The organism is Kitasatospora sp. NPDC001309, assembly GCF_042896295.1.
Taxonomy (GTDB): Bacteria; Actinomycetota; Actinomycetes; order Streptomycetales; family Streptomycetaceae; genus Kitasatospora.
In genome coordinates this window covers 57,672-146,666 of sequence record NZ_JBIAXC010000021.1, presented here as the reverse complement: position 1 = coordinate 146,666, position 88,995 = coordinate 57,672, and the positions used below count along the sequence as shown (strand labels likewise).

Genomic DNA, 88,995 nt, shown 5'->3' with positions numbered 1-88,995 from the left:
CTGCCGCTCGTGATCCGACAACACCAGCTCGGCCAGCCTCGGCCCAGGACGTCCCATGCACTGACCAACGACGGATCAAGGACTCAGGACACTAGTGTCCTGAGTCTGGAATTCGCTTCAGATATCCGGCGAGGCGTTCGAGGATCTCGTCGGCGGTCTTGGTCCAGATGTAGGGCTGCGGGTCGGTGTTCCAGGTGGCGATCCAGTCGCGGATGTCGGCTTCGAGGGCCTGGACGGACTTGTGGACGCCTCGCCGTATCTGCTTGTTCGTCAGCTCGGCGAACCAGCGCTCGACCAGGTTGAGCCATGACGAGCCGGTCGGGGTGAAGTGCAGGTGGAACCGGGGATGCGCCACCAGCCAGGTCTTGATCGCCGGGGTCTTGTGGGTGGCGTAGTTGTCCAGTACCAGGTGAATGTCCAGGCCCTGGGGGACCTCCTTGTCCAGCCGGAGCAGGAACTTCTTGAACTCCTCGGCCCGGTGGCGGCGGTGGAGCGAGCCGATGACCTTGCCGGTGGCGACCTCGAGTGCGGCGAACAGCGTGGTGGTGCCGTGGCGGACGTAGTCGGCGGTCATCCGCTGCGGCACGCCCGGCATCATCGGCAGCACCGGCTGGGACCGGTCGAGTGCCTGGATCTGGGATTTCTCGTCCACGCAGAACACCAGGGCCCGCTCGGGCGGGTCGAGGTAGAGGCCGACCACGTCGTGGACCTTGTCCACGAAGTACGGGTCGGTGGACAGCTTGAAGGTCTCGGCGCGGTGCGGCTGCAGTCCGAACGCGCGCCAGACCCGTGACACGGTGGACTGCGACAGGCCGGTCTCCCTGGCCATCGACCGGGTCGACCAGTGCGTGGCGTCCTTCGGGGTGCGTTCCAGGGTCCTGGCGACCAGGTCGGCCACCTGCTCGTCGGTCACCGTGCGGGGGCCGCCCGGCCTGGGCATGTCGCCCAGGCCGGCGATCCGGTGCTCGACGAACCGGGCGCGCCACCGGCCGACCGCGTGCGGGGTCGATCCCAGCCGCTCCGCGACGTCCTTGTTCGACGCGCCGCTCGCGCACTCCAGGATGATCCGGCACCGCAAAGCCCAGGCCTGCGGCGTCGACCGGCGACGCACCCACCCCTCCAGGGCGGCCCGCTCGTCGTCCGACAACACCAACTCGACCTTTGGTCGACCCGTCCGCACCATAGGATCAGTCTATATTTATGAATGAAATTCCAGACTCAGGACACTAGGGCGCCGTGGCGTGCCCCTGGCCCGCGCACTGCGCACTGCGCACGGTGCTGGACGCCACCAACGCCTCCCCGGCCCTCTGGCGGGGCGGCTGGAACGGGCGACGGGCCAGCGGTACGAAAGTGGTTGCTGAGGCGCGAATGGCTGCAGCATCTTCCGTTCGACCGGCCCGGCTGTCAGCATCGGCGCACACCGCCACCGCCACCGCTGCGGCCACCGCCACCGCTCGTGGGGCCCGAGGGAGTCGCCGATGCACCGCTGTGCCCCGTCCGGCCGGATCGACCTGCTGCTGCGCGGCGGCAGCCTGGTGGACGGCACCGGGGCTGCCGCCCGGCGGGCGGACGTGGCGGTCGTCGGCGACCGGGTGGCGGTCCTGGCGCCGGGGGCCGGGGCGGTGGACGCGGCCGAGGTGGTGGACGTCACCGGGCGGGTCGTCACCCCCGGCTTCATCGACGTCCACACCCACTCCGACGCCCTCACCGCCACCTTCGACGGCGCGGACCACGGCACCGAGGAGCTACGGCTGGCCCCGCTGCTCCAGGGCGTGACCACCGAGATCGCCGGGAACTGCGGCAGCAGCCTGTTCCCCGCGCTGCCCGCTCGGCTGCCCGCCCTCGCCGAGCACCTGCGGGTCACCTTCGGCCTCGGGCCGGTGCGCCCGGCCCGGGACTTCGCCGGTTTCGCCGCCGGGCAGCGGCCCGGCCTGCGGCGCACCCACCTGGCCTCGCTGGTCGGCCACGGGACCCTGCGGGCCGGGGTGATGGGCTTCGCGGACCGCCCGCCGACCCCCGGGGAACTGGCCGCGATGTGCGACCTGCTCGACCGCTCGCTCGGCCAGGGCGCCGCCGGGTTCTCCACCGGTCTGATCTACCCGCCCGGGGGCTACGCCGGCACCGAGGAGCTCGTCGCCCTGGCGTCGGTCGCCGCGCGCCACGGCAAGCCGTACGTGACCCACCTGCGGGACGAGATGTCCCAGGTGGAGAAGGCGCTGGAGGAGGCCCTGGAGATCGCCGCGCGCTCCGGCGCCGCGTTGCAGGTCTCCCACCACAAGACCGCCGGCCGGCACGCCTGGGGCGCCACCGTCCGGACCCTGGCCAGGCTGGCCCAGGCCCGCGCCGAGGGTGTGGACGTGCTCTGCGACGTCTACCCGTACACCGCGGGCAGCACCGTGCTGTCCGCGATGCTGCCGCCGTGGGTGAGCGAGGGCGGGCCCGCCGCCCTGCTGGCCCGGCTGGGCGGCCCCGAGGTGCGGGAGCGGATCCGGGCGGACCTCGTGCACGGGGTGGAGGGCTGGGAGAACACCGTCGGCAACGGCGGCTGGGACCTGATCTCGGTCGCCGCCGCCCCGGCCCGCCGCTCCGCCGAGGGGCGGCGGATCGCCGAACTGGCGGCCGAGCGCGGCGCGGACCCGGTGGACTACGTCTGCGAACTGCTGCTGGAGGGGCGGGGCGAGGTGACCATCATCAGCCACTCGATGCGCGAGGACGACGTCCGCCGGGTGCTGGCCAGCCCGCTGTCGATGATCGGCTCGGACGGGGTGCCCAAACCCGGCCGCCCGCACCCGCGGTGGGCGGGCAGCTTCGCCCGGGTGCTCGGCCACTACGGGCGGAGCCAGGGGCTGCTGCCGCTGGAGCTCGCGGTGCACAAGATGACCGGACTGCCCGCCGCGCGCTTCCGCCTGGACGGGCGCGGGGTGCTGCGGGACGGCGCGGTGGCGGACCTGGTCGTGCTGGACCCGGCGGCCGTGCTGGACCGGGCGACCTTCGCACGGCCGCTGCTGCCGCCGGAGGGCGTGGAGACGGTGCTGGTGGCCGGGCGGGTCGCGGTGCGCGGGGGGCGGCCGACCGGGGCCCGGGCGGGTGAGGTGCTCCGGGTCCGCTGAGACGTCGTGGCCTGGCGAGCCCGCCCCGCCCGGGGGCCTGCCGTCGATCAGTGGTGCTCGGAGCGCTCGGCGGTGTGGCCGCCGGCGGTGCTGGCGGGAGCCTCGGCGACGGTGGCGGCGCGGGGCGCGGACTGCTGGCCGTAGGCGGCCGCGAGGGACAGCAGGGCGGCGGCGGTGATCAGGAGGGCGGATATCCGGCGGGTCATCGGAGTCCAATCAGCTGAAATGGATGCTGGCGGCGCAAGCATGACACACCGGCAGCTCCCGGCGCAGGGCGCCGGAGGCGCTCAGCCCGCCCAGCGCCGTTCCAGCAGCGAACCGATCTCCGCTGCGGCGGCGTCGAGTTCGGCGAGGAAGGCGTGCAGCACCGGGTTGCGGTTGGTGGCCCGGGTGGCCACCCCGATCCGGCGGTGCAATCGGGGGTGGTCCAGTCGGCAGACGTGCACCCCGTCGGTGTCATCGGCCAGGCCGAGCGCGGGGATCAGCGCCACGCCCATCCCGGCCCGGGCGAGGTTGACGGTGACCTGGTAGTGGTCGCTGCGGCAGCGCACCCGGGGGCGGAACCCCTCGGCCGCGCAGGCGCGTTCGAGCACCGGCTCGCCGATGCCGCCGCCGTGGGTGCCGATCCAGCTCTCGTCCGCCAGCTCCGCCAGCCGCACCACCGGGCGCCGCCCCAGCCGGTGCCGGGGCGGCAGCACGACCAACTGCGGCTCGGCGAAGAACATCCGCACCCGCACCGCCGCCTCCCGGCACCACGGGTCCAGCGGGTGCTCGAAGACCACGGCCGCGTCCAGCCGGCCCGCCTCCAGGTCGGGCACCAGCTCGTGCGGCTGGCCCGTCACCAACTCCAGCTCCACCCGCGGGTACCGGGCCGCGAAGCCGGACAGCGCCCGGGGCAGCAGGTCCAGCCCGGCCGAGACGAAGAAGCCGACCCGCAGCACCCCGGCCGCCGCCTCCGCGTGCGCCCGCAGGTCGTCCCGGGCGACGGCCATCAGGTCGGCGATCGCCTGGGCGTGCTCGGCCAGCCGGGCCCCCGCCGCCGTCAGCCGCAGCGACTGCGGCGCCCGCTCCACCAGCGCGACCCCCAGCTCCTGCTCCAGGCGCGCGAGTTGGTGCGAGACGGCGGACGGGCTGAGGTGCAGCGCCTGCGCCGCGGCCACGATGGTGCCGCGGCGGGCGATCTCCAGCAGGACGAGCAGGCGGGCGCTGTTCAGCATCGGCCCAGACTAGGGTCCGTCTCCCGGGCCCTCCCCGGAACCCCGGGGCTCAGGCGCCCCGCTGGGCGTTCGCCGGTTCCGGGGCCGGCCGCGTAGTGCTGCCGTCGCCCGCGACGTCGAGGCGCAGCAGGTCGTACTCGGTCTCCCGGCGCACCACCAGCCGGGCCCGGCCGTCGCGGACGAAGACCACGGCGGGCCGCGGCAGTTTGTTGTAGTTGGAGGCCATCGCGTAGCCGTAGGCGCCGGTGACCGGGGTGGCGAGCAGGTCGCCGACCCGCAGGTCGGCCGGCAGGGCCGCGTCGTCGATGATCACGTCGCCGCTCTCGCAGTGCTTGCCGACCAGCCGGGCCCGGTACGGGCGGTGCGCCTCGGGGCAGCGCGGCAGGAAGGCCTCGTAGCCGGCGCCGTACAGCGCGGGCCGCAGGTTGTCGCTCATGCCGCCGTCCACGCTGACGTACGTCCGTACGTCCGGGATCCGCTTGACGGTGCCGACCCGGTACAGGGTCAGCCCGGCCCGGGCGGCTATCGAGCGGCCCGGCTCCACGCCGACCTCGCCCGTCCAGCCCGCGCCGCGCACCGCCGCGCGCACCCGCGCCGCCCAGACGGCGAAGGACGGGGCGCTCTGCCCGCCCACGTAGGCGACGCCGAGGCCGCCGCCCACGGTCAGTCCGGCGACCGCGCTGTCCACCGCGAAGCGGGCCACCGCGGCGGCCCCGTCGGCCAGTTCGGCCGGGTCGAGGACCTGGGAGCCGACGTGGGCGTGCACGCCCTCCAGCCGGACGGCCGAGGCGGCCGCGGCCCGGCGCACGGCGGCCGCGGCGGCGCCGTCGGCGAGGCCGAAGCCGAACTTGGAGTCGTGGCCGCCGGTGCGGATCGCCTCGTGGGCGCCGGCCGCGACGCCGGGCGCCACCCGCAGCCGGATCCGGGCGGGCGGCAGGCCCTCCACGTGGTGCAGCCGCTCGATCCGCTCCAGTTCGTCGAAGCTGTCCACCACGATGTGGTGCAGTCCGGCGGTCATCGCGGTGCGCAGCTCGCCGTCGTCCTTGTTGTTGCCGTGCAGGACGATGCGGTCCGGCTCCACCCCGGCGTACAGGGCGGTGCGCAGCTCGCCGCCGGAGGCGACGTCCAGCAGCAGGCCCTCGTCGGCGACCAGCCGGGCCATGGCCGTGCAGAGGAAGGCCTTGGAGGCGTAGGCCACGTTGCCCGGGCCGAAGGCGGCCACCGCCTCCCGGCAGCGGCTGCGCAGGTGCTCCTCGTCGTAGACGAAGAGCGGGGTGCCGTGCTGGCGGGCGATCTGCTCCAGCAGGACGCCTCCGACGGCCAGGCCCTCGGGCCGGACCTCGGCGGTGAGCGGCAGCAGGCCCGGCTCGACGGGGGAGTCGGCGGACGGCGGGGCGGGCGGCGCAGCGGACACGGTTCTTCCTCCCGGCAGGCTGATTCGCTGCTCATCCTCGGGCCTGGGGAGGGGGCGAGAAAGCGCATTCTTCGCGCCCTGAGCCGTACCTTCCTCGATGCTCGCGGGGTGCCGGCGGGCCGTCAGACCTTGGCGCCGTTCTTGCGGCGGGCGGTGGCCGGGAGGCCGTTGGCGAGGTCCTCGGTGAGGAGGCGCCAGGCGATGGCGTCGGCGGCGGTGCGGAGTTGGGGGCTGCGGGGGCGGCCGGCGTCGGCGTCGAGGCGGGCGTTGAGCCAGCCGGACCAGGCGCGGGCGAGGGAGCGGACCTCCTGGGTGCCGGCCTCGGTGTGGGTGAGGCGGTCGCCGTCGCGGGTGAGGTAGCCCTCGGCGGCCATCCGGTCGAAGACCGGTTCGAGGACCTCGGGCGGCAGCTTCTTGCGGGTGGCGATGAGGTCGAGGGAGGCGTGGCCGAGGGCCTTGGTGTGGCCGGCCACCTCCATCAGGGCCCAGGCGCCGGCGAGGTCGACGCGGGTGTCGGCGTCGCCGACGATGGTCCGTACGGTGTCCAGGTCGATGTCGCGCACGATCTTGCAGACGGCGTACTCCAGGTGCGGGTCGGAGTCGCTGGTGGTGGGTTGGGCGAAGCCCTCGCCCATGTCGGTGGAGCCGGCCCGGGTGGTGTCGCGCAATGGCACCTGCTTGAGGAACAGCGCGACCACGAAGCCGACCACGGCCACCGGGATGGTCCACAGGTACACGGTGTGCAGGGCGTCCGAGTACGACTGGATGATCGGTTCGGCCTGTGCGGCGGGCAGTTTGTGCAGGCCTTGCGGGCTCTCCGCGGCGTGCACCAGGGCGGCCGGGTCGGCGCCGGTGAGCCGGGCGGAGGCGGCGACGCCCTTGGCGAGTTCGGTCTTGAGGCCGTTGGCGTAGATGGTGCCGAACACGGCGGTGCCGAAGGAGCTGCCGATGGTGCGGAAGAAGGTCACCCCGGAGGTGGCGGTGCCGAGGTCGGCGTAGTCGACGGTGTTCTGCACGGCGATGGTCAGCACCTGCATGCTCAGCCCGATGCCGACGCCGAGCACGAACATGTAGAGGGAGGCCAGTGCGGTGCCGGTGCCGGGTTCGAGCCGGGACAGCAGGTAGAGGCCGACGGCCATGACCAGGGTGCCGGCGATCGGGAACAGCCGGTACTTGCCGGTCTTGCTGACCACGTTGCCGCTGGCGATCGAGGCGATCAGCAGGCCGATCACCATCGGCAGCATCCGCACGCCGGAGACGGTCGCCGAGTCGCCGTCCACGTACTGGAGGAAGGTCGGCAGGAAGGTCAGCGCGCCGAGCATCGCGAAGCCGACGATGAAGCTGAGCACCGAGCAGACCGCGAACACCGGGTTGCGGAACAGCCGCATCGGCAGCATCGGTTCGGCGGCCCGGGTCTCCGTCCAGCAGAACAGTCCGAGTGCGACCGCGCCGCCGACGAACAGGGCGATGATCACCCCGGAGCCCCAGGCGTACTGGTTGCCGCCCCAACTGGTCGCCAGGATCAGGGCGCTGGCGCCGACCGAGACCAGGGCGATGCCCAGGTAGTCGATCACCGGCCGCACCGCCGAGCGCACCGAGGGGATGGTCCGGGCGGCCGCGATCACCACGACGACGGCGATCGGCACGTTCACGTAGAACGCCCAGCGCCAGGACAGGTGGTCGGTGAACAGCCCGCCCAGCAGCGGCCCGATGACGGTGGCCAGGCCGAACACCGCGCCGATCGCGCCCTGGTACTTGCCGCGCTCGCGCAGCGGGATGACGTCCGCGATCAGTGCCATGGCGGTGACCATCAGCCCGCCCGCGCCGATGCCCTGCACGGCCCGCCAGGCGATCAGCAGGGTCATGTTGGTGGACAGGCCGCACAGGAACGAGCCGCCGACGAAGACGATCGCCGAGACCTGGAAGATCAGCTTGCGCCCGTACAGGTCGCCGAACTTGCCCGCCAGTACGGTGGCCACCGTCTCGGCCAGCAGGTAGGAGGTGACCACCCAGGACATGTGGGCGGCGCCGCCGAGGTCCGAGACGATGGTGGGCAGCGCGGTGCCGACGATGGTCTGGTCGAGGGCGGCCAGCAGCATGCCGAGCACGATGGTGGCGAAGACGACGTTCCGCTGCCGTACGTCGAGCACCGGCGGGGCGGAGGGCTGGGTCTCGGTGGCGACAGTCATGCCGCCAGCCTCGGGCGGCTCGGGGCCGGTCGCGATCCGGTTCGTCCGTTCGGGTGAGCAACCCGCGCGCCCGGGGCCGGACGGGGTTCGGGTGGCGGCGGGGCCCGGTGCAGGTGAGGATGAGCCGGAGCAGAGCCGGCACCAGTCCCCGGACACCGGGAAGAGGCTCCCATGACCGCCCCACCCTCCCGCGACGCGGAGCCCCCGCGCCCGCAGCCGCCCGGCGCCTCCGCCGTCGGCGGGCGGGCGGAGGCGCGGCGCTGGCGGGCGCTGACGGTCTGCCTGGTCGCCGGGTTCATGACCCTGCTGGACGTCAGCATCGTGAACGTCGCCCTGCCCACCGTCCGGGCCGGACTGCACATGTCCGACAGCGGCCTGCAGTGGGTGCTCAGCGGCTACGCGCTGGCCTTCGGCCTGGTGCTCGTCCCCGCCGGGCGGCTCGGCGACGCCCGCAGCCGGCGGGCCGTCTTCCTCACCGGGCTCGCCCTGTTCACCGCGGCCAGCGCGCTGGCCGGCGCGGCCCAGGACCAGGAGTGGCTGGTGCTGGCCCGGCTGTTCCAGGGCGCGGCCGGCGGGGTGCTGGTGCCGCAGGTGTCCGGCTTCATCCAGACCCTGTTCCAGGGCGCCGAACGCGGCCGGGCCTTCGGCGCGCTGGGCGCGACGATCGGGCTGTCCACCGCCGTCGGACCGCTGCTGGGCGGGCTGTTGATCCACGTGTTCGGCCCGCAGGACGGCTGGCGCTGGGTGTTCCTGGTCAACCTGCCGATCGGCCTGGTCGCCCTGCCGGTCGCCTACCGGCTGCTGCCGCCGCCCCGCCCGGCCGGCGAGCGGGCCGGGCAGCGGGACTTCGACCCGGTCGGGGTGCTGCTGCTCGGCGCGGGGACGGTCGCCCTGCTGCTGCCGTTCGTCCAGGAGCAGCAGTGGCACAGCCCGGCCCGCTGGCTGCTGCTGCCGCTGGCGGCGGTGCTGCTGACGGCCTTCGTCGGCTGGGAGCGCCACTACGCGCGGGAGCGGCCGGACGGGCGGCGGCGCGAACCGCTGGTCAGCATGGCGCTGTTCGCGGTGCGGCCGTACGCGGCGGGGGTGCTGCTGTCGCTGGTGTACTTCGCCGGGTTCACCGCGATCTTCTTCATCTTCACGCTCTACCTCCAGGCCGGGCACCACTACTCGGCCCTGACGGCCGGTCTGGCGATCACCCCCTTCGCGGTCGGTTCGGGCGTGGCGGCCGCGGTGGGCGGGCGGCTGGTGAGCCGGTACGGACGCCGGCTGGTGGTGGCGGGGCTGCTGCTGGTGCTGGGCGGCCTGCTGGCCTCGGCCTTGGCGGTGCAGCTGTGGGACGGGCCGCTGGTGGGCTGGACGACGCTCGGCCCGCTGCTGGTGGCCGGTGCGGGGAGCGGCCTGGTGATCGCCCCGAACCAGACCCTCACCCTCCAGCACGTCCCGCTGACCCGGGCGGGCAGCGCCGGCGGTGTGCTGCAGACCGCCCAGCGGGTCGGCTCGGCGGTCGGCATCGCGGTCGTCGGCTCGGTCTTCTTCGCCCACGCCGGGGGACGCCGCCCGGACTGGGCGCTGGCCTTCCAACTGGGCGTCACGGTCGCGGCCGGGCTGGTCCTGGCGGCGCTGCTGGTCGCCCTCGCCGAGGAGTGGGCGAGCCGGCGGGAGAGCGCAGGGCCCGTCAGTGGTGACGGCTCCGCCAGTGGTCGCGGCCCCGTCAGTGGTCGCGGCGCCGGATCACCGCCACCGCGATGAGCACCGAGGCCAGCGCCCACACCGCGTAGCTGGTCCAGGAGCCGGCCACGGTGGCCGGGTAGTCGGTCGGGCGCATCCCGGCCAGGGTGGTGCGGGCGAGGCGCTGCCAGGCCGGGAAGGGCAGGGCGTGCAGGAGGTCGGCGCTCCACCGGTAGCGCTCGGTGACGACGGAGGGCAGGAAGAACAGCACCGCGATGGTGCCCACCGCCGCGCCCGCGCTGTGCCGGATCAGGGTGCCGAGGCAGAGCCCGACCAGTCCGCAGACCGGGGCGAACAGCGCGGCCGCCGCCACGTACCGGAAGGCGGTCGGGTCGCCGATCGACTGCCCGATGCCCCGGTCGGCCAGGATCGCCTGGGTGAGGGCGAAGGACAGACCCGCGGTGAGCACGCCGAAGCCGAGCAGAACGGCCGTCAGCACGCCCGCCTTGGCGAGCAGGACGGCCCGGCGGTCGGGGACGGCGGCCAGCGTGGTGCGGATCAGGCCGGTCGCGTACTCGCCCGCGATGACGATCGCGCCGAGGCCGCCGGCGAGCAGCATCACGACGTCGGCGGAGCCGGTGATGAAGGAGACGTTCAGGGCTTCCTGCTTCATCACCGCCGGGTCGCCGTCGCCGGGCGTGTAGTGGTCGTGGGTGTACTGGGCGGACTTGAGGTTGGCGGCGAGGATGAGCAGCGCGCCGACCGCGAGCACCCAGGGGATCGAGCGCAGTGACCAGAACTTGAGCCACTCGGCAGCGAGCAGGTCGCCGAAACGGGCGCGGCGTACGGGGGTCGAGGAGCGCAGGGGGGTGCTCATGGGGGTGTTCATCGGTTCTCTCCGGCGAGGTACTCGACGCTGTCGGCGGTCAGTTCCATGAAGGCCTCCTCCAGGGAGGCGCCGCGTTCGGTCAGGCCGTACAGCAGCAGGCCTTGCTCCAGGGCGAGTTCACCGATCCGTTCGACGCCCAGCCCGGTCACGTCGAGGCTGCCGTCCGGCTCGGGGCGGACGGTGGCGCCGGCGGCCCGCAGCAGGGCCGCCAGCCGCTCGGGTTCCGCGGCGCGGACACGGACGGTGGCGCGGCCGGCCCGGGCGGCGAACGCGCCGAGGCTCTCGTCGGCGATCAGCCGGCCGCGGCCGATCACCACCAGCCGGTCGGCGGTGTGCTCCATCTCGGCCATCATGTGGCTGGAGACGAAGACGGTGCGGCCCTCGTCCGCGAGGCGGCGGAACAGGCCGCGCACCCAGAGCACGCCCTCGGGGTCGAGGCCGTTCAGCGGCTCGTCGAAGAGCAGTACGGGCGGGTCGCCGAGCAGGGCCCCGGCGATGCCCAGGCGCTGCTTCATGCCCAGTGAGTAGCCGCCGATCCGGCGTCCGGCGGCGTCGGTGAGGCCGACCTCGGCGAGCACCTCGTCCACCCGGCGGCGCGGGATCGCGTTGCTGCGGGCGAGGGCCCGCAGGTGGGCGCCGCCGGTGCGGCCGCCGTGCACGTCCCCGGCGTCGAGCAGGGCGCCGACCTCGCGCAGGCCGCGCGGCAGGCCGCGGAAGTCCCGGCCGCCCACGGTGGCGGTGCCGGAGGTGGGGGCGTTCAGGCCCAGCACCATCCGCAGGGTGGTGGACTTGCCGGCGCCGTTGGGGCCGAGGAAGCCGGTGACGTGGCCGGGGCACACGGTGAAGGTCAACTGGTCGACGGCCGTGCGGCGGCCGTAGCGCTTGGTCAGCTCGGTGACTTCGATCATGGCCACCACGATGCCGGGGGAGCCCCCGCGGCCGCATCGGACCGGCGTCGACACCGCAGGTCGGCCCCGGTCGTACAACCAGGGCTGGATGACGGCGCCCGCACCCGTCGTTACGATCTTGGACCATGCCCACCACACCGACGCCCCCGCTGCTGCGACGCGTCCCGCCCGAGGCCTGGGTCGCCCTCGCCTGGTGCGTGGCCGCCGCCTACCCCGCCGTGCTGCTCGGCGGCACCGCCCGGCTGCATCGGGGCGCCGCCCTGCACGGCGGCCTGGCCTTCACCCTGGGCGACACGGCGGTGGCCTTCCTGGGCGCGGCGCTGGTGCGCCGGCTGCCGGTGCTCTCGGTCGCCCTGCTGCTGTTCGCCACCTGGATGGAGACCGACGGCTTCTCGGCCCAGGTCCAGGTCTCCCCGGCCGCACTGCTGGCGGTGTACGTCGCACTGTTCCTGATCACCGCCCGCTGCCCGCGCCGCAGTTCGCGGGCCGCCTTCGCACTGGCGGCGGTCTTCCTGGTGCTGCACATGGGCCTGGTCCACGGCAACACCGTCGGCATCTTCACCGGCACCCACATCGGCGAGGCGGACGGCGCCGCGCTGCTCGCCCTGGTCGCCTGGCTGGCCGGGCGCTCGGTGCGGCAGAACCGGGAGCACGCCGAGACCCTGAGCAGCCGGGTGGCCGCCGAGGCGGTGACCGCCGAACGGCTGCGGATCGCCCGGGAGATGCACGACACCGTCGCGCACAGCATGGGCATCGTGGCCCTCCAGGCCGGTGCGGCCCGCCGGGTGATCGACCGCCGGCCGGAGCGGGCCAAGCAGGCCCTGGGCGAGATCGAGGCGGCCGGCCGGGAGACCCTCGCCGCGCTGCGCCGGATGCTGGTCGCGCTGCGCCAGGCCGACGGCGAGGTGTCCGACACCGTCCCGGCGGGCCTGGCCGACCTCGACCGGCTGGCCGCGGCCACCACCGCGGCCGGGGTGCGGGTGGAGGTGCGGCGCACGGGCGAACCGGGGCCGCTGCCACCGGAGATCGACCTCTCGGCGTTCCGGATCATCCAGGAGTCGGTGACCAACGTGGTGCGGCACGCGCGGGCCGCCGAGTGCCTGGTGACCGTCGACCGCAGCCGGGCCGAGGAGCTCCGGGTGGAGGTCACCGACCGGGGGCGGGGCCGGGGCCACGGCGCCGCGCCCGGCAGCGGCTTCGGCCTGGCCGGGCTGCGCGAGCGGGTCGCCCTGCTGCACGGCGAGTTCGAGGCCGGGCCGCGCCCGGACGGCGGCTTCCGGGTCGCCGCCCGGCTGCCGGTCCCGCTCCCCGAGGGGGTGACCGCGTGATCCGGGTGGTGCTGGCCGACGACCAGCCGCTGGTGCGGGCCGCGTTGGAGATGGTGATCACCGAGACGACGGACGTCGAGGTGGTCGGCGAGGCGGGCGACGGCGCCGAGGCCGTCCGGCTGGCCGCCGAACTGCGGCCGGACGTCGTGGTGATGGACATCCGCATGCCGGGCACCGACGGCATCGAGGCGACCCGGCGGGTGACCGCGGCGGGCGGGCCGACGAAGGTGGTGGTGCTGACCACCTTCGACGAGGACGAGCACGTGTACGCGGCGCTGCGCGCCGGGGCCTCCGGCTTCCTGGTCAAGGATATGGCGCTGGACGACATCCTCGCCGCGGTGCGGGTGGTGGCCGCGGGGGAGGCGCTGATCGCCCCGAGCGTCACCCGGCGGCTGATCGGGGCGTTCGCGGCCCAGCAGCCGAAGCCCGCACCGGCCGCCGCCGCGCGGCGGCTGGAGGCGATCACCGAGCGGGAGCGGGAGATCCTCACCCTGGTCGGCCGGGGCCTGTCCAACACCGAGATCGCCGCCGAACTGGTGCTCAGCATCGCCACGGTGAAGACCTACATGACCCGGCTGCTCGCCAAGCTGGACGCCCGCGACCGGGTCCACCTGGTCATCCTGGCCTACGAGGCGGGCCTGGTCACCGTCCCCGGCTGACCGGACCCGCCCTTCCGGGGCTCAGTCCTTGACCGCCACGCCCGCGTACATCGCGATGTCCCGGTCGCGGACCGCCGGGGCGTGCGGGTCCGGCCGCCAGTGGTGGACCAGGGTGACGCCCGGGTCGAGCAGCCGGTAGCCGTCGAAGAAGGCCTCGGTCTCGGCCCGGTCGCGGATCTGCAGCGGGATGCCCCGGGCGTTGTACTCCCGGCCGACCCCGCCCACCCCGACCGGGTCGGTGTCGCCGGTGAACACGGTGAGGGCGAGGAAGCTGCCGGGCGCCAGCGCGTCCATGAACCGGCGGACGATGCCCTGCGGGTCGTCCTCGTCCAGCACGAAGTGGACGATGGCGATCAGCGAGAGCGCCACCGGCTGCGAGAGGTCGAGCACCTCGCGCAGCCGGGGGTCCTCGATGATCGACTCCGGGTTCCGGAAGTCGGCGTCCACGTAACAGGTGCGCCCCTGGGGCGTGCTGTCCATCAGGGCGCGCGCGTGGGTCAGCACGATCGGGTCGTTGTCGACGTAGCCGACCCGGGCCTCGGGGGCGATCGCCTGGGCGATCTCGTGCACGTTGGGCGAGGTGGGGATGCCGGTGCCGATGTCCAGGAACTGCCGCACCCCGTACTGCTCGGTGAGGTGGCGCACCGAGCGCTGCATGAAGGCGCGGGTGGTCCGCATGGACGTCGGCAGCGCCGGCCAGGCCTGGACGGAGGCGTGCGCGGCGGCCCGGTCCGCCTCGAAGTTGGTCTTCCCGCCGATGAGGTAGTCGTAGACCCGCGCGGAGTGCGGCACGTCCATCCGCAGGTCGATCGAGGGGTAGTGCTCGTCCGTCACGCTCTCGCTCCCCGTTGCTTCGGGCATCCGTCACCGGGCGCCAGGGCGGCCGGTCTTGGTGCGCATGGTAACGGTTCGCCGGTGTGACGGTATGACGAGGGCTCAGGCCAGGGGCGCCTCCGGACTGCGCGCCTCCAGCCCCACCGCCTGCCGGGGCAGCGCCCCCGCCCGGCCGTCCCGCCCGGCCGCCAGCTCCACCGCCGCACCGATCCAGGCCGCACCGAACGCCCAGGTCGCCACCCACTCGCACAGGTAGACCGGCCGCACCGCCCAGTCGGAGCCGAACCCGGACAGCCCCGTCACCACCGCCGCCAGCAGGGCGACCAGGATCAGCACCCCCGCCGCCAGGTACGCCGTCGCCACCCGGGCGGGCTGCGCCGAGCGCGGATTGCGGAAGGAGTACAGGCAGAACAGCGCCAGCATCACGAACAGCAGCCCGGCGAAGGCCAGATGGAACACCCCGACCGTGCGCTGCAACCCGGTCGGGTCCGACGGCGCGGTCGGACACAGCGCGACGCCGAGCGCGAACACCCCGGCGGCCGTGCTCCACCGGTCGTCCCGCCGGTCCAGCCGGTAGCAGATCAGGAACACCCCGAGCGCGCACAGGGCGCCCACGAAGACGTTCCGGGTGCCGCCGTAGTACGCGGCGCTCATCGACGCGGGCCAGAAGCCGTCCGTGGCCCGCCCGGTGAGCTCGTCCGCCAGCCAGTTGCCCAGGGGCAGGGCCGGTGGCAGCAGCACGCCGATCGCGCCGACGCCGAAGCGCAGGAAGGTGATGGTCCGTTCGTCCTGGACGGTCTGTTGTCGGGACTCGGGGGATTCGACGGTGTTCGCGGCACTCCGGTCGTCGGTCACGGATGCCTCCTCGCTGGTGAGCGCGATGGTTGGCCGTCAACTGGTGTACCCGCAACCGGAGATCGACCCACCACCGAATCGGGTGGTTTGGCGGTTCTCCACCACGTTTTCCACCACGCGGCCTTGGCAGACAGCGCCGCCTCGGTCTACAGCGCCGCCTCGGCGCCGGGTTCGAGGCGGAACTCGGCGTCGTCCGCGTCGTAGTCGTAGAGCTCGCCGTAGCGGCCCCAGTCGATGGCGGTCTCCAACTGGCGCCGGGCGTCCGCGGTGTCGTAGCCGGACCGCAGCAGGTCGAGGAAGAGGTCCTCGCGGAGCTTGTGGTCCCGGGTGGCGGCCAGGGACTGGACGACGGCCCGCACCAGCGGGGCCCGGCGGGCGGCCTGGCGGGCGAACAGCTGCTTCCTGGTGAGGATGTCGGCGGCGGCGAACTCGCGGCCGGCGGCCGTGATGGCGAAGCGGCCGTCGGTGGTGCCGGCGAGGTCGAGCAGGACGGCGGCGTCGACCAGCGGGAGCAGGTCGTCGACCTCGAAGTTGAGCTCGTCGGCGATCTCGGCCAGGCCCTCCTCACCGCCCATGGCCAGCAGGATCTCCAGCAGGCCGGCCAGCCCGCCGACGGTGGCGGGCGGCAGCGGGGTGGTGATCGGGGTGACGGCCGGTCGGGCGGCGGGTTCGGTGGCGGGCTGCTCCTCGCGGCCGGTGAGGATGCCGTAGACGGTGTCGACCAGGGCCTCGAACTGGGGGGTGCGGCGGTCGCGCGGGCGGGGCAGGTCGACGGTCAGCTCGGAGCGGATCCGGCCGGGGTTGGAGGACAGCACGAGGATCCGGTCGGCCAGCAGCACCGCCTCCTCGATGTTGTGGGTGACGATCAGGATGGACTTGACCGGGGCCCCGCGGCCCTCCCACAGGCCGACCAGTTCGTTGCGCAGGTTCTCGGCGGTCAGCACGTCCAGGGCGGAGAACGGCTCGTCCATGAACAGCGCGTCCGGTTCGACGACCAGCGCCCGGGCGAAGCCGACCCGCTGGCGCATCCCGCCGGACAGCTCCTTGGGGTAGGCGCCCTCGAAGCCGTCCAGGCCGATCAGGTCGATCGCCCGCAGCGCCCGCTCGCGCCGCTCCTCCTCGCCCACCCCGCGTGCCTGGAGGCTGAGTTCGACGTTCTGCTGGACGGTCAGCCAGGGCAGCAGGGCGAAGGACTGGAACACCATGGCCACCCCCGGGCTGGCGGCCCGCAGCGGGGTGCCCCGGTAGGTGACCGTCCCGGAGGAGGGCGCGATCAGCCCGGCCAGGCAGCGCAGCAGGGTGGACTTGCCGGAGCCGGACTTGCCGAGCAGGGCGACGATCTCGCCCTCGGCCAGGTGCAGGCCGATGTCGTCGAGCACCGGCAGGGCCCGTCCGTCCGGGGTGGTGAAGGTCTTGGTGACGGCGGAGGCCTCGACGATCGTGGCGCGGGCGGGGGCGGCGGTCATCGTGCGGGGTCTCCTCAGAGGGCGTAGCGGGTCTCGGAGAGCCGGTAGAGCCGGCGCCACAGCAGCCGGTTGAGCGCGACGACGTAGCAGCTCATCACGCTCACCCCGACCAGGATCCTGGGGAAGTCGCCGGTGCCGGTGGCGTCGGCGATGTACGAGCCGAGCCCGGTGGCGGTCAGGTGGTGCGCGCCGTAGTCGACCACCTCGGCGACGATCGAGGCGTTCCAGGCGCCGCCGGCCGCGGTGATGCCGCCGGTGACGTAGTACGGGAAGACCGCCGGCAGGACGAAGGCCCGCCAGCGCAGCCCGCCCCGGACCTGGAAGCCGGTCATCGCCTCGCGCAGGTCGCTGGGGATCGCGGAGGCCCCGGCGATCACGTTGAACAGGATGTACCACTGGGCGCCGAGCGCCATCAGCAGCACCGAGCCGAGGTTCAGCGAGATGCCGAGGGCGACGAACGCGGCGGTGGCGAAGGGGAACAGGAAGTTCGCCGGGAAGCTGGCCAGCACCTGCACCACCGGCTGGGCGAAGCGGGTGACCTTCGGGTTCATGCCGATCCACACCCCGACCGGCACCCAGACGGCGGTGGCCGCCACGAGCAGCACCAGCACCCGTCCGAAGGTGGCCGCGCCGAGCGCGAAGGCGTGGCCGAACTCGCCCAGGCCGACGGTGGTGCGGACGTAGTCGAAGGCCTTCCAGGCGCCGAGGACCACCACGGCGGCCACCGCCCCGGCGAAGAACACGTCCCCGGTGCGCTCCCGGGAGACGGGCCGGGCGAGCGGGTGCTCGGCGAGGCCGAACACCCGGGTGGCCCGGTCCAGCGCGAGCCCGACCGGCCGCAGCGGGCGGGCGGCCAGCTCCGGCAGGCTGGAGCGGCGCAGCAGGTCCAGGACGAGGCTGCGCGGCCGGTCGGCGGCCTCCGACTCCTCCACCCGGAAGCGTTCGGACCAGGCCGTCATCGGCCGCCAGAACAGCACGTTGACGCCGATCACCATCACGACCATCACGCCGATCGCGATGCCGACCTGGCCCAGGTCGCCGTTGCCGATGGCGGTGGCCGCGTAGGAGCCGATGCCGGGCAGCGCGTAGCGGTGGTTGAGCACGCTGATCGACTCGGAGGCGGCCAGGAAGAACCAGGCCCCGCCGAAGCTCATCATCCCGTTCCAGACCAGCGGGATCATGCCGCTGGGCACGTCCAGGCGCCAGAACCGCTGCCACTTGGTCAGCCGCATCACCCGGGCCGCCTCGTCCAGTTCGCCCGGCTGGCTGACCAGGGAGTAGTAGAACGCGAAGGTCATGTTCCAGGCCATCGAGGTGAAGATGGCGAAGACCGACGCGCATTCGAGGCCGAGGGTGGAGCCGGGGAAGAGGTTGATGAAGGCGGTGACGGTGATCGACAGGAAGCCGAGGATCGGCACCGACTGGAGGATGTCGAGGACCGGCAGCAGCACCTTCTCGGCCCGCCGCATCCGGGCCGCGGCGGTCGCGTAGACGAAGGTGAACAGCACCGAGGCGATCAGGGCGACGAACATCCGCAGCAGCGAGCGCACCGCGTAGAAGGGCAGCCGGGAGGGGTCGGTGGAGACGGTGGCGGGGGCCTGGTCGGGCAGGAACGGGGCGTCGAGCGAGGGGGCGAGCCGCAGCAGCCCGTACAGCCCGGCCACCAGGGCGGCGGCGACCAGGACGTCCACCCAGCGCAGTCCGGGGCGGCGCCACACGCCGCGGGAGGGGAAACCGCCGTCGCCGCCGGTCACCCCTACCACCGTCCGTCCGCTCGTCCGCCCTGCCGGGGCCGACCGCGCCGGTCCGACCGGGCACCAGCCTCGCGGCGGACGGACCGGCCCGCCACCGGAGCGCTGCTCAGGGGTGGCGGGCCGGGCGCGGGTCGGGCGCGGGTCGGGCGCGGGGCTCAGCGGGCCGCGTCGGGCGGGGTCAGCCGGTCGGGGCGCCGGCCCGTTCGACGAGTGCGTTGAGCAGGGCCGCGCCGCGCTCGGCATCGTCGACGCTGATCACGAAGTCCGTCCCGCGCCTGGTGCGGACCACCAGGCACTCGCCGGAGCGCAGGAAGACGCTGGTGCCCCCGCGGAAGACCCGGAAGCCCCAGCCGCCGGCCTGACGGGCGTTGAGCCGGCCGACCCGGGCGGAGGCGATGTCCTCGGGGGCGAGGTGCCGGGCGGGCAGGCCGAACGGGCCGAAGCCGACGTGCAGGCCGTCGTCGCCCACCCGGACCCGGACGGAGGAGCAGAGCAGCAGGGCGACGGCGCCGAGACCGAAGAGGACCACCGACGCCCAGTCCACGGACTCGGTGCGCCCGGCCGCGGCGAGCAGCAGGCCCGCCGCCGTGAGCAGGCCCATCAGGGCGGCGACCACCTGCATCCAGTGGTTGGAGGCCCGGGACAGCCACACCAGCCGCTCACCGGCCCTGAGTTCCAGCACCGGGGCGCCGGGCCGGGCGGGCCCGTCGGCGGCAGGCCGGGTCGCCAGCCAGGCCAGCACGCCCGCCAGGCCCGCCGCGAGAGCGATCAGGAGCACCTCGACGCCCATCGGCGCGGCGTCCTGCCAGCGGGCCCGGTCCAGGTTGGCGCGCACGACGGAGGCCTGCGCCCCGCTCAGCAGCACCCCGGTGGCGGCCAGCACCGGAGCGGCGGCGCCGCGGGCGGGGCCGGGCCGGAAGCGCAGTGCGGTGGCCAGACCGGCCGCGACCAGCAGCCAGACGACGGCCGGGAACAGTGCCGCGGCCGTCAGCGGCATCGAGCCGTCCGGCCGGCTGCCGCTCCAGTGCGTGGCCACCTGCTCCGGCAGCCGGTCCCGGGCGGTCAGCGGCAGTGCGACCAGCAGAGCCGTCACGCCGAGGATCCAGACCCCGGCCCCCCACAGCGCCGTCCGGCGCACCGGCCGGTCCGGGGCGGGTTCCCCGGCGGCTGCTTCGTCCTTCACGACATCCCCCTGATCAGATCCACGAGATCGTTCCTGCTGTAGCCGGCCTCGGCCGCGTCCGCGACCAACTGCCGTACCCGCTCGACCAGTTCGCTACGGGTGTCGGCATCGGTGGCGACCGTGATGCCCCGGCCCCGGCGGAACTCCAGCACCCCCTCGTCGCGCAGGGCGCGCAGCCCGCGCAGCACGGTGTTGGTGTTCACGCCGAGGGCCCGGGACAGCTCCCGGGCGGGCGGCAGCTTGTCGCCGGGGGCGCACTCGCCCTCCGCGACGGCCCGTCTGATCGCGCCCGCCACCTGCTCGTGCAGGGGGCGGGCGTCGCCAAGGTCCAGCTTCAGCAACATGGTGCTAGTGACGATAGCACCATTCGGTCATGGTGCCACCGGCCGCGCAGGGACGGACGGTTCAGGGGACGTAGAGGCTCTGCGCGCCGGTGACCCGGGTGTCGTCGCCGGCCGCGACGGTGTCGAGGACCTCCCCGCCGCAGTCCGCGCCGGAGTGGATCTCCACCGCCCGGTCGGTGAGGTTGTCGATGATGCTGCCGCCCTCGTCCAGGGCGTAGCAGCCGGAGGGATCGGTCTGGGTGGTGCCGTTGATGGCCAGGTCCCCGGTGGCGGCGGCGGCCGGAACGGCGGTCAGGGCCAGGGCGGCGGCGGTCATCAGCGGGACGCCGAGGACGGCGCGAAGAGTGATGGTCATGCCGGATGCATAACCGTTCGAGCGGCGCGCCTCGCCGGGAAGAACCGGGTTGCCCCCGGAGGGCGCACCGGACGGTGGGGAGCGCCGATCCGTGTGGCGGGGAGCGCCGATCCGTGTATGGAGTGCGTACGGAACGCCGTCCGGGGCGTCAGGGAGGCGTCAACGAGCGCCGGGCGGGCGGCCGGGAGGCGATTGGGTGGGGAGCGACGGAGGACCGAACCACACGAGGACGGATCATGCACGGCGACGGACGGCACCAGGACGGCACGGCACCCAGGGTGGTGGTCGGGGTCAGCGGGTCACTGGGCAGTCTGGCCGCGCTCCACCGCGGCCTGGCCGAGGCCCGCGACCGCGGTGCGGTGCTGTGGCCGGTGCTCGCCTGGGAGCCGCCGGGCGGCGAACACGGCTACCGCCGCTCGCCCTGCCCGCAGCTGCTCGCCGCCGTACGGGAGGCCGCCGAGCGGCGCCTGGACGAAGCCCTGGAGGCGGCCTTCGGCGCGGACGGCCCCGACGTGCCGATGCAGCCCGTGGTGATCCGCGGCGAGAGCGGCCCCGCCCTGGCGCACGTCGCCGACCGGCCGGACGACCTGCTGGTGCTCGGCCGCAGCGGCGGCCCGCTGCGCCGCCGGCTGCGGCGGTCGGTGTCCGCGTACTGCGCCCGCCGGGCCGGCTGCCCCGTCCTCGTCGTCCCGGTGCCCGAGCTGCTGCACGACCTGGAGGCGCTCCACCGCCGCACCCGCTGGCACCTGCCGGTCGCCCCGGCGCCCGAACCGCTCGCGGCGAAGGGCCGGTGACGGGTGCGGATGTACTCGGCGCGCCCCGGCGGCAGCCGCTACCGGCCGGTGCTGGACCGGCTCCCGCCCGGCACCTCCGGCACCACCGCCCTGCTCGGCGGCGGGCTGCTCGCGCTCGCCCTCGGCCGGGCCGGCGCCCTGCACTCCGGAACGCCCGCGCTCGCCGCCTACCTGGCGCTGTGCGTCCTGGTCGGACACTTCTCCCGCCCGTGGGCCGCGCCGCTGGTCGGCCTGGCCGCCTGGCTGTGCTGCAACGCCTTCGCCGAGCACCGGCACGGCGAGCTCGGCTGGTCCGGCACCTGGCCCGAGACCTGGCACTACGCGGCGTTCACCGCCGCGGCCCTGCTGCTCCCGCTGCCCGCGGCGCTGCCCCGCCGCAGGGTCCGGGTGGCACTGCTGCGCCCGGACCGTACGGTCTGAGGCGCCCCGTGGACGGCCCACCCCCTCCCCGGGGTCGGGCTGCCGCCGAACCCCCGGGCCCCGGCCGGTACTCCGGAGCCCGCGGCGACCGGTGGAGGACAGGTGAAGGACGGGGCGCCCCGGTGCCCCGCGGTGGAGTGGCCGACGTTCGGACCGCGGGCCCGCCGCCCGCAGCGGCCACTCCACCGCCCCTCCCGCGCACCGCTCCCGTTCCGTCATGTGCTGCGCGCCGTGGCCGAGTTGGTGCCCCCACCCTGGTGGCCGAGGGCAAGGACGCGGAGGATGTCCGTATGCGGATGACGAACGCGGACCGGCCGAGGAGCGTGACGGGCGAGGACGTCGGGGCGACGGCCCGGCTGCTGGCCCGGGCCTTCGGCGACGACCCGATGATGCGCTGGTTCTTCCCCGAGGAGGCCACCCGCCCGGCCGCACTGGCCGGCTACTTCACCACGCTGCTCACCCGGCAGTACCTGCCGTACGGGGTGTGCGAGCGCACCGGGCAGGCGGCCGCGTTCTGGGTCGCGCCGGAGGCGCAGGAGAAGGCCGTGCCGGACGAGGGGACGATCCGCGCGCTGGCCGCCCTGCTCGGCGACCGGGCCGACTGGTTCCGGGACTGCGTCGAGGCGGCCGCCGCGAACGCGCCCCAGGAGGCCCACTGGTACCTGGCGGTGCTCGGCACGGACCCCGCCGCCCAGGGCCGGGGCCAGGGCGCCGAACTGCTCCGCGCCGGTCTGGCCCGGGCGGACGCGGCAGGGCTGCCGGTCCACCTGGAGTCCTCGAAGCGGGAGAACCTCGCCGTCTACCGGCACTTCGGCTTCGAGGTGCTGGAGGAGGTCCGGCTGCCGGCCGACGGCCCGCCCCTGTGGACGATGCGCCGCGCGCCGCGCGCCTAGGGCGTGATTCGGATCACGCCGGTCGCGCGCCGGTCGCCTCGCCCGTGGCCGAACTGCTGGCCGGCCCGCTCGGCCGGTATCCGTTGACGACAGGCAAGGTGAGGTGCGATCAGCTGTTGGCCCAGTCGGCCCAGTCCTGGGTGTTGGCGCTGCCGGCCGGGTTGACGGTCACGGCGGTACCGGCGGCGGTGCCGGAGGTGTCGAGGACGAAGCCGGTGGCGAGGTTGGTGAACGTGTAGGTGCCGCTGCTGTTCGGGGTGACGTGCCACTTCTGGTACTGGCTGGCCGGGCTCCAGAACTGCAGGGTGGCCGGGCCGCCGGCGCTGCTGGGGGCGGTCAGGGTGAGCGGGGTCGAGCAGCTGTCGTAGACCCTGACGGTGTGGTCCGCGTTGAGCTCCACCTTCCAGGTGTCCGGGGTGTGGGTGGCGGAGGGCGCGCCCAGGACGACGCCCGGGGCGCCGGTGACGGCGCAGTCGCGGTCCATGGCCATCCCGTTGCCGTTGGTCAGCACGTGGTAGCGGCCGTCGTTCACCGGACTGGAGAGGTAGTTGATGGTGTGGGCGGCCAGATAGGTCAGCACCGTCTCGGTTTCGGGCAGGCCGATTCCCAGCCTGTTGTTGAAGTACGCGGCGAAGTCGACGGGGCTGTACGCGGTCAGCACGTCGATGCTCTTGTTCCAGCCGCCGTCCGTGTGGTTCCACAGGTCCAGCAGCGAGCCGTCCACGTTGCCCTGGACCTGGTCGCCGGTCTGCCACCCGCTCCCGTAGGTGAACGACCGGCTGCTGCCGTTGGGCCACACGAAGCGGTAGTCGCCCAGCAGGTAGGCGGCGGCGGCGTCGGCGAACCCCTCGACCAGGGCGCAGCCGGCGGAGCTGACCAGGGGGATGGAGTGCGGGGCGCAGTTGGGGAGGGGCGGCAACGTGGCGTTCTCGTAGAGGTGCTCCATGAAGAAGTGTGCGCTCTCGTGGAGCACGAGGTGCTCGGAGTCGGGGTCGGCCGCTGCCAGGTGGACGGTGTTGGTGTGCTGAGCGTAGTACGTGCCGTCGGTGGAGGTGGGGTACCACTGGAGGTTCAGCTCGGTGCAGGCGTTGCTGTCGTGTTCCCGGCTCGACCAGCAGGTGCTGAGGGGGTTGTTGCGCGACCACCACAGCAGGTTCTCGGCGTCGAAGGCGTGCCAGGCCGGGGCGGTGAGGGGGGCGACCGTCAGCACGCCCAGCGAGCGGCCGGCCGTGACGTTCTGCTGGGTCGGCGACTCCATCGTGTAGAGGTTGCCGGAGGAGTCGGTGACCTTCCAGAGCTTGCTGCTCTCGGTCCTGAACTTCACCGAGAGACTGCTCATCGAGGTGGTGGTCACGGGGGTGTAGCAGAGGTTGAAGCTGCCGTCGGAGCCGGCGGTGTACTGGTAGTCAGGGGTGAGCTGGTGCGAGGAGTCGGTGGCCCGCTCGGCGCCCCACAGCTGGACGTCGGCGTTGCGCACCGGCTTGGTCAGGGTGGGCTTGTTCGTACCGGCCTCGGCCGACTGGTACTGGTACTGCAGGGTGCCGCTCAGGCAGATGGGGGAGGCCGCCGCGGCCGGGGAGGCCGCCAGCGGGACGAGGGCGGTGGCGGCCAGGACGGCGGTACAGAGGGCGGCGAAGCCGCGGGGGAGTCGGAACCCGATGGACAACGGTGCTTCCTCTCGACAGCGCGCAGCCGGCCCGTGACCGCGATTCGGCTCGCCGACGACCGACCAGGAGCCAGGATCAGCGCTGCACGCCGAGTGCGAAAGAGCGCCTGGAAGCGCGGTCGATGAACCGACAAGCCGATGGGATCACTTCGGTGGCGAAGTTCTCGCCGCGCGCCCGGCCCCGCTTGGCCGCGCCGTTCGTGCCGTTCGTGCCGTTCGCAGGCCGACGATCCGTCAGGCGTGCCCGTCAGGCGTCCTCGGCGGGGCACAGGCGGCGGTGGAGTCGACCTGATCTTTGAAGACGGGCCCTGGGTCAGTCCTGCGGCGGCCGGGCGATGCGCAGCCCGGCCCGACGGAGTTGTGCGGTGATGTCCGAGAGGTACTGCTCGGCGTCGGCCACCGTTCCGATCCCGGCGGCCCGCTTGCGGATCCGGTCGTGTTCCTGCGGGTGCAGGCGCGCCTCCTGGATCGCGGCCGTCTCGACGAACCCGCGCAGCGTCGCCGTGACGGGCCGGCCGGGATCGGCCGGCCCGGTGGCCTCCGCCTTCCAGGAGACGCCCGACTCGGCCGGGTCGGGCAGGGTGCGGGGCGCCTCGCGCGGGGCGTCGGCGGAGAGCAGGTGGAGGAAGTCGTTCGCCCGGGCGTCGCGGTCGGTGAGCGGGGCCAGTCCGAACAGTCGCTCGACGGTGGCGAGCAGTGAGCCGTGGTCGTACTGGGTGTGGTCGATCAGGTTGCAGTTCCGCTCGCCCGTGCCGGCGTCCGTGCCGGCGGGCCCGGCGGCGGCCGCGGCGGCCGGGATCCACGGGGAGACGACGACGGTGGGCACCCGGACGCCGAGCCGGTCGAAGCGGAAGCCGTGGGCGCTGTGTTCCGGGTCGGTGCGGTCGCCCGGCGGGACGGCCGCGGGCGGCGGCACGTGGTCGTAGAAGCCGCCGTGCTCGTCGTAGGTGATGACGAGCAGGCTGGACTCCCAGAGCGGCGAGCGCCGCAGCCCCTCGTAGACGGACTTGATCAGCGCCTCGCCGTCGGTCACGTCGTCGAGCGGGTGCTGGCTGTTGCCGCAGCGGAAGTCGCCGCCGTGGGTGAGGACGTGGCCGTAGTTCGGCTCGATGAAGGTGTAGGCGGCCGGGTACGCGGGGTCCTGGAGGTGCTCCGCCAGGTCGTCGAGGTGGTGGTAGTGCTCCACCGTCGTCGGCAGGTCCATCCCGGCGAGCGCGCTGACCTGGGGGAGCGCGTCGCCGGCGTAGACGCGCCACGGGAGGCCCTTGCCGTCCAGGGCCTCGTAGAGCGTCCCGTGTTCGAAGGTGTAGCCGCTCAGCTTCGACCGGACGGTGTCGACCGGGTCGGGGCTGTGGTCGAGGCCGGCGGAGCTCGCCGCGTGCAGGAAGAAGCGGTTGGGCCAGGTCGGCCCGGGCAGGGCGGAGCACCAGCGGTCGCAGACGGCGAACTCGCGGGCCAGGGTGCTGAGGACGGGGAGCTGCTCGGCGGTGAAGCAGGCCATGACGGCGCCGGGGTCGGCGAGGGCCTCGGCGTCCTGCTTCACCGTCGCCTCGTTGACGTAGTTGTCGACGAACCCGCCCAGGGTGATCGGCGGGTAGGTGCCGTCGTAGGCGCACCGGTCGTCGTGGGGGCGGCCGGTGATGGCGGTCGAGGCGAGCTGGAGCATGACGTCGCAGAACTCGTGCGGCGGGTCGACGGGCAGGGCGAAGGGCGCGCCGAGCCGGACGGGGTAGTCCCTGCCCGCGTGGTGGTTGCCCGCGCGGGTGTCGGGGCCGTCGACGGTGGTCGGCGCGCCGGTCACCGCGTCCGTGCCGACGCCGTGGCGGAGGCTGCCGTCGGCCACCGTGCCGGTCGACACCCCCAGCATGTGGTCGAACGAGCGGTTCTCCAGGACCAGGACGAAGACGTGCCGGATCCGGCCCTGGGGTGCCGGCGCCCGGCCGGCCCGCAGCCCGGCGAGCCAGGCGTGCCACTCCTCCCGCTCGTGGGTGATCGCCTGCCGGATGCGTTCGATGGGCTCCATGCGCCCACCCCAGCAATGGTGGTGACTGACCGTCAAAGACCCACGCCGGTCGGTGGTCGGTCAGTCGTCGGCGTGGAGGGTCACCCCTTCCGGAGGTCCGGGTCCACCCGGTAGCAACAACGCGGCGCCCCCGGGCCTTCCGTCCGCCGGTACACCGGGCAGGGTATGACGATCATAGGAGTGACTTTCACCTGGGCGGGGAAGATCGCCTTCGGTGCGGCGGTGCACTGCTCCGTGCCGGGTCGATCCTGACGCCGTCTTGACGTGCGAAAATGGCAAAGCGCAAGCAAAATAGGCGTATCGTTCAGGCAAAGCCGCATCCGTGGGAGGGGTTCGATGGAGACGACCGAGCTGGAGTCGAAACGGCAGACGCAGGGCGGGGCCGGCGTCGACGGGCAGGACGGCACCGACGGGCCGGAGGGCGGTTCCGCCGCCCTGCTGCGCCCCACCCGGGAGGCGCTGCTCGCCCGCCAAGCCCACCGGGCCCCGCGCTGGAAGCGACTGCTGCCGCCCGGATCCGCCGGGCGCTCGGCCTGGATCCGTCTGGAGGCGGACGCCCAGGCCGAGCGCCTCGGCCGCCGCACGCCCGGCACCGAGCACGTCCTGCTGGCCCTTCTCGCGCTCCACGAAGTGGCCGGGAAGGAGCCGGAGTTGGCGCCCGAGGCGAACGCCGGTGAGCTGCTCGCCGGGCTCGGCCTCGACTACGCCCGGGCCCACGCCGCCCTCGACGCCGGACAGGTGACGCTCCCCGCCGACCCGCGCTCGGTCGAGGCCTACCTGTCCGGCGGCGCGGCGGACGGCGGCGCCGAGCCGCTGCTGAGGGTGCTGCTGGCGGAGGACACCCGGGCCCGGCGCCTGGTCGAGGCCCTGCGATCATGAGAGCCGCTCCGCGCCGCTGAGGGCCGACGGGCGATGACAGAGGAAGGACCCCCGATGCACGTCACCCTCGCCGAGGAACTGGTGCTGCTCTCGCTGGACGACCGGACCGGCGCCCCGAAGGAGGGCATGAACACCGCCTGGGCCGCCGCGGGCGGCCTGCTGGCCGAACTGGTGCTGGCCGGGCGGGTCGACGTGGCCGACGGCCGACTCGCCGTGGTCGACCGCACTCCGACCGGTGACCCGCTGCTGGACGGCCGACTGGAGCGCCTCGACGAGTGGGTCGGCACCAAGCGACCGGGCAAGGCCAAGGCCGCGGACTGGCTCACCAAGGACCGCTCCACCGTGCTCCGGGACACCGAACTGCGCCTCTGCGAGCGCGGCCTGGTCACCGAGGAGCGGCACCGCGTCCTCGGCATCTTCCCCGTCCGGCACTACCCGGAGGCCGACGGCAGCGTCGAGCGCGCCCTGCGCGAGCGCCTGACCGCCGTCGTCCTGGACGGCGCCGAACCGGAGCTGCGCACCGCCGCCCTGATCGCCCTGCTGCACTCGGCCAAGCTGCACCGGCTGGCCTTCCCCGATCTGCCGCGCAAGCAGGTCGAGCCGCGCTTCGCCGAGATCGCCGCGGGCGACTGGGCGGGCGACTCCGTCCGCGAGGCGATCAAGAACATGCAGCTCATGATGGCCGCCGTGATCGCTGCGACCACCGCCGCCACCGCCGCGACGGCCTGAGAACACCGGGCCCGCGGGGCCCGCCGGGCCCGCGCCCAGGCTCAAGCGGGGCGGTCGAGGCGGTGCTCCCACCGGAGGGCGCCGTCGTCGCCGATCCAGTAACGGTGTGCCCTGCTGGTGATGTGGATCCGTACGGCGGTGATGTCCGGACCACCGGCGCCCCGCCAGGCGAGAAGAGCCCGCTCGACGACGTCCCACAGGGCGACGGGACCACCCTGGCGGACCGTCCACGCCCCGCCTTCGCGGACGAACTCCGCGAAGGACTCGTGCCCCGGGTCGAAGAGGTAGCGGAGCTGCGTGCCATCGTCCGCCGTGGCCCGGACGAACTGAGCGCCGGGCGAGGCGAGTTGGGCGAGGAACGCCGGCATCCACTCGCTCAGGACGGTCGGTGGAACGCGCACAGGCCGCTCGCTCTCGGGAAAGGCGGTGCGGGCGGAGAGGTCACCGGCGATCGGCACGGCGGCCTGCGATCGCGCCTGCATGAACGAGGAACGGTCGATGATTTGACCCTCGGCGGTACCGTCGCCGTTGACCACGACCTTGGCCAGGCCGGTCCCGTACCCCCAGGAGCCGACCGTCGCCAGGACGATCCCGCCCGGCCTGGTCTGGCGAATCCAGGTGTACGGGATGCGGTCGACGGCGCAGGTGGCGATCACGCGGTCATAGGGAGCGCGGCGAGGATGCCCGAGGAGCCCGTCCCCGACGACGGTCCAGGTCGAGAAGCCGACCGTTTCCAGCGCCGCATCGGCGCGGGCCGCGACGTCCGGATCCACCTCGACCGTTGTGACGTTGTCCTCGCCCAGGCGGTGGCACATCAGCGCGGAGGAGTATCCCGTGCCGGTGCCGATCTCCAGCACCTGGTGCCCGGCCGTGACGTCCAGGTGCTCGATCATGCCGACCACAGTGGCGGGCATGGTGGACGAGGACGTGGGCGAGCCCGTCACGAGCCCCCTGGCCTGTTCGGCGGTCAGGTGCCCGTCGAGCTGGGTGGTCAACGACTCGTCGCTGTAGGCGATCTCCACCCAGGCGGTCGGCGCGGTACCCGCTGCGGTGGCGGGTCGCCACCGGCCGCCGTCGCCGGGAAGGAAGACCCCGGGGGTGAGGAACTCCTCGCGCGGGATCGCCTCGACGGCGGCGCGCCACTCCGGAGTCCGCAGGACGCCCGCCTTCTCAAGCCGGTCGGCGAGGGCGCGCCGATGGGGCGCGGTTCCGGTCATGCTGTCTCTCCTCGTGTCAGCAGATCAGCGAATGCGGCGGACATCTCCAGGCCGGTCTTCTGCTCCAGCCAGCCCCATTGGCCGTTGGGATTCAGCTCCAGCCACCAGTAGTCGCCGGCTCGGTCGACAGCGAGGTCGAACGACCCGGAGACGAGACCGAGTTGGTTCAGGAGGTCGTGAAGTGCCTTGTCCAGGCGGCCGGGCAGGTCCACCACCGTGTACGAGAGGGCGGAGTAGTCCCTGCGCCAGTCCAGGAGGTCACAGTCGATCCGGACGGCGAACGTGCGCCGACCGACGACCAACACGCGAATGTCGGAGGCCTTGTCGATGCGGGCCTGGAAGAGGTGCGGCGTCACCCGCACGCTCTCGTCAAGCTCGGCTGCGGAAGCTGGCTCCGCCCATCCGGTGTGCTGCATGCCGTCGCGATCGTACGGAGTCCACCGCAGCGTCTTGAAGATCACCTGATGGTCACGAGGCCTCCTTGCAGTGCGATGGTGGGATGTTCACCGGGATGGGAAACATCAGGCGGCTTCCCCCTCGACGTCGTTCTTCTGGGTCCAGATCCGCGCCGAGTCGTACGAGTAGAAGTGCAGCGGCTCGGGACGGGGCGGGAGGGCTTGCACCAGGCGGTTGGTCCTGTGGTCGTGGACGGCCCAGACGGGGAAGCTGGTGCCGGCCGGGGAGTCGGCGGGGACGATGGTGTACCGGCTCACTTCCGGGCCGCCACCTGGATGAACCCGCCGGCCTTTTCAACCGCCCGGGCGAACTCGTCGTACTCGCCGCCGATGGGGGTGATCGTCGCCTGGCTCGGGACGAGGATCGCGCCGGCCTTCCGGTCCTTGAGGTTCTGCAACGCGGCCTTGAGCAAGGGCCGCTCGTCGGGGCCCTTGTCGTTCGCGTGCTCGTCCACGATGGTGAGCGTGATGCCCCAGCCGAAGGTGTCCGCGTACCTCTCGCAGTCGCGCATCTCCCGCTCGGGGAACGCCATTCCCGGCTTGGCCAGGTAGACCACGGCGTGGAACTTCGGCGGCCTGGTCGTCGGCGCCGACACCGGCTCGGCCACGAGCGGGCCGTCGTCGTCCTCGGCGAGACACCTCTGAACACGCTTCGGGATGTCGCGCTTCGCTGTGGCACTCATCGTCGGTTCCCTCTCCTTCGCGCATGGGGGCGTGGGATGGACCGTACGAGGAGCGGCCAGCGACGCCCAACGAAGTTGCACGCAGTTGCACAGCAGTCACCCGAGAGAGTCAAGCGCCCCTGAGATCAGGGCGCGAGCGGCAGCGCCATGCACGGCATCCGTGGACAGTTCCCCGAACCGGCTGACGTACATGCCCACTTCCGAAGGCTGCGTGATCTGGAGGTACCCGGAGACAAGCTCGACGTTTACCTGCGCCGAGTCGTAGATCGAGAACGCTTCGACCTGCATCGAGTGGCGCAACAATCCCCTCGGAACGATCCCCAGGCTCACGTTCGCCAAGGACGCGACGATGTTCAGGTGGGCGAGTTGGCCGGCCGCTACCTCCGGCCCGCCAAGACCGTGGTGCAGGCACGCCTCTTCGATGATGAAGGCGAACGTCCTCCCGTGGTCTCTCAGGATCGCCTGCCGTTCCATGCGGACCTGGACTGCCTCTTCCACATCGTTCACGGCAACACGACGACGTTGGGTGGCTTGTAGTACCGAACGGGTGTAGTCCCGGGTCTGGAGTAGACCGTGAAGGATGCCGGGTGTGTATGCCCGGAACCGGGTCGTTCGCTCGTACAGGGGCAGAACCATCTCCTGGGCGCGCTTGAGCCCGCTGCGCTCCATCCGCCGCCACTCGGTGAACATGGTTTCGACGGTGCGAAGACTGGCCGCCAGGTCTTCGGCCTGGCCGTCAGCGTTGCAGGCATGGCACCAGTCCCGGATGTCCTTCTCGGAGGGCGCAGTGATGGCGTTCTCGATGCGGGAGCACTTTGACTTGCTCCACCCGCAGAGGAGAGCGAGCGCAGGCCCGGTCAGGTGTGCATCCTGACGGATCTCGCGTAGCCGATCTGCTAGCGCCTTCCGGGCCTGCTGAACGCTCGATGAGCGAGAAGTACGCATCTCTTCTGGTTACTTGAGCACGTACTCTTCGTGCGGAGTCGCCCTTTGCCACACGGTCTCGAAGGCATTCTTCACGAGCCGAACGACGTCAGGCTTGGTCGTCCACTCCCGGTCCACCACATCTCCGTCGCCGGAGAAGAAGGTGAACATGATCTTGGAGTCGTCGAACATCCACAGGTCGGTTCCGGGCAGAGCGATGTCTGCCGCCAACCGGCGCGGAAGCCAGCGGACCTGCTCACCGATGGCCAGGTTCAGGAATGTCACGTGGTGCTCGTAGCGGATGTACTCCGTGACCGGCTCGGAGACGATCCGGGCCCGACGCATGACGACGCCACGGTTGATCACCTCCCCGGCGAAGGCGGTCCAGTTCTGGAACCACTCCGGGCGGTCGTCCGGGCCGTAGCGAAGACCCTCCCGATAGCGCCGGAACTGTGGGTCGTTCGGCGTGTAGCTGTCACGCATCTCCAGGTGCACGGCGGAGAACTTGGCCTCGGCCATGGCCGAGGCGATCGGGTTGGCCACGCTATTCCTTCTCGTCCTCTTGAGTCGCCAGCCGTGCGGCGAGGTCCACGACGTACTTGATCATTTCTTCCGGGAGGCGGATCACGGTCTCGTGCTCAGGCACGTCAGTCGAGTGCCCGGGAATCGAACCGACCTCGTTGCAGCGCCTCAAGTCCTCGTCGCTGGCCTTGTACGACTGGATGAGGAGGTCGCCGTTCTCCGGGTCGCGCCAGATCGTCGGCGAGTCGACCTCTGGCGTGTTGGAGATGATCCCGATGAACTGTAGGGGTTCCACGAAGCTCCCTGTGAACTCGGCAATCGTGCGTGGCTACGGGCGATCATCGTGTCGTGTGCATGTGGTGGCTGTCAGCCGTTTCGGCCGACCCGGTGAGCCCGTCGCTGATGCTGCTCTCGCTGGACGGGGAGCCCGGCGAGGTCAGCGGACAGTGACTCCGGGCCGCCCCGCCGCGCGGTGGGGCGGCCCGGCTGAACTGCGTCAGAAGTCGCCCGCCTTGATCCCGGAAACGAACGCCGCCCAGGCGTCGGCGGAGAAGCGAAGCGAGGGCCCGTTCGGATCCTTCGAGTCACGGACGGGGACGCCGTGGAAGCCGTCGGCGACCTCGATGCACTGTCCTCCATCGCCGTTGCTGTGGGTGCTCTTGCGCCAGGTGGCGGCGCTCAGGTCGGGGTCGCGCATCGTGCGAAGTCCTCCATCACTGTCTGGATCACAACCGCTGACTCGTCCGGCGGCAAGGCCGAAGCCTTGAGCAGATCGTAGGACAGGCGGAACCCTCTGACGGCCTCCGCGTCCTCCTCAAGTTGTCCCGTGTGACTGCCTTCCATGTAGGCACTCTCGGCTCCGCCGGGAAGCGTGAGTATCGTCAGCGATCCACCCATTGCCGGATGCGCCCCGGACGTGAATGGCAGCACTTGAACCACGACGTTGGGCTGTTGTGCGGCTGTCAGGAGACGGCGCAGCTGTTCCGTCATGACAGCCGGACCACCCACGGGGCGTCGCAGGACGGCTTCGTCGAGGATCAGCCAGAGGTGGGGTGGAGTGGGCCGGCCAAGGATCTTCTGGCGTTCCAGTCGGGCGGCCAGTTGCTCCTCGACGCGTTCATTCGTGTCCCACGGTCTGCCTGCGCGCAGTACGGCGCGGGCGTAGTCCTCGGTTTGCACGAGTCCCAGGACGATCTGCGCGCAATAGACCTGGATCAGGCTGGCCTGTGCTTCGAGGTCCATGTATCGGCGGTACCGGTCGGGAAACTGTTCCCGTCGAATGATCTCCCAGAGGCCTTCGAACAGTTCGCCCGTACCGAATGCGGCATCGAGTTTGCTGGACAGAGGAGGGAGCGGGAGGCGCTCCGCATTTTCGACGCCGTGAAGATGCGTCTTGCTGTAGTTGACGATCTCGGAGAGCCGGTCCAGGGACATCCCCGCGTTCGCCCGATGGCGTTTCAGCTCCTGCCCGTACAAGTGGCGTGCCGAACTCAGCGGATCGAGTTCTCGTGTTCGAGCTGCCATCTGACGTACTCCCGTTGTTCCCAAACAACATACGGAACATGACGCACAGTCAAGGATAGCGATCCTTGCGCAACCATGGAGGTGAGAGATCTCGGCGACCGCGTGAACGGTCCCGGGGTGTGGCCAACCTGGGCGAAAGCAGGCTGACATGGACGACTTCATCGAATCCCGCCTCGGTGGGCGGATCTACCGGGTGTGGATCTTTCTCCGCTACCAGCCGGGCGACTGGTGGTTCGTCCACATCAGCCAGCGGCCGGTTTCGCGTCGGCTGCGCGCGAGGCGACGCGCGCTCCGGGCGGAGCGGGCGCGGCAGGCCAGACGGGGAGCTGTCATCCGGTCGTGGGCGCGGTGACCGAGCTCAGAGCACAGCGGCACCGAGGGTGATCGAGGCCAGCACCATCAGCAGGCCCAGCGCGACAAAGCCGTACTCCAGCCGTACCCGCTCCCGCCCGTCCACCAGGACCTGCCGGGGGTCTGCTGGGTCGTAGCGCACCGGAATGTAGCCGCCGTCGGGCAGGGGGTGGCGGGCGGTGGACGGGACGGGGGAGAACACCTCGACCACCCGGCCGTCCGCGGTCTCGAACTGGAGCAGCGGCCGCGGCGGCAGCGCCCGGTCCTCCGGCGTCGCGACGCGGGACCGTACCAGGGCCGGGACCGGCACCCCGACCCGGCGCAGCCGACGCAGTTCGCGCAGCCCGACCACTCCGGCGAGGTAGGCGACCACGCCGCCCAGCGCCCCGAACACCACCACGGCGAACCCGGCCGTCCCGCCCACCGCACGCCTCCCAGCCCAAATACCAGCCCGAATGCCAGCCCCGAGACTCCCCGAACTCCCAGTATCGCCGAGGGCGGGCGGTCCTGACCCCCAGGAATGGTTCAGTCCACTGCGGGCCTGCGGCCGGAGTACCGTGGAAGGCGTCGAGGCATCACTGCCGTCGGCGGATGCCGCAGGTGTTCCCGGTGCGTGACACGGTCGGCGGCCCGGGCTTCTCAGGGTGCTCGGCCGCCGGGCGGCTGTGCACGGCCCGGGTGCGGCGGACCTGATGACCGGAGGCGCCGGTGGCGCATGCGCGTACGTTCCCGGCCGATGACGCCCGGCAGAGCCCGGTCGGGGCCGTCGGCAAGGTGACGGTGCCCATTCCGCTGGACGGTCCGGGCGAAGTGCTGGTGGCCCTGAGGGGCGGTTCGGAGGTGTTCGCGGCCTGGTGCTCGGAGCCGGTCGGCCGGGACGTCCGGGTGGTCGTGGTGGACGCGCTCTCGGCCCGCTCGGTGATCGTCGAGCTCCTGCCGTCCTAGGACGGCCCTTGAGGCGCGCGTCGCAATCCCGCAGGTCAGGTGGCCCAACAGGTCAGGTGGTCGATCATGTTCTTCTGGTACGTTCCCGCGCCCAACGAGGCGATGCTCATCTCCGGTTCCAAGCACCAGGCGCAGGACACCCAGTTCCGCATCGTCACCGGCCACGGCAGCCTGGTCCTGCCGGTCAAGCAGAAGGTCCGGATGCTCTCCCTGGCCCTCCGGGAGGCGGAGATCGCCGAGGACTGCGTCACCCAGCAGGGGATCCGGCTCACCGTGCGTGCGGTCTGCGTGTTCAAGGTCGGCGACGACGCCGTGTCGATCGCCAACGCCGCCCGCCGCTTCCTCTCCGAACAGGACCAGATGGAGGAGCTCGTCGGCCGGATCTTCGCCGGCCACCTGCGGTCGATCATCGGCGGGCTGACCGTGGAGCAGATCATCCGGGAGCGCAGCAGGGTCGCCCAGGAGGTGATGGCGGGCAGCCACGGCGAGATGGAGAAGCTGGGCATCGTGGTCGACGCGCTGCAGATCCAGGAGATCGAGGACTCGACCGGCTACATCGACAACCTGGCCGCGCCGCACGTGGCGGCGGTCGCCAGCCAGGCCCGGATCGCCCAGGCCAAGGCCGACCAGGAGGCCACCGAACGGGAGCAGCAGGCGGCCGCCCTCAAGGCCGAGTACGAGCGCGACACCGCGATCAAGCGGGCCGGCTTCCTCGCCGAGACGGAGCAGTCCAGGGCCCGCGCCGCCCAGGCGGGCCCGCTCGCCGAGGCCCGGGCCTCCCAGGACGTCATCGAGGAGCAGACCGCCCTCGCCCAGCGTCGGGCCGGGCTGGCGGCGCAGCAGTTGGAGGCGGAGGTGCGGCGCCCGGCGGACGCGGAGGCGTACCGGCAGCGGACGCTGGCCGAAGCCGCCCGTGACCGGGTGAAGTTCGAGGCGGACGGCAACGCCTACAGTGAGCGGGCGCTTGCCCAGGCCCAGGCGGACGCCAACACGGCCCGGGCGGACTCCCTGCGCGGCGGCAACCAGGAACTCATCGCCGCCAACCGGATCGTGGAGAACCTTCCGGCCCTCGCGGACGCGGCCGCCCGGGGCATGTCCGGAGCCGAACTCACCGTCCTCAACGGCAGCGACGGCGTCAACCAGATGGCGGCCGGCATCGTCAGCCAGGGCCTCGCGATCCTGCACTCCCTGCAACACTCGACGGCCGTGGCCGGCGACGGCAAGCCCGTACCCCGTCGCCCCGCGGCCTAGACGTCGGTGAGGGGGACGGTCGGGTCTGCCAGGCGGTCGGCGTCCACTTCGCGCCTGGAGACGATCAGTTCGCGGACCGGGTCCACCACGTCCCAGACGTTGACGTTCATCCCGGCGAGCACCCGGCCCCCGGAGAGCCAGAAGGCGATGAACTCCCGCCCGGCGACGTCGCCCCGGAAGACCACCCGGTCGTAGCCGCCGGGCTCGGCGTAGCCGACGTACTCCAGGCCCAGGTCGTACTGGTCCGAGAAGAAGTACGGGACCCGGTCGTAGACGGCGTCCGGCTGCCCCAGCAGGGCCCGGGCGGCGGTCTGCGGCTGGTTGAGGGCGTTGGCCCAGTGTTCGACCCGCAGGTGCCGGTCGAACAGCGGGTGGTAGGCGTTGGCGACGTCGCCGGCCGCGTAGACGTCCGGGTCGGAGGTGCGCAGGTGCTGGTCGGTCTTGACGCCGTTGTCCACCTCCAGGCCGGCGGCCTCGGCCAGTGCGGTGGCGGGGGAGATGCCGATGCCGACCACCACCGCGTCGGCCGCCAGCTCGGTGCCGTCGGCGAGCTTCACGCCGCTCACCGTGCCGTCGGCGCCGGTGAGTTCGGCGACCTGCACGCCGAAGCGCAGGTCCACGCCGTGGTCGCGGTGCAGGTCGGCGAAGACCTGGGCGACCTCGCGGCCGAGCACCCGCAGCAGCGGCAGCTCCAGCGACTCCAGGACGGTGACCTCGGCACCCGCCGCGCGGGCCGCGGCCGCCACCTCCAGGCCGATCCAGCCGGCGCCGACCACCGTGATCCGGGCGCCCGGCCGCAGCACGGCCTTGATCCGGTCGCTGTCCTCGACCCGGCGCAGGTGGAGCACGCCGTCCTGGTCCGCGCCGGGCACCGGCAGCCGGCGCGGCGCCGAGCCGGTGGTCAGCAGCAGCTTGTGGTAGCCGATCTCGCCGTCGTCGGCGAGGGTCACGGTGCGGGCGGCCGGGTCGATCGCGACGACCGGGGTGCCGAGCCGCAGCGTGACGTCGTGCTCGGCGTACCACTGCGGCGGGTGGACGTGGAGCTTCTCCCGGGCCTCCTTGCCGAGCAGGTAGCCCTTGGAGAGCGGTGGGCGCTCGTACGGGCGCTCGTGCTCCTCGCCGATCAGCACGATGCCGCCCCGGTACCCGGCCCCGCGCAGGGCCTCGGCCGCCTTGGCGCCGCCCAGGGAGGCCCCGACGATCACGATCGGCCGTTCGCTGCCCGCCATGCCCGACTCCTTGCTCTCCGTGGACGATCCGGGGTCAGCCTGCCGCCGAACGGGTGGTGTGTCGAGACCGCGCCGGGCGCGCCGCGCCGCGCTCGCCCGTACGGGTGAACGGGGGGAGTTCGACGACGGGCCTCACGGCGTCGTCGCGTCCCTGACCAGCGCGGTGTCGGTGAACTGCTCGAAGCGGACGATCCGCCCGCCGCGTACGACGAAGTGGTGGGCGACCCGTACCGCGAGCGGTCGTCCGGTGGCCTTGTGGACGGCCGTGTAGCGGGCCAGGACCACCACGTTCTCGCCGTCCACCACGTACAGGTCGTCGTGCGCCGTCCAGTTGTCCCACTCGGCGGCCAGCCGCTCCATCACATTGGCGGTGACGCCCTTCGGGGTGCGGTAGGTGCCGGCCAGCGGGAAGCCGGCCATCTCGGTCCACTCGACGTCGTCGGCGAGGGTGCTGCGCAGGGCGGCCAGGTCGCCCCGGGCGGAGGCCAGGTACTGGCGGCGCACCACGTCGGCGGGGGCGGCGGACTCGGCGAAGCCGGCGACGTCCCTGGGGATCTCGATCATCGCGCGCTCAACCCCACGCCATCTCGCCCATGGCGACCTTGGTGCCGATGTCGACGGCGATCCGCAGCCCGAGGTCCGGGAAGCGCCGTTCCAGCGCCTCCTTCGCGGCGGCGGCGTCCGCGGCCCGGCCCAACTCGGTCTCGAAGGCCCGCAGGTAGGCGCGGGTGTGGTCGAGGGCGTTGAGGTCGGTGGGCGCGTCGGCGACCCGGTGGCCGGCCGCCAGCCAGGTCGGGTGGAGGGCCTCCATGCCGTCCAACAGGTCGATCCAGGCGGCCCGTTGGGCCGCGGTCGGGGTGTCGGCCGTCCACACGTGCAGGCCCTCGAAGAGCAGCACCCCGCCGAGCACCGCGCGGTGGTGGTGCTGCCACAGGTAGTGCCGGTCGGGCAGGTGGAAGTCGGCGCCGCGCAGTTCGAACCGGTGGCCCTCGAAGACGATCTCGTCCCCGGTCAGCACCTCCGGCCGGACCAGCCGGGTCGGCAGCTCGGGGCCCAGGTGCGACCAGGCGCGCAGCTTGGGCTCGTAGGTGTCCTGGATGTGCTGGACGGTCGAGGCGGTGGCCAGGAAGCGTGCCCCGGGGAAGGCGTCCTGGAGCTCCTGGGCGCCGAAGTAGAAGTCCGGGTCGCCGTGGCTGACGAAGACGGTGGTCAGCCGCTTGCCGCTGGCGCGCACCCGCTCGACCAGCCGGCGCCCGTCGGAGCGGGTGAACCCCGCGTCCACCAGCAGCGCGTCGTTCGGTCCGGTGACCAGGACGGCGGTCTTGTTGAGCGAGCTGTCGGGGGCGTCGATGATCTCGAAGTCGAGTGCACTCATGCTTCTGGGTCCCTCCTCGGGCCGGGCACGCCTCGTCGCCAGCATCCCTGCCGGAACCGGCCCGCGCATGCCGGGAAAGCTGATCGGGTGCTCTGTGGGCGGTGCTCGGAGGACATCCCGTGCGCGTCGCCGGTCGCCCCGGCCGCGCCCCAGGAGACTGCCAGGGCCCCATCGTGTTCACGTCATGAGAGGACCGAGGTGAAGCCCAGTCAGAGACCGGCGGCCCCGACCACCGGCTGGAGACGCCGACTAGGCAAGGCGATGAGTTCCGCCCTGGCCTTGACGCTCGTACCCTTCGCCATCTCGCTCGTCGCACCCACCCAGGCCTCGGCGGCCGGCCTGCCCGGCGGGCTCGGGCCCTGCCTGGGCGCGGACTGCCCGGCCACGTTCCCCCCGGTCAACAACGGCCCCTTCGCGGGCCGCGACGCCGGGATCAACATCTTCGTCGGCGGCGACTTCAACGTCGGCGGCTCGGCCGCCGAGGCCGAGGGCCACGTGGTGACCCTCGGCAGCTTCTCCCAGAACAAGGCCGCGGGAGCCAGCTCCGGGTACAACATCGGCATCGTCGGCGTCGGCTCCCGGGTGCCCCCGCCCGACGGCGCGGACTTCCTCACCGCCGGCGGCAACGTCACCGTCGCCCCCGGCCAGCGGCTCCTGGCCGACGGCGGCGTGGTCCGCTACGCGGGCACCGCCACCGGCACCATCACCGGGACGACGGTCCAGGACGCCCAGGCCGTCACCGCCTACACGCCGCTGCGCGGCCAGCTGCAGTCCGCGAGCGAGTGCTACGCCGGGGTCGGCACGCCCCGCCCGGCCACCGGGACGGCCGTCAACCAGGGCTACCAAACCCTGTTCACCGGCGACGGCAGCTCCGCGCTCCAGGTCTTCAACGTCGACTTCGACCTGGTCGGCAACGGCGGCGGCGCCCAGGGCGTCGCCTTCGCCAACATCCCCACGAACGCCACGGTGCTGGTCAACCTCACCGGCGGCGCCCGCACCATCAACACCTTCAGCGGCAGCTTCGACGACAACGACCCGTGGAACCGGCTGCGCCCGCGTCTGCTGTGGAACTTCCCGACCGCGAGCACCGTCACCCTCACGGGCTCCGGGCAGTTCCAGGGCAGCGTGCTGGTCGGCAACCCGGCCAGCACCAGCACGATGAACCTGCCCGGCCTGAACGGGCGCTTCTTCACCACCGGTTCGCTGCTGCACAACTCCGGTTCCGGCATGACCGGCACCGAGTTCCACGCCTACCCCTTCAACGGCGACCTGCCCGACTGCGGCAGCCCGCCGATCTCGACCGCGTCGACCAGCGTGACCAAGGTCGACTCGGTGACCTCGCAGCCGCTGGCGGGTGCCACCTTCCAGCTGTGGCGGGAGACCAACGGCGTCGCCGGCCTGCAGACCACGGGCACCACCCCGGACACCAAGGTCGGTGCCCCGTGCACCACCGGTCCGGACGGCCTCTGCTCCGTCAGTGACCTGCCGCTGGGCACCTACTACTGGCAGGAGACGGCGGCCCCGCCCGGCTACGACCTGCCGCAGCAGCCGGTGACGACGGTGGTGCTGGACACCAACGGGCAGACCGTCCCGGTGACCGTCGCCGACACCAAGAGCCCGGTCGTCGAGACCGCGTCGACCAGTGTGACCAAGGTCGATTCGGCGAACTCCCAGCCGTTGGCCGGTGCGGTGTTCCAGTTGTGGCGGGAGACCAACGGCGTGCCCGGCCTGCAGACTTCGGGTGCGAACCCGGACACGGCGGTCGGCTCGCCCTGTACGACCCCGGCCTCGGGCGTCTGCTCGGCGACCGGCCTGCCGCTGGGCACGTACTACTGGCAGGAGACGGCGGCCCCGGCCGGGTACGACCTGCCGCAGCAGAACGTGACCGAGGTCGTGCTCGACACCAACGGGCAGAACGTCGGCGTGACGGTGGCCGACACCAGGACGGCGGCCCCGACCGCCTCCACGACCGTCACCAAGGTCGACTCCGCCACCGGGCAGCCGCTGGCCGGTGCGGTCTTCCAGCTGTGGCGGGAGACCAACGGCGTCGCCGGGCTGCAGACTTCGGGTGCGAACCCGGACACGGCGGTCGGCTCGCCCTGCACCACCGGGGCGGACGGCGTCTGCGCGGCGCACGGCCTGCCCCTGGGCACGTACTACTGGCAGGAGGTCTCCGCGCCCAACGGCTACGAGCTGCCCGACCTGAGCGTGACCACCGTGGTGCTGGACGCCAACGGGCAGACCGTCCCGGTGACCGTCCAGGACACCAAGACCGTCGCCCCGACCGGTTCGACCTCGGTGACGAAGGTCGATTCGGCGACCTCGCAGCCGTTGGCGGGTGCGGTGTTCCAGTTGTGGCGGGAGACCAACGGTGTGCCCGGCCTGCAGACGACCGGCGCGAACCCGGACACGGCGGTCGGTTCGCCCTGCACCACCCCGGCCTCGGGCGTCTGCTCGGCCGACGGCCTGCCGCTGGGCACGTACTACTGGCAGGAGACGGCCGCCCCGGCCGGGTACGACCTGCCGCAGCAGCCGGTGACCACGGTGGTGCTGGACACCAACGGGCAGAACGTCCCGGTCACGGTCAAGGACGCCAAGACGGTCACGCCGACCGGTTCGACCTCGGTGACGAAGGTGGACGCCGACACGGGCAAGCCGTTGGCCGGAGCCGTCTTCCAGCTGTGGCGGGAGACCAACGGTGTACCGGGCCTGCAGACCACCGGGGCCAACCCGGACACGGCCGTCGGTTCGCCCTGCGTCACGTCCGACACCGGCGTGTGCTCGGTGACGGGTCTGCCGCTGGGGACGTACTACTGGCAGGAGACGGCCGCCCCGGCCGGGTACGACCTGCCGCAGCAGCCGGTGACGACGGTGGTGCTGGACACCAACGGGCAGAACGTCCCGGTCACCGTCAAGGACCGGAAGACGGCCGCGCAGACCGGGAAGACCACCGTCACCAAGGTGGACGCCGACACGGGCAAGCCGTTGGCCGGAGCCGTCTTCCAGCTGTGGCGGGAGACCAACGGCGTGCCCGGCCTGCAGACCACCGGGGCCAACCCGGACACGGCGGTCGGCCCGCTGTGCGCGACCGACGTCAACGGCGTGTGCTCGGCGGACAACCTCCCGCTGGGGACGTACTACTGGCAGGAGGTCGTCGCTCCCCCCGGGTACGAGCTGCCGCAGGACGCGGTGTCCACGGTCGAACTGACCAAGGACTGCCCGTGCGTGGAGATCACGGTCGCGGACAGCAAGTGTCCGCCGGAGCCCTGCCCGCCGGAGCCGTGCCCGCCCGAGCCGTGCGACCCGCCGGACCACCCGTGGGGGACGAACGCCGACCGCATCCCGGTGCCCGAGGTCCACGGGGGGCGCGCCTGACGGACCGCCCCGCGCGTGAGCGCCTGACCTGACGACGTGGCCGGAGGAGCCGAGGACGGCGCCTCCGGCCACCGGCGTGCCCGGACGTCGGCTCCCGGACGGTCGGGGCCCGGGCGTCAGTGCCGGCGGTCAGTGTCCGGCGGTCAGTGTCCGGCCGTCAGTGCCTGGTCCAGAGGGTGAGGTCGCTGCTGGTGGCCACGGCCAGGGTGCGGCCGGTGGGGGAGAAGCCGGCAGTGCGGAAGGTCGACCAGGAGGAGTGGAAGACGTGCCACCAGGTCTCCCCGTGCTGCCCGCCCCGCTCGGGCGCCGTGCCGCCGACCAGCAGCACGCGGTGGTGCGGCCACTCGGGCGCCGGGACGTCGACGGACCAGCCGTCGTCCGTCCCGCTGTGCAGGCCGCCGCCCCACAGGCCGGCCACCGGGATCCGCAGGCTGGCGACCGGGCCGAGGCCGGGGCAGGAGAGGTCCGGGCCGTCCGGGTCCTCCTCCGGGTCGTACTCGCGCTCCAGCTTCTCGCCCGTCACCGCGTCGAACAGGCCGTGCCCGCTGCTGGAGACGGTCAGCACCAGGTCGTGCCCGGTGTCGGGGTGGACGGCGAAGCCGATGCCGAGCAGCCCGCCGACCGGGACGATCCCCCGGCCGACCTGCCGCCACGGCGCCGGCGGGGGGATCACCTCGGCAGCCAGGATCCGGTCGCGGAGCTGCTGCTGGAAGGGGGTCAGGACCATGCGGATGATCATCCCACCGACGGTCGGGGCGCTACTCCTCCGTACGGGACAGCCGCAGCAGCGCCAGTGCTCCGACCGCCGTGGTCACCGCCAGCCCGCCCCACAGCAGACCCGGCCCCGCGGCCAGCAGCGCCGTCAGCACCGCCGGAGCCGCCGCCCGGCCGACCCCCATCGACAGCTCCCAGCGGGCCAGCGCCCGCCCCAGCAGGTGCGGCGGCGCGATGGCCGCCACCAGGGCCGTACCGGAGCCGGTGTAGAGGATCTCGCCGAGCGTGTACAGCACGGACACCAGCACGATGCCCACCGTGCCCGGGACCCCGCCCAGCGAACCGGCCGCCCAGAAACCCAGGTACGACAGGCTCAGCGTCGCCCCCGCGGCCGCCAGCACCGACTGCCGGGAGCGCTTCGCCAACCGCAGCACCAGCGCCAGCTGCAGCGCGATCACCAGCACGGTGTTGCCCACGAACACGCCCGAGGACCAGGCCGCGGAGGCGTGCAGCTGGAGCACCAGCAGCGCGGGCAGCGCCACCTCCAGCACGTCGAAGCAGAACGCGTACGGCAGGTTGGCCAGGCTCAACAGGGTGATCCGGCGCAGCGGTTCACCGCCGTCCCCGGCCTCCCCGGCCCGCTCCGCCACCGTCTGCGGCGCCCGGACCCGCAGCGAGGCCACCAGGGCGGCGGCCAGCAGGCTGGCCGTGCCGGTCAGCCCGGCCAGCACCCGGATGGTGTCCGTCCCGCCGGCCACCGCGACCGTCGCCAGCAGGGCGCCCGCGCCCATGCCCGCGTTGCGCAGCGAGCGCCCGGCGGCCAGCGCCGCGTCCCGCAGCCGGCCCTTGGTCAGGGTGCTCACCACGGCGGTGTGGGTGGTCGGCCAGGACTGGCTGCCGATGCCGAACAGCACCGCCGCCGCGGTGAACAGCGGCAGCCCGTCCGCGGCGAGCAGGACCAGCGCGCCCGCCGCCCGCAGCAGCAGGGTGACGGCGGCGGGCAGGGTGCGGGCGCCGGTGTCGATCCAACGGCCGGTCAGCGGCACCATCACCAGTCCGGCGACCATCCCGGCCGACAGGGCCAGGCCGACCGCCCCGGCGGGCAGGTGGAGCATCCCGACGCCGTACAGCAGCAGGAACGGGCGCAGCATGCCGCCGCCCACCGCGTCGACGGCGACGGCCGCCGCGTACCGGGGGCCGCCGGCGGCGGTCAGCAGGCCCAGCAGCGCGGACGGGCCGCCCCGGCCGGTGCCGGTCGGCGGGGCGGGCGGTTCGCTGGTGGGGACGGAGGCGGTGTCGTGGCCGGACTTCTCCTGGATCGGGCTCATGGCCGGTACGGTCCGCCCAGGTGGCGCCGCGTGTCGCGTGGATTGACGGTTAGCGTCAATCGGCGTGGGAGGGGGCGCCGCGGGATGACAGGATTTGATCGTGAGTGTGACCATCGACATCACCGGCCTGCCCGAGGAGCGCCTGCTCTTCGCGCCCTCGCCGCTCGCCGAGCTGAACGCCATGCTGCACGTGCTCGCCGAGCCCGCGCACCATCCGGCGTTGCAGGGCTGGGCGGCCTCCACCACCACGGCGATCCCGCCGGAGCTGTCCGAGCGGCTGCTGGAGGCGGACTTCCTCTGGCGGTCCTCGCGGGCCGACTTCCTGGTGCCCGGTCAGCCCGCCGCCACCCTCGCCGAGGAGCTCGACGCCGTCGACCGGGTCGACGACGAGCTGTACGTGACCGCGGCCCTGATCACCACCTGCGGCTCCTCCCGGCTCAACCGGCGGACGGCCTCCCCGCTCAGCGACCCCGCCGCCAACGAGCGCGCCCGCGAGCTGGCCCTCGCCCGCGGCCCCCGGCAGGCGGCCTTCGCGGACCGGCTGCTCGCCGACCCGCCCGCCGTCCGGGCGCTGGTGCGCCGGATGCTGGAGGACTGCGAGTCGGCGTTCTTCGCCGACGCCTGGCAGCGGGTCCTGCCCGGGCTGGCCGCGGACTCCCGGCACAAGGCCGACCTGCTCGCCCGCCGCGGCCTGGCCGAGGCCATCGGCGCGCTGTCGCCGTCCGTCGGCCTGGACGAGAGCGGCGGGCGGCGGCGGATCGTCATCGACAAGCTCCAGGACTCCGGCACCAGCGGCACCGACGGCAACGGGGTCACCTTCATCCCCACCGCCTTCGGCCGCCCCCACCTGCTGGCGGTGCACGCCCCGGGCTGGCGGCCGGTCCTGCAGTACCCGGTGGCCGAGGCCGGGCTGCCCGAGCCGGTCTCGCTCGCGCTGGTCCAGCAGCGGCTGGAGGCGCTCGCCCACCCGATCCGGCTGCGGCTGGCCCGCACCATCGCCCGCGGCCCGCACACCACCGGCGAACTCGCCGCGGCCTGGCAGTTGAGCGCCCCCGAGGTGTCCCGCCACCTGGCGGTGCTGCGCAAGGCCGGGCTGCTGGTCACCGAGCGGCGTGGGCGGTACATGCTCTACCAGCTGGACCTGTCCGGCAGCGCCCGGCTCGGCGCGGACTTCCTGGAGGCGGTGCTGCGGTGAGCGGGCCGTACGTGGACGAGGGGAACGGCGGGAACAGCGGGCGGCCGGAACACGTTCGTCCGGTCATGACCGACGACGCTCCTGAGATCCTCCGCTACGCCGCCTTCGCGATCCGCCCCGAGGGCGGCAACCCCGCCGGCGTGGTGCTCGACGCCACCGGACTGACCGCCGAGCGGATGCTCGCCGTCGCCGCCGAGGTCGGGTACTCCGAGACCGCCTTCCTGACCCCGGGCAGTGAGCAGGGCGCCTACCACGTGCGGTATTTCAGCCCGCTGCTGGAGGTGCCGTTCTGCGGGCACGCGACGGTGGCCGCCGCCGTCGCGGTCGCCGAGCGGTCCGGCCCGGGCCGCTACGTGTTCGGCACGGCGGCCGGGGACGTCCCTGTCGAGGTCGAGCGCGGCGCCGACGGCCTGCGGGCGACGCTCACCAGTGTCGAGCCGAAGGTCGAGGAGGTGCCGGCGGCGGACGTCGAGGAGGCGCTCGCGCTGCTCGGCTGGTCGGCCGCCGACCTGGACCCGGCGCTGCCGCCGCGGATCGGCTACGCGGGCGCCCGGCACCTGGTGCTGGCCGCCGGCACCCGCTCCCGACTGGCCCGGCTGGACTACGACTTCGACGGGCTGGCCGCGTTCATGAACGCCCGCGACCTGGTCACCCTGCAGCTGGTCTGGCGCGAGGCCCCCGAGGTCTTCCACGTCCGCGACCCGTTCCCGGTCGGCGGCGTGGTCGAGGACCCGGCCACCGGCGCGGCCGCGGCCGCCTTCGGTGCCTACCTGCGCGAGCTGGGCGCGGTGACCGCCCCGGCCGTGCTGACCCTGCACCAGGGCGAGGACCTCGGGCGCCCGGGCGTGCTGCGGGTCGAACTGCGGGCGGAGGACACCCGGGTGCGGGTCTCCGGCACGGCGGTGGCGATCCCGTAGTGCCTCGGCGCCGAGGGGGAGGGGAGAGGTCCTCCCCCTCGGCGCCTCGGCTCAGGACCGGGCGGCGAGCAGCGCGGCCAGGCCGTCCAGGCCCCGGTCGACGGTCGCCGGGTCCACCTGGCTGACGGAGAGCCGCAGTTGGCGCTCCCCGCCCGCACCGGGGTAGAAGTGGGACATCGGCGTCCAGATCACCCCGTACCGCGAGGCGGAGAGCTCCAGCAGGGCGTCGTCCACCACGCACGGCACCGTGAGCACCAGGAAGAAGCCGCCGCGCGGCTCGTTCCAGGTCACCCCGCCGCCCGGCGGGAAGCGCCGGGCCAGGCCCGCCAGCACCAGGGCGAGGTTGCGCCGGTAGAGCGCGGCGACCTCGGTGTTGGCGGCCCGCAGGCTGTGGCCGTGTTCGAGCAGCGCGCCGCCGATCACGGCCTGGGCGATCGGCGAGGTGTTCACCGTGGTCATGCTCTTGACCATGCCGAGCAGGTCGGCCAGCAGGACGCTGCCGCCCGCGCCGTCCGCCACCAGCTGGTCCGCGACCACGTAGCCGACCCGGGCGCCCGGGAGGGCCGTCTTGGCGAAGGACCCGAGGTGGACCACCCGCCGTGCGGTGTCCAGCGCCTTGAGCGAGGGCAGCCGCTCCTCGCCCGCGAACACGCAGTACGGGTTGTCCTCCAGGACCAGGAAGTCCTCCTCGGCGGCCAGCTCCAGCAGCTCCCGGCGCAGGTCCAGCGGCAGGCTGGCGCCGCTCGGGTTGGCCACGTCCGGGACCAGGTAGAGCGCCCGGGGGCGCAGTCCCTCGGCCCGGGCGTCGGCCAGCTGCCGGCGCAGGTCGGCGAGGTCGAGCCCGTCCGGGCCGTCGGCCACCGGCCGCACCGGCAGGTCCGCCAGCAGGGCGGCGCCGGTCAGCCCGACGTAGGTGGGCGAGACGGCCAGCACCACGTCCTCGGGGCCGCGGCGCAGCGCCCGCAGCACCAGGAACATCGCCTCCTGGCAGCCGACCGTCACCACGATCGACTCGGCGGGCACCTCGATGCCCTCGTCCACCGAGAGGTGCGCGGCGATCAGCTCGTGGATGATCCCCTTGGTCCGCCCGTACTGGAGCACCTGGCGCCGGGCCTGCTCCTCGGACAGGCCGCGCTCGCCGCGCAGGTGCGCGGTGTAGCGGTCCACGTACCGGTGGACGGCGTCCAGGTCGAAGAACTGCTCGGCCGGGCGGCCGGCCGCGAAGGAGACCGCCTCCGGGTAGCGGATGGAGATCTCGTTGAGCAGGTTCATCGAGGTCATCGCCGGGTCGGCGAGGGAGGGGTGCAGGTCGGTCAGCCGCAGCTCGTGCGGCGGGGCGGTGACGGTCACGGGGCACTCCAGGCGGGGCAGGGCAGGGGGGTGGTGCGCAGCTCGGCGGCGGCGGTCAGGTCGGCGCAGCCGGCCAGGCCGAGGGCGTGGCGAAGCTCGGCGGCCAGCAGCTCCAGCACCCGGGCGCAGCCCGGTTCGCCGGCGGCCGCCAGGCCCCAGATCGCCGGGCGGCCGAGCAGCACCCCGGACGCCCCGAGGGCCAGCGCGGTGAGCACGTCCGCGCCGCCGCGCACCCCGCTGTCCAGCAGCACCTGGCAGCCGCGCCCGGCCAGCGCCTCGGCGACGGCCGGCAGGGCCGTCAACGAGGGCACCGCCCGGTCGAGTTGGCGGCCGCCGTGGTTGGAGACCACCACCGCGGAGGCGCCCAGCTCGGCGGCCCGCAGGGCGTCCGACGGGTCGAGCACCCCCTTGACCACCAGCGGCAGCCGGGTGTGCTCGCGCAGCCAGCCGAGGTCCGCCCAGGTGACGGCGGGGGAGAGCAGCTCGGCGGTGTGCGCGGCCACCGCCGAGACCTCGGCGGTGCTCCGGTGCGCCCGCCCGGCGGCGCCGCCCTCCAGCAGTGCCGCGCGGACGTCCCCGGGCAGGGCGAAGGCGTTGCGGGCGTCGCGCAGCCGGCGGCCCATGTACGGCACGTCGGCGGTGACGACCAGGCACTCGCTGCCCGCCGCCTCGGCCGCCGCGACCAGGTCGAGCAGCCGGGCCCGGTCGCGCAGCCAGTACAGCTGGAACCAGAGCGTGGCCCCGGTCGCGGCCAGCTCCTCGAAGCCGACGCTGCTGAGCGTGCCGACGGTGAACGGCACCCCCGCCGCGGCGGCCGCCCGGGCCGAGGCGAGTTCCCCCTCGGGGTGGAACAGCCGGTGGTAGGCGATCGGCGCCACCGCCACCGGCAGGGCCGAGCGGCTGGCCACCAGGGTCGCGGAGGTGTCGCAGGCGGAGACGTCGGCGAGCACCCGGGGCACCACGGCCTGCCGGTCGAAGGCCGCCCGGTTGGCGGCCAGGGTGCGCTCCTGCTCCGCACCGCCGGCCAGCCAGTCCCAGACCGGGGCGCTCAGCGCGGCCCGGGCCACCCGCTCGTACTCGGCCACGGACAGCGGCTGCCGCGGCGCGGCGGTGCCCGCGCCCGGCGGGGTCAGGACCGGCGCGCTCATCCGGATACTTCGCTGGCGTTGCGCTGGAGTTCGACGGCCTCGTAGAGGGCGCGGATGTTGTTGCTGCCGAAGTTGCGGGCCCGGATGCGCTCGATCACCTCGAAGAAGAAGGTGCCGCGGGGGTGCTGGGAGCGGGTGAAGATCTGGAACAGCTGGCCGTCGTGGTCCTGGTCGACCAGCAGGTTCAGCTCGCGCAGCTGGTCGAAGGAGTGCCGCAGCGGGGTCAGCCGGGCGGGCAGGGCGTCGAAGTAGGTGCTCGGGGTGCGCAGGAAGGGCACGCCGCGGGCGGCCATGGTGGAGACGGAGTGGACGGCGTCCTGGGAGGAGAAGGCCACGTGCTGGACCCCGGCGCCGCCGTGGTCGGCGAGGAAGGAGGCGATCTGGCCGCCGGCGTCCGGGGTGAGCGGCTCGATCAGGGTGAGGGTGACGCTGTGGTCGGGGCTCTGCACGACCATCGAGTCCATGCCGAGGGCGCCGACCTCGATCCGCTCCTCGAAGACCATCCGGAAGCCGAAGACCTCCTGGTAGTGCCGGACGGTCGCGCGCAGTTCGCCGGAGGGGACGCAGACCGCGAAGTGGTCGACGGAGCGCAGGCCCACCTCCGCGGCGCCGGTCACGGGCGGTGCGTCGGGCAGGCCGGGGATCCGGTCGGCGGGAACGTCCGGGTCCCGCTCGATCAGGGTGTGCACCACGTCGCCGAAGGCGCCGACCACGGCGGTGACACAGCCGTCCGCGGCCTGCGGCGGGCGCAGCCCGTCGGCGCCCCGCCCGGTCAGCGCGCGGTAGGCGGCGGTGGCGTCCGGGACCCGCAGGGCCAGTGCGGCCACGCCGTCCTCGTGCCGGGCCAGGTAGGCGGTGGCCGGGTGGCCGGCGGCCAGCGGCTGGGTGAGCAGCAGCCGGATCGCGGCCTGGCCGAGCAGGGCGGAGACGCAGCGCTCGGCGCTCGCGCCGCGCTCGGTGGGCGGGACGAGCAGGTCGAAGCCGTACTCGGCGGTCAGCCGGGCGACGTCGGCGGCGAGGTCGGTGACGTAGAACTCGACGTGGTCCAGGGCGAGTTCGAGTGGCTCCCCGGTGTCGGTGGTGAGGTCGGTGAGGTCGGTGGGAAGCTCGGGAGAGGAACGGTCGGGCATCTGAGGGGCTCTCTCGTGAGGAGTGCGCGGAGGCCCGCCCCGGCGGCGGTGCGGTGCGGCAGGGCCGCCGCCGGGGCGGGCCGGTGGCGTGGTGCGGGCCTGGGTGGTGCGGGGACGGGAGGTGTGGGACGGTCAGGTGGACTGGAGACGGGGGGCGGGCTCGGTCTCCTCGGCCTGGGCCTGGGCCGGGGTGAGCTCTCCGGCGGGCTGCTCCGCCGACTCCACCTCGTCCTCGTCGTCCTCGATCGCCGCGTCGGGCTTGCCCAGCAGGTAGAGGCCGGACAGCAGCGCGCCGATCACCATGGCGACCAGCACCGTGCGGAAGTCCAGCGCGGCCACCAGGCCGGCGCCGACGCCGATGGCGATCGCCTGCGGGGCGGTGAGGGCGAGGTTGACGGCCGCCTGGGTGCGGCCCATCAGCTGCGGCGGGGTCAGCGACTGGGCGGCGGTGGCCAGGCCGACCACGCCGGCCGGCATGCCGGCCCCGGCGATCAGCAGACCGGCCGCCACCACCCACACCGAGGGCGCCAGCAGCAGCAGGGCGCCGACCCCGAAGGTGGCCGAGCCGAGCATGACGGTCCTGCGGGGGCCGAGCTTGCCGATCAGGACGCCGCCCAGCACCGAGCCGCCGAGCGCCCCGACCGCCTCCACCGTCTCCAGCACGCCCAGGAACTGCGGCGAGCGGCCCAGTCCGTGCTGGATGAGCGAGAACAGCACCGGCTGGAGGAAGCTGAGCACGGTCGCGGTGGCGGTGGTCGCGATCAGCAGCGGCAGCAGCGAGGCGGTGGAGCGCAGGTGCTGGAAGCCCGCCAGTACCTCGGTGCGCCAGTGCCGCCCGGACGGCTCCGGCTTGGACTCGGGCACCCGCAGCGCCAGGAAGGCGAGCGCGGCCGCGAGCAGGATGCCGATGTCGACCAGGGCGACGGCCCGGCCGCCGAGCCACCCGTACAGGCCGGAGCCGACCAGCGGCGCGACCAGGGTGGTGCCGGCCCGCATGGTCTGGGTGAACCCGACGGCCGCGCCGAAGTCCTGACGCTCCGTCAGGATGGTGCGCAGCATCGCGCTCTGGGCCGGGGTGAGGACGGCCCCGGCCAGCCCGTAGAGCACCGCGGTGCCGTAGATGATCCACAGGTGGCCGCGGCCGTCGACCAGCAGCAGCGGCGAAACCGCCACCGCCAGACCGAGGTTGACCGCGACCAGCAGCGGCCGTCGGCGGACCCGGTCGGCGACCAGGCCGCCGAGCGGCAGCAGCAGCATCGGGACGGCGTAGCAGAACATGACCAGACCGGCCGCCGAGCTGCTCCCCGTCAGGACCTTGGCCCAGATGCCGAGGGCGATGAAGAGCGCGCTGTCCCCGAGGACGGACAGCGTCTGTCCCGCGATGTAGAGCCGGAACTCCGGCCGCGCCAGAAGTGGGTGCATGTCCTGTCCTGTCCTTGACTGCTGCGTGTGCGGTGGGTGGTGCGGGTCCAGCGGGTCCAGCGGGTCTGGCAGGCCTAGGGCCTGTCCGGCGGATCTTGCCAGGCGCGCGACGCCGGGCATCCCGCCTGGACGCACGCCCGAATCGCCCAAGTACGTCCAGTACGAGGCCGACTCGGGCGCACGCCCAGCCGGGCGCCCAACGCCGCGCGCTGATCTGCCAAGATCCGCCGGACAGGCCCTAGCGGGGCGGTGCGCCGGCGGCCCGGTGGGCGCGGGTGAAGCCCTCGATCACGGCGTCGACGGCGTCCTTCTCGCCGACGGCGATCCGGATGCCCTGGCCCGGGTAGAAGCGGACGGCCACCCCGAGCCGCTCCAGCTCCGCCTTGACCGGGAGCTGCTCCTCGGGTGAAGGTGCCGTCACCCAGAGGAAGTTGGTCAGGCTCGGCGGCACCGACCGGCCCAGGGCGAGCAGTTCGGCCCGCAGCCGGTCGCGTTCGGCGGCGATCTCGGCGATCCGCCGGTCCACCTCGTCCTGGGCGGCGACGGCGGCCAGCAGGCCTGCCTCCTGGAGCCGGTTCACCGCGTACGGCACCTGGACGTCGCGCACCCGCTGGGCCACCGACTCCTCGGCGACGGCGTAGCCGATCCGCAGCGCGGCGAGGCCGTGCGACTTGGAGAGGGTGCGCAGCACCACCAGGTTGGGCCACTCGGCGATCCGGTCGGGCACCGCCGGGGCGGCCCAGCCCCGGGCGAAGTCGACGTAGGCCTCGTCCAGCAGGATCAGCGCGGTGGCCGGCACCTTGCGGAAGAAGTCGGTCAGTTCCGCCCAGGAGTAGACCGTGCCGGTCGGGTTGTGCGGGTTGCACAGCACGATGATCCGGGTGCGCCCGTCCACCCGGCCGGCCATCGCGGCCAGGTCGTGCCGGGCGTCCGGGCCGAGCGGGACGGACCGGGACTCGGCGCCGGCGATCGCGCAGAACAGCGGGTACGCGTCGAAGCAGGGGTCCGAGTGCACCACGTTGTCGCCGGGGCGGACGACGGAATGGAAGAGGTCCAGGGCGACGCCGGCCGAGCCGTGGCCGACCACGACCTGCGCGGCCGGGACGTCCTGCCAGTCGGCGATGATCCGGGCGAAGCGCTCCGGGCGGAAGTCCGGGTAGCGGTTCAGGTCGCCGACCGCCCCCGCCAGGGCGGTCAGCACGGACGGCAGCGGCGGGTACGGGTGCTCGTTCTGGGCCAGCAGGTGTGCGGCCCCGGCTGCGGCGGCCATCAGTCGGCCTGGAGGACGTAGAGCCAGCTGTGCGGGGTGGCCAGCGCCTCGACCCGGTCGATCCGCAGCCCGGCGTCGGTGAACAGCTGCTCGTAGGTCTCCTTGGTGTGCAGCGGCACGCCCATCATCGCGTGGGCCAGTTCGAAGCCGACCGAGAAGACCGGCATCGCGCTCTGGGACTCGCCCGGGCCGCGCAGCATGGTGTCGCCGAGCACGAAGGTGCGGGCCTTGGGGAAGGCCTCGCGCATCCGGGTGAAGATCGAGGAGCGGGTACTCGGGTCGGCGAGCAGGTCGTGCAGCAGGAAGAAGCTCATCACGGTGTCGACCTCGGCCACCTCGGCGGCCTCGGCGTCGTTGTCGATCTGGGTGCCGAGCAGGCCCAGCACGTCGGCCCGGACGGCGGTGACCCGGTCCTGCATCCCGGCGGCGGCGATGTCGGCGCGGGCGATGTCGGTGGCCGGGCGGCTGATGTCGATGCCCAGGCCGCGGCTGCCCTCGCGCTGGGAGACCACCCGGCGCACCCGGGCGGAGGTGCCGCTGCCCAGGTCGGCGATGGTGCGGAAGTCGATGCCGGAGAGCACGTCGGTGAGCTGCGCGGCGAACATCGACTGGTCGCACTGGGCGGAGCCGAGGGCGACCATCGCCTCGTCGCGGTACACGTCCTGGTTGTAGTGGTGCGAGCCGGTGCTCAGGTGCCCGGCGCGGCCGAACACGTCGTGGTAGCCGCCGACCGCCCAGGTGAAGTAGCCGCGGGCGGCGGCGATCTCGATGCCCGCCTCGGTGGGCAGGTAGCCGGCGCCGTCGGCCTTGAGGTAGCCGTAGTCGGCGGCGGCGCGCAGCACGGCCTCGGTGCGGGCGGTGTCGCCGCGCTGGGAGGTGGCCGTGGCGGCGGACAGCGCCTCGCCGCGGCCGATCTGCTCCAGCACGCCGATCCGGTCCAGCGCGAAGATCACGTTGGCGGCGATGAAGCCGTTGTAGGCGTCGGTCGACGAGATCGGCGCCGGGGTGACGCCGCGCCAGGTGTCGGGGATGACGGCAGTCTGCATCGGTGTGTCCATTCCTCGTGTGGGCCGGGTCGCGGCCGCTTGGCGTGGTGGTGCGGGGGGTGTCGCGGTGGTGCGGGGTGGTGCGGTGGTGAGGGGAGGCTCAGGGGCGGGGCGTGGGGGCCTGCGCGGGGTCGCGCAGGCGCTGGGCGAGCACCGGGCCGATGACCGCGAGGGCCTCCGGGCCGGTCATCGCGCCGTGGGTGCTGGGCACGTGGTGGACCTCCAGCCGGCCGCCCACGTGGGGCCGCCAGCTCTCGGGGTCGGGGGCGTCGGCCGGGCGGTCCTGGGTGGCGACGAAGACCAGCGCGTCGCCGTCGTAGCCGGGCAGCGGGGCGTCGCCGGCCAGCGCCAGGTTGGCCAGGAAGACCTCGACCACCCGGGCCACCCCGGCGCCGCTCAGCCCGGCCAGCGGGCCGGCGCCGTGCCGGACCAGCTCGGCGTAGCCCGCCTCGTCGGCGGGCCAGTCGGTGATCTCGCCGGCCTGCTGCCCGAGGGACTCCAGGATCGCGGCGAGCAGCGCCGGGTCGCGGTCGGGGGAGCCCTCGGTGGAACGGGGGCGGGAGCCGCCGGTGATCCGGTCGGGGGAGGCGCCGGTGATCCGGGCGTACTCGTCCAGCTCGGGGTAGCCGTCCAGCACGGCGAGCAGGTCGACCCGCTCGCCCTGCTCCCGCAGCAGCGCCGCCACGGCGTGGGCGACCGTGCCGCCGAAGGACCAGCCCAGCAGGGCGTACGGGCCCTCGGGGCGCACCGAGCGCAGTTCGGCCAGGTAGTCGCGGGCCATCTCCGCCAGGCTCGCCGGGTGGCGGGAGAGGTCGGCCAGGCCGGGGGCCTGGAGGCCGTAGATCGGCTGCTCGGCGTCCAGGTGGCGCAGCAGGCCGGTGTACACCCAGCTGATCCCGGCCGCCGGGTGCACGCAGAACAGCGGCGGGCGCGTGCCGCGGGTGCGGATCGGCAGCAGCACCGGGAAGTCCTCCTCGGCGGGGGCGCCGTCCCGGGCCGCGGCCAGCAGGTCGGCCAGCCCGGCGACGGTCGGCGCCCGGAACAGCGCCCGGACGCCGAGTCCGGCGCTGCCGGTCAGCTCGCGCAGCCCGGCGACCAGGCGCCCGGCCAGCAGCGAATGGCCGCCCAGCTCGAAGAAGTTGTCGTCGATGCCGACCCGCTCCAGGCCGAGCACGTCGGCGAACAGCCCGCAGAGCACCTCCTCCAGCGGGGTGCGCGGCGCCCGGCCGCCGCCCGCCCGGCCCGGCTCGGGGGCGGGCAGCGCCCGCTCGTCGAGCTTGCCGTTGGGGGTCAGCGGCAGGCGCTCCAGCGGCACCAGGGCGGCGGGCAGCATGTAGTCCGGCAGCTCGGCGGCCAGGTGGGTGCGCAGCGCGTCCAGGTCCGGCGCCCCGGCGTCCGGGGCCGGCACCAGGTAGCCGACCAGGCGCTTCTCGCCCGGGGTGTCCTCGCGCACCACCACGGCGGCGGAGGCCACTTCGGGACGGCGGCTGAGCACCGAGCCGATCTCGCCCAGCTCGATCCGGAAGCCGCGGATCTTCACCTGGGCGTCGATGCGGCCCAGGTAGTCCAGTTCGCCGGAGGCCGTCCAGCGGGCCAGGTCGCCGGTGCGGTACATCCGGGTGCCGGGGGCGCCGAACGGGTCGGCGACGAAGCGCTCGGCGGTCAGTGCCGGGCGGCCCAGGTAGCCGCGGGCCAGGCCGGCCCCGGCGACGTACAGTTCGCCGGGCACCCCGGCGGGCACCGGGCGCAGCCGGGAGTCCAGCAGGTACAGCCGCAGGTTCGGGATGCCGGCGCCGATCAGCGACCGGGACTGCCCGGCGGCCGTGGCGGTGTCCAGCGGGCGGTAGGAGACGTGCACCGTGGTCTCGGTGATGCCGTACATGTTGACCAGCACCGGCGCGTCCTCGGCGTGCCGCTCGTACCAGGGCGCCAGCCGGGCCAGGTCGAGCGCCTCGCCGCCGAACACCACCCGGCGCAGGGCGAGCCGGGAGCCGAGTTCCGGCTCCTCCTGGTCGGCCTGCATCAACTGGTAGAAGGCGGACGGGGTCTGGTTGAGGACGGTGACCCGCTCGCGCACCAGCAGCTCCAGGAACTCCCGGGGCGAACGGCTGGTCCCGAAGGGCACCACGACCAGGCGGCCGCCGTGCAGCAGCGCGCCCCACAGCTCCCAGACCGAGAAGTCGAAGGCGTAGGAGTGGAACAGGGTCCAGACGTCCTGCGGGCCCGGGGCGAACCAGTGGTCGGTGGCGGCGAACAGCCGGGCGACGTTGCGGTGCGGGATCACCACGCCCTTCGGCCGGCCGGTCGAGCCCGAGGTGTAGATGACGTACGCCGGGTGGTCCGGGCCGAGCGCGGGGGCGGGGGAGGGGGCCTCGGCGGGCGTCCGGGCCAGTTCGGCGGCCGTCCCCGGGGCGTCGAGGAGCAGCAACGGCAGCTGGGGGTCGGGCAGTCGGCCGGCGGCCGCGGTGGTGGTGAGCAGCAGCGCGGGGGCGGAGTCGGCCAGGGTGTAGGCGATCCGGTCGGCCGGGTAGTCCGGGTCGATCGGCACGTAGGCGCCGCCGGCCTTGAGCACGGCGAGCACGGCGACCACCAGCTCCACCGAGCGGGGCAGCGCCAGCGCCACCAGGCGCTCGGGGCCGACGCCGCGGGCGGCGAGGAGCCGGGCCAGCCGGTTCGCCCGGGCGTCCAGTTCGGCGTAGTCGATCCGCTCGTCCTCGTCGACCACCGCCACGGCCTGCGGGGTCCGGGCCGCCTGGGCCGCGAACAGCTCCGGGAGGGTGCGGGGTTCGGCGGCCGCCGGCCGATCGGTGGGCGCGCTCCAGTGGTCCAGGATCAGGGCCCGCTCGGCGGGGTCGAGGATCTCCGCCGCGTCGACCGGGCGGGCCGGATCGGCCAGCACGGCGGTCAGCAGCCGCTCGAAGCGCTCGCCGACCGCCGTCACCGTGGCCGGGTCGAACAGCTCCTCGGCGAACTCGACGACCACGCCGATCCCGGCCGGGGAACCGTCGGCGGCCAGCCGCTCGCTGAAACCGAAGGCCAGGTCGAACTTGGCGAGTTCGGCCGCCGAGGGCTCCACCCGGGCGGGCAGGCCGGCGAAGTCGAGGGCGGCCTCGGCCTCGGGCCCGGCGGCGAAGGTCAGCATCACCTGGAACAGCGGGTGCCGGGCCGTCGAGCGGGCCGGGTTGAGCACCTCGACCAGCCGCTCGAAGGGCACGTCCTGGTGCTCGAAGGCGTCCAGGTTGGCCTGCCGCACCCGCTCCAGCAGCGCGTGGAAGCTCGGGTCGCCGGAGAGGTCGGCGCGCAGCACCAGGGTGTTGACGAAGAAGCCGATCAGCTCGTCCAGAGCCTCGTCGGTGCGTCCGGCGACCGGGGTGCCGAGCGGGATGTCGGTGCCCGCGCCCAGCCGGCCCAGGGTGGCGGCCAACGCGGCCTGCACCACCATGAACACGCTGGTACGGCTCTCCCGTGCCAACTCGACGACGGAGGCGTGGAGTTCGGCCGAGAGCCGGAACTCCACGGTGTCCCCGCGGCGGGTGGGTGACAGCGGCCGCTTGCGGTCGTAGGGGAGCGTCAGCTCCTCCGGGAGACCGGCCAGTGCCCGCTGCCAGTAGGCGAGTTGGCGGTGCTGGGCGCCGTCCGGGTCGTCCTCCGCGCCGAGCAGCTCGCGCTGCCAGAGGGCGTAGTCGGCGTACTGGACGGGCAGCGGCCGCCAGTCGGGCTCCGCGTTCGCGCGGCGGGCCCGGTAGGCGGTGTCCAGGTCGCGCAGCAGCGGGCCGACGGACCAGCCGTCGCTGACGATGTGGTGCATCAGCACCAGCAGTGCCTGCTCGCCCTGCGGCAGGGAGAACAGCGTGGCCCGCAGCGGGAGTTCGACGGCCAGGTCGAAGGCCTCCCGGCTCGCGGCGGCCAGCGCGGCCCGCAGCTGCGCCTCGTCGGCCACCGTGCGGGTGTGCAGGGCGGGTTCGGCGCTCGGGGCGACCAGCTGGTGCGGCCGGCCGTCGGCGCCGGGGAAGGTGGTGCGCAGCACCTCGTGCCGGGCGACCACGTCGGCCAGGGCGCCGGCCAGGGCGTCGGCGTCCAGGGTGCCGTCGATCCGGAGCACGAGCGGGGTGTTGTAGAGCGCGCTCGGGCCCTCGAACTGGTCGATGAACCAGAGGCGTTGCTGGGCGTGGGAGAGCGGGACCAGCTCCGGGCGCGGCCGGGGCAGCAGCCGGGCGCGGACCGGGCCGGTGCCCTCGCCCAGGTGGCCGGCCAGGGCGGCCACGGTCGGGTGGTCGAAGAGGGCGCGGATGGGGAGTTCGACGTCCAGGGCGGTGCGGATCCGGCTGATCAGCTTGGTGGCGAGCAGGGAGTGGCCGCCCAGGGCGAAGAAGTCGTCGTCGATGCTCAGGGCGGGCAGGCCGAGGGTCTCGGCGAACAGGGCGCACAGGGCCCGTTCGGCGGTGCTGCGGGGGGCGCGGCCCTCGGGGGTGCCGGTGTAGTCGGGGGCGGGCAGGGCGCGGCGGTCCACCTTGCCGTTGGCGGTGACCGGCAGCGCGTCCAGGGTGACGATCGCGGCCGGGACCATGAAGCCGGGCACCCGGTCGGCGAGGAAGGTCCGCAGTTCGCCGGGGGTGGCGTCGCCGGTGACGTAGGCGACCAGGCGCTTGTCCCCGGGCTGGTCCTCGCGGACCGTCGCCACCGCGTGCCCGACCGCCGGGTGGGCGGCCAGCGCCGCCTCCACCTCGGCCGGCTCGATCCGGAAGCCGCGGATCTTCACCTGGTCGTCGGCGCGGCCGAGGAACTCCAGCACGCCGTCCGCGCTCCACCGGACGATGTCGCCGGTGCGGTACATCCGCTCGCCCTTGCCGCCGAACGGGCAGGCCACGAAGCGCTCCGAGGTCAGGCCCGGGCGGCCCACGTAGCCCCGGGCCAGGCCGTTGCCCGCGAGGTACAGCTCACCGGGCACCCCGGCGGGGACGGGCCGCAGGGCGTCGTCCAGCACGTACGCCCGGGTGTTGGCCAGCGGGCGGCCGATCGGCACCACGGCCGGGACGTGCCCGCCGGGCGTCATGGTGAAGGTGGTCTTGATGGCCGTGGTCTCCGTCGGCGCGTACACCGCCACCACGTCCGTCTCCGGGCACGCCCGGAACAGCTGCCGGACGGCCTCCGGGGGCACCACGTCACCGCCGGTCCACACCTGGCGCACCCCGCGGAACGCCTCCGGGGTCTCCTCGGCCATCAGGCGCAGCAGACCGGAGGGCGCCTGCACCAGGGTGACGGCGTGCCGGGTGATGGTCGCGGCCAGCGCGGGGAGGTCGAGCTGTCCGGGGGCGGCCAGCACGATCCGCCCGCCGGTCACCAGCGGGGCCCACACCTCGGTGGTGGAGGCGTCGAAGGCGGTGGGCGAGTGCAGCAGGACGCTCTCGTGGTGGCCCTGGTGGAAGTGCGGGTTGGTGAGCAGGTCGACGACGTTGCGGTGGGTCACCGCGACGCCCTTGGGGAGGCCGGTCGAGCCCGAGGTGTACATCACGTAGAGCAGCTGGCCGGGGTGGGAGCGGCGGCCGGCGGGGGTCTGGGCGTTGGGGGTCCGGGCGGCGGGGGCGAGGCCGGTGGCGGCCTCGGTGACGTCGAGGGCGGTGAGGCCGGTGCCGGTGCCGTCGGTGCCGCTGTCGAGGACCGGGTGGTCGCGGTGGGCCGGGTCGACCAGGACGAGCTGCGCCCGGGTGTCGGCGAGGATGTGCCGCATCCGGTCCAGCGGGTACCGGGCGTCCAGCGGGACGTACGTGCCGCCCGCCTTGGTGACCGCCAGGATCGCCGTCACCAGCTCGGCCGAGCGGTCCATCAGGATCGCGACCGGCTCCTCCACCGCCAGCCCGCGGGCCAGCAGCACGGCGGCCAGGGCACCCGCCCGGGCGTCGAGTTCGGCGTAGCTCAGCCGCCCGGTGTCGGACACCACGGCCACCGCCTCGGGGGTGGCGGCCGCCCGGGCCTCGAACAGCTCGGACAGCGTGCTGTCGGCGATCGGGACGGCGGTGTCGTTCCAGCCGGTGAGCAGCTGCTCGCGCTCGGCCGGGTCGAGGATCTCGATGGTGCCGATCGGCGCGTCCGGGTCGGTGGCGGCGGCGTCCAGGACGCGCAGCAGGCGCTCGGCGAGGGTGGCGACGGTGGCGTGGTCGAAGAGGTCCGCCGCGTACTCCACGGCCGCGGCCACGCCGAGCGGGGTGCCGTCCGCGTCGTGCTGCTCGGTGAAGTTGAAGTTCAGGTCGAAGTGCGCCTGGGACTCGCCCGCGCCCTCCAGCACCCCGCTGACCCCGCCCAGGCTGAGCACGGGGGCCGGGCCGCTGCTCACCGTGAGGACGGTCTGGAAGAGCGGGTGGCGGGCCGGGGTGCGGGTGGGGTTGAGCTGTTCGACCAGGCGCTCGAAGGGGAGGTCCTGGTGCTCGAAGGCGTCCAGGGCGGTGCGGCGGACCCGGTCCAGCAGCTCGCGGAAGCCGGGGTCGCCGGAGGTGTCGGTGCGCAGGACGAGGGTGTTGACGAAGAAGCCGACCAGGTCGTCGAGGGCTTCGTCGGTGCGTCCGGCGACGGGGGTGCCGAGCGGGAGGTCGGTGCCGGCGCCGAGCCGGGTGTACAGCGCGGCGACGGCGGCCTGCACGACCATGAACAGGCTGGCCCGGTTGGCGGCGGCCAACTCGCTGAGCCGCCGGTGCAGTTCGGCGTCCAGCCGGTACTCCACCGTCCCGGCCCGGTGGCTCGGGGCGGCCGGTCGCGGCCGGTCGTACGGGAGCGCCAGCTCCTCCGGGAGCTCGGCCAGGGCCTGCTTCCAGTGGGCGAGTTGGGTGTGCTGGGCGCCGTCCGGGTCGTCCCCGGTGCCGAGCAGGCCGCGCTGCCAGAGGGTGTAGTCGGCGTACTGGACGGGCAGCGGCCGCCAGTCGGGTTCCGTGTGGGCCAGGCGAGCCCGGTAGGCGGTGTCCAGGTCGCGCAGCAGCGGGCCGACGGACCAGCCGTCGCTGGCGATGTGGTGCAGCAGGACGACCAGGGCGTGCCGTTCGGCGTTCAGCGAGAACAGCGAGACCCGGATCGGCGGGTCCTCGGCGAGCCGGAACACCGCGCCGGTGGCCTCGGCGACGGCGGCGCGCAGCTCCGCCTCGTCGGCCACCGTGCGGGTGTGCAGGGCGGGTTCGGCGTGCGCGGCGATCAGCTGGTGCGGCCGGCCGTCGGTGGCCGGGAAGGTGGTGCGCAGCACCTCGTGGCGGGCGACCACGTCGGTCAGGGCCCCGGCCAGGGCCTCGGGGTCGATCTCTCCGCTGAGGTGGGCGACGAACGGGGTGTTGTAGAGCGCGCTCGGGCCCTCGAACTGGTCGATGAACCAGAGGCGTTGCTGGGCGGGGGAGAGCGGTACCAGGGCGGGCCTGGCCTGCGGGCGCAACGGCGGGCGGGCCGGGGTGTCGACGGTCGGCAGGGTGGTGGCCAGGGCGGCCACGGTGGGGTGGTCGAAGAGGGCGCGGAGGGGGAGTTCGACGTCCAGGGCGGTGCGGATCCGGCTGATCAGCTTGGTGGCGAGCAGGGAGTGGCCGCCGAGGGCGAAGAAGTCGTCGTCGATGCCGAGGGCGGGCAGGCCGAGGGTTTCGGCGAACAGGGCGCAGAGGGTCTGCTCGGTGCCGGTGCGGGGGGCGCGGCCCTCGGGGGTGCCGGAGTAGTCGGGGGCGGGCAGGGCGCGGCGGTCGACCTTGCCGTTGGGGGTGACGGGGAGGGCGTCGAGGACGAGGACGGCGGCCGGGAGCATGTAGCCGGGGAGGCGCTCGCCTGCGAAGGCGCGCAGTTCGCCGGGGGTGGCGTCGCCGGTGACGTAGCCGACCAGGCGCTTGTCGCCGGGCCGGTCCTCGCGGACCAGGGCGAGGGCCTGGCCGACGGCGGGGTGGGCGGTGAGGGCGGCCTCGACCTCGCCGAGTTCGATCCGGAAGCCGCGGATCTTGACCTGGTCGTCGGCACGGCCGAGGAACTCCAGCACGCCTTCGGTGGTGCGGCGGACGAGGTCGCCGGTGCGGTACATCCGGCTGCCGGGGGCGCCGTAGGGGTCGGCGACGAAGCGTTCGGCGGTGAGGGCCGGGCGGCCGACGTAGCCCCGGGCCAGGCCGTGTCCGGCGACGTAGAGCTCGCCGGGGACACCGACCGGGACGGGCCGCAGGGCGTCGTCCAGCACGTAGGCCCGGGTGTTGGGGAGCGGGCGGCCGATCGGGACGCTGTCCGGCACCTCGGCCGCGGTGGTCATCCGGTGGTGGGTGGCGAAGGTGGTGGTCTCGGTCGGGCCGTAGCCGTCGACCACGGCCAGGCCGGGGCAGGCGGTCATGACGCGGCGGACGGCGGCGGCGGAGACCACGTCGCCACCGGTCCACACCTCCCGGAGGCCGGTGAAGAGGGTCGGCGCCTCGGTGGCCATGACGTTGAACAGTCCGGCCGTGAGCCAGGCGGCGGTGACGCCGCCTCGCTGGAGGGTGTCGGTGAGTTCGGTGACGCCGAGTCGCCCGGGCGGGGCGATGACGAGGCGGGCGCCGGAGAGCAGGGGGGCCCAGAGTTCGTAGGTGGAGGCGTCGAAGGCGGTGGGCGAGTGGACCAGGACGCGTTCGTGGGCGCCGCCCGCGAAGGTGCCGCCGAGGGCGAGGTCGACGACGGAGCGGTGGGTGACGCCGATGCCCTTCGGCGTGCCGGTGGAGCCGGAGGTGTGCATGACGTAGGCCAACTGCTCGCCGCTGGCCACGAGTTCGAGGTTGGGGGCTCGTTCCTCGCCGACGGTGAGGGTGGTCAGCCCGGCCAGCGCGGGGTGGTCGCGGTCGGTGACGGCGATCCGGGCGCCCGCGTCGGCGAGCACGGCCGCCAGGCGCTCCTGCGGCTGGGCGTCGTCCAGTGGGACGTAGCTGCCGCCGGCCTTGAGCACCGCGAGCAGGGCGATGACCAGGGCGGGGGAGCGCTCCAGCAGCAGGGCGACGGGGGTCTCGGTGCCGACGCCCGCCTCGGCCAGGCGCAGCGCCAGGCCGTTGGCCCGGGCGTTGAGTTCGGCGTACGTCAGCTCGGTGGAGCCCGCGACCAGGGCGATCGCCTCGGGCGTCGCTGCGGCCTGGGCCTCGAACAGCTCGGGCACGGTGCCCGCCGGAAGCTGCGCCACCGGCCCGTGCCAGCCGGTGAGCAGCTGCTCGCGCTCGGCCGGGTCGAGGATCTCGATGGTGCCGATCGGCGCGTCGGGGTCGGTGACGGCGGCCCGGAGGACGCGCAGCAGGCGCTCGGCGAGGGTGGTGACGGTGGCGTGGTCGAAGAGGTCCGCCGCGTACTCCACCGCGCCGGAGAGGCCGCCCGGTACGCCTGGTCCGCCCGGTCCGGCCGGACCGCTCAGCTCGGCGAAGCCGAAGGAGAGGTCGAACTTGGCCACGTTGAGGTCGAACTCCAGCTCGCCGCACGGGAGGCCGCCGAAGGTCTGCGGCGCCTTCGCCTGGTTCTCCAGGGCGATGAGGGTCTGGAAGAGCGGGTGGCGAGCCGGGGTGCGGGTGGGGTTGAGCTGTTCGACCAGGCGCTCGAAGGGCACGTCCTGGTGCTCGAAGGCGTTGAGGTCGGACTGCCGTACCCGGTCCAGGAGTTCGCGGAAGCTGGGGTCGCCGGAGGTGTCGGTGCGCAGGACGAGGGTGTTGACGAAGAAGCCGACCAGGTCGTTGAGCGCCTCGTCGGTGCGTCCGGCGACGGGGGTGCCGAGCGGGAGGTCGGTGCCGGCGCCGAGGCGGGTGTAGAGGGTGGCGACGGCGGCTTGCAGGACCATGAACAGGCTGGCCCGGTTGGCGGTGGCCAACTCGCCCAGCCTCTGGTGCAGTTCGGCGTCGACGGTGAACTCGACCAGCTCGCCCCGGTGGCTCGGCGCGGCCGGTCGCGGCCGGTCGTAGGGCAGCGCCAGTTCCTCCGGCGCGTCGGCCAGGGATGCCTGCCAGAAGACGAGTTGCCGCCCGATCAGGCTGTCCTGGTCCTCCTCGTCGCCGAGGAGTTCGCGCTGCCAGAGGGTGTAGTCGGCGTACTGGACGGGCAGCGGCTCCCACTGGGGCGCGTCTCCGTGGCGGCGGGCCCGGTAGGCCTCGCCCAGGTCGCGGAAGAGCGGGGCGACGGACCAGCCGTCGCTGGCGATGTGGTGCAGCAGGAGCAGCAGCACGTGCCGCTCGTCGGGCAGCGAGAACAGCGCCGCCCGGAGGGGCAGTTCGGTGGCGAGGTCGAAGGCGTGCGCGTTCGCCCGGTCCAGCAGCCCGGCCAGCTCGGTCTCGTCGGCGACGGTGGTGACGGTCAGGGTGGGCTCGACGGAGTCGGTGACCAGCTGGTGGGGCTGCCCGTCGGCGACCGGGAAGAGGGTGCGCAGCACCTCGTGCCGGGCCAGCAGGTCGTGCAGGGCGGCGGTCAGGGCCCCGGTGTCGACCGGGCCGGTGAGCCGGAGCGCGAAGGGGGTGTTGTAGAGGGCGCTCGGGCCCTCGAACTGGTCGATGAACCAGAGGCGTTGCTGGGCGTAGGAGAGCGGTACCGGCTCAGGGCGGGTGCGCGCCGTCAGCCCGGCCCGGCCCGGGGTGGTGTCCGCGCCGAGGTGCTGGGCGAGGGCGGCGATGGTGGGGTGGTCGAAGAGGGTGCGCAGGGGGAGTTCGGTGCCGAGGGCGGTGCGGATGCGGCTGGTGAGCCGGGTGGCGAGGAGGGAGTGCCCGCCCAGGTCGAAGAAGTTGTCGTCGATGCTCGGCTCGGCGGTTCCGAGGACCTCGGCGAAGAGCGCGCACAGGGTCTGCTCGGTGGCGTTGCGGGCCGCCCGGCCGGGGGTGGCGGCGGAGTAGTCGGGGGCGGGGAGGGCGCGGCGGTCGACCTTGCCGTTGGAGTTGACCGGGAGGGCGGTCAGCGGCACGACGGCGGCGGGGACCATGTAGCCGGGCAGCCGGTCGGTGACGAAGGCGCGCAGCTCGTCGAGCGGGGCGTCGCCGGTGACGTAGGCGACCAGGCGCTTGTCACCGGGATGGTCCTGGCGGACCGTCGCGAAGGCCTGCCGGACGGCCGGGTGGGCGGCGAAAGCGGCCTCCACCTCAGCGAGTTCGATCCGGAAGCCGCGGACCTTGACCTGGTCGTCCGTTCGACCGACGAACTCCAGTTCTCCTGTGGTGGTCCAGCGGGCGAGGTCGCCGGTGCGGTACATCCGGCTGCCGGGCGCGCCGTACGGGTCGGCGACGAAGCGTTCGGCGGTGAGGGCGGGGCGGCCGACATAGCCGCGGGCCAGGCCGTGCCCGGCGAGGTAGAGCTCGCCGGGCACGCCGACCGGGACCGGCCGCAGGGCGTCGTCGAGGACGTACACCCGGTTGTTGGGCAGCGGCCGGCCGATCGGTACCACGGCGGCCGGCACCTCGGCGGGGGAGGTCATCGCGCGGAGGGTGGCGAAGGTGGTGGCCTCGGTCGGGCCGTAGGCGTTCACCACCTTCAGCCCGGGGCAGGCCTCCAGGACGCGTCGCATGGCCGCCGGTGAGGCGATGTCCCCGCCGGTCCAGACCTCGCGCATCCCGGCGAAGGACTGCGGGGCCTCGGTGGCCAGCACGTTGAACAGGCCGGCGGTGATGAAGGCGCCGGAGACCTGCTGCCGGCCGAGCAGGTCGGCGAGTTCGGTGACGCCGAGCCGCCCGGGCGGGGCGATGACGAGACGGCCGCCGGAGAGCAGCGGGGCCCAGAACTCGTAGGTGGAGGCGTCGAAGGCGGTGGGGGAGTGCACCGCGACCCGGGCGAGGTGCTCCCCGGTGAAGGCCCCGCCGAGGGCGAGGTCGACGATCGCGCGGTGGGTGATGCCGATGCCCTTGGGGGTGCCGGTGGAGCCGGAGGTGTGCATGACGTAGGCCAACCGCGCGTCCGCGATGGCGAGTTCGAGGTTCTCCGCGGTCTCCTCGCCGACGGTGAGGGTGGTCAGTCCGGCCAGTGCGGGGTGGTCGCGGTCGGTGACGGCGATCCGGGCGCCCGCGTCGGCGAGGACGGCCGCGAGGCGCTCCTGCGGTTGGGCGTCGTCCAGCGGGACGTAGCTGCCGCCGGCCTTGAGCACCGCCAGCAGGGCGACGGCCAGGGCGGGGGAGCGCTCCAGCAGCAGGGCGACGGGGGTCTCCGCCCGCACCCCGGCCTCGGCCAGGCGCAGCGCCAAACCGTTGGCCCGGGCGTTGAGTTCGGCGTACGTCAGCTCGGTGGAGACCGCGACCAGGGCGACGGCCTCGGGCGTCGCGGCGGCCTGCGCCTCGAACAGCTCGGGCACGGAACCGGCCGGAAGCTGCGCCACCGGCCCGTGCCGGCCGGTCAGCAGGTCCTCGCGCTCGGCCGGGTCGAGGATCTCGATGGTGCCGATCGGCGCGTCCGGGTCGGCGGCGGCCGCCCGCAGCACCCGGGCGAGGCGCTCGCCGAGGGTGGCGGCGGTGGTGTGGTCGAAGAGGTCCGCCGCGTACTCCACCGCGCCGGTCAGGCCGTTGGCGACGCCCTGCGCGTCGTGCTGCTCGACGAAGGCGAAGGACAGGTCGAACTTGGCGAGGTGCTGGTCGAGGACGTGCTCCCGGCAGGCGAGCCCGGCGAAGTCGGCGGGGAGGTCCTCGTCGCTGTCCAGCGTCAGCATGGTCTGGAAGAGCGGGTGGCGGGCCGGGACGCGGGCCGGGTTGAGCTGTTCGACCAGGCGCTCGAAGGGCACGTCCTGCTGGTCGAAGGCGTCCAGGTCGAGGAGGCGCACGCGCGCCAGCAGCTCGCGGAAGCTGGGGTCGCCGGTGGTGTCGGTGCGCAGGACGAGGGTGTTGACGAAGAAGCCGACCAGCTCGGCCAGGCCCTCGTCGGTGCGCCCGGCCACCGCGGTGCCCAGCGGGAGGTCGGTGCCGGCGCCGAGCCGGGTGTACAGCGTGGCGACGGCGGCCTGGAGGACCATGAACAGGCTGGCCCGTTCCTTCGCCGCCAACTCGGCCAGGTCCGCGTACAGTTCGGCGTCCAGGGCGAGTTCGGCGGCGCCGCCGAGCCGGGTGGGCGCGGCGGGTCGCGGCCGGTCGTAGGGGAGGGCCAGCTCCTCCGGGGCCTCGGCCAGGGCGCGCTGCCAGTGGGCGAGTTGGGTGGCGAGCACGCTCTCCGGGTCGTCCTCCTCGCCGAGGAGTTCGCGCTGCCAGAGGGTGTAGTCGGCGTACTGGACGGGCAGCGGCTCCCACTGCGGCGCGGCGCCGGCGCGGCGGGCCCGGTAGGCGGCGTCCAGGTCGCGGAAGAGCGGGGGGACGGACCAGCCGTCGCTGGCGATGTGGTGCATCAGCACCAGCAGCACGTGCTCCTCGGCGGAGAGCGAGAACAGCGTGCAGCGGATGGGCAGTTCGGTCGCGAGGTGGAAGACGTGCCCGGCCGCGGCGGTGAGCCGGGCGGTCAGCTCGGCCTCGTCGGCGACCGGGACGGCGGCCACCTCGACGGCGGTGACGGCGGGGCTCTGCGGCTCGGCGATCGACTGCTGCGGGCGGCCGTCGACGGCGGGGAAGGTGGTGCGCAGCACCTCGTGCCGGGCGAGCACGTCGCGCAGCGCGAGGGTGAGGACGGCGGCGTCGAGCCCACCGGTCAGCCGGACGGCGAACGGGGTGTTGTAGAGCGCGCTCGGGCCCTCCAGCTGTTCGATGAACCACAGCCGCTGCTGCGCGAACGACAACGGGATCACGGTCTGCCTCCGACGGATGACGTGCTGAGTGGGGACTGGGCGTTCGGGCCACCGGGGACGGCCGGTGGCCCGCGCGACCTGCGACGAGCGGTGAGCTGCGGGGACCCGCGAGGACCGGGGAGGCCCTACGCCGGACCGCCGGGCCGGCGCATCGGCCGGAGGGCGGGCCGGGCCTTGCGGGCCGCGGGCAGCGCGTCGGCGAGCTCGCCGACCGTGGGGTGGTCGAAGAGGGTGCGGATCGTCATCTCGACGCCCAGGGCGGTGCGGATCCGGCTCACCAGCTTGGTGGCGAGGAGCGAGTGGCCGCCGAGGTCGAAGAAGTCGTCGTCGATGCTGACCGTGCCCAGCCCGAGCACCTGGGCGAACTGCTCGCACAGGCTCCGCTCCTGGGTGGTGCGGGGGGCGCGGCCCTCGGGGGCGCCGCTGTAGTCGGGGGCGGGCAGGGCGCGGCGGTCGACCTTGCCGTTGGCGGTGACGGGGAGGGCGTCGAGGACGAGGACGGCGGCCGGGAGCATGTAGCCGGGGAGGCGGTCGGTGACGAAGGCGCGCAGTTCGCCAGGGGTGGCGTCGCCGGTGACGTAGCCGACCAGGCGTTTGTCGCCGGGCCGGTCCTCGCGGACCAGGGCGAGGGCCTGGCGGACGGCGGGGTGGGCGGTGAGGGCGGCTTCGACCTCGCCGAGCTCGATCCGGAAGCCGCGGATCTTGACCTGGTCGTCGGCGCGGCCGAGGAACTCCAGCACGCCGTCCGACCGGCGCCGGACGATGTCGCCGGTGCGGTACATCCTCTCGCCCTTGCCGCCGTACGGGCAGGCGACGAAGCGCTCGGCGGTGAGCGCCGGGCGGCCGAGGTAGCCGCGGGCCAGACCGGCTCCGGCGAGGAAGAGCTCGCCGGGGACGCCGACCGGGACGGGCTGGAGGCCGTCGTCCAGGACGTACGCCCGGGTGTTCGCCATCGGCCGGCCGATCGGCACCGTGTCCGGCACCGAATCGGCGGCGGGCAGCGGCAGTTGGGTCGCGCAGAGGGTGATCTCGGTCGGGCCGTAGAGCACCCGCACGCCGATCCCGGGGACGGCCGCCAGCACCCTGCGCACGGCGGGCGCGGAGACCACGTCCCCGCCGGTCAGCACCTCGCGCACCCCGGCGAAGACGCCCGGGTCCTCCTCGGCGATGACCCGGAACAGGCCGGCGGTGACGTGCACGTGGGTGAGTCCGTGCGTCCGGACCAGCGCGCCGATCGCGGCCGCGTCCAGGTCGCCCGCCGGGGCGACGACCACCTGGCCGCCGGAGAGCAGCGGCGCCCAGATCTCGTAGGTCGAGGCGTCGAAGGCGTGCGGGGCGTGGAACAGCACCCGCAGCCCGTCGGGGTGCTGCCAGCACGGGTCGGTGGCGAGCTGGACGACGTCCCGGTGGGTGATGGCGATGCCCTTGGGCACTCCGGTGGAGCCGGAGGTGAACATCACGTAGGCGAGCTGTTCCGGGTGGACGGCGGGGCGGTGGGAGCGCCGCCGCAGCGGGCCGTCGAAGCGCTCCGGGGTGAGCGTCAGGACGGGGCAGGGGGCGTCGGCCGCGAGCGGGTGGTCGCGGTGGGCCGCGTCGACCAGGACGAGCGCCGCCCCGGTCTCGGCGGTGATCTGCCGCAGCCGCTCGGCCGGGTGCCGGTCGTCCAGCGGGACGTAGCTGCCGCCGGCCTTGAGGACGGCCAGCAGGGCGGTCAGCAGCTCGGCGGAGCGGTCCATCAGCAGGACCACCGGGGTGTCGGTGCCGACGCCCGCGTCGGCGAGGTCGGCGGCCAGGTGCTCGGCCCGGGCGTCGAGTTCGGCGTAGCTCAGCCGTCCGCCGTCGGTGACCACGGCCACCGCGTCGGGGGTGGCGGCGGCCCGGGCCTCGAACAGCTCGGGCAGGGTCGCGTCCGGGACGGGGAGCGCGGTGTCGTTCCAGCCGGTGAGCAGCTGCTCGCGCTCGGCCGGGTCGAGGATCTCGACGGTGCCGATCGGCGCGTCGGGGTCGGCCGCGACGGCGCGCAGCACCCGCAGCAGGCGCTCGGCGAGCGCGCCGGCGGTGGCCGGGTCGAAGAGGTCGGTCGCGTACTCGATCGCCACCGTCAGACCCGCCTGCGGGCCCTGTTCGGTGAAGCGGAAGGACAGGTCGAACTTGGCGACGTCCAGTTCGAAGGGGTGCTCGGCGCAGGCCAGGTCGCCGAAGGCGGTGGGGACGGCCGCGCGGCTCTCCAGGGCGATGAGCGTCTGGAAGAGCGGGTGGCGGGCCGGGGTGCGGGTGGGGTTGAGCTGTTCGACCAGGCGCTCGAAGGGGAGGTCCTGGTGGTCGAAGGCGTCCAGGTCGGTGCGGCGGACGCGGTCGAGGAGTTCGCGGAAGCCGGGGTTGCCGGAGGTGTCGGTGCGCAGCAGGAGGGTGTTGACGAAGAAGCCGACCAGGTCGTCCAGGGCTTCGTCGGTGCGTCCGGCGACGGGGGTGCCGAGCGGGAGGTCGGTGCCGGCGCCGAGGCGGGTGTAGAGGGTGGCGACGGCGGCTTGCAGGACCATGAACAGACTGGCCTGCCGATCGGCGGCCAACTCGGCCAGCGCGGCGTGGAGTTCGGCGTCGACGACGGCCGTGGCCAGGCCGCCGCGGTGGGTCGGCGCGGCCGGGCGCGGGCGGTCGTAGGGCAGCGCCAGTTCTTCCGGGGCGTCCGCCAGGGCCTGCTGCCAGTGGGCGAGTTGGGCGCTCAGCAGGGCGCTGGGCTGCTCCTGGTCGCCGAGCAGCTCGCGCTGCCAGAGGGCGTAGTCGGCGTACTGGACGGGCAGCGGCCGCCAGTCGGGTTCCGTGTGGGCGTGGCGGGCCCGGTAGGCGGTGGCGAGGTCGCGGAAGAGCGGGGCGACCGACCAGCCGTCGGCGGCGATGTGGTGCATCAGGACCAGCAGGACGTGCTCGTCGTGCGGCAGGGAGAACAGCGTGGCGCGGACGGGCAGGTCGCGGGCGAGGTCGAAGACCTCCCGGCCGGCCTCGGCCAGGGCGGTGCGCAGCGCTTCCTCGTCGGCCACCGGCACGGCCCGCAGGGGGAGTTCGGGGGCTTCGGTGACCAGCTGGTGCGGCCGGCCGTCGGTGGTCGGGACGAGGGTGCGCAGCACCTCGTGCCGGGCCACCACGTCGCGCAGCGCCAGTTCCAGGGCGGAGTGGTCGACCGCGCCGGTGAGCCGGACCGCGACGGGCGTGTTGTAGAGCGCGCTCGGGCCCTCGAACTGCTCGATGAACCAGAGGCGTTGCTGGGCGGGGGAGAGCGGCACCAGGGCGGGCCTGGCCTGCGGGCGCAGCGCCGGGCGGGCCGGGGTGTCGACGGTCGGCAGGGCGGCGGCCAGGGCGGCCACGGTCGGGCGGTCGAAGAGGGTGCGGATCGGCAGATCCGCGCCCAGGGCGGCGCGGATCCGGCTGGCCAGCTTGGTGGCGAGCAGGGAGTGGCCGCCCAGGTCGAAGAAGTCGTCGTCGATGCTCACCGAGGCCAATCCGAGGACCCCGGCGAAGAGTTCGCACAGCGCCCGCTCGGCCCCGGTGCGCGGGGCGCGGCCCTCGGGGGTGCCGGTGTAGTCGGGGGCGGGGAGGGCGCGGCGGTCGACCTTGCCGTTGGGGGTGACGGGCAGCGCGTCCAGGGCGACGATCGCAGCCGGGAGCATGTAGCCGGGCAGCCGGTCGGTGACGAAGGCGCGCAGTTCGTCGAGCGGGGCGTCGCCGGTGACGTAGGCGACCAGGCGCTTGTCGCCGGGCCGGTCCTCGCGGACCACGGCGACGACCTGGCCGACGGCGGGGTGGGCGGTGAACGCGCTCTCGAACTCGCCGAGTTCGATCCGGAAGCCGCGCAGCTTGATCTGGTCGTCCGCTCGACCGGCGAACTCCAGTTCTCCTGTGGTGGTCCAGCGGGCGAGGTCGCCGGTGCGGTACATCCGGCTGCCGGGGGCGCCGTAGGGGTCGGCGACGAAGCGTTCGGCGGTGAGGGCGGGGCGGCCGACGTAGCCGCGGGCCAGGCCGTGTCCGGCGAGGTAGAGCTCGCCGGGGACGCCGACCGGGACGGGCCGCAGACCGCTGTCGAGGACGTAGGCCCGGGTGTTGGGGAGCGGGCGGCCGATCGGGACGCTGTCCGGTACCTCGGCCGGGGTGGTCATCCGGTGGTGGGTGGCGAAGGTGGTGGTCTCGGTGGGGCCGTAGCCGTTCACCACCCGCAGTCCGGGGCAGTGCTCCAGCACCCGGCGCAGCGCGACCGGCGAGACGACGTCCCCGCCCGTCCACGCCTCGCGCAGCCCGGCGAAGGCCTGCGGCGCCTCGGCGGCCAGCACGTTGAACAGGCCGACCGTCATCCAGGCGGCGGTGACGCCGCCGCGCTGGAGGGTGTCGGTGAGTTCGGTGACGCCGAGTCGCCCGGGCGGGGCGAGGACGAGGCGGGCGCCGGAGAGCAGGGGGGCCCAGAGTTCGTAGGTGGAGGCGTCGAAGGCGGTGGGGGAGTGGACCAGGACGCGTTCGTGGGCGCCGCCCGCGAAGGTGCCGCCGAGGGCGAGGTCGACGACGGAGCGGTGGGTGACCCCGATGCCCTTCGGTGTCCCGGTCGAACCCGAGGTGTGCATCACATAGGCCAACTGGGCGGCACGCAAGGGGAGATCGAGATTGGCGGCACGTTCCTCGCCGACCGCGAGGGTGGTCAGCCCGGCCAGTGCGGGGTGGTCGCGGTCGGTGACGGCGATCCGGGCGCCCGCGTCGGTGAGCACGGCCGCCAGGCGCTCCTGCGGTTGGGCGTCGTCCAGCGGGACGTAGCTGCCGCCGGCCTTGAGCACCGCGAGCAGGGCGATGACCAGGGCGGGGGAGCGCTCCAGCAGCAGGGCGACCGGCGTCTCCGCCCGCACCCCGGCCTCGGCCAGGCGCAGCGCCAAACCGTTGGCCCGGGCGTTGAGTTCGGCGTACGTCAGCTCGGCGGTACCCGCGACCAGGGCGACCGCCTCGGGCGTCGCGGCGGCCTGGGCCTCGAACAGCTCGGGGACGCTCCCCGAGGGCAGCTCCGCCGCCGGCCCGTGCCCGCCCGACAGCAGCCGCTCGCGCTCGTCACCGGTCAACACCTCGACGGTGCCGAGGAGTTCGGCCGGATCGGCGACGATCCGGTCGAGCAGGGCGAGGAAGCGGTCCAGCAGCGTACGGGCCTCGGCGGGGCCGAAGGCGTCCGGCTGGTGGTCCAGCCGCAGCTGGAGGCCGTCGCCCGGGGTGAGGGCGAGCAGCAGCGGGTAGTGGGCGCTGTCGACGTCCTCGACCAGGGTGACCTGGGTGGCGCCGCTCGGGTCGGCCGCGTCCAGGGCGGACGGGTCGGGGTAGTTGCCGTACACCGTGACGGTGTCGAACAGGCTGCCCAGTCCGGCGAGTCGCTGGATCTCGGTGAGGCTGAGGTGCTGGTGGTCCAGCAGTGCGGACTGCTCGTGCTGGAGGCGCAGCAGCAGCTGCCCCCAGGACTCGGCCGGGTCGAGGGTGACCCGCACCGGCACGGTGTTGATGAGCAGGCCCATCATCCGCTCGACGCCCGGCAGGTCGTGCGGCCGGCCGGAGACGGTGGTGCCGAAGAGCACGTCGGTGCGGCCGGTGAGCCGGGCCAGCAGGACGCCCCAGGCGGCCTGGACGAGGGTGTTGAGGGTGACGCCGTAGCGGCGGGCGGTGCGGCCGAGCGCCTCGGTGGCCGCCGGGGTGAGGCCGGTGTGCAGGCGCAGCGGCAGTCGGGGGGCGGCCGTGGTGCGGCCGGCGGCGAGCAGGGTGGGCTCGTCCACGCCCGCGAGGGCCCGGGCCCAGGCGGTGCGGGCGGCGGCGCCGTCGCGCCGGGTGATCCAGCGCAGGTACTCCCGGTAGGGGGCGGCCGGGGGCAGCGGCTGCCGGAAGTAGAGGGCCCAGAGTTCCTCGGCGAACAGCGGGGTGGACCAGCCGTCCAGCAGGATGTGGTGGGCGGCGGCGATCAGCCGGTGCCGGCCGGGGGCGAGGGTGAGCAGGGTGTAGCGCAGCAGCGGCGGCCGGGTGAGGTCGAAGCGGCGGCCGTACTCGGCGGCGGCGATCCGGTCGGCCTCGGCCTCCGGGTCGGCGTGGCCCGTCAGGTCGAGGACGGTGAAGGGCAGTGCGGCCCGGTCCGGGACGGCCTGGACGGGCGGTCCGTCGGGGCGCTGGTGGAAGCCGGCCCGGAGGTTGGGCTGGCGCAGCAGCAGGGCCTCGGCGGCGGCGCGCAGCCGGTCGGCGTCGACCGGGCCGGTGAGGTCGAAGGTGCAGACCGAGGTGTAGACGTCGGCGCCGTCGGTGTCGTACGCGGCGTGGAAGGCCATGCCCTGTTGCAGCGGGGAGGTCGGCCAGACGTCCACCAGCTGTGCGGGGGCGTGTAGTTCGGCGAGCCGGTCGATCTCGTCCTGGTCGAGGGCGACGAGCGGGAAGTCGGCGGGGGTGTGCCCGCCGGCGTCCGGCCGTTCGGCGTGCTCGGCGAGGGCGCGCAGGGCGGTGAACCAGGCCTCGGCGAGGGCCCGCACCCGCTCCTCGTCGAGCAGTTCGCCGGCCCAGGACCACTGGGCGACCAGCAGCGGGCCCTGCGGGGTGTCGACGGTGGTGGCGTCCAGGCCCAGCACCCGGCCGAGCGCGAGGTCGGGGGCGGCGCCCTCGGTCATCGCCTCGGCCCCGGCGTGAACGTCGTCGGCGCTGACGCCCTCGGGCTGGAAGCGGCCCAGGTAGTTGAACTCGACCTGGGGGTCGGCGTGTTCGGCGAGCACCTCGGCGGTGGCCGGGTTGAGGTGGCGCAGCAGGCCGTAGCCGATGCCGTTGTCGGGGACGGCGCGCAGCTGCTCCTTCACCAGGCCGAGGGCCCGGCCGAGCGCCGGTCCGGCGGTGGTGACCTCGGCCCAGGTGAGCGGGCCGGGGGCGAGCCGGACGGGGTAGACGGAGGTGAACCAGCCGGCGGTGCGGTGCAGGTCGACGCCCTCGACCACCTCCTCGCGGCCGTGCCCCTCGACGTTCACCAGTACGGCGCCGTCGGGGTCCGTCGCGTCGCCGCGCCAGTGGGTGAGGGCGAGCGCCAGCGCCGTCAGCAGGACGTCGTTGACCTGGGCGTGGTAGGCGGCGGTGACCTCGGTCAGCAGGGCCCGGGTGGTGTCGGCGGGGAGCACGACGCGCAGGGTGCCGCCGGTGGCGTAGGTGTCCTTCTCCTGGTCCAGCGGGCGGGCGCCGAGCAGCGGGTCCGGGGTGGCCAGTGCGGCCTGCCAGTACGGGAGTTCGGCGGCCCGGCGGTCGCTGCGGGCCTCTGCGGTGAGCCGCTGGGCCCAGCGCCGGAAGGAGGTGGGCACCGGCGGGAGTTCGGGGGTGCGGCCCGCGTGGGCGGCGGTGAGCGCGGCGAGCAGGTCCTCCTCGACGATCCGCCAGGTGACGCCGTCCACCACCAGGTGGTGGATCACCAGCAGCAGCCGGGCGGGCCGGTCCGGGCCGGCCTCGAAGCGGACGGCCCGGAGCATCCGGCCGTCCTCGGGCGAGAGCCGGTCGCGGGCGGCCTCGGTGGCGGCGCGCAGGGCGTCCGGGTCGGCCGGGCCGGGGACGCTGCTCAGCACGGACTCGGCGGGGACGGCCCCGGGGGCGGGGACGTGCAGCGTCCAGGGGCGTTCGGCGAGCGGGGAGGTGCGGGCGCGCAGCAGGTCGTGGTGGTCGAGCAGCGCCTGGAGGGCCGTGGTGAGGTCCCGCTGCCCGGTCCCGGCGGGGAGGGTGAGCAGGGTGGACTGGTAGAAGCTGCCGACGGCGCCGCGCTGCTCGGACAGCCAGTGCACGATCGGGGTGGGCGGCACCTCGCCGAGGCCGGCGCCGGGCGGCTCGACGGCGACCGGGCCCTCCAGCGGGCGGGCGAGCAGGGCCAGCGCCTCGACGCTGGGCGCCTCGAAGACGGCGCGGGGGGTGAGCCGGAGTCCGGCCTGCCGGGCCCGGGAGACCAGTTGGATGGCGACGATGGAGTCGCCGCCGAGCTCGAAGAAGGAGTCGGCGATCCCGACCCGGGGCAGCCCGAGCACCTCGGCGAAGAGCCGGGCGAGGGCGTGCTCCACCTCGCCGGCCGGGGCCCGGCCGCCCTCCTCGGCGGTGCCGAGCGCGGGCGCGGGCAGGGCGCGCTTGTCCACCTTGCCGTTGGGCGTCAGCGGCATCCGGTCCAGCACCACGACGACGGGCACCATGTGGTCGGGCAGCTGCCCGGCGCAGTGGGCGCGCAGCTCGGCCGGGTCGGCGGTGCCGACGGTGTAGCCGACCAGCCGGCGCTCGCCCGGGCGGTCCTCGCGGACCAGTACCACGGCCTGGCGGACGCCGGGGTGGGCGGAGAGGGTCTGCTCGATCTCGCCGAGCTCGACCCGGAAGCCGCGGATCTTCACCTGGTCGTCGGCCCGGCCGAGGAAGTCCAGCTGGCCGTCGGGGCGGAGGGTGCCGAGGTCGCCGGTGCGGTACATCCGCTCGCCGGGCGCGCCGAAGGGGCAGGCGACGAAGCGGTCGGCGGTCAGGCCGGGGCGGCCCAGGTAGCCGCGGGCCAGGTGCGGGCCGGAGACGTACAGTTCGCCGACGGTGCCCGGCTCCACCGGGCGCAGCCGCTCGTCCAGCAGGTGGATCCGCACGTCCTGGCAGGGGTGGCCGATCGGGGGCTGCTCGGTGCCGGTGAGCGGCTCGCTCATGGTGACGATGACGGTGGTCTCGGTCGGCCCGTAGCTGTTGAGCATCAGCCGGTCCCGGCCGAGCCGGGCGGCCAGTTCGCGCGGGATGGCCTCGCCGCCGCCGATCAGGGTGCGCAGGGTCGGCAGCGGGGCGTCCGGCAGAGTGGCGGCCATCGCGGTGGCGACGTCGGCGTGGGTGACGCCGTACCGGTCGATCAGCTCGGCCAGCGCCTCGCCGACCAGCTGGCTCTGCTCGTGGGGGAGGACGAGCGCGGCGCCGGTGGTCAGCGCCACGGCCAGGTCGGAGACGGAGACGTCGAAGCTGAGCGAGGCGGCCTGGAGCACCCGGCTGCCGGGGCCGACGCCGGTGGCGGCGACCTGGGTGCCGATCATGCTGGGCAGCCCGGTGTGGGTGACGGCCACGCCCTTGGGCAGGCCGGTGGAGCCGGAGGTGTAGATGACGTACGCGGTGTGGTCGGTGCTCAGCGGCCGGACCCGCTCGGCGGTGGTGAACGGGGTGCCGGGCCGGTCGGCCAGGTCGGCGAGGTGCGCGGCGGAGTCGAGCAGCAGCCGGGGGGCGCCGGTGTCGGGCAGCCGCTCGGCGGCGTCGGCGGTGGTGAGCACCAGCGCGGCGCGGGAGTCGGTGAGCATGTGGCGCAGCCGCTCGGCGGGGTAGGCCGGGTCGGCGGGCAGCCAGGCGGCGCCGGTCTTGGTGACGGCCAGGATCGCGGCGACCGCCTCGGGGGACTTGGGCAGGGCGAGCGCGACCACGTCCTCGGTGCCCAGGCCGCGGGCGGCGAGCACCCGGGCCAGCCGGTTGGCGCGGGCGTCCAGTTCGGCGTACGTGAGGGTGGTGGACCCGGCGTACAGCGCGGGGGCGTCCGGGGTGCGGGCGACCTGGGCGTCGACCAGGGCGCCGAGGGTCGGGCGCGGGTCGGCGGCGGTCGTGCGCGGGTCGGCGGCAGCCGGGGCCGCATCGGGAGCGGTCGGGGCCGGGTCGGCCAGCCGGGTGGCCAGATCGGCCGGGGTCGGGGCGTCCAGCAGCAGCGGCAGCGGCACCCGGAACCCGAGCTCGGCGCGCACCCGGGCCAGCAGCCGTACGGCGGCGGGCCGGTCGCCGCCCAGTTCGAAGAAGCCCGCCGCGGGGTCGACCGACTCCCGGCCGAGCACCTCCGCGAACAGTCGACACAGCACCTCGGCCGGTCCCGGCCGCGGGTCGGTTCTGTGCGTCTGCTGGTCCCCGGACATCTGCTTCTCTCTCCCTCGTTGCTGCGTGACCCGCGGGCGGTCGGCCCGGTCGGCGTGGTCGGCGTGGCCGGTCGGTGACGGCCGGTCAGGCCGGTCGGTCAGTGGCCGGACAGGTGGGCGACCAGGCTCTTCGGCCGCAGGTCCTGCCAGTTCTGCTCCACGTACTCGACGCACTCCGGCCGGCGGGCCGCGCCGAAGACCTGGTGCCAGCCGTCGGGCACCGGGCTGAACACCGGCCACAGCGAGTGCTGGCCCTCGTCGTTGGCCAGGACGAGGTAGTCGGCCTCGGGGTCGTCGAACGGGTTCGCCATCGTCGGTTTCCTCTCTGTTGGGAGAATTACGAGGAGGGGGGAATTTCGTCGGCGCGCGGTGAACGGCTCACGTCGGCCGGCGGTTCACCGGGTTCGCCCCAGTGCGTTCACGGGCCCCAGCCGGAGTCGTCCCCGTGCACGGCCGAGGGACCTGCGGCAATGGTGGACTGGTACGGTGCGGCGTGCATCTGGACGCCGATCCCGGCGACCACGAGAACGGCGAGAATCCCGAGCATCTTGTGAATGCGAACGGCAAGATTCGTCATGGCGAATTCCTCTTCCTGAGGCGGGCGGTGTGTGCGCTCCTCGCTGTGAATGAATCCTGCCGAGGCCCAAACTGGCGTGGAAGCTCTGGCCGTTATCGGGATCACGCAATGCGGGAACCGGAAGCGTGAACAGACTGTGCCAAAATCGGGCAGAACTGATGCAAAGAACACCTGGGTCTGTCAGATCAGTGGTGGGAAGGCGGGCGCACGGCGGCCCGGCGCGGCCGGAACCCCACCGCGGAGGCCGGGAGCCCGGGCCGACGGAGGTCGGGAGCGCCCACGACAGGTCACGGCCGGGATTGCTGAGATAAGGTCAACTATCGGTAAAGCAGAGGCAGTTGGACGGCATCAGCGCCGAGAGCCCCGGCGCAGCTCCGCACGGACGGCCGGCCAGTCCCCGGTCCACGGCCGGCGGGCCCCGGCCGACGACTCCAGGGCGAGGGTCGCCAGGTAGACGCGCTTGAGCGCGGCCCGCTCGTCCCGCACCCGCCCCGCGGCCTGCTCGATCCGGCGCAGCCGGGCGTGCAGCCGCTCCAGCGCACCCCCGCCCGCCAGCAGCCGCCGTGCCTCCGGGCCGAACCGGAACCCCGGCGCGAGCAGCGGCCACGCCGCCCGCCAGACCCGGAACACCTCGCGGTGGCCCGGCCCCCACTCCCGCTCGGCCCGGCCCAGCCGCTCCAGCGCCGCCGCCTCGGTGGGCGCCGTGCAGATCTCGTGCAGCACCCGGGCCAGCCCGCCCCAGTCCTCGCCCGGCGCGTGCCGCAGCGCGGCGTGCAGCAGGTGCGCCACCGAGGTGTGCACCACGGTGCGCGGCCACCGCGCGGCCGCCGCCTCGGCCAGCCCCGCACCGGCGGCACCGACCAGCACCCAGACCTCGCGCACCCCGCGCTCGGCCAGCCCGGCGAGCACCTGCGGCCACTGCTCGCCGTCCTCGGCGGGCCACAGGCCCAGCACCTCGCGCAGCCCGTCCGTGGAGATCCCCAGCGCCAGGTGCACCAGCGGGCCGCCCGAACGCCCGCTGCGCACCGAGTCGACGAAGACCACCGGGTACACCGGGTCCAGCGGGCGCCCGCGCCGGTCGGCGAGCTCGTCGAGGACCTGGTCGGTGATCACCGAGACGGTCTCCCGGCTGATCTCCACCCCGTACACCTCGGCCAGGTGCGCCACCAGCTCGCCCGAACTGAGGCCGCGCGCGGTGAGCGAGACCACCAGTCGGTCCAGTCCCGGCAGTCGGCGTGCCCGGGGGCGGACCGTACGGGGGGCGAAGCTGCCCTCCCGGTCCCGGGGGACCCGCACCTCGACCGGCCCGATCTCGGTCAGCAACCGCCTGGCCCGGGCGCCGTTCGGGCCGTTGGGGCCGCGGTGGCCGGCGGGCCCGCCGGAGCCGCCCGGGCCGCCGGCCGCCCCCGCGGGGTTGTTGGTGCCCGGGCCGCGCAGGTGCTCCTGGAACTCCAGCTCCAGCGCACGCTCGATCAACTGCTTGGCCAGCGCCTGGAGCAGGCCGCCGTCGCCGAGCAACTGCACCGAGCCCGCGCCGACCTGGGCCGCGGCCGCCTCGGCGAGCTGCCGCACCAGCCGCTGGTCCACCAGCCCGGCCGGATCCACCAGCCCTGCGGGGTCCACGAGCCCGGCCGGATCCACCGGTCCGGCTCGGTCCACCGGGCCGGGCGTCTCCACCGGCGGGGGCGGGTCGGGATCAGCTCGCAACAAGGGGGTGCCCTCCGTCCGTCCGTCGGCCGGGCCGGTCCACCGGCCCTTCGCTCCGGCCGCCCTGACGGGGCGACGCGCGCAATGCGGCGGCCATCCGCCCGTTACCGCAGCCGGGTACGGTCGTCCTCGCCGTCACCACCGTCGGACGCCGTTGCCGGGCATGCCCGGTTTCGCCGTCAACCGCTGATTTCCGCGCCTTTAGGGCGTACACTCGCGGCTGTCGTGGCCCGGGGGGGATGCGTCCGAACGGCAGGTGAGCACCATCCTGCCCTTCCGGACGTCTGGCTGTTGCCGGTGCGGGCATTCGTGAAAGCGCAATGCCGAAGCCGGAAGGATGCCCAGATGTGCCTATCCCAGGACACCAGCGCGGAAATGGGGACACCCCAACTGTGTGACCGGGGGGTCGAGTTCTACCGGATCGCACTCGCCGAGGGCGGTGCCAGCGCCGGACAGGCCCCGGAATGCCTGGTCAGCATGGGCCTGCTGCGCACCCTGCCCGGCGCCGGGCACCGGCTCGCCCCCGTCCCGCCCGACCTCGCGGTCACCGGCCTGACCCGGCCGCTCGAACTCGCCGTGCTGGCCCACCAGGAGCAGCTCGCCGAACTGCGCACCGCCTTCACCGCCGCCGAGCACGCCTACCGCGACGTGATGAGACAGGCCCAGCTCCCGATCCGCCTGCTGGCCGGCGAAGAGATCAACCCGGCGCTGGAGAAGGCCGTCGCGGCCTGCACCGAGGAACTGCGCACCGCCCAGCCCGGCGGCGGCCGCGGCGCCGACCACCTGGCCGCCGCCCTCCCGCGCGACCTCGCCCTCGCCGAACGCGGCGTCCGCCAGCGCACCCTCTACCAGCACACCGTCCGCTCGCACGGCCCGACCCTCGCCTACATCGAGCAGGTCTCCGCCCGCGGCGCCCAGGTGCGCACCCTCAACGAGGTCTTCGACCGGATCATCATCTGCGACCGCTCCACCGCCTTCATCCCGGCCGGCGCCCAGCGCGAGGCCGCCGCGGTGCTCATCCAGTTCCCGCCCCTGGTCGAGTACCTGCTCAAGATCTACGAGTTGATGTGGGAACGCGCCGAGCCCGTCACCTACCTGGAGGGCCACCACCGCCCCCAGCTGCTCACCGACCGCACCCGCCGCAACGTCCTGCGGCTGATGGTCAACGGGTTCACCGACGAGGCGATCGCCAGCCGCCTCGGGATGAGCACCCGTACGGTCTCCAGCCACATCCAGAAGGCCAGCGAGCTCCTCGGCAGCCGCAGCCGGGGCCACCTCGGCTACATCATCGCGCGCGAAGGCGTCCTGGACGAGCCGCTCGACGACCTCTGACGTCGATCCCGGTGACGACTCCCGGGTGCGACGGACCGGGTGGGAACGCCGGCAGGAGGCTCCGGGCAGCGCAGCCTCACGGTGGCCCCCGCGACGAACGGGTCCGCCTCCCGGGAAAACCGGTCGCCACCGCCTCGCTCCGTGGGCGAAGCTGCTCGGATGCAGCGAGCGAACAGCCGGACCGTGACCGTCGACCTCACCCACGAAGGCGCCTACTACGGGCAGTTGGGCCCCTTCGAGACGGACCTCGGCTGGTGGTCGGCGGTGGACGGCGTGGTCGCCCGGGCCACCGAACTGGCCGGCGTGCCGGTGCTCGTGGCCAGACTCCTCGACGGGCACAGCGCGGACCCGGGCCACGGCGGCCGGGTCCGCTACCACGCCGAGGCGCTCCGGGCGCCCGCCGCCCGGACGCCCCGCCCGCCGGACGCCGGGACGGCCGCGCTGCTGGCCCCCGCCGCCCGGCGGGCCGCCTGGGCCACCCCGGACGGGCTGCGCTCCGCGCTGGAATGGGCGCGGGAGCGGCTCGCCGACCTCGGCCGGCCGACCGGGGCGGCGCGGCAGATCCGGACCTGGAACCTCTCCGGCCTCTTCCGGTTCCCCTCCCCCGTCGGGGCCGACGCCTGGTTGAAGACCACCGGCCCGGAGTTCAACGCCGCCGAGGGGGAGGTGATCGCGCTGCTCGGCGGCGTCGACCCCGCCCTCGTCCCGCCGGTGCTCGCCGCCGACCCGGCCGCCGGCCTGCTGCTGCTCGACCACGTCCCCGGCGAGGACTGCTGGAGCCCGAGCGAGGCGACCGTCGCCGACGTCGTCCCGCGCTTCGTCGCCGCCCAGGCCGCGCTGGCCGGGCGGCCCACGGCCCTGGCCGGCCTGCGCGACCGCACGCCCACCACCCTGCACACCCAGCTGACGGCGCTGCTGGACCGGCTCCCCGCCGAGACCGACCTGACGGCACCCGAACGCGACCGGCTGCACCGGTTCGCCGCCGAACTGCCCGCGCTGCTGGACGAACTGGCCGCTTGCGGCCTCCCGGAGACACTGCTGCACGGCGACTTCCACCCCGGCAACTGGCGCACCGGCGACGCCCGCCCGGTCGTGGTCGACTACGCCGACGCCTGCCTCGGCCACCCGGCCCTGGACGGGCTGCGCCCCCGCGCCTACCTCACCCCGGCGGCCTGGCACCACCACGCCGAGGTCTGGACGGCGGCCTGGCGCGAGCACGCCCCGGGCTCGGACCCGCACCGCGCCCTCGAACTCGCCGCTCCGCTCCACCACGTGTCCTACGCGCTGCGCTACCAGGAGTTCCTGGACCACATCGAGCCCAGCGAACGCCCGTACCACGAGGGCGACCCGGCCGCCGAACTGCGCGCCGCCCTGGCCGCCGCCCCGCGCGGGGGAGCCCGCGACGCACGCTGATCCCCGGTGCCGTGCGCGGCGGAGGCCGTCGACACGACACCGGGGATCAGAAGGTCACGGGGCACCGGATCAGGTGGTCACCCGGTCCGGCGGGTCACACCGTCCGGCGGGTCACTCCGTCCGGTGCGTCACTCCGCAGGTTCGATCCGGTAGCCGCCCCGGGCCGAGAACAGGGTGAGCGCCTCGACCGGACAGAACTCCACCGCCTCGGTCAGCCCGTCCGTCAACTGCGCTCCGCCGGCGGCGTACCCGGCCACCGGCCGGGCCTGCCCGTCGGTGTCGAGGGCCAGCGACCCGGGGGCGCTCAGGGCGCACATCCCGGAGCCGATACAGCGGTCCCGGTCGACCCGGACCAGCACGGATTCGGCCGCCGCCGGGTCGGCGGGCCCGGTCGGACCCCCCGTCACCAGGTGACCCTCAGGGTGTTGGGGCTGCGGGTGAGCAGCCCGCGCCGCCAGTCGATGTCCCGGGCCTCGTCGGCCAGCCGCAGCGCGGGCAGCCGGCGGGCCAGCCGGTGCAGGGCGAGTTCCAGCTCCATCCGGGCCAGCCAGGCGCCCAGGCAGTGGTGCGGTCCGGCGCCGAAGGTGAGCATCGGCGCGGCCAGCGGGGAGAACAGCTCGGTGCGCAGGTCCCCGGTGAAGACCTCCGGGTCCTGGTTGGCGGTGCCGGTGTCGGCGGCGACGACGCTGCCGGCCGGAATGACCACCCCGCCGATCTCGACGTCCTCCACCGTGCGGCGCAGCAGCCCGGGCATGTGCTCGGCGGCGTCGCCGAGCGGTACGGCGCGCAGGATCTGCTCGGTCGCGGCGGCGGCGCTGGCCTCGTCGGAGGCGAGCCGCTGCCAGGCGTCCCGGCCGTCCTGGAGCAGGTAGACCAGGGCGTTGCCGAGGCTGGTCATGGTGGTCTCGTGACCGGCCACCACGAGGCCGATGACCAGGGCGATCAGCTGCCCCTCGGTGATCGAGCCGTCCTCGGCGGCGGCCGACAGCAGGCTGCTGACCAGGTCATCGCCGGGTTCCGCGCGGCGCTCGGCGATCACCTCGGCGCCGAAGGCCGCGAACTCGGTCATCGCGGTGGCGATCGCCTCGGCGCTGTGGGCGGTGGTGGAGAGCGCGTGGTCGCTCCAGTGGGCGAGCCGTTTGCTGTCGAGGTTGTCCAGGCCCATCAACCGGCTGATCACCAGGACCGGCAGCGGCCGGGTGTAGGTGGCGACGATGTCGGCGGGCGAGCCGTGGTCGATCAGTTCGTCGATCAGCGACTCGATCACCGAGGCGACCCAGGGCTTCCAGCGCGCGATCGCGCGCGGGGTGAAGGCCCGTTGCACGGTGCGGCGCAGCCGCTGGTGCTCGGTGCCGTCGATGTTCAGCATGCTCTGCGGGTCGTCCAGGATGTTGGGCGTGACCATGAGCGGCGGGGCGTCCGGCGCGTAGAGCGGGGCGCGCCCGAGCCGCGGGTCGGTGAGCACCTGCCGGACGTCGGCGTGCCGGCTGACCAGCCAGACCGGCGTGCCGGTGGGCAGCGCCGCGAGCCGGGGCGGACCGGGCTCCAGGTGGCGCAGGCAGTGCATCGGGGGGAGCGGGGCGGTGCCGGTGCCGGCACCGGTCGCACTGTTCTCGGTGGACATCCGTACTCCAGACTCCAGGGCAGGGACCGCGCGGGGCGGCCCGACGGGGGGTGGATCCGGGGTTCGTGCGGGACGGGCGGTTCGGCCGGGGCGGCTCGACTCGGGGCCGGCGGTGCGGTGGGACGCGGTGGGACCGGGAACGCTGCCCGCGCGGGGGCGCGGGCCCGTCCGCGGGATGGCGCGGGATGGCGCGAAACGTGCGGGGGCGTACGGTCGGTACGCGCCCGGCACGAGCGGCGCGCGGTGGCGTGCCGTCAGGTGGGGCGGGTGTGCTGAGCGTGGTCGCGTGGACCGTCTCTGCTACGACCGTACGTGGACGGCGGGGTGCCCGTCTGCGGCACTTCCAGCCAACGGTGGCGCTTTCCGGGCAGTTCGTGGCACGTTGACGGGCGCTCACCGCCGCCCGCGCGCCCCTGGTCCGGGGCCGCGCCGGGGCCGCGCGGGGGCGAGTGCCCGGTGGGCCCGGCAGGACTGCCGGGCATGCCTGTGGCACATGCGCCCGGCCGGGCGGGCGCTACCCTTCGTAGGCACTCCTTCGGAAGTGCTTCTAGAGTTCTCTCGCAGTCGTTTGTCGCAGGTCACGCCGGTGCGTAGCCGTACCGGCCGACGGAGGTGGAATCGGATGGCCCAGCAGGTCAAGGCAGTCATCGCGCGCGCCAAGGGCGCACCCGTGGAGGTGACCACGATCGTGGTGCCGGACCCGGGGCCGGGCGAGGCGGTGGTGCGGATCCAGGCGTGCGGCGTCTGTCACACCGACCTCCACTACCGCGAGGGCGGCATCAACGACGAGTTCCCGTTCCTGCTCGGCCACGAGGCCGCGGGTGTCGTGGAGTCGGTGGGCGAGGGCGTCACCGAGGTCGAGCCGGGCGACTTCGTCGTCCTCAACTGGCGCGCGGTGTGCGGCCAGTGCCGGGCCTGCAAGCGCGGGCGCCCGCAGTACTGCTTCGCCACCCACAACGCGAAGCAGAAGATGACGCTGCTCGACGGCACCGAGCTGTCCCCGGCGCTGGGCATCGGCGCCTTCGCCGAGAAGACCCTGGTCGCGGCGGGCCAGTGCACCAAGGTCGACCCGGCCGCCGACCCGGCCGTCGCGGGCCTGCTGGGCTGCGGCGTGATGGCGGGCCTCGGCGCCGCGATCAACACCGGCAACGTCGGCCGCGGCGACACCGTCGCCGTGATCGGCTGCGGCGGCGTCGGTGGGGCGGCCGTGATGGGCTCCCGGCTGGCGGGCGCGGCGAAGATCATCGCGGTGGACATCGACGACCGCAAGCTGGAGAAGGCCCGCTCCCTGGGGGCCACCCACACCGTCAACTCCCGTACCACCGACCCGGTCGAGGCGATCCGCGAGCTCACCGGCGGCAACGGCGCCGACGTCGTGGTGGAGGCCGTCGGCCGCCCCGAGACCTACAAGCAGGCCTTCTACGCCCGCGACCTCGCGGGCACCGTCGTCCTGGTCGGCGTGCCGACCCCGGAGATGACCCTGGACCTGCCGCTGCTGGACGTCTTCGGCCGCGGCGGCGCGCTCAAGTCCTCCTGGTACGGCGACTGCCTGCCCTCCCGGGACTTCCCGATGCTGATCGACCTCCACCTCCAGGGCCGCCTGGACCTGGACGCCTTCGTCACCGAGCGGATCGGGCTCGACGAGGTGGAGCAGGCCTTCGAGCGCATGCACCACGGTGACGTCCTCCGCTCGGTGGTGATCCTGTGACCACCCGAGTGGACCGCCTGGTCACCGCCGGGACCTTCGAACTCGACGGCGGCAGCTGGGAGGTGGAGAACAACGTCTGGATCGTCGGCGACGACGAGGAGGCGGTGGTGATCGACGCCGCGCACGACGCCGCGGCCATCGAGGCCGCCCTCGGCGGGCGCCGGCTGCTGGCGATCGTCTCCACCCACGCCCACAACGACCACATCGACGCCGCCCCGGAGCTGGCCGCGCGCACCGGTGCGCCGATCCTGCTGCACCCGGACGACCTCCCGCTGTGGAAGCTCACCCACCCCGAACGGCTCCCGGACGGCGAACTCGCCGACGGGCAGCGGATCGAGGTGGCCGGCACCGAGCTGACCGTGCTGCACACCCCGGGCCACGCGCCCGGCGCGGTCTGCCTCCACGCCCCCGGGCTCGGCACCGTGTTCACCGGCGACACCCTGTTCCACGGCGGCCCGGGCGCGACCGGACGCTCCTTCTCGGACTTCCCGACCATCATCGAGTCCATCCGCGAGCGGCTGCTGTCGCTCCCGGCCGACACGGTGGTGCGCACCGGCCACGGCGACCCGACCACCATCGGCGCCGAGGCCCCGGCCCTGCCGGAGTGGATCGCCCGCGGGCACTGAGGCCCCGTACGCAGTCCCAAGGCTGCTCGCCGCGTACCGTACGGCCCCCGGGGAGGACGCCGCCCCGGGGGCCGTACGATCGCGATCATGGCCCATGACCCGCGTGACCTCGACGACGCCTTCCTCGCCTTCTGGCGCGAGCGGCACATCGCCACCCTGACCACCACCCGGCCCGACGGCACCCCGCACGTGGTGCCGGTCGGTGTGACCTTCGACCCGGAGACCGGCACCGCCCGGGTGATCACCAGCCGTACCAGCCGCAAGGCCCGCAACGTGGCGGCGGCCGGACCCGAGGGCCTGCGCGTCGCGGTCTGCCAGGTGGACCGGGCCCGCTGGTCCACCCTGGAGGGCGTCGCGGTGGTGCGCGACACCGCCGAGCAGGTCGCCGACGCCGAGCGCCGCTACGCCGAGCGCTACCGCCCGCCGCGCGAGAACCCGGACCGGGTGGTCATCGAGATCACCGTCACCCAGGTCCTCGGCCGCGCCTGACCGGGCCGCCACCGGGCTGCCACCGGGCCGCACCCCGCCGCACCGCTCACGCGTCAGCGGCCGGTGATCCGCTCCGCCGCGTACTCCACGTACTCGTGCAGGCCGTAGGCGAGCCCGACGGCCAGCAGGGCCGAGCACACGACCGCGACGCAGAACGCGGCGGCGGCCAGGCGTGGTCCGCGCCCCTGCGGCCCGGCGGGCTCCGGTCCGAGCAGCGCCTGCACCCGCTGGGGCACCGGCCCCGTGTCCACGGCGAGCACCCGGCCGCCGCCGTGCCGTCCGTCGCCGTACCGGCCGCCGCTGTACCGTCCGGCACCGGCACCGGCACCGGCACCGGCACCGGCCAGCGCGGCCCGGGCGATGGCGGTCGCGGCGGTCCGCCGGTCGGCCACCGCCCGGGCGGCGGCCTCGTCCGCCCACCGCTCCAGGTGGAACTCCAGGGCGGTGCGCAGCCGTCCCAGCGCCGGATGGACGGCGGCGGCCAGGTCGGCGACACCCGCGAGCAGGTGGTGGCGTCCGTGCAGATGGGCCCGCTCGTGCGCGAGCAGCACCGCCCGTTCCGACGGTGTCAGGGCCCTGAGCATGCCCTCCGTCACGACGACCCGGCCGGCGCGCCCCCGGTGGCGGGGCAGGGCGAAGGCCTCCGCCTCCTCGCCCGGCACGACCAGGAGGTCGCTCCCGGGCGCGGCCGCGCCGGTCAGCTCCCAGGCACGCGCCAGTAGCGCGCGGTGGCGGCGCGCGGCCAGCGCGAGCCGGACCGCCTGCGCGGCGAGCAGCGCCCCGGCCGCGCAGGCCACCGGCAGCGCCGCCGGCCAGTCCGCGACCACCCGGCCGAGCGCCATGTGCTCCAGCCCCGCGAGGAACGGCACGTGGAGGAGGCCGACCAGCGCCGCGAGCGTGCCGCCCGCGAGGAGCACCGCCGCCCCGGTCAGCACGAAGGAGGCCGCACGGGGCGGGAGCAGTCCGGCCAGGCGGTCCGCCGCGGGCACCGCTGCCCAGGGCAGGGCGACGGCGAGGGCGACGATCACGAGGAACAGCGTCATGCTCCGCCTCCCGCTGCTCCCGCTACTCCCTCGCCCGTCACGGCCGCGGGGGATTCGCCCTCCGCTTCGAGGAGGAGGCGGCGCAGGGCGTCCCCGTCGTCCGCCGAGAGCGAGGACACGAACCGCTTCAGGACGAGGTCCCGGTGCGGCTCCTTCTCCAGCTCCCGGCGCATCCGGCCGGCCGCCAGGCCGGCGGCGTCCGCGACGGGCGCGTACGCGAAGGAACGCCCCGGCCGGGTGCGGGCCACGGTCCCCTTCTCGTGCAGGCGGGTGAGGATCGTCGCCACCGTCGTCCGGGCGAGGTCCTGGTGCAGGGCGCCCTTGACCTGCTGGGCGGTCAGCGGCTCCCCGGCCGCCCACAGCACCGCCAGCACGTCCGCCACGAGCTCGCCGTGCGGGCGCCTGGCCTCCTGGCCGTCCCTCGCCATCTCTCTCCCCGGTCCGTACAGGTTAGGTGTGCCTCAGCTAACTTTACCGGGCCGGAGGCGGGCCACCGGAGGGTGTCCGGGCCGTGGACGGAGACGGCGCTCTCCGTATATCGGCTGTAGATCGGCGCTTGTGAAGGTTCTCCTGTCAGCCCGAACGGGCCGACGGAACGAGAGGAAGGACCGTCACCATGGACATGCAGCTGAACTCGCTCGACCTGGACGCCCTGGACGTCACCGGCATCGAGCTCGCCGAGGGCGACGCCATCGGTTCGCTGGCCACCGACAGCGCGCACACCGAGGTCGGCGCCTCCTGCGCCCCCTACGGCTGCCACTGCTACTTCAGCCTGACCTGATCGATCGGGCAGGGCACCCGCCCGACGGGTAGCCACTGAGGAGCGTCCCGCCGGTCCCGTCGGACCCGGCGAGGGCCTGCGGGACGCTCCCCGGCAGCACGACCACCGGTGACTGACCGGCGGTACCCCTCCGGCGCGCTGGGAAGAGCCCGTCGGACCCTCCGGAGACGAAACGGCGTTCCCACCGTGATTCCCCCCACCACCCCTGCCGTCCGCCGGTTCGCCGTCCGCGTCGCGGGCCTGCCGGCCGACGCCCTGCACGAACTGCGCCGACCGGCCGTCCGCTCCGCGGTGGACCACCTGCTCGCGGAACGCGACCGGCTGGCCCACGAGGGCACGCGCCTGGCCGACGCCTGCCACCCGGTGATCGGCGCGCTGGCCGGCTCCGAGCTGAAACCGCGGGTGGTGGCGCTGCGCCGCAGCCTCCACGGCGCGAGCGTGCCCGGCCCCGCGGTCTGGTCGGACCAGGTCCGGCAGGCCCTGCCGACCGCCCTCGCCGAACGGATCGACGCCTGGCTGGCCGCCCTGCGCGCCCACCGGGCGGACTTCGCGGCGCTCCCGGACCGCTACGACCGCGACCTCCCGGACGCCCTGTCCGCCGTACGCCGCCACACCGCGAACCCGGCCTTCCGCCACGGGCTGGTCCAGGGCAACCCGATGCTCTCGGACGCGCTCACCGCGTGGCTCGACTCCCCGGCCGGCACCGAGCCGGCCCGCCGCACCAGGCTGCGCCTGGTCAAGTACCTGGCCCGGGCGGCCGCCAAGACCAGCCCGTACGCCACCTTCACCGTGACCGGCCTCGGCGAGTGGCGCCGCTGCGGCTCCGCCGTCGCGCCGACCGGCGCGACGGCCTGGCACAGTGTCGTCGAGCCGAACGTCTGGGTGATGCAGCGGCTGGCGCACGCACTGGCCGGGCCCCGCACGCCGCCGCGCGGCCGGGTGCTGCGGGTCAATCCGACGCTGTGCGAGGAGGACGGCCGCTTCTGGTTCGTCGCACCGGGCTGGTCGGAGCGGGTGCTGTCGGTCGCCGCGGACGGAGCGGCCCGGGCCTGCGTCGACCTCCTGCGGGCCGGCGGCCCGCGCACCGCCGCCGAACTGCGCGACCACCTCGCGGCCCGCGCCGGCGGGTCGGCCGCCCGGTCCGACGCGGTGACGGCGGCA

At 74.2% G+C, this 88,995-nt stretch carries 67 protein-coding genes and 1 pseudogene (1 of these 68 cut by a window edge); 22 read left to right on the top strand and 46 right to left on the bottom strand.

Annotated elements, in window-relative coordinates; all coding sequences use genetic code 11:
• Positions 1–91 precede the first annotated feature (91 nt).
• Positions 92–1,183 carry an IS630 family transposase gene (locus tag ACFY2K_RS21915; RefSeq protein WP_387713323.1) on the bottom strand — a complete coding sequence of 364 codons (1,092 nt, stop codon included), beginning with the start codon at positions 1,181–1,183 and terminating at the stop codon, positions 92–94.
• Positions 1,184–1,478: 295 nt separating this feature from the next.
• Between ACFY2K_RS21915 and ACFY2K_RS21910 the strand changes: the two genes are divergently transcribed.
• Positions 1,479–3,110: an amidohydrolase family protein gene (locus ACFY2K_RS21910; RefSeq protein ID WP_380642287.1), complete on the top strand. Its 1,632-nt coding sequence runs from the start codon at positions 1,479–1,481 to the stop codon at positions 3,108–3,110.
• 47 nt (positions 3,111–3,157) lie between these two features.
• Here the strand turns inward: ACFY2K_RS21910 and ACFY2K_RS21905 are convergent, their stop codons facing one another.
• The 4 genes from ACFY2K_RS21905 to ACFY2K_RS21890 all read right to left on the bottom strand — a co-directional run bounded on the left by ACFY2K_RS21905 (position 3,158) and on the right by ACFY2K_RS21890 (position 7,930).
• Positions 3,158–3,316, bottom strand: coding sequence for a hypothetical protein (locus tag ACFY2K_RS21905; RefSeq protein WP_375884410.1), 159 nt, complete (start codon positions 3,314–3,316; stop codon positions 3,158–3,160).
• Positions 3,317–3,397: 81 nt separating this feature from the next.
• Positions 3,398–4,327: a LysR family transcriptional regulator gene (locus tag ACFY2K_RS21900; RefSeq protein WP_387713319.1), complete on the bottom strand. Its 930-nt coding sequence runs from the start codon at positions 4,325–4,327 to the stop codon at positions 3,398–3,400.
• A 49-nt stretch (positions 4,328–4,376) separates the two neighbouring features.
• The gene (lysA, locus tag ACFY2K_RS21895) at positions 4,377–5,741 is read right to left on the bottom strand and encodes a diaminopimelate decarboxylase (RefSeq protein WP_380522726.1); all 1,365 of its coding nucleotides are present in this window, start codon (positions 5,739–5,741) and stop codon (positions 4,377–4,379) included.
• Positions 5,742–5,863: 122 nt separating this feature from the next.
• Positions 5,864–7,930, bottom strand: coding sequence for an MDR family MFS transporter (locus tag ACFY2K_RS21890; protein WP_387713315.1), 2,067 nt, complete (start codon positions 7,928–7,930; stop codon positions 5,864–5,866).
• Between the two features lie 171 nt (positions 7,931–8,101).
• Between ACFY2K_RS21890 and ACFY2K_RS21885 the strand changes: the two genes are divergently transcribed.
• A complete protein-coding gene (locus ACFY2K_RS21885; protein ID WP_387713312.1) occupies positions 8,102–9,679 on the top strand; it encodes an MFS transporter in 1,578 nt (525 codons plus the stop codon).
• Here ACFY2K_RS21885 and ACFY2K_RS21880 read toward each other — a convergent pair.
• Positions 9,642–10,475, bottom strand: coding sequence for an ABC transporter permease (locus ACFY2K_RS21880; RefSeq protein WP_380522723.1), 834 nt, complete (start codon positions 10,473–10,475; stop codon positions 9,642–9,644). The genes ACFY2K_RS21885 and ACFY2K_RS21880 overlap by 38 nt on opposite strands.
• Positions 10,476–10,483: 8 nt before the next feature.
• The gene (locus ACFY2K_RS21875) at positions 10,484–11,395 is read right to left on the bottom strand and encodes an ABC transporter ATP-binding protein (protein WP_387713309.1); all 912 of its coding nucleotides are present in this window, start codon (positions 11,393–11,395) and stop codon (positions 10,484–10,486) included.
• 125 nt (positions 11,396–11,520) lie between these two features.
• On the opposite strand from ACFY2K_RS21875, the gene ACFY2K_RS21870 reads away from it, so the two are divergent.
• Positions 11,521–12,723, top strand: a complete 1,203-nt coding sequence (locus ACFY2K_RS21870) for a sensor histidine kinase (protein WP_387713306.1) — start codon at positions 11,521–11,523, stop codon at positions 12,721–12,723.
• Positions 12,720–13,382 (top strand): response regulator, encoded by a 663-nt coding sequence (locus tag ACFY2K_RS21865; RefSeq protein WP_375884428.1) that lies wholly within the window; start codon positions 12,720–12,722, stop codon positions 13,380–13,382. Before ACFY2K_RS21870 ends, ACFY2K_RS21865 begins: the two co-directional genes overlap by 4 nt.
• Positions 13,383–13,403: 21 nt before the next feature.
• On the opposite strand, the gene ACFY2K_RS21860 is transcribed toward ACFY2K_RS21865, so the two are convergent.
• The 7 genes from ACFY2K_RS21860 to ACFY2K_RS21830 form a co-directional block, all read right to left on the bottom strand.
• Positions 13,404–14,243, bottom strand: coding sequence for an SAM-dependent methyltransferase (locus tag ACFY2K_RS21860; protein ID WP_375884430.1), 840 nt, complete (start codon positions 14,241–14,243; stop codon positions 13,404–13,406).
• Between the two features lie 75 nt (positions 14,244–14,318).
• Positions 14,319–15,071: a hypothetical protein gene (locus tag ACFY2K_RS21855; RefSeq protein WP_387713303.1), complete on the bottom strand. Its 753-nt coding sequence runs from the start codon at positions 15,069–15,071 to the stop codon at positions 14,319–14,321.
• Positions 15,072–15,217: 146 nt separating this feature from the next.
• On the bottom strand, positions 15,218–16,537 hold the full coding sequence (locus tag ACFY2K_RS21850; protein ID WP_380642277.1) for a nitrate/sulfonate/bicarbonate ABC transporter ATP-binding protein: 1,320 nt from the start codon (positions 16,535–16,537) through the stop codon (positions 15,218–15,220).
• 14 nt (positions 16,538–16,551) lie between these two features.
• Positions 16,552–18,291 (bottom strand): ABC transporter permease, encoded by a 1,740-nt coding sequence (locus tag ACFY2K_RS21845; RefSeq protein ID WP_375884439.1) that lies wholly within the window; start codon positions 18,289–18,291, stop codon positions 16,552–16,554.
• Between the two features lie 178 nt (positions 18,292–18,469).
• Positions 18,470–19,474: a DUF1648 domain-containing protein gene (locus tag ACFY2K_RS21840; RefSeq protein WP_387713299.1), complete on the bottom strand. Its 1,005-nt coding sequence runs from the start codon at positions 19,472–19,474 to the stop codon at positions 18,470–18,472.
• A complete protein-coding gene (locus ACFY2K_RS21835; protein WP_375884444.1) occupies positions 19,471–19,818 on the bottom strand; it encodes a GntR family transcriptional regulator in 348 nt (115 codons plus the stop codon). Before ACFY2K_RS21835 ends, ACFY2K_RS21840 begins: the two co-directional genes overlap by 4 nt.
• 61 nt (positions 19,819–19,879) lie before the next feature.
• Positions 19,880–20,173, bottom strand: a complete 294-nt coding sequence (locus tag ACFY2K_RS21830; protein ID WP_387713296.1) for a hypothetical protein — start codon at positions 20,171–20,173, stop codon at positions 19,880–19,882.
• 236 nt (positions 20,174–20,409) lie between these two features.
• On the opposite strand from ACFY2K_RS21830, the gene ACFY2K_RS21825 reads away from it, so the two are divergent.
• The 3 genes from ACFY2K_RS21825 (at position 20,410) to ACFY2K_RS21815 (ending at position 22,280) form a co-directional block, all read left to right on the top strand.
• Positions 20,410–20,967: a universal stress protein gene (locus ACFY2K_RS21825; protein WP_375884449.1), complete on the top strand. Its 558-nt coding sequence runs from the start codon at positions 20,410–20,412 to the stop codon at positions 20,965–20,967.
• A gap of 9 nt (positions 20,968–20,976) precedes the next feature.
• Positions 20,977–21,387: a hypothetical protein gene (locus ACFY2K_RS21820; protein ID WP_375884452.1), complete on the top strand. Its 411-nt coding sequence runs from the start codon at positions 20,977–20,979 to the stop codon at positions 21,385–21,387.
• A 296-nt stretch (positions 21,388–21,683) separates the two neighbouring features.
• On the top strand, positions 21,684–22,280 hold the full coding sequence (locus ACFY2K_RS21815; protein ID WP_387713331.1) for a GNAT family N-acetyltransferase: 597 nt from the start codon (positions 21,684–21,686) through the stop codon (positions 22,278–22,280).
• A 109-nt stretch (positions 22,281–22,389) separates the two neighbouring features.
• On the opposite strand, the gene ACFY2K_RS21810 is transcribed toward ACFY2K_RS21815, so the two are convergent.
• Positions 22,390–23,946, bottom strand: a complete 1,557-nt coding sequence (locus ACFY2K_RS21810) for an RICIN domain-containing protein (protein ID WP_387713293.1) — start codon at positions 23,944–23,946, stop codon at positions 22,390–22,392.
• A 313-nt stretch (positions 23,947–24,259) separates the two neighbouring features.
• Positions 24,260–25,969: an alkaline phosphatase family protein gene (locus ACFY2K_RS21805; RefSeq protein ID WP_387713290.1), complete on the bottom strand. Its 1,710-nt coding sequence runs from the start codon at positions 25,967–25,969 to the stop codon at positions 24,260–24,262.
• 336 nt (positions 25,970–26,305) lie between these two features.
• Here ACFY2K_RS21805 and ACFY2K_RS21800 point away from each other — a divergent pair, with 336 nt between their 5' ends.
• Positions 26,306–26,848: a hypothetical protein gene (locus ACFY2K_RS21800; RefSeq protein ID WP_387713288.1), complete on the top strand. Its 543-nt coding sequence runs from the start codon at positions 26,306–26,308 to the stop codon at positions 26,846–26,848.
• 54 nt (positions 26,849–26,902) lie between these two features.
• Positions 26,903–27,577 carry a GPP34 family phosphoprotein gene (locus ACFY2K_RS21795; protein ID WP_387713285.1) on the top strand — a complete coding sequence of 225 codons (675 nt, stop codon included), beginning with the start codon at positions 26,903–26,905 and terminating at the stop codon, positions 27,575–27,577.
• A gap of 41 nt (positions 27,578–27,618) precedes the next feature.
• On the opposite strand, the gene tgmC is transcribed toward ACFY2K_RS21795, so the two are convergent.
• The 9 genes and pseudogenes from tgmC to ACFY2K_RS21750 all read right to left on the bottom strand — a co-directional run bounded on the left by tgmC (position 27,619) and on the right by ACFY2K_RS21750 (position 32,902).
• Positions 27,619–28,794, bottom strand: coding sequence for an ATP-grasp peptide maturase system methyltransferase (gene tgmC / locus ACFY2K_RS21790; protein ID WP_387713282.1), 1,176 nt, complete (start codon positions 28,792–28,794; stop codon positions 27,619–27,621).
• Positions 28,791–29,258: pseudogene (locus ACFY2K_RS21785) on the bottom strand (ATP-grasp ribosomal peptide maturase); the annotation flags it as partial. The gene tgmC and the pseudogene ACFY2K_RS21785, both read right to left, overlap by 4 nt.
• 57 nt (positions 29,259–29,315) lie before the next feature.
• Positions 29,316–29,507 (bottom strand): hypothetical protein, encoded by a 192-nt coding sequence (locus ACFY2K_RS21780; protein ID WP_380642261.1) that lies wholly within the window; start codon positions 29,505–29,507, stop codon positions 29,316–29,318.
• The gene (locus tag ACFY2K_RS21775) at positions 29,504–29,932 is read right to left on the bottom strand and encodes a hypothetical protein (RefSeq protein ID WP_380642259.1); all 429 of its coding nucleotides are present in this window, start codon (positions 29,930–29,932) and stop codon (positions 29,504–29,506) included. The genes ACFY2K_RS21780 and ACFY2K_RS21775 overlap by 4 nt, the downstream gene beginning before the upstream one ends.
• A gap of 96 nt (positions 29,933–30,028) precedes the next feature.
• Positions 30,029–30,877, bottom strand: a complete 849-nt coding sequence (locus ACFY2K_RS21770) for a helix-turn-helix domain-containing protein (RefSeq protein WP_380397186.1) — start codon at positions 30,875–30,877, stop codon at positions 30,029–30,031.
• Positions 30,878–30,886: 9 nt separating this feature from the next.
• A complete protein-coding gene (locus tag ACFY2K_RS21765) occupies positions 30,887–31,399 on the bottom strand; it encodes a DUF6879 family protein (protein WP_387713278.1) in 513 nt (170 codons plus the stop codon).
• 1 nt (position 31,400) lies between these two features.
• Positions 31,401–31,673, bottom strand: a complete 273-nt coding sequence (locus tag ACFY2K_RS21760) for a hypothetical protein (protein ID WP_380642255.1) — start codon at positions 31,671–31,673, stop codon at positions 31,401–31,403.
• A gap of 201 nt (positions 31,674–31,874) precedes the next feature.
• Positions 31,875–32,075, bottom strand: coding sequence for a DUF397 domain-containing protein (locus ACFY2K_RS21755; protein WP_380522704.1), 201 nt, complete (start codon positions 32,073–32,075; stop codon positions 31,875–31,877).
• Positions 32,057–32,902: a helix-turn-helix transcriptional regulator gene (locus tag ACFY2K_RS21750; RefSeq protein WP_380522703.1), complete on the bottom strand. Its 846-nt coding sequence runs from the start codon at positions 32,900–32,902 to the stop codon at positions 32,057–32,059. Before ACFY2K_RS21750 ends, ACFY2K_RS21755 begins: the two co-directional genes overlap by 19 nt.
• A gap of 148 nt (positions 32,903–33,050) precedes the next feature.
• Here ACFY2K_RS21750 and ACFY2K_RS21745 point away from each other — a divergent pair, with 148 nt between their 5' ends.
• Positions 33,051–33,254: a hypothetical protein gene (locus ACFY2K_RS21745; protein ID WP_375891691.1), complete on the top strand. Its 204-nt coding sequence runs from the start codon at positions 33,051–33,053 to the stop codon at positions 33,252–33,254.
• A 6-nt stretch (positions 33,255–33,260) separates the two neighbouring features.
• Here the strand turns inward: ACFY2K_RS21745 and ACFY2K_RS21740 are convergent, their stop codons facing one another.
• The gene (locus ACFY2K_RS21740; protein ID WP_380397197.1) at positions 33,261–33,677 is read right to left on the bottom strand and encodes a DUF3592 domain-containing protein; all 417 of its coding nucleotides are present in this window, start codon (positions 33,675–33,677) and stop codon (positions 33,261–33,263) included.
• A 284-nt stretch (positions 33,678–33,961) separates the two neighbouring features.
• On the opposite strand from ACFY2K_RS21740, the gene ACFY2K_RS21735 reads away from it, so the two are divergent.
• Positions 33,962–34,198, top strand: coding sequence for a hypothetical protein (locus ACFY2K_RS21735; RefSeq protein ID WP_380522702.1), 237 nt, complete (start codon positions 33,962–33,964; stop codon positions 34,196–34,198).
• A 66-nt stretch (positions 34,199–34,264) separates the two neighbouring features.
• On the top strand, positions 34,265–35,449 hold the full coding sequence (locus ACFY2K_RS21730; protein WP_380642251.1) for an SPFH domain-containing protein: 1,185 nt from the start codon (positions 34,265–34,267) through the stop codon (positions 35,447–35,449).
• On the opposite strand, the gene ACFY2K_RS21725 is transcribed toward ACFY2K_RS21730, so the two are convergent.
• The 3 genes from ACFY2K_RS21725 to ACFY2K_RS21715 all read right to left on the bottom strand — a co-directional run bounded on the left by ACFY2K_RS21725 (position 35,446) and on the right by ACFY2K_RS21715 (position 38,053).
• Positions 35,446–36,678 (bottom strand): NAD(P)/FAD-dependent oxidoreductase, encoded by a 1,233-nt coding sequence (locus tag ACFY2K_RS21725; protein ID WP_387713271.1) that lies wholly within the window; start codon positions 36,676–36,678, stop codon positions 35,446–35,448. The genes ACFY2K_RS21730 and ACFY2K_RS21725 overlap by 4 nt on opposite strands.
• Before the next feature lie 132 nt (positions 36,679–36,810).
• Positions 36,811–37,242, bottom strand: a complete 432-nt coding sequence (locus tag ACFY2K_RS21720) for a nuclear transport factor 2 family protein (protein ID WP_380522699.1) — start codon at positions 37,240–37,242, stop codon at positions 36,811–36,813.
• A gap of 7 nt (positions 37,243–37,249) precedes the next feature.
• Positions 37,250–38,053 (bottom strand): MBL fold metallo-hydrolase, encoded by an 804-nt coding sequence (locus tag ACFY2K_RS21715; protein ID WP_387713268.1) that lies wholly within the window; start codon positions 38,051–38,053, stop codon positions 37,250–37,252.
• Positions 38,054–38,332: 279 nt separating this feature from the next.
• On the opposite strand from ACFY2K_RS21715, the gene ACFY2K_RS21710 reads away from it, so the two are divergent.
• Positions 38,333–41,428, top strand: coding sequence for a SpaA isopeptide-forming pilin-related protein (locus ACFY2K_RS21710; protein WP_387713265.1), 3,096 nt, complete (start codon positions 38,333–38,335; stop codon positions 41,426–41,428).
• Positions 41,429–41,585: 157 nt separating this feature from the next.
• Here the strand turns inward: ACFY2K_RS21710 and ACFY2K_RS21705 are convergent, their stop codons facing one another.
• Entirely contained in the window at positions 41,586–42,167 is a 582-nt protein-coding gene (locus ACFY2K_RS21705) for a hypothetical protein (RefSeq protein ID WP_380522696.1), read from the bottom strand.
• Positions 42,168–42,186: 19 nt separating this feature from the next.
• A complete protein-coding gene (locus tag ACFY2K_RS21700; RefSeq protein ID WP_387713262.1) occupies positions 42,187–43,470 on the bottom strand; it encodes an MFS transporter in 1,284 nt (427 codons plus the stop codon).
• A gap of 100 nt (positions 43,471–43,570) precedes the next feature.
• On the opposite strand from ACFY2K_RS21700, the gene ACFY2K_RS21695 reads away from it, so the two are divergent.
• Positions 43,571–44,665, top strand: coding sequence for a DUF5937 family protein (locus ACFY2K_RS21695; RefSeq protein WP_375891674.1), 1,095 nt, complete (start codon positions 43,571–43,573; stop codon positions 44,663–44,665).
• A gap of 65 nt (positions 44,666–44,730) precedes the next feature.
• A complete protein-coding gene (locus tag ACFY2K_RS21690) occupies positions 44,731–45,582 on the top strand; it encodes a PhzF family phenazine biosynthesis protein (RefSeq protein ID WP_380522694.1) in 852 nt (283 codons plus the stop codon).
• A gap of 51 nt (positions 45,583–45,633) precedes the next feature.
• Here ACFY2K_RS21690 and ACFY2K_RS21685 read toward each other — a convergent pair whose 3' ends face one another.
• From ACFY2K_RS21685 to ACFY2K_RS21635, 11 genes are all read right to left on the bottom strand, one after another.
• Entirely contained in the window at positions 45,634–46,863 is a 1,230-nt protein-coding gene (locus ACFY2K_RS21685; RefSeq protein ID WP_387713329.1) for a PLP-dependent aminotransferase family protein, read from the bottom strand.
• 65 nt (positions 46,864–46,928) lie between these two features.
• The gene (locus tag ACFY2K_RS21680) at positions 46,929–48,080 is read right to left on the bottom strand and encodes an alpha-hydroxy acid oxidase (RefSeq protein ID WP_387713258.1); all 1,152 of its coding nucleotides are present in this window, start codon (positions 48,078–48,080) and stop codon (positions 46,929–46,931) included.
• A complete protein-coding gene (hppD, locus tag ACFY2K_RS21675; protein ID WP_380522692.1) occupies positions 48,077–49,210 on the bottom strand; it encodes a 4-hydroxyphenylpyruvate dioxygenase in 1,134 nt (377 codons plus the stop codon). Before hppD ends, ACFY2K_RS21680 begins: the two co-directional genes overlap by 4 nt.
• Before the next feature lie 132 nt (positions 49,211–49,342).
• Positions 49,343–50,632 (bottom strand): MFS transporter, encoded by a 1,290-nt coding sequence (locus ACFY2K_RS21670; protein WP_387713255.1) that lies wholly within the window; start codon positions 50,630–50,632, stop codon positions 49,343–49,345.
• A 238-nt stretch (positions 50,633–50,870) separates the two neighbouring features.
• Positions 50,871–51,902 carry an aminotransferase class I/II-fold pyridoxal phosphate-dependent enzyme gene (locus tag ACFY2K_RS21665; RefSeq protein ID WP_387713252.1) on the bottom strand — a complete coding sequence of 344 codons (1,032 nt, stop codon included), beginning with the start codon at positions 51,900–51,902 and terminating at the stop codon, positions 50,871–50,873.
• Entirely contained in the window at positions 51,902–52,948 is a 1,047-nt protein-coding gene (locus tag ACFY2K_RS21660; protein WP_375891663.1) for an SAM-dependent methyltransferase, read from the bottom strand. The genes ACFY2K_RS21665 and ACFY2K_RS21660 overlap by 1 nt, the downstream gene beginning before the upstream one ends.
• A 100-nt stretch (positions 52,949–53,048) precedes the next feature.
• Positions 53,049–66,623 carry an amino acid adenylation domain-containing protein gene (locus ACFY2K_RS21655; RefSeq protein WP_387713248.1) on the bottom strand — a complete coding sequence of 4,525 codons (13,575 nt, stop codon included), beginning with the start codon at positions 66,621–66,623 and terminating at the stop codon, positions 53,049–53,051.
• 125 nt (positions 66,624–66,748) lie between these two features.
• The gene (locus ACFY2K_RS21650; protein ID WP_387713245.1) at positions 66,749–76,534 is read right to left on the bottom strand and encodes an amino acid adenylation domain-containing protein; all 9,786 of its coding nucleotides are present in this window, start codon (positions 76,532–76,534) and stop codon (positions 66,749–66,751) included.
• A 98-nt stretch (positions 76,535–76,632) separates the two neighbouring features.
• Positions 76,633–76,845 (bottom strand): MbtH family protein, encoded by a 213-nt coding sequence (locus ACFY2K_RS21645; protein ID WP_375891657.1) that lies wholly within the window; start codon positions 76,843–76,845, stop codon positions 76,633–76,635.
• Between the two features lie 107 nt (positions 76,846–76,952).
• Positions 76,953–77,081, bottom strand: coding sequence for a hypothetical protein (locus tag ACFY2K_RS21640; RefSeq protein WP_387713243.1), 129 nt, complete (start codon positions 77,079–77,081; stop codon positions 76,953–76,955).
• Positions 77,082–77,459: 378 nt separating this feature from the next.
• A complete protein-coding gene (locus ACFY2K_RS21635) occupies positions 77,460–78,821 on the bottom strand; it encodes an IS256 family transposase (RefSeq protein ID WP_387713240.1) in 1,362 nt (453 codons plus the stop codon).
• 342 nt (positions 78,822–79,163) lie between these two features.
• On the opposite strand from ACFY2K_RS21635, the gene ACFY2K_RS21630 reads away from it, so the two are divergent.
• A complete protein-coding gene (locus tag ACFY2K_RS21630; protein ID WP_375891652.1) occupies positions 79,164–80,150 on the top strand; it encodes a LuxR C-terminal-related transcriptional regulator in 987 nt (328 codons plus the stop codon).
• 159 nt (positions 80,151–80,309) lie between these two features.
• On the top strand, positions 80,310–81,563 hold the full coding sequence (locus ACFY2K_RS21625) for a phosphotransferase family protein (protein WP_387713237.1): 1,254 nt from the start codon (positions 80,310–80,312) through the stop codon (positions 81,561–81,563).
• 128 nt (positions 81,564–81,691) lie between these two features.
• On the opposite strand, the gene ACFY2K_RS21620 is transcribed toward ACFY2K_RS21625, so the two are convergent.
• Positions 81,692–81,970 (bottom strand): ferredoxin, encoded by a 279-nt coding sequence (locus ACFY2K_RS21620; RefSeq protein WP_387713234.1) that lies wholly within the window; start codon positions 81,968–81,970, stop codon positions 81,692–81,694.
• Positions 81,967–83,187 (bottom strand): cytochrome P450, encoded by a 1,221-nt coding sequence (locus tag ACFY2K_RS21615; RefSeq protein ID WP_375891646.1) that lies wholly within the window; start codon positions 83,185–83,187, stop codon positions 81,967–81,969. Before ACFY2K_RS21615 ends, ACFY2K_RS21620 begins: the two co-directional genes overlap by 4 nt.
• A gap of 622 nt (positions 83,188–83,809) precedes the next feature.
• On the opposite strand from ACFY2K_RS21615, the gene ACFY2K_RS21610 reads away from it, so the two are divergent.
• The 3 genes from ACFY2K_RS21610 to ACFY2K_RS21600 all read left to right on the top strand — a co-directional run bounded on the left by ACFY2K_RS21610 (position 83,810) and on the right by ACFY2K_RS21600 (position 86,010).
• Positions 83,810–84,895, top strand: a complete 1,086-nt coding sequence (locus ACFY2K_RS21610) for an S-(hydroxymethyl)mycothiol dehydrogenase (protein WP_375891644.1) — start codon at positions 83,810–83,812, stop codon at positions 84,893–84,895.
• Positions 84,892–85,521 carry an MBL fold metallo-hydrolase gene (locus ACFY2K_RS21605; protein WP_380405249.1) on the top strand — a complete coding sequence of 210 codons (630 nt, stop codon included), beginning with the start codon at positions 84,892–84,894 and terminating at the stop codon, positions 85,519–85,521. Before ACFY2K_RS21610 ends, ACFY2K_RS21605 begins: the two co-directional genes overlap by 4 nt.
• A gap of 87 nt (positions 85,522–85,608) precedes the next feature.
• Positions 85,609–86,010, top strand: a complete 402-nt coding sequence (locus tag ACFY2K_RS21600) for a pyridoxamine 5'-phosphate oxidase family protein (protein WP_387713229.1) — start codon at positions 85,609–85,611, stop codon at positions 86,008–86,010.
• A 53-nt stretch (positions 86,011–86,063) separates the two neighbouring features.
• Here the strand turns inward: ACFY2K_RS21600 and ACFY2K_RS21595 are convergent, their stop codons facing one another.
• The gene (locus tag ACFY2K_RS21595) at positions 86,064–87,053 is read right to left on the bottom strand and encodes a M48 family metalloprotease (protein WP_387713226.1); all 990 of its coding nucleotides are present in this window, start codon (positions 87,051–87,053) and stop codon (positions 86,064–86,066) included.
• Positions 87,050–87,481, bottom strand: coding sequence for a BlaI/MecI/CopY family transcriptional regulator (locus ACFY2K_RS21590; protein ID WP_387713223.1), 432 nt, complete (start codon positions 87,479–87,481; stop codon positions 87,050–87,052). Before ACFY2K_RS21590 ends, ACFY2K_RS21595 begins: the two co-directional genes overlap by 4 nt.
• A 188-nt stretch (positions 87,482–87,669) precedes the next feature.
• Here ACFY2K_RS21590 and ACFY2K_RS21585 point away from each other — a divergent pair, with 188 nt between their 5' ends.
• A complete protein-coding gene (locus tag ACFY2K_RS21585) occupies positions 87,670–87,834 on the top strand; it encodes a hypothetical protein (RefSeq protein ID WP_360234200.1) in 165 nt (54 codons plus the stop codon).
• 186 nt (positions 87,835–88,020) lie between these two features.
• Positions 88,021–88,995, top strand: the 5' portion of a protein-coding gene (locus tag ACFY2K_RS21580) for a lantibiotic dehydratase (protein WP_387713220.1). It continues 1,863 nt past the right edge of the window; only the first 975 of its 2,838 coding nucleotides appear in the window; it begins with the start codon at positions 88,021–88,023; its stop codon lies beyond the right edge, outside the window.

What these genes read in the sequence shown, in the direction of transcription:
- ACFY2K_RS21915 (WP_387713323.1), bottom strand. Translation starts at nt 1,183, where the DNA reads ATGGTGCGGACGGGTCGACCAAAGGTCGAGTTGGTGTTGTCGGACGAC.
- ACFY2K_RS21910 (WP_380642287.1), top strand. Translation starts at nt 1,479, where the DNA reads ATGCACCGCTGTGCCCCGTCCGGCCGGATCGACCTGCTGCTGCGCGGC.
- ACFY2K_RS21905 (WP_375884410.1), bottom strand. Translation starts at nt 3,316, where the DNA reads ATGACCCGCCGGATATCCGCCCTCCTGATCACCGCCGCCGCCCTGCTG.
- ACFY2K_RS21900 (WP_387713319.1), bottom strand. Translation starts at nt 4,327, where the DNA reads ATGCTGAACAGCGCCCGCCTGCTCGTCCTGCTGGAGATCGCCCGCCGC.
- ACFY2K_RS21890 (WP_387713315.1), bottom strand. Translation starts at nt 7,930, where the DNA reads ATGACTGTCGCCACCGAGACCCAGCCCTCCGCCCCGCCGGTGCTCGAC.
- ACFY2K_RS21885 (WP_387713312.1), top strand. Translation starts at nt 8,102, where the DNA reads ATGACCGCCCCACCCTCCCGCGACGCGGAGCCCCCGCGCCCGCAGCCG.
- ACFY2K_RS21880 (WP_380522723.1), bottom strand. Translation starts at nt 10,475, where the DNA reads ATGAGCACCCCCCTGCGCTCCTCGACCCCCGTACGCCGCGCCCGTTTC.
- ACFY2K_RS21875 (WP_387713309.1), bottom strand. Translation starts at nt 11,395, where the DNA reads ATGATCGAAGTCACCGAGCTGACCAAGCGCTACGGCCGCCGCACGGCC.
- ACFY2K_RS21870 (WP_387713306.1), top strand. Translation starts at nt 11,521, where the DNA reads ATGCCCACCACACCGACGCCCCCGCTGCTGCGACGCGTCCCGCCCGAG.
- ACFY2K_RS21860 (WP_375884430.1), bottom strand. Translation starts at nt 14,243, where the DNA reads ATGCCCGAAGCAACGGGGAGCGAGAGCGTGACGGACGAGCACTACCCC.
- ACFY2K_RS21850 (WP_380642277.1), bottom strand. Translation starts at nt 16,537, where the DNA reads ATGACCGCCGCCCCCGCCCGCGCCACGATCGTCGAGGCCTCCGCCGTC.
- ACFY2K_RS21835 (WP_375884444.1), bottom strand. Translation starts at nt 19,818, where the DNA reads ATGTTGCTGAAGCTGGACCTTGGCGACGCCCGCCCCCTGCACGAGCAG.
- ACFY2K_RS21830 (WP_387713296.1), bottom strand. Translation starts at nt 20,173, where the DNA reads ATGACCATCACTCTTCGCGCCGTCCTCGGCGTCCCGCTGATGACCGCC.
- ACFY2K_RS21825 (WP_375884449.1), top strand. Translation starts at nt 20,410, where the DNA reads ATGCACGGCGACGGACGGCACCAGGACGGCACGGCACCCAGGGTGGTG.
- ACFY2K_RS21820 (WP_375884452.1), top strand. Translation starts at nt 20,977, where the DNA reads ATGTACTCGGCGCGCCCCGGCGGCAGCCGCTACCGGCCGGTGCTGGAC.
- ACFY2K_RS21815 (WP_387713331.1), top strand. Translation starts at nt 21,684, where the DNA reads ATGACGAACGCGGACCGGCCGAGGAGCGTGACGGGCGAGGACGTCGGG.
- ACFY2K_RS21805 (WP_387713290.1), bottom strand. Translation starts at nt 25,969, where the DNA reads ATGGAGCCCATCGAACGCATCCGGCAGGCGATCACCCACGAGCGGGAG.
- ACFY2K_RS21800 (WP_387713288.1), top strand. Translation starts at nt 26,306, where the DNA reads ATGGAGACGACCGAGCTGGAGTCGAAACGGCAGACGCAGGGCGGGGCC.
- ACFY2K_RS21795 (WP_387713285.1), top strand. Translation starts at nt 26,903, where the DNA reads ATGCACGTCACCCTCGCCGAGGAACTGGTGCTGCTCTCGCTGGACGAC.
- tgmC (WP_387713282.1), bottom strand. Translation starts at nt 28,794, where the DNA reads ATGACCGGAACCGCGCCCCATCGGCGCGCCCTCGCCGACCGGCTTGAG.
- ACFY2K_RS21775 (WP_380642259.1), bottom strand. Translation starts at nt 29,932, where the DNA reads ATGAGTGCCACAGCGAAGCGCGACATCCCGAAGCGTGTTCAGAGGTGT.
- ACFY2K_RS21770 (WP_380397186.1), bottom strand. Translation starts at nt 30,877, where the DNA reads ATGCGTACTTCTCGCTCATCGAGCGTTCAGCAGGCCCGGAAGGCGCTA.
- ACFY2K_RS21755 (WP_380522704.1), bottom strand. Translation starts at nt 32,075, where the DNA reads ATGCGCGACCCCGACCTGAGCGCCGCCACCTGGCGCAAGAGCACCCAC.
- ACFY2K_RS21750 (WP_380522703.1), bottom strand. Translation starts at nt 32,902, where the DNA reads ATGGCAGCTCGAACACGAGAACTCGATCCGCTGAGTTCGGCACGCCAC.
- ACFY2K_RS21745 (WP_375891691.1), top strand. Translation starts at nt 33,051, where the DNA reads ATGGACGACTTCATCGAATCCCGCCTCGGTGGGCGGATCTACCGGGTG.
- ACFY2K_RS21730 (WP_380642251.1), top strand. Translation starts at nt 34,265, where the DNA reads ATGTTCTTCTGGTACGTTCCCGCGCCCAACGAGGCGATGCTCATCTCC.
- ACFY2K_RS21725 (WP_387713271.1), bottom strand. Translation starts at nt 36,678, where the DNA reads ATGGCGGGCAGCGAACGGCCGATCGTGATCGTCGGGGCCTCCCTGGGC.
- ACFY2K_RS21720 (WP_380522699.1), bottom strand. Translation starts at nt 37,242, where the DNA reads ATGATCGAGATCCCCAGGGACGTCGCCGGCTTCGCCGAGTCCGCCGCC.
- ACFY2K_RS21715 (WP_387713268.1), bottom strand. Translation starts at nt 38,053, where the DNA reads ATGAGTGCACTCGACTTCGAGATCATCGACGCCCCCGACAGCTCGCTC.
- ACFY2K_RS21705 (WP_380522696.1), bottom strand. Translation starts at nt 42,167, where the DNA reads ATGATCATCCGCATGGTCCTGACCCCCTTCCAGCAGCAGCTCCGCGAC.
- ACFY2K_RS21700 (WP_387713262.1), bottom strand. Translation starts at nt 43,470, where the DNA reads ATGAGCCCGATCCAGGAGAAGTCCGGCCACGACACCGCCTCCGTCCCC.
- ACFY2K_RS21690 (WP_380522694.1), top strand. Translation starts at nt 44,731, where the DNA reads ATGACCGACGACGCTCCTGAGATCCTCCGCTACGCCGCCTTCGCGATC.
- ACFY2K_RS21685 (WP_387713329.1), bottom strand. Translation starts at nt 46,863, where the DNA reads ATGACCTCGATGAACCTGCTCAACGAGATCTCCATCCGCTACCCGGAG.
- ACFY2K_RS21680 (WP_387713258.1), bottom strand. Translation starts at nt 48,080, where the DNA reads ATGAGCGCGCCGGTCCTGACCCCGCCGGGCGCGGGCACCGCCGCGCCG.
- hppD (WP_380522692.1), bottom strand. Translation starts at nt 49,210, where the DNA reads ATGCCCGACCGTTCCTCTCCCGAGCTTCCCACCGACCTCACCGACCTC.
- ACFY2K_RS21670 (WP_387713255.1), bottom strand. Translation starts at nt 50,632, where the DNA reads ATGCACCCACTTCTGGCGCGGCCGGAGTTCCGGCTCTACATCGCGGGA.
- ACFY2K_RS21665 (WP_387713252.1), bottom strand. Translation starts at nt 51,902, where the DNA reads ATGGCCGCCGCAGCCGGGGCCGCACACCTGCTGGCCCAGAACGAGCAC.
- ACFY2K_RS21660 (WP_375891663.1), bottom strand. Translation starts at nt 52,948, where the DNA reads ATGCAGACTGCCGTCATCCCCGACACCTGGCGCGGCGTCACCCCGGCG.
- ACFY2K_RS21650 (WP_387713245.1), bottom strand. Translation starts at nt 76,534, where the DNA reads ATGTCCGGGGACCAGCAGACGCACAGAACCGACCCGCGGCCGGGACCG.
- ACFY2K_RS21645 (WP_375891657.1), bottom strand. Translation starts at nt 76,845, where the DNA reads ATGGCGAACCCGTTCGACGACCCCGAGGCCGACTACCTCGTCCTGGCC.
- ACFY2K_RS21640 (WP_387713243.1), bottom strand. Translation starts at nt 77,081, where the DNA reads ATGCTCGGGATTCTCGCCGTTCTCGTGGTCGCCGGGATCGGCGTCCAG.
- ACFY2K_RS21630 (WP_375891652.1), top strand. Translation starts at nt 79,164, where the DNA reads ATGTGCCTATCCCAGGACACCAGCGCGGAAATGGGGACACCCCAACTG.
- ACFY2K_RS21625 (WP_387713237.1), top strand. Translation starts at nt 80,310, where the DNA reads ATGCAGCGAGCGAACAGCCGGACCGTGACCGTCGACCTCACCCACGAA.
- ACFY2K_RS21615 (WP_375891646.1), bottom strand. Translation starts at nt 83,187, where the DNA reads ATGTCCACCGAGAACAGTGCGACCGGTGCCGGCACCGGCACCGCCCCG.
- ACFY2K_RS21610 (WP_375891644.1), top strand. Translation starts at nt 83,810, where the DNA reads ATGGCCCAGCAGGTCAAGGCAGTCATCGCGCGCGCCAAGGGCGCACCC.
- ACFY2K_RS21600 (WP_387713229.1), top strand. Translation starts at nt 85,609, where the DNA reads ATGGCCCATGACCCGCGTGACCTCGACGACGCCTTCCTCGCCTTCTGG.
- ACFY2K_RS21595 (WP_387713226.1), bottom strand. Translation starts at nt 87,053, where the DNA reads ATGACGCTGTTCCTCGTGATCGTCGCCCTCGCCGTCGCCCTGCCCTGG.
- ACFY2K_RS21590 (WP_387713223.1), bottom strand. Translation starts at nt 87,481, where the DNA reads ATGGCGAGGGACGGCCAGGAGGCCAGGCGCCCGCACGGCGAGCTCGTG.
- ACFY2K_RS21585 (WP_360234200.1), top strand. Translation starts at nt 87,670, where the DNA reads ATGGACATGCAGCTGAACTCGCTCGACCTGGACGCCCTGGACGTCACC.